This is a genomic window from Gryllotalpicola reticulitermitis (genome assembly GCF_042651345.1).
GTDB classification, from domain to species: Bacteria; Actinomycetota; Actinomycetes; order Actinomycetales; family Microbacteriaceae; genus Gryllotalpicola; species Gryllotalpicola reticulitermitis.
On sequence record NZ_JBHSCN010000005.1, the window covers coordinates 281920 to 395706 of the forward strand.

Consider the following 113787-nt stretch of genomic DNA (forward strand, 5'->3'; position numbering starts at 1 on the left):
GCGGCACGAAGCGCACTGGGTGGCCGAGATCCTTCGTATAGAAGAGCAGTGTGCTGCCCAGCGTCACGTCGTCGGCGACCTCTGGCGCCCAGCTCTCGCCGTATTCGGCGCGCGCTTCGCGCCCGATCCTGAATTCGGCGCCGGCGAGCAGGCCGATCAGCCCGTCACCGCTCGCGTCGATGAAGACCGGGCTCGTGAACGTTGTCCGGCGCTCCGACCCCATCGTCCAGCCGGTGACGGCGTCGATGCGGCGCGCATCTCCGGGTCCGTGCGCCTCGACGTCGCGCACGTCGGTGTTGAGGAACAATCGGATGCCTGGCTCTGCGGTCACCTTCTCGTAGAGCAGCGCGTCCCATAGGTACGGGTTGCCCCACTTGTTGCGGTACTGGTTCTCGACGAACAGCTCGCCCATGATGCCGCCCTCGCGCGCGAAGTGGCCGAAGCCGTGCGCCGTCGCGCCGACAACCCAGACGCGCACCTCGGACGATGAGTTGCCGCCGAGGACCGGGCGGTTGTTGATGAGCGCCACCGAGCGACCGTTGCGTGCCGCAGCGATCGCGGCGCAGACGCCGGCCAGGCCCCCGCCGATGATCGTGACGTCCGAGTGGAGTTCCTCGTCGCGCATGGCGGTTACCGCGCGCTGGCGCTGGCCACGCCGGCGAAGCCGCCGTTCTCGGCGATCTCGAGCTCGATACGACCGGTGGCACGGCTCCAGCGTCTTTCGACGAGGCCGGACTGGTGGACGGCATCCCCGACGATCCACACGTCGCAATCGCCGTCGTACAACTCCTCGAGGTCGATCGCGACTGTGCGCGCCGGCCCCACCGCGATGCAGCCGAGATACCACGTGCCGTGATGACGACGTGCGACGACGGCTTCCGTGTCGGGGCTACCGGAAAGCAGCCGCGTCTCGTGCCAGACCGGGGGGAGGCTCGACAGGAACTCCTCCGCGAGCGGGCGTTTCGCATACTCCGCGATGTCGTCGGCCAAGTGCGTGATGCCGGACTCGAAGGCCACGGCCAAGCCGAGTTCGTGCCCGTCGCTCGTCTCGCGATCGGCCGCGCTGAAGGTCACGGGGGTGTAGTCCATCGACCCAGCCACGTTCCGAGTGAACGGCTGGATGACGTTGTGCGCGGCCGTAAGCGGTCCGAGGTCGATGATGTAGTACTCGGCCCCGCGGATGCCCTCGTAGCTCATCACGTGGGGAAACGTTCTGGCCCAGCCGCGCGGAATCACCGAGCCGTGGAAGTTCAGCATGAGCTCCCGCTGCGCCGCTTCCGCGATGATGAAGTCGTACCAGCGGTAACGCTCCTGCGATTCCGACTCCATGAAGTCGACCTTGACGCCGGCGATGCCCCACGACTTCCAGAGCGCGAGCTTGCGCACCGCCTCTTCCCCCTGGAGGTCGATCCAGTGGCTCCAGAGGAAGATGCCCACATTGCGTGCGTCGGCGTATTCGACGAGCTGGGGGACCCAGTCGGCGTTCCAGCCTGCGTCGACCAGCACGTGCTCCCACCCGCGCGCCGCCGCGTAGTCGACGTAACGCCGCTGGGTGTCGAAGTCCTCGGGCGAGTCGGTGTCCGACCACCACGACCACGCCGCATGGCCGGGGCGGATCCACGCCGCCGCCGCGAGCGCCGCATCGGCTGCGGGCGCGAGGTCGTCGACCAGAGACGAGGCCACGACATCCGCTGCCGATCCGATGACGAAAACACGCCACGGCAGTGCCGCTCCTCCCGCGATCTCGACCGCCGGGTCGGCCGCCGCGTAGCTGAGCCGAGCCGAGCCGCCGGCCCGTGAGAAGGCGAGGTGCGACCCGCTGAACCGCCCGTCGATCGCCGCCTCGGAGAGCAGCACATAGACGCCGTTCGTGTCGCGCAATAGGAACGGGAATCCGTAGTCGCCCTCAGCCAGCTGCGCGATGTCAGCACCGAATCGCGGCGTCTCGTACCAGGTCTGGTACAGCAACGGCCATGCCCGCGCGCCGTCCGGCACGGGGATCGCGGTCAGCTCGCCGTCGACGGTCGCGCTCGGCCCGGCCGGGACGCGGTAGCGGAACGCAGCCCCGTCGGGCGCGGCGCGCACCAGCAGTTCCCACTCGGCGCCTGTGGACGCGGACCGCAGTCGAAGAGTGAGCTCCTCGTGGGCCACGTGATGCCTACCGGCCGCCTTACCCGTGCGCATCTCGTACGAGTCGGTGATCGATGCGCGTGCTGCGTGCACGAGCTCGGCGTCGAGGCCGAGATCCTCGCCGTCGACGCGCAGGCCGACCGGGATGTCGACCACGATCGGGCGGTCACGATAGAAGATGCTCAGCCGGGTCTGCTTCGCGGCGCCGCCGATGACCTCGCACCTGAGCGCTCCGTTCGAGACCGCAGTCGAGAAGCCGACTGCTGTTTCCTGGGTCATCTCAGCCTTTCACTCCGCCAGACATGCCGACGCCTCGCAGGAACTGCCGCTGGAAGACGAGGAACAGCACGATGGGGATCAGTACAGTCAAGGCCAGCGCCGCCATCTGCACGGCGAGGGTCGTGGTGTTGGTCAGGGTGGGCAGCGCGACGGCGAGCGGCTGGACGGACGGATTCTGCAGGACCAGCAACGGCCAGAGGTAGTCCTTCCACGATGCGATCACAGTGAGCAGCGAGACCACGCCGAGAATCGGCCGGGACAGTGGGAGCACGATGAGGGTGAACACGCGCCACGCCCCTGCCCCGTCGATCTTCGCGGCTTCGAAGAGCTCGGGTGGCAAGGAGTCGAAGAAGCGCTTGATGACCACCGTGTTGAACGCGTTAGCGGCCGCCGGCAACCAGACCGCCCAATAGGTGTTCAAGAGGCTCGTGTGCACGACGGGCATGCGGACGATCGTGAGATAGAGGGGCACGAGCGGGACGACGCTGGGGATGAAGAGCGTCGCCAGGATCGCCGCGGAGAGCACGCCGCCCCACTTCGGGCGCAGGATGCTCAGCACATAGGCGGCGGTGGTCGCGACGATGAGGTTGGCGACAAGGCTGCCGAGTGCGAGCAGGAGCGTGTTCAGCAGGCTTTGGCCGATGTGGCCGACCGTCCAGGCGTCGACGACGTTCTGCCAGTGCACGCCCGACGGGAACAGCGCGAGCGGCCGTCGAAGCGAGTCCTGCGTCGTCGAGAGAGCAGCTTTGAGCAGCCACGCAATCGGCCCGATGCCCGCGATCACAAGTCCGGCCAGGACCACGATCTGGATTGCGAGCAATGATATCCGGACCGGACCGCGCTTTCGGTCGGCTGGCGAGATGAGGCTGCGCTCTTGGTCCGTTGCGGTCGTCAATTGGTGCTCCACTTGCGCGTCGAGATCTGGTAGGCCACCGAGAACAGCGCGAGGACGATGGCGAGGAGGAAGCTCAGTGCCGTTGCGGCGCCGTAGTCGTTGTTGATGAACGCGTACCGATAGATGAGCAGGAGGACGGTGGTCGTCGCGTTGTTCGGGCCGCCGTCGGTGAAGATGTAGGGCTCGGTGAAGACCTGGGCGGTGCCGATGATCTGCAGGAGGAACATGATGAGGATGACTCCACGGATCTGCGGCAGCGTGACATGCCATACCCGCGACCAGATGCCAGCGCCGTCCAGCTCCGCCGCTTCGTACAGTTCGGCGCGCACGGAGCTGAGCGCGGCCAGGTAGATGATCGCGGTGCTGCCGGCCGTGGCCCAGGTCACCTCGAGAACGATCGACGGCATCGCCATCGCCTGGGAGCTCAGCCAGGTGAACGGGCCGAGCCCGAACCAGTGCAGGATCTCGTTGAACACGCCCGTGTTCGACGGGTTGTAGAAGGTCTGCCACAGCAGCACCGCCACGACGGGCGGCACGACTGCGGGCAGATACGAGAGGGCGCTATAGACCGTCTTGTTGCGGCCGCGCAGCTCAGCCATGAAGACCGCCAAGAAGAGCGGAACGGGGAATCCGAACACGATCGCCAGCACGACGAAGTACAGCGTGTTGAGCGCCGCCTTGGGGAGGATCGGGTCGCTCAGCACGTATTGGAAGTTGCTGAGGCCAACCCACGACGCGGGGGTGACAAGGTTCGTCTTCTGCCACGCCATCAGCAGGCTGCTGATGATCGGTCCCCACGAGAAGTAAAGGAAGATCAGGACCACCGGGATCGCGAACAGGATGGGGGAGAGGCCGCCTCGAGCGAACCAGGCGCGAAGAGTGAGTCGTCGTCTGGCGGTCCGGCCGGGTCGCCGCAGCGGTTGAACGGTATTGAGCGCGCGCGTCATGTGTTGTCCTCAGTGCCGTGCCGGTGGGGCCCCGTCTGGGAGGCCCCACCGTGCGCGGGGGATCGTGATGTGGCGGAGCCGGCTCAGCGGCTCAGCAGGGAGTCGACGTTGGCCGAGGCCGTCGACAGCAGCTTGTCGATGTTGGCGTTCTTGTTCGTCAGCACGGTCTGGATGACGGTGTCTAGAGAGGCGTAGACCTGCTGCGCCTGGTTGGTCGGCTCGGCCAGGTCCTTGAGCTTGGCCGAGGCGGTGGCGAACGGAGCGAAGTTGCTCAGCGGAACGTTGACATACGGCTTGATCCACTTCTCGTACTGGTTGTACTCGTCCTTGCCGACGACGGTGATGTCGGGCAGGCCGACGGGGTTGTTCGATGCGGCCCCCGCCTTAGCCGCGGCGACGGCCGCGCTCTGGTCGGTGTACTGGGTCAGGTAGTAGAAGTTGATCCACTTGACCGCGGCTTCCTTCTCTGGCTCAGTCGCCTTCGGGTTGACGATCTGGACATTGCCGCCGGTGAGTGTGGCATTCGTGCCGTTCGCCTGGGGCATGGGTCCCGCGCCGTAGTCGCTCGGCGACATGCCGTCGGTCGTCACGGCCATGCTGTACCACGAGGGCGGCGCGACGAACATGGCGAACGACCCGCTGGCGAATGCCTTGTTGATCGTGTCGTAGTTGTACAGCGCGTTGTGGTCGACGGAGTCGTCGGTCCAGCGCATGGCCTGCAGGTTGGCGAGCGCCTGCTTCGCGGGCTCGGCGTCGAAAGTCGCCTTCGTGCCCTTCGCGTTCTCGAGCGAGCCGCCGTAGCTATAGGTGGCCCCGGTGAACATCCAGCCGCCGAAGTTCTGCGAGGCGAGCTGGCCGAAGCCGGGCGTCCCCGTCTTGTCCTTGATGATCTTGGCGTCGGCGCGGACCTCGTCCCAGGTGGTCGGCGGCTTGTTGGGGTCGAGTCCGGCCTTGGTGAAGAGGCTGCGGTTGTAGACGAGCCCGACCGCATACGCGCTCGTCGGGATGCCGTAGGTGTTCCCCTTGGCGTCCTGCCCGATCTTCAGGGTGGCCGGGTTCAGCTTGGCGTCGAGACCGGTCTTCTTGAGCGCCTCGGTGATGTCTGCGATCTGGCCGTTCGCGATGAGCTTCTGCGGCTCGGTGAACGGCACTTGCAGCACGTCGGGCAGATTGCCGCCCGCGACAAGCGCCTGGAAGGTCGTCGTATTCCAGATGGTCTCGGTTGGCTTCAGGGTGATGTCCGGGTACTTCTTCTCGAACGCAGTCACTTCGGAGTCATAGAGCTTCTGGGCAGCCTTCTGACTCGACGGCGGACGGTCGCCGATGGTGATCGTCACCTTCGAAGTGGACGCGCTTCCGGAGCCGCCTGAACTGCAGGCCGCGAGTGCGGTGCCGATGAGGGCGATGGTCGCTGCGGCCGCCGCCAGGCGAATTGCACTGTGGGGCGTGGAAAGCAGAGTTGGTTTCTTCATTGAAACTCCTAGTTGCGATTGCGAGCAAGCGGTTGCTCAGGTCAAATATCTACCGATTCGCGGCCCAAGTCAAGGCGATTAGAAACCGCTTTCTCACGCCATTGCGGGGTGCGCTCGAGGACGGCGTCGAGTGCGCTCGCCGCAGCCTCAGGCGGCGCAGCGAGCCGAACGTAGCGGTGGGCTCCGTCGGGGGAGGGCTGGAACGACGTGCCGCCGTTCTCGTCGATCCTGACGGTGCCCGGCGGCGAGTACTGCAGGTCGGGCGCGGCGCCGAGAACCGCGAGGCGAATCGTGAGCGGATCCCAGCTCTCCCTGCCGTTGCCGGCGCCGCTATAGCGGCGGTAGGCGGCACCGACGACGTCGTCGTCTCCGCGCATCGACAGAGCGCGCCCGGTGATGACCGGCAGGCCCACCTCCCAGCCGAGGAAGTCCACCGGCGTCGGCCATCGCGCGAGCGTCCGGCTGGCACTGCGCGGCGACTGCTCGATGTTGAACTCGTGCCCGGCGGGGAAGTGGCCGCCCATCACGACGAGGCGCTCGACCTTCGCGCGGATCAGCTCCAGCCCGGACAGCGGTGAGGCATCGTCTCCCGACGAGTCGATCAGGCGCTCCAGATTGTCGAAGAATCCGATCGACACAACCGTGACCGATCGGTCGGGCGACGCGTCCAGCGCTCGGCGGTGCACGGCGACGGCGTCGTCGGGCTCGCTGTCGTCGACTCCGGTCCCGTAGGCCTCCCACAGGAACCTCGCGTAGTCCGTCTCGAACACCGACTCATCGAGCGGTCGCCGGATGCCGATGGGGACCTCGCGCCCGAAATAGTCGTTCACGACGCGAACGGCTCGATAGCCGTATCGGCTCGGGGTGTTCACACCGATCGAGATGAGCTCGGCGACGCCTGCGTCGGCATAGTGGTGCGCCACGGCGAGCGCCCCGATGTCGTCGACGTCGCTGTAGACATCGGTCTCGATGATCAGTCGCTTGGGAATGGTCACGATGCTGCCGCCGCTTCCGGCTCGGCCAAGTGCACGACGGCCGGGGCGTGGTGCGGCCGACCCTCCTGCGCGACCCATTGGGCACCGTTGGCGATGACCTTCTGGATCTCCGGATGGTGGTAGATCGGATACGCCTCGTCGCCTGGCGAGAAGTAGAAGATCCGGCCATGGCCGCGGGTGAATGTGACGCCGGACCGGAACACCTCGCCACCGCTGAACGAGCTGAGGAAGATCGTCTCATCGGGCGCGGGGATGTCGAAGAACTCGGAATAGGTCTCGTGCTGGTCGAGAACGATGGGCAGATCGACGCCGTCGACGATCGGATGCCTGGGACTCACCGTCCATACGTGCTCCCGCGCCGCGTCGTTGCGCCAGCCCAGGGAGCACGTGGTGCCGAGCAGTCGCCGGAACGGGCGCGAGAAGTGCCCTGAGTGCAGAACCACAAGTCCCATTCCGCCGAGCACGTGCTCGACGACGCGTCCGACCACCTCGTCAGCGACGGCCTCGTGGCGCATGTGACCCCACCAGACGAGCGTGTCGGTCGCCGCGAGGATTTCCTCGGTGAGCCCGTGTTCGGGCTGATCCTGGGTCGCAGTCCGCACTGTCGCGGCCGCTCCGAGGTGACCCGCTAGACCGCGTGCGATCGCCCCGTGGATTCCGTCCGGGTACCTGGTCAGCACGTCGGGGTCGTTCTGTTCGTGCCAGTTCTCATTCCAGACCGTAATGCGCGTCGCATTCATGCCAGCACCACCTCGCGGCCGCTCACCATCGACTCGTAGCAGGCGCCGATGATCCTGGTGCGCTCAAGTGCTGCCGAGCCGACGCGGCGGCCCTCGCCGATGCTCCCGTGTGCGGCGGCCACGAACTCCGCGACGACCTCGTCGTGTCCGCGCCCTGCTGGCGTCTCGATCGTCTCGGATTCGCCCCCGACCGTGGGCGCTGTGAATCGCTCGACGTCTCCGGCCTCGAATGCGGGGGACAGCGCAGCCTCCGCGCCGCCCTCGGTGCCGTGAACGGTGATGGTCATCTCGTCGGCGGAGGCCCGCGCTGCGGCCCAGGAGACATCGAGTTCGATGACGCCGCCGCCGGCGAGGCGCAGGAACACCGAGGCGAAGTCCTCGACGTCGCTCGACTCGCCGCGTCCTTCGAGCGGTCGTGCGTCGCTGCGCTCGCCGCTGAAGGCCGAAAAGCCGGCCGCGGAGAGGGAGCGCACTGCGGGTTCGCCAAGGATGTCGAGCGTGTAGTCGAGAAGATGGATGCCAAGGTCCGCCAGCACGCCGCCACCGGAGAGCGCACGCTGCCGGAACCAGCCGGCGGGAATCCCGTCGCGCCGCAGCCAGGTGACGCGCGTGTGGTAGGGGTTGCCGAGACCCCCGTCGGCAACGAGGCGCTTGATCGCCTTGAGCTCGCCGTGGCTGCGGTGATTGAAGACGACGTCAAGAACGAGACCCGATGATTTCGCGGCGTCGACCATGGCCTGTGCGTCGGCGACGGTGCCGGCCATCGGCTTCTCACACAGTACGTGACTGCCGCTCTGGAGCGCCGCGATGGCGATCGGGGCGTGCAGCGAGGTGGGGACCGCGACGCTCAGCAGGTCGAAGCCGCCCCATGCGATGAGGTCGTTCCAGTCCGCGAACGCATGGTCAACGCCGTACTGCGTGGCCAGAGCCGACAACTGATCGGCCTCGAGCCCCGCAAGGCCTACTATCTCCACATCGTCTCGCCGCGAGTAGGCAGCGAGGTGTTGTTGGCCCGCCCAGCCCAGCCCGACAACGGCTGCTTTGAATGAAACTGACATTGCACTTCTCTCGAATATCCGGGCCGCCCGAGCGGGGGCCGCTCTCATAATGACCGCGACATCGAAACTGCGCAACTGCTTTCCCAACTGCTTCGCAACACAGCCGGAAACCTGGCTAGGATAAGGATTACGATGAGTGAAAAACCGGTTAGCCTCAGCGACGTCGCGACGCTGGCCGGCGTGTCCGTCTCCACCGCCTCGAAGGTCCTCAACGGCGGCGGGCGCGTGTCGCCGGAAACGCGTAAGCGCATCGAAGACGTCGCGGCACGGCTCGATTTCCGCCCCAATGCACTCGCACGGTTCTTCGCCACGGGGAAGAGCCAGACCATCGGCGTGCTGACGAGCGAGGCCCCGAGCATGTTCGCGATGCCGGTTCTTCTAGGAGCCCAGTCGGCGCTCGGCCGGCGTGAGATGGCCACGTTGCTCTACAGCGTCCAGTACGACCTGCGGGCTCTGGGCGACGTGGTGCGCAAGCTGCGCGCACGCCAGGTCGATGGCGTTGTCGTGATCGGCGATGGCCTCGAGCGACCGCTGCACTCGATCTCGCACAGCCTGTCTGTGCCCGTCGTCTACGCGCTCGGCGTGTCAGAGAGCCCCGACGACCTCTCGGTCACGCCTGACGGACGCATGGTGGGGCATCTCGCCGCTCAGCATCTACTTGACATCGGACGGCGCCGGATCGTGCACGTGACCGGCCCTACCACGGACCTCGCGGCAGTCGACCGCGTCCGCGGGCTCAACGAGACGTTGGGAAAGGCCGGCGTCGGCTTGGCCGGCGCCGGTGTCATGTACGGCGACTGGTCGCGTGGGTGGGGCGTGCGCGCTGCGTCCAGGCTGCTTGAGGGCGATCGCGATTTCGATGCGATCTTCTGCGGCAACGACCAGATCGCTACCGGCGTTCACATGACGCTGCGCATGGCCGGCGTGCGCATTCCCGATGACGTGGCGATCGTCGGTGTCGACAATGTGTCGAGCTTGCTGCGGCAGCCCGACGGACTCATCACGACAGTCGACACGAACCTCGCCGCGGTGGGCGAGGCTGCTGCGGGCTACCTGCTCGGCGCCCCCGAAGCGGCGCAGCCGGGCGTGCACTACGAACCCTGTGCGCTGGTTCCCGGTGAATCGACGATGGGCACTCGCCCCGGGGCCGCCGCCGATGAGGAACTCTACCTCGAGATCTGAGGGGTCTTCTCTCCCGAGCTCGTGCCACCGGCCGTGGCGGCTCGCGTGCCTGTCTATTGACGCGTGCCGACGTGGTGCGGTATCTATTTGAGCAACCGATTGCGCACGGTCGGCACTTCCGCTGGCCGCGCGATCGCGTGTGTCTGGTTAGGAGTTTCAATGACGAAACGTCACGGGCGCAACGCCCGTCGAACCGCGACGACCATCGCCGTTACCGCAGCCCTTGGTGCGCTCGTCGTCGCCAGTCCAGTCCTGGCAGCAACGCCGGGAAAGACGTCGCCCGAGGCGGCGCCGACGGCCGCGCCCGCGTCGCAGTCGGCGGAATCGACCACGGCCTTTCTCGCCTCCCTCGGCGTGAACACCCACCTCGACTTCGGCGCCTCGATCGTCCCGGCGTACGGGAACGTGAAGAACGTTGAGAAAGCGATTGACTATCTCGGGGTCGGCAACCTTCGCGACAGTGCCCAGGGACCTGACTGTGCCACCAACTGGGCGGCCGTCGCGCGGGCGACCGGCGCGAAGTTCGACGATTACATCGGCGAGGATTCGCCCTACAACATGTACTTCGACCTGGGTTGCATGCCTGGGCTCGCGAACGAGCACCTGCTTAACTTCGTCGAAGGCGGCAACGAAGAGGACGATGCCTACCCGGCCGGTCTCGGCAACACGATCGCAATCACCGCCCAGCTCCAACAGCAGGTGCACGCGACCGCGCAGTCGCTCGGACTTCCGGCCATCAACATGTCGTTCGGCGCAGGCTGGACCGCCGCCAACGACTGGCACGGCGACTACGACAAAGTCGGCGACCTCTCGGCATATGCGGATTACGGCAACGCCCACGACTATCCCGTGCCAGGGGCCACGGCCGACAGCACGATCCAGCAGCTCAATGGCGACGCGCACCTGGCCGCGGCATCCCGACAGGTCATGATCACCGAGTTCGGCTACGACACCAACGTGACCGACTCGGCGACGGCCGCGAAAGGCACCCTCGACGCCGCGCTCGACGCGGCGAAAGACGGCGACGCCAAGATCTACTACTACTCGCTGTTCGACGACACTTCGGGAGACTTCGGGCTCATGAACGCCGATGCCACCCCCAAGCCGGCGGGCCTCGCCCTGCACGACCTCACGACTCTGCTCGGCACCGGCACGCACACCGCCCACCCGTCGACTCGCGGTCTGAGCTACAGCGTGCAGGGCACGCAGTCCGCAGACAACCAGCTCCTGCTGCAGGGCGCTGACGGCAGCTACTGGCTCGCCCTGTGGGACGAGACCGACGCGGCGCACGACGTGACGGTGAACCTCGGCTGCACCCCGGCGTCGGTCAGCACATTCGACCCGCTCACGGGCACTCGGCCGATTCAGTCGGTGCACGGGCGCGCGAGCATCGACGTCACGATCCCCGACCACCCGGTGCTGCTGCACATCGACCATCCGGCCGCATCTGGCCACTGCTGAGAGGAGAGGAATGTCCGGCACCCGATCCGCCGCCCGTGTCATCGTGGTCGGCTCTGTGAATGAGGACTACCTCGTGAGGGTCAGTGACCCGCCGCTGCCCGGCGAGACGGTCATCGCGAACAGCATCCTGCGACAGCCGGGCGGCAAGGGCGCCAACCAAGCGGTCGCCGCCGCCCGGCTCGGCGTGCAGGTGGCTCTGATCGCGGCGGTGGGTGACGATGCTGCCGGGCGGGGGATGATCCGGGCCCTGGAGGGCGAAGGGGTCGCGACATCGGAGATCGAAGTCATCTCGAACGTCGACACGGGTCTGGCGTTCGTCGCGGTCCAGGAGTCGGGAGAGAACTCGATCACCGTCGTCCCCGGCGCGAACCTCGCGTTGGGGGCCGAGCGGGTGCGCGCATCCGTCCGAAGGCTCGCCTCCGAGGGGCGGCGAAGCATCGTCGTCGTTCAAGCCGAGTTGCCGACGGACGTGATCCGGGCGGCGCTGATCACCGGTTGGGAGGCCGGGGCACGCTGCGTTCTCAATCTCGCGCCTTATCGCGAGCTCGGCGACGAGGTGCTCTACGTGTGCGACCCGCTGATCGTCAACGAGTCGGAGGCGAGCAGCCTGGTCGGGTACCGTGTCGCGGACGTCCACCAGGCCGCCCGTGCCGCGCACGAACTCGGTTCCCGATCGCAGTCAGTCGTGATCACCCTCGGAGCGCGAGGCGCGTATTGGGCCGCGCAGAGCGGCAGCGGACACGTTGCCGTCGCGACGCGCCCGGACGTCGTCGACACGACTGGCGCCGGCGACGCGCTGGTCGGCGCGCTGGCGGCCGCTCTCGCGAACGGGAGCACTCTCGAGGCCGCAGTCGAGATGGGCGTCGCCGCGGGCACGTTCGCGGTCACGTCGCCGGGCGCTCAGACGTCATACGCGACCCGAGCGGACCTCGTCGTCCGGGGATGAACGAGAACCCCCTCACTCTCGCGCGCGACAAGCCCCTGGGGTCACTCATGCGGGCGCTCGCGCCATTCCGGTCCGAGCTCGTGATCTCGGCCGCGATCTTCTTCATCAAAGACAGCCCGATCTGGCTGCTGCCCACGATCACGGCCGCCGCTGTGGACATCGTCGTCAAGGGCGGCCCGCTCGGCTCACTCGGGTGGCTGGCCGTTGCGGCGTGCGCGCTGCTATTGCAGAACTACCCGACCCACGTGATCTTCACGCGCCTGTACATGGGGTCGGTCCGTGCTCTTGGTGCTCGCCTCCGCAACGAGATGACTGCCCGGCTGCAAACACTGTCGATCGGCTTCCACGCTCGTGCGAGTTCGGCGGTGATGCAGAACAAGGTCGTCAGAGACGTCGAGAACATCGAGGTGATGTTCTCGCAGATCGGCAACCCGACGATGTCCGCCGTCTTCGTCTTCGGCGGTGCCGTGGTGATGACGGCCGTGAACGTACCCGAGTTCCTGCCCGTGTACGCGCTCAGCGTGCCGTGCGGAGTGGGCGTGTGGTGGCTGATGCGCCGCCGCGCACGCGCGCGGAACGAGGAATTCCGCCTCGAAATGGAGCGGTTCTCGAGCCGGGTGGGTGAGATGACGACTCTGATCCCGATCACTCGCGCCCATGGCCTCGAAGACGTCGCCGCGGCGCGCGTCGCCCAGGCCGCGGAGAACGTGAGGTCTCGCGGCCTGAGCCTCGATCTTCTGAATGGGCGGTTCAACGCGGCCAGCTGGATCGTGTTCCAACTGCTGGCGGTCGGGTGCCTACTGCTCGCCGCGGCATTCGCAGTGCTCCACTGGGTGCCGATCAGCCCCGGCCAAGTCGTTCTGCTCGCCACGTACTTCTCGGCGCTGACCGGCACCGTGACAACCGTGCTCAACCTCGCGCCGCTGGTCTCCAAGGGGTCAGAATCGGTGCGATCGCTGGCCGAGTTGATGGAGGAGCCCGACCGCGAACTCAACGAGGGCAAGCGAGTGGTCACTCACGTCACCGGCAGGATTGAGCTTCGGGACGTGTCGGTCGTCTACCCGGAGAGTCCGTCGCCGGCACTCGATGGCATCAGCCTTGAGATCGAGGCGGGGATGACGATCGCGTTCGTCGGTCCCTCGGGATCCGGCAAGTCGTCGCTCATGAACACCGTGCTCGGCTTCGTGCGCCCGAGCAGCGGTACGGTTCTGCTCGATGGTGTCGATATGAACACTCTCGATCTGCGAGGCGTTCGTCGTCATATCTCGGTGGTGCCCCAGGAGTCGATCCTGTTCGAGGGGACAGTGCGAGAGAACATCACCTACGGGCTCGAGCGTGTCGATGACGCTCGCGTCATGTCCGCGGTGCGGGACGCCAACGCGCTCGACATCATCAAGGGTCTGCCGAGCGGGTGGAACACCGTCATCGGAGAACGCGGCGCTCGGCTGTCCGGTGGTCAGCGTCAGCGCCTCTCGATCGCGCGGGCGCTCATCCGCGATCCGCAGATCCTGCTGCTCGACGAAGCGACCAGCGCGCTCGACTCCGAGTCGGAGATCAAGATCCAGGCGGCGCTCGAGGGTCTCACGGCAGGGCGCACAACCCTCGTCGTCGCCCACCGTCTCTCGACGGTGAAGCGTGCCGACGCCATCGTGGTGCTGGAGAACGGGCGGATCGTGCAGACCGGCACGCACGCCGAGCTGCTGGCGACCGGCGGTCGCTACGCGGACCTGTGGGGTCTTCAGGCCCGTTGACGTTGCAGCAGGCGCGCCGCCCTCCGACCGTCAGGCGCGGCTGAGGGTCGCGCCCGCGTCGGTGATGCCGACCGCGACTTCCGGCACCAGCGGGGCGACGTGACCGACTGCATCCTCGAAGCGGGGGCGGAAGGCATCCATCGGCAGGTTGTGCGCGAACAGTTCGGAGAGCCGGTTCCACGAGATGCGCTCGGGCGCCGTGATCTCGTGATAGCGGATGCGCAGATTGAGCCACGCATACACATCGATCGCCATGGCGGGCAGCCGGCCGCCCTTGACGGCTTCCCAGTCGATGGGCGCCGGGTGCTCGGCGATCGACTGGTAGAGGTGTTCGGCGAGCGTCACCTGACCGCGTTCGCCGTCCCAGAAGCGGAAGTCCTTCGCGACGTGCAGCCGCACGGTCATCGGTTTGCGGCCGTGGACCGTCGCGTCGCCGAGAGTGATCGATGCGCCGAACAGCCGCTGCGCCTGCCAGAGAATGTCGCCCGTCGAGGCGTCGGGGGACCCGAGCGCCTCGATGAAGTCCTGCGGTGTCGCGCCGAGGTCGATGACCGGCGACTGCGTTTCGCGCGCCTGCTTGGCGAGCCAGAGCAGGACGAGACGCGGCAGCGTGCCCCACGGGTAGCCGTAGTCGTCGGGCCGCATCGTGACGATCCGCTCCCAGTCGCCGCGCACGATCATTCCCGGTGGAACCGCGTCGTCTTGCGCCGGGTCGGTCAGCGGAACACCGAACATGATCATCAGCTTGACGTAGCCGGTCTCGTGCTCGGTCGGGGCGACGGCGGTCGCAGGCGTCGCGCTGGGCCGGCGGAGCCGCGGAATCCACGCCATCTACTTCCCCCAAGGTGAGCGTCGCATTACACCCTGTGCCACACGATAGTCGTTGACTGGCCGCGTGTAACGGGTACCTATACGGTTAGCGCATGCCACGCGGTGAGCCTTTGGTGTCGGTTCGGGAATTCCGCATGGCATTCGGGCGCGCTACCGTCATCGAGAATCTCTCTTTCGATATTTTCCCAGGTGAGACGTTCGGATTCTTGGGCTCGAACGGATCGGGAAAGACGACTACTATTCGGGCCCTTCTCGGCATCTACGAGCCGACCGGCGGTATTTTGCACATCGGTGGGCGGCCTTTCAAGCCGCAGCAGTCTGGCCGACTGGGGTATCTGCCGGAAGAACGCGGCCTGTATAAGAAGGAATCCGTCATCGACACGATGACGTACTTCGGCAAGCTGAAGGGCATGAGCGCCAACGCAGCCCGCACGTGGTCGCGCGGGTATCTCGAGCAGGTCGATCTCGCCGATAAAGAGAAGGTGCGGCTCGACAAGCTCTCCGGGGGCCAGCAGCAGAAGGTGCAGCTCGGGGTGACGATCATGAACGACCCCGAGCTGCTGATTCTCGACGAGCCGACCAAGGGCTTCGACCCCGTCAACCGGCGTCTGCTGATGGGCATCATCGAGGACCAGAAGAAGGCCGGCGCGACCGTGATGATGGTCACCCACCAGATGGAAGAGGTGGAGCGGCTCTGCGACCGGGTGATCCTGCTGAAAGACGGCACGTCGCGCGCCTACGGCACCGTGGCCGAGGTGCAGGAGCAGTTCGGCGGCACGACCGTGACCGTCCGGCATGGCGGCGAGCTGCCGGCATCCGATCGCTATTGCGTGCTCTCGGACGGCGACGGAGTCGCCGAGCTCGACCTCGCGCACGGCACGGACCTCACGCTCCTTCTCGAGTCGCTGCTCGCCGCCGGTGTGCGCGTCTCCGAGTTCACCCCGCACCGCCGATCGCTGGACTCGATCTTTCTCGAGGTCTACGGCGAGCAGGCCGGGGAGTAGCTCGTGGCAGCGAACAATCTCGGCACGGTCGTCAGCTTCGAAGTCGTGCGCACGCTCACGAAGCCGCGCTTCTGGATCGTGACCCTCTTCATTCCCGCACTGATCGCCGTCGTGTTCCTCCTCGTCGCGGCGTCGAGCAACTCGACTCAGACCGCCGCGAATCAGCAGGCGAAAGCGCAGTTCACGTTCGAGTACACGGATGCCTCCGGCCTGGTCAACCCGGCGATCGCTCATGCGGCAGGCGGCACCGATCAGCCCGACGCGGCGCAGGGCGTCGCGAACGTGAAGAGCGGGAAGGTCGCGGCCTTCTTCGACTACCCGGTCAACCCGTCCAGGAATGCCGTGCGGATCACCGCGAAAGACGTCGGCATCTTCAACAACGGAAAGTACAGCGCAGTGGCGCAGGCGATCCTCACCTCGAGCGTCGAACAGAAGATCGGCAACGCGACGATCTCGGGTCTCGCGGCCAACGGCATCAAGACGGATGTCACGACCTACGCGGATGGTGTGCGCTCCGGTGGCATCGAGGCGGTCATTCCCCCGCTCGTCTTCGTCGTGCTCTTTTATCTGGTCATCGTGCTGCTCGGCCAGCAGATGCTCGCCGCGACCCTGGAAGAGAAAGAGAACCGGGTCACCGAGATGATCCTCACGACGATCGAGGCGCGCAGTCTCATCATCGGGAAGATCCTCAGCCTGTTCGTCGTCGGGGTCGTTCAGATGCTCGTCTTCGCCGTGCCGGTCGCGATCGGGTATTTCTTCTTCCGCGACCGACTCGACTTCCCCGCGGTTGATCTGGCGAGCCTGCAGTTCAACGCGGGGCAGATGATCATCGGCGCGCTGGTGCTCATCGGCGGCTTCGCGCTGTTCACGGGCGCGCTCGTCGCGCTCGGCGCGATGATGCCGACGGCGAAGGACGCCGCACCGATCTCAGCGGCGCTGATGATCACCCTGATCATTCCGGTCTACGTGGTCTCGACGATCATCTCGGACCCGAGCGCGACGATCGTGCAGGTGCTCACCTTCATTCCGTTCACGGCACCCATCAGCTCTATGCTGCGGAACGCCTTCGGCAGCTTGAGCGTGACGGAGGCCGTGATCGTCATCGTCGAGCTCTACCTCGCCGCGGTCATTGTGCTGTGGGCCGCCATTCAGCTGTTCAAGTCGGGATCGATCGAGTACTCGCGCCGTGTCGACGTGAGACGGGTGTTCGCGCGACGCCCCTGATGGGCCGCGCGATCACTTCGGCTCTCGCCGCGCATTGCGCAGGAATCCGATCACGAACGGAACGAGCAGCCACAGCGTCCCCGAGGTGAGCGCGTGAAGCGCATCGCCCGAGCCGGCGAGCCACTCGGGGATCGCGCTCGACCGCAGCCAGGAGCCGGTGTCGCCCGGAACGAACGCGAGCGCGTTGTCGATGAGGAGCGACTGGAGCGTGACGACGACGATTCCGAGCGGTGAGTTCAGAGTCGCCGCGCCCACCGCTGCCCCGAACAGGGCGCCGGTGAAGGTGTAGACGAGTACGGAGGCGATGGGCTCGCCGAGCTCGTCGCCGAGCGTGAAACCCGCGGGCGTGAAGGTGGCGATGAGCGCCGTCACCGCCAGACTTGCCACGGCCGCCGCCGCTACGACCAGGAAGCCGGCAATGACGGTTGCGACCAACTTGGCCAAGTAGACGCGAGGGCGCCTCGGCTCGAGCAGGAACATCGTCATGATCTCGCGCTGCTGCCAGTCAGAGGTGTACACCAGCACACCGATGATCGGAATGCCGATCGCGATCGGAGCCGTGAGCACGACGAGAGCGACGCTGAAGTCGGCATCGGGGGCGCCGGAGCCGAGCACGGCGGAAAGCTCCACGGCGGCGCTCAGCAGCACGCCGATGCACGCCATCGAGATGAGCAGCGTGCGCGTGCTGCGGGTCACGATGAGCTTGCGCAGCTCGAGCTTCGTCAGGCGCACGACCCACGATCCGAGCCGGGGCGGCGGCACGGGCGGCACGGGCGTCGTGGGTGTCATGGGCGTTGCGGGCGTCATCGACGCTCCGCCAGTTCGTACTCGCCGCGGGTCATGCGCAGGTAGACCTCTTCGAGTGAGTGGGTGCGCCCCTCGGCGAGAGAGACTGGGGCGATCCGCGCATCGAGCAGGCGCAGCGCGAGCCGGCGCGACGGCAGCTTCACCCAATAGCCGCCGGGGGTGCCAAGGGGACGGCTCTCGACGCCGTGCGTGTTGAGGAGCCTCTCCAGCGCGGCACAGTCGGCCTCGACGACGACGACCTCGCAGCCGGCGTCGCCCTTGAGCTCGCCCATCTTCTGCTCGAGCACGAGTTCGCCTCGACTGATGATCGCCACGCGGTCGACATACGCCTGAAGTTCCTGAAGCAGATGAGACGAGATGACGACCGCCCCGCCGTCGCCATGGGCGAAACGGATGAGTTCGTTGCGCACCCACCCGATGGATTCGACGTCGAGCCCGTTCATCGGCTCATCGAGGATCAGGTAGCGCGGTGTGCTGAGGAAGGCGATCGCGAGGCCCACCCGCTGGCGCATGCCGAGCGACAGCGCCCCGAAGCGCCGTGACGCAGCGGTCGCCAGGCCCATCGCGTCGACCACCTCGTGCACCCGCTGCTTCGTCGAGCCGATCATCAGTCCTGCCTGACGCACGGTCTCGTACGCTGTGCGCCCCGAGTGGTGGGCGCTCGCGTCGAGCAGCGTGCCGACGATCGCCCCCGGGTTCGCGAGCTCGTCGTAGCGCGCCCCGTCGAACAGCACACTGCCCGACGACGGAGCGCTCAGCGACGTCATGGCGCGCATCGTCGTCGACTTGCCCGAACCATTCGGCCCGAGCAGCCCCGTGATCGAGCCCGCGGGTGCCGAGAAGCTGACGCGCTTCAGCACCTGCCGGGCTCCGTACCGTTTCGACAGCTCGATGACCTCGATGCCCGACGGCGGGGGCGACATCATCCGGCCGCCCAACCGGCAGGCAGGCGTCGGTCGAGCCGCGAGCCGATCAGCGCGGCGACCAGACTCCAGACCACGGCACCGGCGACCAAAGCGATGAACGACCAGAGACCGAACCGGTCCGTGTTCAGGATGAGTTCCGCGAGGGATGCCGCGCCGACCACGGCTGCCGCGACGAGGACGGCCGAGGTCATGAGCAGATAGCCCCGGTGAAGGCTGCGGCCGCGCGGGAACGACTCGGCGAAGCGATCAGCGGGCCCGAAGAGCTGCTCGGCGCGCTGGCTCTTCTGCGTGGCGTGGGTTGCGACGGTGCGGAGCGCACCCTCGACCTCCGCTTCCGGAATCCGTCGCCAGCGCAGCTCGTACGCGAGCCGCTTGAGGTATTTCACGTCGTCAGTCATCGACATCTCCGTAGTCCTTTCGTTCGTCGCGTCGCCGGGCAATGACCAGCGCACCGGCAAGCCCGATCAGGTCCGCGACGATCAGCCACTCGGCGGGATGCGTCGCCGACGCGTACAGCGCCGCAGCGCCGGCATTGCTGGCGATGTGGAGAGCTGATGCGAGCAGGAGCGCGGCGGGCAGGCACATGCGATAGCGCCAGACCAGGGCGGATGCACCCAGCGCGAAGACGAGCTTGTCGCCGAGCAGGACCCAGTCCGTCGCGCCGTGCGCGAGGGCGAAGACGACGCTCGTGACGCACAGCCATGCCCAGGCGACCCACGTGCGGGTGGCGAGCCGGACCAGCAGCACGACGGGAAGCACCCGGAATGCGAGCTCTTCCGCGATCGACTGGGCGATGTTGGGAAGAAACAGCGTGGCATCGCCCAGCGTTGCGGCGACAGCCGCGCTCGCCGCCGCGGCGACCACGAGCACTGCCGCCGCACACCCGAGTCGGCGGGCGAATGCCACGGTGCCCCGCACCTGGCGGGCTCGCCCCACGAGAGCAATCCGAAAGGCTGCAAGCGCAGACACCGCAATGCCCAGCGAATGCAGCGCCCAGGAGCCGGCGCCGACCAGCTCCTCGACCAGCCATTGCAGCAGAAGGAATGTCGTCAGGTAGCTGAAGAGCCGCATCTCGCGCGGTCCGGAAAGGGGGCCGCGCGACCGTCAAGGCTCGCGCGGCACCCCGGCACGGAATCCTCACTTGCCGCCGTTTCGGACGTACTTGTAGATCTCGTCGAGGATCGTGGTGATCGCCCAGGTGGCGACGGCGCGGATCGCGGTGCGCATCCACGCGGCGAGGTTGTTCCACCACTTCTGGACCGCCGCCTTACTGGTCTTCGCCGCCTTGACGACGGCGTTCCAGACCGAGGGGCCGATCTTCTTGACCGCGGCGATGATCGCCTTGACGAGCGCACTCGCGGCGGCCTTCTGAGCCGCCGGCGCTTCCCGCCCGGCCGGCGTCGTGTCCGAGCCGAGCAGCGTGGCGATGGTCGGTCCGAGCCCGCGCGCCGACTCGCCGACGGCCTCGATCGTCGTCACCGCGGCGCGTGAACTCGCGGCGACGGACTCGGTCAGGGCCCGCGGAGCGTTCGGATTCACGAGCGTCGTCACCGACAGTGCGATCGCGAGCACGAATCCGGCGGCGGCCGCGCGTGGCTGCGTACGCCGGTTCGTCGTGGTTGCTGAAAACATGGTTCCTCCGTAACGGTGCGTGGTATCAACCCCCAATGGTTAACTACCACATTCAACGAGGCGAAGGTGGCCCGGAACCGCGGGGCTCCGGGCCGTTCGTGCCGCGGGTCAGACCGGCAGGAGCGTGTATTTCGTGGAGAGGTACTCGTGGATGCCTTCGAGGCCGCCCTCGCGCCCGACGCCCGATTGCTTCACCCCGCCGAACGGTGCGGCCGGGTTCGAGATGACGCCGACGTTGAGGCCCATCATGCCCGTCTCGAGTCGGTCGATCATGCGGTGGCCGCGGGCGAGGTCGTGCGTGAACACGTACGAGACGAGGCCGAACTCGGTGTCGTTGGCGAGGGCCACGGCGTCGTCCTCGGTCGAGAACGTCGCGATCGCGAGGACCGGCCCGAAGATCTCCTCTTTGAGGATCGAACTGCCGGGCGTGACCCCGGTCACGACGGTCGGCTCGTAGAACGTGCCGGGGCCGTCGAGGCGGTGGCCGCCCACGGTGATCGAGGCGCCGCGGGCGGCAGCATCCGTCACCAGTTCCTCGGCCTTCGCCACGGCATCGTCATTGATGAGCGGTCCGATCGCGACGCCATCGTCGGTGCCGCGGCCGACCTTCATCGCCTTGACGCGCTCAGTCACGCGCTTGGTGAACTCGTCGGCGATCGACTCGTGCACGATGAAGCGGTTCGCGGCGGTGCACGCCTCGCCGATGTTGCGGAACTTCGCGGCCATCGCGCCGTCGACGGCGGCGTCCAGATCGGCGTCCTCGAAGACGAGGAACGGGGCGTTGCCGCCGAGTTCCATCGAGACGCGCAGAATGCCGTCGGCGGCCTGCGCGATGAGCGTGCGGCCTACTTCGGTCGAACCGGTGAACGACAGCTTGCGCAGGCGGGGGTCGGCGATGATCGGGCCTGCAACCTTGCTCGATGATGCCGACGTGACGATGTTGACGACGCCGGCCGGCAGTCCCGCCTCGACGAGCAGCTGCGTGAAGTAGATCGTCGTGAGCGGGGTCAGCTGCGCCGGCTTCACGATCACGGTGCAGCCGGCGGCGAGCGCCGGCGCGATCTTGCGCGTCGCCATCGCGAGCGGGAAGTTCCACGGGGTGATGAAGAACGACGGGCCGACGGGGCGCTGCGAGACGATCATGCGCCCGGTGCCTTCGGGGTTGAGACCGTAGCGGCCCGTGATGCGCACCGCCTCCTCCGAGAACCACCGCAGGAACTCGCCGCCGTAGCTGACCTCGCCGAGCGACTCCGCGTAGGGCTTGCCCATCTCGAGCGTCATGATGAGCGCGAGCTCTTCCTTGTGTTCCTGCACGAGCTCCCAGGCGCGGCGCAGGATGTCGCTGCGGGTGCGCGGTGCGGTGCTCGCCCAGTCGTCCTGCGCGGAGACCGCGGCGTCGAGTGCACGGATGCCGTCGTCGGCGGTGCCGTCGGCGATCGACCGGATGACGTCGCCGGTCGCGGGGTCGCGCACATCGAACCTTGAGCCCGACGACGAGGCGACCCACTGGCCGCCGATGAACAGCCTGTTCTCAACCTTCGCGAGAAGCTCGCTTTCACGTTCGTTCATATCTCAGTTCTTACCCGTCGGGTTCTCGACGAAACCGCGCGCAGCACCACGGCCCGACTCGTCTGGCCGGCGGCCGCGGATGGCGGGGGCTCTCCGGCCGCGCTGGGTGGGGGAGCGCCGGTAGGGTCGAGGCGTGAACGAGAGCCTCTGGGCCCTGCCCGCCGATGAGCTTCTGAGCCGCACCGCGTCGGCCGACCCGACACCGGGCGGCGGGTCCGTCGCGGCGATCGCCGGAGCGCTCGGCATCGGCCTCATGCAGATGGCGCTGGCCGTGACCGCCGACCCCGCGCTCGATGAGCAGGCGCGTCGGTTCGCCGAGCTGCGCGACGCGGTCGTCCCCGCGGCAGACGGCGACGTGGCCGACTTCACCGAGCTGATGGCCGCGTATCGCCTGCCGCGCGGCGACGACGCCGAGCGTGAGACGCGCGCGGCCGCCATCGAGCACGCGAGCATCGCCGCGACCGAGCGGCCGCTCGGGCTTGTCGGCACGCTCGCCGATGCCGTTGCGCTGTCGCGCGAGGTCGAGCATCTCGTGAAGCCCGGCGTCGCGAGCGACGTGCTCGCGGGTCGTGACCTCGCGCTGGGGGCGGCGCGCGCAGGCATCCGTACTGCTGATATCAACATCGCCCAGCTCGACCGTCTGGGCGCGGCCGCCACCACCGCGCTGCGCGCGCGCCGCAACACCCTCATCGCCCAGCTGGAGGACGCCTCATGACCGCTCGGGTTCTCGACCCGTCGCCGATCGCTGCCGAGTATCGCGAAGAGATCAGTGTCGACGTCGCCCGCCTCGCCGAGCAGCTCGGCCGTCGCCCCCGCATCGTCGGCCTGCTCGGGCACGACGAGGGGCCGGCCGCGACCTACGCACGCTATGCCCGTCGGGGCTCGGAATCCGTCGGCATCGAGCTGGACGTGCGCCACGTCACACCCGGCGAGGTCGAGCTCGCGATCGCGACCGCCAACACCGACCCCGACGTCGACGGCGTCTTCCTCTACTACCCGCTCATCGACCGCGCGGGGGACCGGTGGTTGCGCGAGCTCGTCGACCCCCGGAAGGACGTCGAGGGTCTGCACTCGTTCTGGAGCCGGCTGCTGTACGAGAACACGCGCTTCATCGACGCCGACCATCTTGCGCGGGCGATCCTGCCGTGCACTCCGCTCGCGATCCTGAAGCTGCTGCAGCACGCCGGCATGCGGGGAACGAACGTGAACGCCCCGCTCGAGGGCGTGACGGCGTGCGTGATCAACCGCAGCGACCTCGTCGGTCGCCCCCTGGCGGCGATGCTGGCGAACGACGGCGCACTTGTGCATTCGCTCGACATCTCGGGCTCCGCGACGTTCGAGCCGGCGATCGGGCGTCGCGCACACGACGTGCGCGATACGGGCGTCGACCGTGCGACGGCGCTCGCCGCCTCCGACGTCGTCATCTCGGCGGTGCCGTCGAAGGACTTCGAGCTGGTGCGCGGCGATGAGATCCGCGAGGGCGCGATCTGCGTCGACGTCGCCGAGTTCGCCAATTTCGACGACTCGATCATGGAGAAGGCGAGCGTCTTCGTTCCGCGCGTCGGCCCGCTCACCATCGCGATGGCGATGCGCAACCTGGTGCGCCTCGCCGGTCTGCGCGGCTGAGCCCACGCGCCGCTCCGATCACGCCGGATCGTCGCCGACGGCGGAATAGCCCGGCGGCTCGAGACGGCGCGCGAGTGGCGGGAGCGTGAGGCCGCCGATCAGCAGCGTGGCAGCGGCGGCGGTGAACGCGATCAGCACGAGCGCCGAGCGATACGGCGTGCTCTCGGGCAGGGCCTGCACCGCCGCGACCGTGACGACGCCGCGCATGCCCGACCAGCCGACGAGCGCCGCGCGCCTCGTGCCCATCTGCTCGACGCGGCCGCGCCCGCGCCCGAGGGCGGCGAACATCGGCAAGGTGAAGGCGAGGCGCACGACCACCAGCACGAGCACCGCCAGCAGTCCGAGCGCGATCGTATAGCCGGGCTGGTAGCCGTCGTGGATGTCGTCGGCGATGTACTCGCGCAGCTGGTACCCCATCAGCAGGAACACGCCGTTCTCGAGCAGGAAGCACAGGGTGCGCCAGTTGGTCTGCTCGGCGAACCGCAGCTCAGGGGCGTGGGCACGGCCGGTGTGGTGCCCCACGATGAGCCCGGTCGTCACGACCGCGATGACGCCCGAGGCGTTGATCGCCTCAGCCGGCGCGTACGCGAAGAACGGCACGGCGAACGAGATCGACGTGACGAGCACGGGGTCGGCGAACCGCCCGCGCAGCCAGGCCGCCAGCAGCCCCACCGCCGCTCCGACGGCGATCGCGCCGATCGTCGCCCAGGCGAACGTCGCGACCGCGCTCGGCAGGTCGAACACCGCGGCGCCCGCCGCGATCGCGGTGCGCAGCAGCACGAGAGCGGATGCATCGTTCACCAGGCTCTCGCCCTCGAGCACGGTCACGACGCGTGCGGGCAGCCCGATGCGCTTCGCGATGGAGGTCGCCGACACCGCGTCCGTCGGGCTCAGCACCGCACCGAGCGCGATCGCGCTCGCGAGGTTGAGCTCGGGAAAGAGCAGGAACAGCACGAGGCCGACGGCGAGGGCCGAGATGATGACGAGCGGCACGCCGAGCAGCGCGATCGGTGCGAGATTTCGGCGGAAGTCGATCACGGGGAAGGCGACCGCCGCGCCGTACAACAGCGGCGGAAGCACGATGAGCAGGATCCACTCGGACTCGAGACGGATGACGGGCGCCCGCGGCAGATATGAGAGAGCGGCGCCGACGGCCACCAGCAGGAGCGGCGCGGCGACGCCGATACGGCGCGAGACACCCGCCGCGGCGACGAGCACGAGAATCGCTGTCGCCGCGATGAGGGTGTACTCGAACTGGCCCATGTTCTCACCTGGCTATGGATTGCCTATCTTCATATTAGGTGATTCAAAAGCCACGCGCTTGCCGGGGGCGTCCAGAGAGCAGTCGTTATAGTCGTCGGGTGACCGACCCGAACGACCCCCGTAACGGTGACGAGTTCCTGCCGACCGCACCCTTCACCCCCGTGAACGACGAGCAGCAGGGTGCCGATCCGCACCGAGGACCGGTCATCGTCGACGCCAGTCAGGGTCCGAAGGCGCCCGGGGCCGGGCGTCGCATGTGGGCGGGAATCTTCGGCTCCGTGCGCAACCACCCCACGAGCTGGATGATCGCAGCCGCCACTGCGGCGGTCGTCATCGTCGGCGGGGGGTCCTTCGTCGCGGGCGCGGCCACACCGAGCGCGCCGGACGCGGCGACCCTCACTGCTCCGGTCGCCACGCACACGGCGATCCCGACACCGTCGCAGACCCCCACCCCGACTCCGACGCCGACCGTCACCGCGCGGCCCACCGCGAGCCCGGCGGCGGCCGCTTCGGCGCTCAAGACGTGCTCGGTCGCAGGCCCGGCCTCCGACGCGCGACTCGGCACCCTCGAGGCGCAGGTCGTCGACGCGAAGACGGGGCAGGTGCTGTTCGACCGCAACGGCGAGACGCCGGCGCCGACGGCATCCGTCATGAAGACCATCACCGCCGCCGCCACGCTCGCGGCGCTCGGGCCGAGCTACCAGATTTCGACGACGGTCGTGAAGGGCTCGCAGCCCGGTCAGGTCGTCATCGTCGGCGGCGGCGACCCGACCCTCGGCACCGGGGGCGCCCAGTGGTACCAGGGCGCGCCGACTCTCACCCAGCTCGCGACCCAGGTGAAGCAGGCCTGGGCAAAGGACCCGGCGAACGCCGGGCATCCGATCACCTCCGTCGTCGCCGACACGTCGCTCTTCGGCGGCCCCAGCTGGCAGCCCAGCTGGCCGCAGGACCAGCGCACCGGTGAGGGCTCGACCGCCGAGATCGTTCCGCTCATCGCCGACGGCGACAAGCAGAATCCGTCGCTGCTCGAATCGCCGCGCGGCAGCGACCCCGCCGGCGATGCCGCCAAGGCGTTCGCGCAGGACCTCGGCGCGCAGTACTCGGGCGCCGGCACCGCCGCGAGCGGCGCCGCACAGCTCGGCGTCGTCAAGTCGCAGCCCGTCTCGGCGCTGCTCAACGAGGCGCTGCTCAACTCCGACAACACCGTGATGGAGTACCTCGCGCGACTCACCGCCATCAAGGAGGGCACCGGGAACAGCTTCACGGCCATCCAGGCGGCCGACGTCAAGGCGCTCAAAGCCTACGGACTCGACGCGTCGCACCTCACGATCGTCGACGGGTCCGGCCTGTCGGCCGACAACCGCGTGCCGCCGTCGTTCCTCACCAGCTTCATGATCAAGGTGCTGAACCGCGAGCAGGGACTCGGCCAGATCTACGACTCACTGCCGATCTCGGGCCAGACGGGAACCCTCGCCACCCAGCAGTACGGGCGCTTCGAAGGCGCATCGGCCGTCGCCGACGGGCACGTGCACGCGAAGACGGGGTGGATCACCGGCGGGTACACCCTCGCCGGCATCATCGACGCGAAGGACGGATCGCAGCTCAGCTTCGCGATCTTCGCGCTCGGCAACGTCGGCGACAGCGCCAAGGCCGCCATCGACACCCTCACCGCGGCGATCTACAACTGCGGCGACAACCTCAGCAATTCGTAGGCGACGGTAAAATCGGCGCCATGCCGCGTGCCCTTCTGATCGTCGATGTGCAGAACGACTTCACCGAGGGCGGCGCGCTCGGCGTCGACGGCGGGGCCGCAGTCGCGGCCGGCGTGACCGAGCTGCTCGATGAGCACGCCGACAGCTACGACCTCGTCATCGCAAGCCGCGACTGGCACGACGGCACGAACGACAACGGCGGCCACTTCAGCGAACACCCGGATTTCACCGACTCGTGGCCCCCGCACTGCGTCAGCGGAACCCCGGGGGCCGAGTACCACCCCGCACTGGCATCCGATCGCGTCGACGTGCACATCAAGAAGGGCCAGGGCAAGCCCGCCTACTCGGCGTTCGAGGGCACCGACGACTTCGGCAAGGGCATCCGTGAAGTCCTGCAGGCCCACGGCATCGGCGAGCTCGACGTCGTCGGGATCGCGACCGACTACTGCGTGCGCGCGAGCGCCCTCGACGCACTCGCAGACGGCGCACACGTGCGGGTGCTGACCGACCTCATCGCAGGGGTGGCGGATGCCTCGTCGCAGCGAGCTCTCAACGAGCTCGTTGCTGCGGGCGCCGAGCTCGCGACCAGTGCTGCCGCCGCGAGCTGACGGCGGCCTCAGGCGAGGGTGACGACGCCGTCGACGCGGCGCGTGATGCCCCACGGGTTCGCGTCCTGCAGCGGCGCCGGCAGGGCGGCGTCGGGCACGTCCTGATAGGCGACCGGGCGCAGGAACCGCGTGATCGCGGCGGTGCCCACCGACGTGGTGGCGGGGGCCGTCGTCGCCGGGTACGGGCCGCCGTGCTGCTGGGCGTAGCTGACCGTGACTCCGGTGGGCCAGCCGTTCCAGAGCACGCGGCCCGCGTGAGCGGCGAGGGCGCGCAGCAGCGCGCCCGTCTCGGTGCTCGTGTCGCCGTCCTCGGCATGGATTCCCGCCGTCAGCTGGCCGCCGATGTGCTCGGCGAGCTGCACAAGCTGCGCCGGGTCGTCGTACTCGATGACGACGCTGGCCGGCCCGAACACCTCGTGCTCGAGCAGTTCCGGCTTGACGAGCACGGTCGCGGCCGAGGTGCGCAGCACGGTCGCCGGCGGCGCGTTGTCGGCGCCGGGCAGGGTGAGCAGCACCTCGACGCCGTCGACGTCCTCGATCTCGGCCAGGGACCGCTCGAACGACTTGCGCAGCGACGGCGAGAGCATCTCGTGCGGGGTGACGGGTGAGGCATCCGTCAGCTCTGAGACGAGCGCATCGCGCTCGCCGGCCGGAACCACGAGATAGCCGGGCTTCGTGCAGAACTGGCCCATGCCGAGCGTGAACGAGCCCACGAAGCCGGCGACGATCGCGTCGCGTCGTGCCGCCCAGGCCCCCGGCGTGACGAAGACGGGGTTCGTGCTGCCGAGCTCGCCGTAGAACGGAATCGGCTCGGCGCGGTCGGCCGCGAGCGCGGCGAGGGCGAGTCCGCCGCGAGTCGAGCCGGTGAATCCGATCGCTTTCACGAGGGGGTGCGACACGAGCGCGGGCCCGTCGTCGTAGCCTTCGACGAGCGCGAACAGGCCATCGGGTGCGCCGGCGAGTGCGAGGGCGTCGACCGCGATGCGAGCGGTCTCCCGCGCGAGACGGGCGTGGGCGGGGTGTGCCTTGTGCACGACGGCGCACCCGGCCGCAAGTGCCGCTGCGCTGTCGCCGCCCAGCACGCTGAACGCGAAGGGGAAGTTGGAGGCGCCGAACACGCCGACCACTCCGATCGGCTCGGCCACGCGGCGGATGTCGGGGCGGGGCCCCATTCCCCAGTTCGCGTCCGCGTGGTCGATCGTGGCGCCGAGCGGCTCGCCGCCGGCCGCGTCAGCGCCGAGCAGGCGCAGCTGGAACGCCGTGCGCACGAGCTCGCCCTGAAGCCGGCCGACGGGAAGGTGAGTCTCGTCGTGAGCGAGTGCGACGAGCTGCTCGGCGTTCGCCTCGAGGGCGCCGGCAAGGGCGTCGAGCCACGCTGCGCGAATCGTCGGAGCGACGTCGCGCGCCGATTCGAACGCAGCCTGGGCGGCGGTGACGACGGAATCGAGAGTGCGGGGCTGGTCGGCGGCGGTGCGGTCAGCGGGCGCTTCGGGGGCAGCGGCGAACTCGGTGTCAGACGATGACGGCATGATCCGACGCTACGCCCGATCCGGCGACTCGGTCAGCGCCGAAGCCGAATGCGTACCCGTTGCCCCGGAACCAGCTGCGCGGCGCGGTCGACGGATGCTGCGGTGAGCACGGCGATGACCGGGTAGCCGCCGGTGACGGGGTGGTCGGCGAGAAAGACGATCGGATGCCCGTCCGCCGGCACCTGGATCGCCCCGAGCACGACGCCCTCGCTCGGCAGTTCACGGGAATGTCGGCGTTCGAGCGGCTGCCCCGAGCTGAGCCGTACGCCCACTCGGTCGACGTCGTTCGTCACCTCGAAGGCACCGCCGTCGAGCCGCGACAGTGAGGACGGCTCGAACCAGTCGTCGCGTGGGCCGCGGATCGCGTCGAGCACGACGGTGCGGGGAGCGCCGGCCCCCGCGGGCATCGTCCAGTCGGGCCACGCGACGGCGTCGACCAGGGGCCAGCCCTCGGCGTGCTCGCCGACGGGGAGCTCCCGGCCCGGCTCGAGCGGTGCGGGTCCGAGGTCGGCGAGCGAGTCGTAGGAGCGGCTCCCCAGGACCGGCTCGACGGCGATGCCGCCGTGGATGGCGACGTAGCTGCGCAGTCCTGCGGCGGGCGACCCGAGTTCGAGCCGATCGCCATCGGCGAGCTGGATGACCTCGTACATGGCGGGGTGACGGGTGCGGCCGCTGCGGCCTCCGACCGTGTCATCGCCGCTGCGCAGCGCCAGCGGGCACGGGGCCCCGGTCACCGCCACGAGCACGGCGCCGACGGAGCGGAGCACGAGACCGCCGAAGAGCGTCTCAACGAGAGCCTCACCCGCCGCGTTGCCGACGAGGCGGTTGGCGAGCTTCGCCGAGCCACGGTCGGCGAAGCCGGCAGCGCCGAGGCCGAGGTCGGCGAAACCGGGGCGTCCGGCATCCTCGATGACGGCGCGCCACCCGACCCGCTCGACGACGACGGCAGCCATGTCAGCCGGCCGCCTCGACGAACCGCACGCGCGTGCCGGGCGGCAGGAGCGCCGGGGGAGTGCGCTGCACGTCCCACATCGCCGCGCTGGTGCGACCGATGAGCTGCCAGCCGCCGGGCGACCGTCGCGGGTAGACCGCACTGAATTCTCCGGCGAGGGCGACCGCGCCGGCCGGAACCGCGGTGCGCGGCGTCGCGCGGCGCGGAACGTCGAGCGAGGGGCCGTCCGACGAGAGGTAGCTGAAGCCCGGCGCGAAGCCGCAGAACGCACTCGTCCAGACCCGGGCCGTGTGCTCGCGCACGACGCCCGCGATGCCGAGGCCGGTGAGTTCGGCGACCGCGGCCAGATCGTCGCCGTCGTAGATCACGGGCACGTCCACGATCCCGTGGCCCGGCACGGCCGACGCAGTCGTGGGTGTCGCGTCGGCCGCCGCAGCCGGCGGTGCGAGCGCGCTGATCGCCCGGGCCACCGCTCCGGCATCCGTCATCGTCGGGTCGAACCGCAGCAGTAGCGTGCGTGCGCCGCCCACGATCTCGACCACGCCGGTGATCGGCCTCTCGGCGACGACCGCGCGACGCTCGCCGACCTCGCGCAGCGAGTCGAACTCGGCGAGCACGGCGCGCTCGCCGGCGGGCAGCACGCGCACTGTCAGGCCGCTGTGACGCTGAAGGGCCGCAGCTCGACGCCGGCGGCGATGAGCTCGGTACGGATGCGGCGCGCGATCTCGACCGCGCCAGGCGTGTCCCCGTGCACGCACACCGAGTCGGGCCGCACCTCCAGTTCGGTGCCGTCGACCGCGGTGACGCGGTGCTCGGCGACCATGCGCACCACACGACGGGCGATCTCGCCCGGGTCGTGAAGCACGCTGCCCGGCTGACGGCGCGGCACGAGGGTTCCGTCGGCCAGGAATGCGCGGTCGGCGAAGCTCTCGACGACAGGCACAAGACCGTGAGCGGATGCCGCGTGCAGCAGCTGCGACGCCGGCAACGCCAGTACCTGCAGCCCGGGGTCGACGGCCGCGCAGGCGGAGACGACGGCGTCGGCCAGGCCGCGATCGACCACGGCCGCGTTGTACAGCTCGCCGTGCGGCTTGACGTAGGCGACCCGTGTTCCGGCCGCGTGCGCGGCGGCGCGCAGCGCACCGAGCTGATAGACGACGTCGGCGTACAGCTCGTCGGACGTCACCGGCAGCCGTCGTCGCCCGAAGCCATGCAGGTCGCGGTAGGCCACGTGCGCGCCAATGGCGACGCCGCGCTCGGCGGCGACGCGACAGGTCGCGAGCATGATCTGCGGGTCGCCGGCGTGGAATCCGCAGGCGACGTTCGCGCTGGTGACGACGCCGAGCAGAGCGTCGTCGTCACCCATCGACCACGCGCCGAAGCCTTCGCCGAGATCGGCGTTCAGATCCACAGTCGCCACCACGTCACCTTCCGGGGTTGGCCACCACGCTACCGGCGCCCCGGCGGCGTCGCGCGACGCGGTCCGGGCCGACGGCGCGTCGTGACCTGGCGCGGGGTGCCCGCGGCGAGGTGCGCTGGTTAGGCTGGCGTCGTGCCGACCCCTGACTTCGTCCTGCGCCTGCGCGAGAAGATCGGCCACGACGAGCTCTGGCTCTCGGGCGTCACGGCGGTCGTGCTGCGCGGCGAGGGCGCCGCTCAAGAGGTGCTGCTCGTCAAGCGCAGCGACAACGGCCAGTGGACTCCGGTGACCGGCATCATCGACCCCGGCGAGCAGCCGGCGACGGCGGCCGAGCGCGAGGTGCTCGAAGAGGCCGACATCGTCGCGGTCGCCGAGCGGCTCGCACGGGTGCACGCCGAAGACCATGTCGTCGTCTACGGCAACGGCGATCGTTCCCGCTATCTCGACGTGCTGTTCCGCTGCCGCTACGTGTCGGGGGAGCCGTACCCCGCCGACGGCGAGAACACCGAGGCCGCGTGGTTCCGGCTCGACGCACTGCCGCCGATGAGCGACCGCCAGCTCGAGCGCGTGCACGTCGGCGTCGCGGACGAGGTGGCGGCTCGCTTCCAGCGCTGAGCCCAGCAGCTTCCGGCGCCGGCCCCGAGAACGCCGGGGCGCGCCGGCCGACACCCGCTCGGTACGTCGCCCGATGTCGGTGGGCCTCGCTAGCTTGGTCACCATGTCGGAACCCGTGATCGTCGCGAGTGAGCTCAGCAAGCGCTTCGGCGATGTCGAGGCCGTCGCCGGCATCTCGTTCGAGGTCGCGCCGGGTGAGTCGTTCGGGCTGCTCGGGCCCAACGGGGCGGGCAAGTCGACGACGATGCGCATGGTCGGCGCCGTCTCGCCGCGCACGGGCGGCACGCTGTCGATCCTGGGTCTCGACCCTGAGCGCCAGGGGCCCGAGATCCGGTCGCAGCTCGGCGTCGTGCCTCAGACCGACAATCTCGACTTCGAGCTGCCGGTGCTCGACAACGTGATCGTCTACGGCCGCTACTTCGGTCTGCCCCGCCGGCTGGTGCGGCAGCGCGCGGAAGAGCTGCTGCAGTTCGCGCAGCTGACCGAGAAGGCCAAGACGCGCATCGACGATCTGTCCGGGGGCATGAAGCGCCGGCTCACGATCGCCCGGGCACTTATCAACGACCCGAAGATCCTGCTGCTCGACGAGCCGACGACGGGTCTCGACCCGCAGGCGCGGCACATTCTGTGGGACCGGCTGTTCCGCCTGAAAGAGCAGGGCACGACACTCGTGCTCACCACCCACTACATGGACGAGGCGGAGCAGTTGTGCGATCGCCTGATCGTCGTCGATCACGGGCGCATCATGGCCGAGGGCACGCCGGCCGCGCTCATCCGCCAGTACTCGAGTCGCGAGGTGCTCGAACTGCGCTTCGGCTCCGACCGCAACGCCGCCGCCGCCGAGCAGCTCGAGGGCGTCGGCGACCGGGTCGAAGTGCTTCCCGACCGAGTGCTGATCTATACCGACGACGGTGAGCGCGAGCTCGACGCGGTGCGCGTTCGCGGTCTCGAGGCGCTGACCTCGCTCGTGCGGCGATCCTCCCTGGAAGACGTGTTCCTGCGACTGACCGGCCGGAGCCTCATCGAATGACGGCACCGGCGATCACCATCGGCTCGACCGGCGAGGCGGCGCGGCGTGCTGCCGCGCGCCCCCGACGTTTCGGAGCGCTCTACGTCTTCGAGCACCGTCTCACCCTCGCGCGCCGCACGTGGACGTCGAATGTGGTGCCGGCGATCGGGCTGCCGCTGCTGTACCTGTTCGCCATGGGGCTCGGCCTCGGTTCGCTCATCGGCGGGGGCGCCGGGTCAGCGGGCTCCGGCACGCACGATCTGGGCGGCGTCTCGTACCTGGTGTTCGTCGCGCCGGCGTTGCTCACGGCCTCAGCGTTCCAGACCGCTTCCGAAGAGTTCATCTATCCGATCCGGCTCGGCTTCAAGTGGAATCCGACGTTCCTCGGAATGAACGCGGCGCCGCTGTCACCGGGGCAGATCATCGACGGCAACGTGCTCTACACGAGCGTGCGCATCGCGGCGAACAGCCTCGTGTTCTTCGTGCTGATGGTCCTGTTCGGTGCCGTGCCGTCGGGCTGGGGAATCCTGTCCGTCCTCGCCGCAGTGCTGACCGCGGTGTCGTTCGGCGGTCCGCTCGTCGCCTACATCACCTCGCTCGACAAAGACGCGAGCCAGGAGACCCTGGTGCTCCGGTTCATCGTCATGCCGCTGACGCTGTTCTCCGGCACCTACTTCCCGCTGTCGCTGATGCCGATCTACCTGCAATGGATCGGGTGGATCTCGCCGCTCTGGCACGGCACCCAGCTCGCGCGCGACGCCACGTACGGCCTCGGCGAGCCCGCGTGGCTCATCGTGGTGCACCTGCTCTACCTGATCGCGACCTTCCTTGTCGGGTGGCGCATCGCCCGGCGGCTCGCCCGGAAGAAGCTCAACAAATGAGTGCAGCGCACGAAGCAGTCATCACGCGCTCGCACCGCGCCCGTCTGCTCGGCTCGGTCTTCGCGGGCAACCCCGGTGCGGTGATGGCCCGCAGCTGGTCGGCGACGAGATCGACAAACTGGCTCGTCGTGGTCTCGGGGTTCCTCGAGCCGGTGCTCTACCTGCTCTCGCTCGGCGTCGGGCTCGGCAAGCTGATCGGCACGGTCGACACGGGCGGTCAGCACATCAGCTATGCCGCCTTCATCGCGCCCGCGCTCCTGGCGACATCGGCGATGAACGGTGCCGTCATGGATTCCACGTTCAACGTCTTCTTCAAACTGAACTTCGGCAAGCTCTACGAGGGCATGCTCGCGACGCCGCTCGGGCCTCTCGACGTGGCGCTCGGCGAGATCATGATGGCGCTGTTGCGCGGTGCGCTCTACGGGCTCGCGTTCATGGGCGTCATGTGGGCGGTGGGGCTCACTCTGTCGTGGACAGCGCTTCTGGCATTCCCGGCCCTGCTCATCATCGCCTTCGGCTTCGCGAGCCTCGGCATGGGCGTCGTCAGCTTCATGAAGACGTTCACGCAGCTCGACTGGATCTTCTTCGTGCTGCTGCCGATGTTCATGCTCTCGTCGACGTTCTTCCCGATCACCGTGTACCCGCGCGCGGTGCAGCTCGTCATCGAGTGCCTGCCGCTGTGGCACGGCATCGAACTCGTCCGTGGACTCACGACCGGGGTGATCGGTGTCGGGCTGCTGTGGCATCTGGTCTACTTCCTCGGCATGATCACGGTCGGCCTCGTCCTCACGACGACCCGCCTGCGGGCGCTCTTCCTGAAGTGAACCTGCGTGAAGTGAAACTTCGTCAGACGGGCTAGCCGCGGCGTTCGGCGCCGTCGTATGGTCGCGGCATGGCCCGTACTCGTCGACGTGCGCGCGAACTCCCGTTCCTCGCGCTGGTCGTCACCTCGGCGATGGCGGCCCTGATCGGGCTGGCCGGTTGCGCCTCGGGAGACTCGCTTCCGGTACACCCGGGCGGTGCTCCGGCGCCTGCTCCCGCGTACACGCTCAAGCCGATGCACGGCACGTTCGCCTCGACGTGCGGCGGTGATCTCGCACTGATCGTCGCCGGACGGGCCCCCGCGATCGACGCGCCGCTCGGGTGCGGTGGCGGCCTGGTCGTCGGCAGCTACTCGCCCGTAGAGGTGCAGGCGGTCGCCGGCGACCACATCGACAGCTGGGTCGACGACCGCAACGGCTACGGCAGCAGATTCACCGGCACGCTGTGGAGCAGCTCGCCACGCGTCGTGAGGGCCGACGGCGCCGACCTCGTCGCGGTAGGTCCCGGAACCGCACTGGTCGCCGTGTCGACGAAGGCCCTCTTCGTGTGCAACCCCGCCGGCGGCGGTTCGATCGCGCCGACGTCCTGCACCCTCTGGCGCGTCGTCGTCGGGTAGCCCGCGCGGCGCGCAAGGCCGCCGCGGTTCCGCGCGGCGGGGAGAGAACGCACGCTCGGGGAGAGGAATCCGTTCGTGCGGTCTCCCCGATCGTGCATTCTCTCCCCGCGCGTCAGGCGGACGCGCCCCTAGACCAGCAGCTGGTGCTTCGCCAGCTCGCGGTAGAGGGGCACGGTCGCGACCAGCTCGGAGTGCGTTCCGATGCCGACGACCTCACCGTGGTCTAGCACGACGATCTGGTCGGAGTCGACGACGGTCGACAGGCGGTGCGCGATCACGATGAGGGTGCGGTGCTCGGCGACGGCGTCGATCGCCTCGCGCATGAGCTGCTCGTTGCGACCGTCGAGCGAGGAGGTCGACTCGTCGAGCAGCAGGATCGGCGGAGCGGCGAGCAGGGCCCGCGCGATGGCGAGCCGCTGACGCTCACCGCCGGAGAGCATCACACCGTCTTCCCCCACGGGGGCGTCGAGGCCGAGCGGCGATCGCCCGAGCACCTCGCCGAGGTTGACGGCGGCGAGGACCGCGCGGCAGGCGTCGTCGGTCGCATCGGGCGCGGCCAGCCGCAGATTGTCGCGCAGAGAGCCGGCAAGGGCAGGGGCGTCCTGCTCGACGTAGCCGAGCTGCGCGCGCAGCTCGTCACGGGGCAGCGCCGCGATGTCGATGCCGCCGAGGCGGATCGTGCCCGCGGTCGGGTCGTAGAACCGCTCGATCAGTGCGAGCGACGTCGACTTCCCTGCGCCGGAGGGGCCGACGAGCGCGACGCGCTTCCCGCGCGGCACCTCGAACGACACGTTCCGCAGCACGAGAGCGGGCTCTCCGTTGGTCGTGGGCGCCCCCGCGTCGAGGTCGGCGACCCGCGCGGATACCTGAGGGGAGACGGGGTACGCGAACGTCACGTTGTCGAAGGCGATCGCCGGAGCATCCGTGCGCTGGTCCGCGAGCGAGGCCGTGCGGCTGTCGCGCTCGTCCTCGCCGGGCAGCGCGATGATCTCTTCGATGCGCCCGAGCGCGCCGAGCGCCGAGTTCACCGAGGTGATGGCGCCGAACGCGTTGCCGAGCGGCATGACGAGCATGAACAGGAAGATGATGAACGTCACGAGAGACGCGACCGAGATGTCGCCCGCGGCGACCCGGTAGCCGCCGACGCCCAGCACGACGAGGAACGACACCTGCAGGGCGATGCCGGCAACGGGCACGACGAGAGCCGAGACCCGCGCGACCTGGATGCCCATCTCCCATGCGCCCTCCGCATCAATGTCGACCGCCGCGACCTCATGGGCGGTGGCGCCCGCCGCGCGGATGGTGCGCACCGAGCTGATGGCGCGCTCGACGGCCGCGGTCAGATCGCCCACCTTCTCCTGCGCGCGGCGCGACGCGACCCGGATCCTGCTCGACAGGGCGACGACCACGACGACCGAGAGGCCGATGACGAGCACGGTGAGCCCCAGCAGGACCGGATCGATGATCGCCATGCCGATCAGGGCACCGATGAACGTGAGCACGCCGCCGACGGCGTCGATGAGACCCTGGGTGAGCACGGCGCGCAGCGCGGTCGTGTCGGCGCCGACGCGGCTCACGAGGTCGCCGGTGCGGCGCTGGTCGAACTGCGCGATCGGCAGGTTGAGCATGCGTGCGACGAGCCGCCGGCGCGAGGACAGCACGACGCCCTCGCCGGTGCGCTGCAGCAGGTAGTGCTGGTAGCCGGAGATGAGTCCCGCGATCACGACGAGCGCGACGAGCGCCCAGACGATCGAGCCGAGGGTGCTGCCGTGCTGCACGCGGCTGATCACCTGGTTGACGAGCAGCGGCTGCCCGAGGGACGCCGCGGCACCCAGCACGGACAGCACGATCACCCAGACGAGCACCCGGCGGTGTTCGAGCAGGTAGGGCAGCAGCTGCCGGAAGCTGGCGCGCGGCCCGTCGTCGGGGGAGCGGCGGCCGAAGCCGCGTCGTGCGGGTCGTGCAGGTCGTGCAGGGGAGTCGGCGACGTCAGTCATGGCGTGCTGATTCTAGGATCCGCCCCCTGTGAGCCGCGGCGTAGCGGAACGGCCGTCTCACTAGGCTGGGCGCATGGCCCACGTCTTCATAGCGCTGCACGTCGTCCTCGCCGTCTTCATTGCGGGGCCCATGGCGCTCCTGCCGCACACGGGGCTGCGGGCACTCCGCAACCGCGACGCGAAGCAGGTGAGCAGCCTCGCTCGCACGGTGGCCATCTTCACCTGGGCCTCGCTGCTGGTGTTCGTGCTCGGCTTCGCCGGCCTCGGCGCGGCGCACATCTCGGTCACCAAGCTGTGGGTGTGGCTGTCGATCGTGCTGTACGCGGCGGCGTTCGTGCTGAGCATCTTCGCCGTGGTCCCGAACCTGCGCCGCGGCGCTCAGGAGATCGAGGGTGCGGCCCCGGTCGCCGAGGGCGAGACGCTGCGCCGCCCTGCGGCGTATTCGGCGGTCGCCGCGACAGCCGGCGTGACGACGATCCTGCTCGTCATCGTCGTGATCCTGATGGCATTCCGGCCGTAGTCTGCGCGGACAGCCGGCGAGTCGGCCAGCCAGCCGGGTGGTTGAATCGGCGCCCAGGCGCGCCGCGGCGCTCAGCCCAGGGCGCGCAGGGTCAGCGCCGTCGCGAGCGCGGCGTGCGCGGCCTCAGCACCCTTGTCCTCCTTCGAGGAGGGCAGGCCGGCGCGGTCGAGGCCCTGCTGCTCGTCGTCGAGGGTGAGCACGCCGAATCCGACCGCCTTGCCCGTCTCGATCGCGACGCGCGTCAGGCCGTCCGTCGCGGCCGACGACACGTACTCGAAGTGCGGCGTTCCACCTCGGATGATCACGCCCAGCGCGACGACCGCGTCGTTGGTCCGCAGCGCCGCCTTGGCGACGACCGGAAGCTCGAACGACCCGGGCACGCGCACGAGGCGGTAGCTCGCGCCGGATTCGTCGAGCACCCGCTGGGCGCCGGCGATCAGGCCGCTCGTGATCTCGTCGTGCCAGCTTCCGGCGACGATGACGACGTGCAGACCTGAGGCGTCGATCCTCTCGAGCTGGGTGGGGGCGCCGGATCCGGCCATGTCAGGGTGTCCTCTCGTACTTCTTCTACTGGTGCTGGTCGATGTCGAGCCCGATGAGGTGACCCATGCGGTCGCGCTTGGTCTCGAGGTAGCCCGTGTTGAGCGCGCCGACGCCGACGATGAGCGGAACGCGCTCCTCGACGCTGATGCCGTTCGCGACGAGCTGGCTCACCTTGTCGGGGTTGTTGGTGAGCAGGCGGGCGGATCGGATGCCGAGATCCGCCAGGATGTCGGCCGCCGCGGTGTAACTGCGCGCATCCACCGGCAACCCGAGCGCGAGGTTCGCGTCAAGGGTGTCGAGGCCCTCGGCCTGCAGCTGGTACGCGCGCAGCTTGTTGATCAGCCCGATGCCGCGGCCCTCATGGCCACGCAGGTAGACGACCACGCCGCCGTCGCGCTGGATCGTGTCGAGCGCCGCATCGAGCTGGGGGCCGCACTCGCACTTGAGCGAGCCGAACGCCTCGCCGGTCAGGCACTCCGAGTGCACGCGCACGAGGGCTCCGTGCGGGCCCGGTTCGCCGGAGATGATCGCGACGTGATCGGCGCCGGTCATGCGGTCGCGGTACGCGCGGACCCGGAACGGCCCGTGCGTCGTCGGGATCGTGGTCTCGACCTCGAACCGCACGCTCGAGGTCTCGGGAATCGATCTGGCCGTCTCGAGGGGCGTGTCGTGATGGAACTCGTTGAGGTAGTCGATGAGCGCCGCGATGGTGATCACGGGCAGACCGTTCGCCGCACCGAGCTCGATGAGGCCGGGCAGTCGCATCATCTCGCCGTCGTCGGCCACGACTTCCGCGATCGCGGCGACGGGCGTGAGCCCGGCGAGCTTCATCAGGTCGACGGATGCCTCGGTGTGGCCGCTGCGCGCCCGCACGCCGCCGTCGACGGCGCGCAGGGGCAGGATGTGGCCCGGGCGGTTGAGCGACGCGGGGGTCGAGCCGACATCGGCGAGAACCCGCAGCGTATGAGCGCGTTCGCCCGCGCTGATGCCGGTCGAGGACCGGTCGGCGGCATCGACGCTGATCGTGTAGTTCGTGCCGAGCGGGTCGCGGTTGTCGACGACCATGACCGGCAGCTCGAGGCGGTCGGCGATCTCGTTGGTCATGGGTGCGCACACGAATCCGCTCGAGTGGCGGATCGTCCATGCGAGCCATTCCTGCGTCGCGAACTCGGCCGCGAGGATGATGTCACCCTCGTTCTCGCGGCTCTCGTCGTCGGCGACGATGACGGGCGTGCCGGCGCGCAGCGCGGCGATCGCCTCGGGAATCCCTGCCAGGCTCATGCGTGGGCCTCCTCACTCGTGGTCGTCTCCGCACCGCGGAATTCGAGCATCCGCTCGACGTGGCGCGCGAGGATGTCGGTCTCGATGTTCACGCGGTCACCCGCGCGGCGCTGCCCCAACGTGGTCGCCGCGAGCGTCTCGGGGATGAGCGAGACCTCGAACCAGAACCCGCCGGCGCGGCCAGTACCCTCGTCGTCCGTACCTGCGCCGCTCCCGCCGCCCACGGCGCTCACCGTGAGCGACGTGCCGTCGATCGCGATCGAGCCCTTGCGCGCGACGAGCGGCGCGAGCTCCGGCGCCAGCGCGAAGCGCACGACGCGCCACGCGCTGCCGTCGTTCGTCGCGAGCACCTCGGCGGTGCCGTCGACGTGACCCTGCACGATGTGGCCGCCGAGCCGGTCGCCCAGCTGTGCGGCACGCTCGAGGTTCACGTGCGTGCCGATGGCGGCGTCTGCGAGCGTCGACATGGCGAGGGTCTCCTGCATGACGTCCGCGGTGAACTCGTCGCGCTCGAGTCCCACGACGGTGAGACAGACGCCGCTCACCGCGATCGAGTCGCCGTGCTTGGCGTCCGCCACGGCGATGGGGCCGCGGACGGTGAGGCGCGCGGCGTCGGCGTGCCGCTCGACCCGCGTGATCTCGCCGATCTCTTCGATGATTCCGGTGAACATGGTGCTGTCTCCTTGCTTAGGTTCCATCGGCCTGACCGGCGGGGCGATCGCTGCTGCGCGGGCCGGGCGGCGGCGTTTCGTGATGCCCCCCGGCGGCGCCACCCGTGGGCCGGGCGGTGATCAGCAGGTCGTCGCCGAGGCGCTCGACACGAATGAGTTCGAGGCGGCGCTGCTCGTCGATCGAGCCGACGCCGAGGTCGTCGAGGGCGGCACGCGGGCCGCCGATGAGGGTCGGCGCGAGGTAGATCGCGAACTCGTCGACCAGCCCGGCGGTCACGAACGCGCTCGCGAGCGTCGCGCCCGCCTCGACATAGAGCGAGCGGATGCCGCGCTGCTGCAGCTCGCACAACGCATCCGCGAGGCTCCTCGTCTTGAGGACGATGGGCGGCCGCGGGTGACGCCACACGGCCGCGTCGGCCGGCACATCGCGCAGGCCGAGCAGCACCGGAATCGGCTGCGGATCGAGCAGCACGCCGTCCGCCCCGCGAGCCGTGAGGCTGGGGTCGTCGGCGAGAGCGGTGCCCGTGCCGACGAGGATCGCGTCGCTCGCCCGCCGCTGCTCGTGCACGCGCGCACGGGCGGCGGGGCCCGTGATCCACTGGCTGGTGCCGTCGGCGGCCGCCGTGCGCCCGTCGAGGCTCGAAGCCCACTTGAGCGTCACGAACGGGCGACGGTGGCGGGCGGTGAAGAGCCAGTCGGCGAGGAATCCCTCGACCTCCGCGCGGAGCACGCCGGCCGTGACGTCGACGCCGGCCTCGCGCAGCCGCGCCGCGCCGCCCTGCGAGTGCTCGCCGGGGTCATCGACCGCGTAGACGACGCGAGCGATGCCCGCAGCGATGAGCGCTTCGCTGCACGGACCGGTGCGGCCGACGTGGTTGCACGGCTCGAGCGTCACGACGGCGGTCGCGCCTTCGGCGCTGCCGGCCGGGAGCTTGCTCAACGCGTCGACCTCGGCGTGCGGGGTGCCCGCGCCCCGATGCCAGCCCTCGGCGACGACGTCGCCCGCGGCGGAGAGCACGACGCAGCCGACCCGCGGGTTAACGCCGCGCGCGGGGCCACGAACAGAGAGCTCGAGCGCGCGACGCATCGCCGACTCGATCAGCCTCTCGTCCATCTGCTCTCCTCCGGACCATCAGGTCTCCGGGGTCAACGCAGATGCGACAATCGCGCGCTCCACTGCTGGAGCGCGCTCGTGCTGCCTCCCATCCGGACTTTAACCGTCGGCGCCGGAATTCCACCGGCTCAACCGCGTCTCTTGCGAGAAGCGGCTCGCGGACTATCACCGCCGGTTCGGACTCTCACCGACCCCGGAGCACGTATTGCCTATCCAGCATACCTGCGCGTGCGCACGAAGGATTGAATCGAGCCCACCGCCCACAGATGGCTCATTCATAGACACGCGCGAGATAAGCAACGCTGCGGTGAACGCGGACTGAATTGTCCCTCGAATGGGTGGGGAACGAGGTTCCGTCATCAATAGCTTGGGAACGCGCCTGGCCTGCGTGGCCGACCCGCACAGAACCCGAATTGCTGCCGCCGAAACGTGGATCCACCATGCCCAAAAACCGTGCCATCGCCGCCCTGGCGGCCGCTGTCGCCCTCATCGTCGCGGCCGGTGTGGTGGTGCAGGTGGTCACGCGGGGCCACGGGGACGACGCCGCCAGCGCCAGTGTCGGCGCGACGCCGCCCGGCACGATCAAGCTCTCCGTCAGCGATGCCGGCTGCGGCGGCACCTGGTCGCTGCCACACGGCGGCAAGGTCACCTTCGAGATCACGAGTGACTTCCAGCAGGGTGCCGAGGTCGAGCTCGCCGACGTGAAGAAGCAGCTGGTCTACCTGGACCTCGAGGGCTTCGGGCCCGGCGCCACGGTCGACCAGACCGTCACGCTGGGCAACGGCACCTACCGGTTCAGCTGCTTCCCCGACGAAGACATCGCGACGAAGGGCAAGACCGTCACCATCACGGATGCCTCGGGCGTCAAGAATCCGACCCCCGGAGTGTCTCCCGTCGATCAGAACGATCTGATCCCGTATGCGATCAAGTACCAGAAGTGGGTCGCCGCCCAGGTGCCGATCCTGCGCACGCGGGTGAACACGCTCGCCACCGACATCGCGGCGGGCAACATCGCCAAGGCGAAGACCGACTGGCTCACCGCGCACCTCACTTACGAGAGCATGGGCGCGGCATACGGCACCTTCGGTGACCTCGATGACGCCATCAACGGCGAGCCGGCACCCGGAACCACGGCCCTCGCCGACCCGAAGCTGACCGGCTTCCACAAGGTCGAGGCGCTGCTGTGGTCGGGCGCGTCCGCGGCCAAGGCGGCACCTGCGGTCACGGCCCTGCAGGGGGCCGTTGCCAAGCTCGCCGCAGCGATGCCGACCCTGCAGCAGGACCCGAACGACCTCGGCCTGCGCGCGCACGAGATCGTCGAGAACGCGATCCAGTTCGAGCTCACAGGGCAGACGGATGCCGGCAGCCACACGAACCTCGCGACCATCGGCGCGAACCTCGCCGGGTCGCAGGCCGTGCTGAACGTGATCGATCCGCTGCTCACGAGCCGCTACCCGCAGCTCGGAGCGACCGAGCAGGCGCTCGCCGCATCGCAGAAGCTCGTCGCGACCTACGACCACGACGGCAGCTGGGCCGCGCTCTCCTCGCTGGATCAGCTGCAGCGGGAGAAGCTCGACGCCTCCCTCGACCAGACGGTCGAGGACCTCGCGCCGATCGCGTCGATCCTCGATGAAAGGAGCCACCCGCTGTGACCGGCGAGCGCAAGATCGAGATCGATGCGGAGACCGCCGCACTCGCCGCGGCGGCCGGCTGCCCCGTGCACTTCCACACCCCCGAGACGCCGCAGATCGGGCGGCGCGGATTCCTCGGCGGCCTGCTCGGGGCAGGCGCGGGCGCTGCGGCGGCTGCGGCGGCCGCGGCCGTGGCCGGGCCGGCACTCTCCGCGCAGGCGGAGACGAAGGCCGCCAGCGGCATGGCCGAGAAGGCGGGTGCGAGCTCCTACCCGTTCCACGGCGCTCATCAGCAGGGAATCCTGACTCCCGCGCAGCGATCGTCGGTGTTCGTCGCCTTCGACGCGACGGCCGCGTCGCGCGCGGAGTTGCAGGACCTGTTCAAAGAGCTCACGACACAGGCGCGCTTCCTCGCGACGGGCGGCACGCCGACCGACCTCGGGCCGGGCGCCGACGAATCCGATTCGGGTGTCGTCGGCCCGCAGGTGCACGCCGACGGCCTTACCGTCACGATGAGCGTCGGCGCGTCGCTCTTCGACGAGCGCTTCGGCCTGGCATCCGCCAAGCCGGCGAAGCTCACGACGATGAAGGACTTCCCGAACGACACGCTGGACCGCTCCGTCTGCGACGGCGACATCCTGCTGCAGCTGTGCGCCGACAACACGGACACCGTCGTGCACGCCCTGCGCACGCTGACGACGTCGACGCGGGGGGCGATGCAGCCGCGGTGGCGGCAAGACGGATTCGTCTCCCCGCCGCGCCCTTCGGGCACGCCGCGGAACCTGATGGGCTTCAAAGACGGTACCGCCAACCCCAAGACCGCCGACACGAAGCTCATGGAACAGCTCACCTGGGTCGAGGGCGGCTCCAACGGCGAGCCGGCGTGGGCCGACGGCGGCAGCTACCACGTGGTGCGGCAGATCCGCATGCTGGTCGAGTTCTGGGACCGCGTCGACCTGCGAGAGCAGGAGAACATGATCGGCCGGCGCCGCGACACGGGGGCGCCCCAGACCGGCACGGCCGAGTTCGACACGCCCGATTATGTGCACGACTCGGAGGGCACATCCATCCGTCTCGACGCCCACATCCGCCTCGCCAACCCGCGCAGCGCGGTCACGGCGTCATCGCAGTTCCTTCGCCGCCCGTACAACTACGACAACGGCATCGATGTGAACGGCAACCTCGACCAGGGCCTCATCTTCGCGGCCTTCAACCAGGACCTGGAGCGGCAGTTCATCGCCGTGCAGACACGGCTCATCGACGAGCCCCTCGTCGACTACATCGTGCCCTTCGGCGGCGGCTATTTCTTCGCGCTGCCCGGGGTGAAGGACTCATCCGACTGGTACGGAAGCGGGATGCTCGCCTGACCCATGCGGCCACCGCGGCCCCGCCCGCGCCGACACAACTGAATACCGACAGCTATGCAACAGAATCCACGCACCACCGAACCAGGAAAAGGTCAACAATGATCAAGTTCCCCAAGGGCAGGACGGTCAAGGTCACTTGTGCCGCCACGCTCGCGGTCGGCGCTGTTGTCGCGACTGCTCTCGCCGTTCCCGCGGCGATGGCGTCACCTGCGGTCAACAACTCCAGCAAGACCAGCACGCCGATCAAGCACGTGGTCGTGATCTTCGACGAGAACGAGTCGTTCGATCACTACTTCGCCACCTACCCCTACGCCACCAACACCGACGGCACGAAGTTCAAGGCCGCTCCCGGCACCCCGAAGGTGAACAACCTGGTCACCGCCGGTATTCTCGCGCCGAACGGCACCGTCAAGAAGTCCACTGGCAACGTGTACGACCCGCAGCGCCTCGACCCCGAGACCGCCAAGGTCACCGGCTCGAACAACCACGCCTACCTGCCCGAGCAGGAGGCCGAGGACAACGGCAAGATGGACCAGTTCGTCCAGTACACGTCGAACAACAACGCCCTCAACACGAACGGCACGTTCGGCGCCCCGGGCCTCGGCATGGACTACTACGACGGCAACACGGTCACCGGCCTGTGGAACTACGCCCAGAACTACTCGATGAGCGACAACAGCTGGGACGTGCAGTTCGGGCCGTCGTCGCCGGGCGCCATCAACGTGATCTCGGGCTCGACCGCGAAGGCGACCGCCTACAACAAGACCGGCCGCAACGAGCTCACCCCGACGACCAGCAGCAACGTGCAGAAGGGCTCGCTGATCGGCGACGCCGACCCGGCGTACGACGACTGCGCGGCGACGAGCGGTGTCGCGGGCCTCACCGGCAAGAACATCGGTGACGTCCTCAACGAGAAGAACATCACGTGGGGCTGGTTCCAGGGCGGCTTCACGCCGACCACGCCGGCCGGCAGCGGCGCGACCGACTACGCCAAGTGCGGTGCGACGCAGCAGAACGCGATCGGCCTGACCGAGACCTCGTACTCGCCGCACCACGACCCGTTCCAGTACTACAAGTCGACCTCGAACCCGAAGCACCTCCCGCCCAAGAACGAGGCGGAGATCGGTCACAACGGTCAGGCGAACCACCAGTACGACACGACGACGTTCGACTCGCTGTTCCAGAAGGGTTCGACCGGCACCCTGCCGGCGGTCTCGTTCGTGAAGCCCCCGGCCGCGCAGGACGCGCACCCGGGCAACTCGGGCCCCATCGACGAGCAGGCCTTCATCACGAAGGAGATCAACCAGATCGAGCAGTCGAAGTATTGGTCGAGCACCGCGGTCGTCATCTCGTATGACGACTCCGACGGCTGGTACGACCACGTTGCGCCGACCATCAAGAACTCGGCGAGCGACACGGCCAACAACTCGGCGATCTGCCTCAACGCGGCTTCGGCCGGTGTCGAGCAGCTCGCCGGTGACGACGACCGCTGTGGCCCGAGCCAGCGCCTGCCGCTGCTCGTGATCTCGCCGTACTCGCGTCAGAACTACGTCGCGCACAACGAGACGGACCAGACCAGCGTGCTCAAGTTCATCGAGCAGAACTGGGGGACCACCTCGACCGGAAAGGACTCGTTCACGAACGAGGCCGGCTCGATCGACAACATGTTCAACTTCGCCAGGCCGCAGCAGCGCGAGGTGCTGCTCAGCACGACGACGGGTGCGGTCACGAAGACCGTCCCGACGCACGTGAGCCCCGTGAAGCCGATCCCGCACAAGCCGCTGCCGCACAAGCCGGTTCCGCACAAGCCGGCCCCGCACAAGGTGACGCCGAGCAAGGGTCACCACATCTGATCCGGTCCACCACCTGAGCGGTCCTTGACCGCATAGGCAGACCGAGCGGCGCCCCGGGGTTTCGACCCTGGGGCGCCGTGTCAGCTGAACGCGGCCTGCGCGGCATCGAGCGCGGCGACCTGCCCCGCGATGACGAGCGTGCGGGCCTTCGCCACGTCGATCCAGCGGGCGTCGTCGATTTCGGGGATCTCGACCATTCGCCCCGAGCCCCGTGGCAACTCGATCTTCACGGTGTTGCTGTGCACCTCGTCGACGCGCAGCTCAGCGCGGGCGGCGAAGACGACGACGGACTTGGCGGACGATTGGCGGAACATGCCCAGCTCGACGTAGTCGACGTGCGGCGCGGCCACACCGATCTCCTCCGCGAACTCGCGCAGCGCCGCGAGCAGGGGATTTTCGCCCGGCTCGAGTTCGCCCTTCGGGATCGTCCACGCACGCTCGCGCCCCCGCCAGAACGGGCCGCCCATGTGAGCGATGAACACCTCGTCGCCGGCCGGTGTCTCGCGGTACAGCAGCACTCCGGCGCTCAGACGTGGCACGCGCTCACCGACTAACCCCGCGGCAGGATTCCGACGGCGTCGTAGGCGCGCTTCAGGGTCGCCTCGGCCACCTCGTTCGCGCGGGCGGCGTTCCCGGCCAGCAAGCGGTCGAGCTCGGCCGGGTCCGCAAGCAGTTCGAGCGCCCGTGCGCGAACCGGCTCGAGTTCACCGACGACGGCATCGGCCACGGTGCGCTTGAAGTCGCCGTAGCCCTTGCCGGCGAACTCGTCTTCGGCGGCGCCGACCGACAAACCGGTGATCGCGGTGTAGATCTCGAGCAGGTTGGTGACGCCGGGCTTGGACGCCCAGTCGTAGCGCACGTCACTGCCCGTGTCGGTCACTGCCCGCATGATCTTCTTCCGGGTGGCGGAGGGTTCGTCGAGCACCCAGATGAGCCCGGCGTCGGTCGCGGCCGACTTCGACATCTTCGATGTCGGGTCCTGCAGGTCGTAGATGCGGGCGCCCTCTTCCGGGTATTTCCCGGACGGCACGACGAAGGTCTCGCCGAAGCGGGCGTTGAAGCGCTCGGCGAGGTTGCGGGTGAGCTCGACGTGCTGCTTCTGGTCGTCGCCGACGGGCACGACCTCGGCATCGAACAGCAGGATGTCGGCGGCCATCAGCACCGGGTAGCCGAACAGCCCGACGGTCGTGCCCTCGGCGCCGAAGCGCTGCGACTTGTCCTTGAACTGGGTCATGCGGCTCGCCTCGCCGAAGCCGGTGATGGTGTTGAGCACCCAGGCGAGCTGCGCGTGAGCGGGCACGTGCGACTGCACGTACAGCGTGGACTTCCCGGGCTCGACGCCGGCGGCGAGGTACTGCGCTGCGAGGCCGCGGGAGGCGGCCGCGAGCGTCGACGGATCGTGCCCCGCGTTGGTGAGAGCGTGCAGGTCGACGATCGAGAAGAACGCCTCGTAGTCGTCCTGCATGGCGCGCCACTGCAGCAGCGCACCGATGTAGTTGCCGAGGTGCAGCGAGTCGCTCGAGGGCTGGATTCCCGAATACAGGCGGGGTTTGCTCATGGGGGAGAGGGTTCCTTGGGGTGATCGGTTCACAGTGAATAGTCGACGATGACGGGCGCGTGATCGGACCAGCGCGCGTCGTAGCTCGGATACCGGTCGACCGAGTACTTCGTGGCCTTCGCCGCGAGCTCGGGCGTCGCGACCTGGTAGTCGATGCGCCAGCCCGTGTCGTTGTCGAACGCCTGGCCGCGGTTCGACCACCACGTGTACGGCCCGTCGACATCGCCCGAGAACTTGCGGCCGAGGTCGATCCAGCCGAGGCCGGCCGAGCCCGTGTTGTAGCCCTCTTCGTCTTCCGCGCCGAAGATCTTGTCGAAGTACTCGCGCTCCTTCGGCAGGAAGCCGGCGCGCTTCACATTGCCCTTCCAGTTCTTGATGTCGAGCGTGCGATGGCCGACGTTGAGATCGCCCATGAAGACCGACAGCTTGTTGTGCTCGCGCAGCTCGGGCAGCCGCGTGAGCAATGCGTCGAGGAACTTGTACTTCTCGACCTGCTTCGGGGTGTCGGCCTCGCCCGAGTGGACGTAGGTCGAGACGACCGTGATGATGGTGCCGTCGACGTCGTAATCGGCCTCGAGCCAGCGGCCCGCCGAATCGAAGTCGTCTTCGCCGAAGGTCACGCGATGGATCTCGGCCTTCCGCCGGCTCGCGAGCGCGACGCCCGCGCGGCCCTTGGCCGTCGCCTCGTCATGCAGAATGTCCCACTCGGACCCGAGCAGGCCCGAGATGTCGTCGGTGCTCGCACGCACTTCCTGGATGGCGATGATGTCGGCGCCGCTCGCCTTCACCCAATCGCCCATGCCCTTGCGATACGCGGCGCGAATGCCGTTCACATTGACCGTTGCGATGCGCAGATGGGTCGAATTCGCCATGAATCGAGCCTAGTCGGCACCCCCGACATCACGTCTCTCGGGGGCTGTCCTCGGCGCCATCCCGGTCCGGGTCGCTCGCCATCACGTTGCGCAGCAGTCCCGCGGCATGCAGCACGGCGCGGCGGTTCCGCCTACGCTCGCCCCATCCGTCACTCTGCGCGAACGCGTTGCTCGCCCGCTGCAGTTCGTCCTGCGCGGCCTCGAGTCGTTGCGCGAACTCGGCCCGCCGCCGATCCGCCTCCGAGCTGCGCCCCGAGCGCTGCGTCGAGACGCCGTGGTCCTCCATGTCGATGGTGATCCAGGACGCGCAGATCAGGATCACCTGGCAGACGAAGTTGAACCACAGCAGCAGCGCGACGAACACGGCGAAGGACGCGAGCAGCGGATTCTTCGATGCACCGCGCAGCAGGTATCCGCTCGCCTGGCTCAGCACCACCAGCGCGATCGCGCCGATCGCGGACCCGGGGAACAGGTTCCGCCACGGGATGTAGAGGTGCGAGAGCACACGGTACATGCCGGCGAGCGTGCCGAAGTTGATGAGCGCCGAGACCAGGATGCTGAGTCCGTTGACGAGGATGCTCGCGAGGATCGTCTGCTTGTTGAAGCCGAGATACCCGAGAATCCCGGTGAGGAACTGCCGCGTCAACAGTGCGAGCACCGCCGAGGCGATCAGGCCGATGCCGAACGCGAGCGCCTGCAGCGCGTCGAAGCCCTTCTGCAGCAGGAAGTTCCGCTTGTCGTTCCCGACGCCGAAGATGGTGCGGATCGCCGTCCGTGTCGACGCGAGCCAGCCGAGGGCCGTCCAGATCAGGCCGCCGAGGGCGATGACGGCGGTGACCGACAGCGTCACGTTGGCCGTCGCGAGCATCTGCGTCGAGATGGCACCGTGCTTCCCGACGAGGTTGGGCACCGCCTGGTTGATGGTGTCGATCAGCTCGCTGTACAGAGCCTCGTTGGACCGCACGTAGATGCCGACGATCGAGAATCCGACCCATACCGCGGCGAAGATCGCGAACAGCGACTGGTAAGCCATGCCTGCGGCGAGCAGCGACCCGTTCGTCTGGCTGTAGTGCTGGAACACGCGCGCGGGGCGCGACCGCTGCGCCCGCCCGACCACGCCCTTGACCTGCTGTACCGGGTTCGTGCTCGTCTCAGAGGCCGTCATGACTGTTAGTTTCCCCGGTCAGCGTCGATTCATGAACCTGCACCGCTGCGAGAGGCGGCGGCAGCGCCCTGCGATTAGGCTGAAGGGCTGAGGGAGGCTCATGCAGATCAGCGGCATCGGCATCGGCCGCGGCATCGCCGTCGGCGCGGTGCTGCGCATGGCCGAGCCGATCGCGGCGCCCGCCGACCTGCCGCGGGCGGCGGATGCCTCGAGCGAGGCATCCCGCGCCCACAGCGCCCTGCGCGCCACCGCCGACGACCTCTCCGCGCGTGCCGTCATGGCAGGCGGCGAAGCCCGCGACGTGCTCGAGGCGCAGGCTCTGATCGCCGCAGACCCCAGCGTCGCGGTCGAGATCGACGAGCGCATCGAGGCCGGCCAGTGCGCCGAGCGCGCGGTGTTCGACGCCTTCGGCAGCTATCGCCGCACGCTCGAGGGCCTCGGCGGATACCTCGCCGAGCGCGTCGCCGACCTGGACGACGTCTCCCGCCGCGTGATCGCCCGGCTCACCGGAGTCCCGATGCCGGAGGTCCCGACCTCCGATCTGCCGTACATCCTCGTCGCGCACGATCTCGCGCCCGCCGACACCGCTGGGCTCGACCTTGAGAAGGTGCTCGCGATCGTGACGGCGGCCGGCGGCCCGACGTCGCATACCGCGATCCTCGCGCGGCAGCGCCGGCTTCCCGCGATCGTCGGCGCTGCAGGCTGCCGCGAGCTCGCAGACGGTCAGCTCGTCGTGGTCGACGCGCCGGCCGGCCTGGTGGTCTGCGACCCGAGCGCGACCGAACTCGACGGAGCGCGCGCCCGCGGGCGGCTCGCCGCCGCGCGGGACGCTCTTGTGGCCGGCGGCGGTCAGCGGGCGCAGGCCGACGGCGCCGCGGCACAGGGGGCGGCGACGAAGCCCGGCGGGCTCGCCGACGGCACGCGCGTGCCGTTGCTCGCGAACCTCGCCCACGCGAGCGACGCGGCCACGGCCATCGCGTTCGGCGCAGAGGGCGTCGGCCTGCTGCGCACCGAGTTCCTCTATCTCGACCGTCATCGCGCGCCGTCGGTCGCCGAGCAGACCGAGCGCTACGTCGAGGCGTTCCGACCGTTCGCCGGCCGCCCCGTGATCGTGCGTGTGCTCGACGCGGGCGCTGACAAGAAGCTCGCCTTCCTCGGCCACGAGCACGAGGAGAATCCGGCGCTCGGGCGCCGCGGCATCCGTGCCCTGCGCGAGCACGAGGAGGTCCTCGTCGACCAGCTGCGCGCCCTCGTCGCCGCGCGCGAGACGACGGGAGTCGAGCTCGGCGTGATGGCCCCGATGGTCGCCGACGCCGACGAGACCGAGTACTTCGTCGAGCTGGCGCGCGAGGTCGGCGTCAGCCGCGTCGGCATCAACGCCGAAGTCCCGTCGGCCGCGGTGCTCGCCGATCAGCTCGCACCGCTCGTCGACTTCATCTCCATCGGCACGAACGACCTCACGCAGTACGCGCTGGCCGCGGATCGGATGCTCGGCTCCGTCGCCGCCTTCCAAGACCCCTGGCACCCGGCAGTGCTGCGCCTCGCGCGCATGATCGGGGCGGCAGGAGCCGCCGCCGGCATCCCGGTGGGCGTGTGCGGCGAGGCGGCCGGCGACCCGCTGCTCGCGCTCGTGCTCGTCGGGCTCGGGGCGACCGAGCTGTCGATGACACCGGCCCTCCTGCCCGAGGTGCGCTCCGAGCTGAGCCGGTACACCCTCGCCGAGGCCCGCGGTGCCGCTGAGGCATCCGTCGCCGCCCGTTCGGCAGCCTCAGCTCGTGCCGCCGCCTCCTCTGCGCTGTCGCTCAGCCCCCGAAGCGTTCCGTCTTGATCCTGTCGGGGCTGAAGCCGTCGTCGACCAGGCGATCGGCCACGGTCTCGACGAAGGCGGTCGGGCCGCAGACGAAGAAGCGCACGTTCTCGTCCATCGCGGCGAGCGCCACCTCCTCCCGGGTCAGCCGGCCCGGCGGCCGTGTCGTCTCGGGCGGGGCCTCGCGCGTGTAGAAGAGCATCAGCTCGAGCGGCGCGGCTCGGTCGGCCGCAAGCTCGTGCAGTTCCGTGCCGAAGATCACGCGACCGGGCGACCGCACCGAGTACAGCAGCGTGAACGGCACTGCGCTCTGCAGTGCATGATGCCGACGAGCCATCGCCATGAGCGGCACGATGCCGCTGCCGCCGGCGATCAGTACGACGGGGGAGGGGTCCTCGGGGTCCCACACGAACCAGCCGCCGACCGGGCCGCGCACCTCGAGCTGCTCGCCGACCGCCAGGTCGCGCACGAGGTAGGGGCTCACTTCGCCGTCGGTGAGCTCTTCCACCGTGATCTCGGCCTCGTCGCCGCCCTCCGCCGTTGCGAGCGAGTACGAGCGCTGAGCCGTGTAGCCGTCAGGCGCGGTCAGCCGCAGGTCGATGTGCTGGCCCGCGAGCTCGGTGCCGAGGCCGGGGGCCAGCAGACGCAGCGTGCGTGCGGCGCCCTCGCCGGAGGCATCCGTCTCGAAGTGCGCGGCGACCACGTCGGCGACCCGCCACGTGTTGGCCGCGCGGTGCTGCGCATCGGTGGCGACCTGAGGTTCGGCCTTCACCAGTAGCGCTGCTCCAGCCACGGGTCGCCGCGCATGTGGTAGCCGTTCGATTCCCAGAATCCGGGCTGATCGTTGGGCGTCAGCTCGAGGCCGCTCACCCACTTGGCCGACTTCCAGAAGTAGAGGTGCGGCACGAGCAGCCGCGCCGGACCGCCGTGCTCGGCGGCGAGCGGCTTGCCGTCGAACTCCCACGCGACCCACGCCTTGCCGCCGAGCAGGTCGGCGAGCGGCACATTCGTCGTGTAGCCGCCGTAGGAGTGCGCCATCGTGAACCCGAACTCGTGATCGATGCCCTCGAACAGGGTGTCGACCGCGACGCCGCGCCAAGTCGTGCCGAGCTTCGACCAGCTGGTGACGCAGTGGATGTCGGTTGTGACGGATTCCTGCGGGAGCGCCATGAACTCGGCCCAGTTCCACACCCGCTGCTCGCCCCTTCCGAGGCTCAGCGTGAAGGTCCACTCATCGAGCGGAACGCGCGGCGTCGGGCCTGCGGACAGCACGGGGAATCCGTTCGTCAGGTACTGGCCGGGCGGGAGTGCGGGGTCGCTTCGGCGACGCCCGCGGAAGCCGGACGAAATGAGCGCCATGCGCTGAGCGTACGTGTGCGGGCCCGGGCCGTCTACGCCTGGGGGCCCCTGGTCGCGCTACAGTTACGCGTCCGCGCCACCCCTCACAGAGGCGCGCGGACCCGTAACTGTAGCGCGGCGGCGGGGAGCCTACCGACGGCCGCGGATGACCGCCTGCTTGACCTCGGCGATCGCCTTCGTGATCTGGATGCCGCGCGGGCAGGCCTCGGTGCAGTTGAAGGTCGTGCGGCAGCGCCACACGCCCTCCTTGTCGTTCAGGATGTCGAGGCGCACCTCGGCCTCGTCGTCGCGCGAGTCGAAGATGAAGCGGTGCGCGTTGACGATCGCGGCGGGACCGAAGTACTGCCCGTCGGTCCAGAACACGGGGCACGACGAGGTGCACGCAGCGCACAGGATGCACTTGGTCGTGTCGTCGAAGCGCTCACGGTCTTCGGCCGACTGCAGGCGCTCGCGGCCCTCGTGCGGCGCGGAGTGCGCCTGGAGGAACGGCTGCACCTCGCGGTAGGAGGCGAAGAACGGCTCCATGTCGACGATGAGGTCCTTCTCGAGGGGCAGGCCCTTGATCGCCTCGACGTAGACGGGCTTCGAGAGGTCGAGGTCCTTCATCAGGGTCTTGCACGCGAGGCGGTTGCGGCCGTTGATGCGCATCGCGTCGGAGCCGCAGACGCCGTGGGCGCACGAGCGGCGGAAGCTGAGCGACCCGTCCTGCTCCCATTTGATCTTGTGCAGCACGTCGAGGACGCGGTCGGTCGAGTACACCTCGACGTCGTAGTCGACCCAGCGCGGCTCGCTGTCGACCTCGGGGTCGAAGCGGCGGATGATGACGGTGGCCAGTGTGACGTCGACGGCGGGTGCCGCGATGGTGGTGTCGGTTGCAGTCGACATCAGTACTTCCTCTCCATGGGCGGGTACAGCAGCTCGCCGTCGTCGCCCTTCACGAAGACCACGGGCTTGTAGTCGAGCTTGATGTGGTCTTCCGGGTCGGGCGAGGTGGCGTCGCCGGTCAGGTAGGCCATCGTGTGCTTCATCCAGTTGTCGTCGTCGCGCGTCTGGAAGTCCTCGCGCATGTGGCCGCCGCGGGATTCCTGGCGGTTCATGGCCGAGTAGACGACGACCTCGGCGAGGTCGAGCAGGAAGCCGAGCTCGATGGCCTCGAGCAGGTCGGTGTTGTAGCGCGACCCGCGGTCGTGGATGCCGATGTTCTTGTAGCGCTGGCGCAGGTCGTGGATGATGTGCAGCATTTCGCGCAACGAGTCGGCGGTGCGGTACACCTGCGCCTTGTCGTCCATGTTGTCCTGCAGGGTCTTGCGCAGGACCGCGATGCTCTCGGTGCCGTGAGCGGCCTTGACCTGGTCGACGAGGGCGCGCACGGTCTTCGCCGGGTCCTCGGGGAGCGGAGTGAAGTCGACGCCCTGCACGAACGCGACTGCGTTCTGACCGGCGCGCTTGCCGAACACGTTGATGTCGAGCAGCGAGTTCGTTCCGAGGCGGTTGGAGCCGTGCACCGACACGCACGCGCACTCGCCTGCGGCGTACAGGCCGGGCACGGGAGTCGTGTTGTTGAAGAGCACCTCGGCGTCGTTGTTCGTCGGGATGCCGCCCATGGCGTAGTGGGCGGTCGGCATCACCGGCACCGGTTCGACGACCGGGTCGATGCCGAGGTAGAGGCGGGCGAACTCGGTGATGTCGGGCAGCTTCGTCTCGAGCACCTCGGCGCCGAGGTGCGTGCAGTCGAGCAGCACGTAGTCCTTGTTGGGGCCGGCGCCGCGACCCTCGCGGACTTCCTGCACCATGCAGCGCGCGACGATGTCGCGAGGCGCGAGGTCCTTGATGGTCGGTGCGTAGCGTTCCATGAAGCGCTCGCCCGAGGCGTTGCGCAGGATCGCTCCCTCGCCGCGCGCGCCCTCGGTCAGGAGGATGCCGAGACCGGCGAGCCCGGTCGGATGGAACTGGAAGAACTCCATGTCTTCGAGCGGCAGCCCGCGACGCCAGACCATGCCGACGCCGTCGCCGGTGAGGGTGTGCGCGTTCGACGTCGTCTTGAACATCTTGCCGAACCCGCCGGTCGCGAAGATCACGGCCTTCGTCTGGAACACGTGCAGCTCGCCGGAGGCGAGCTCGTATGCGACGACGCCCGAGACCTGGCCCTCGGTGTAGAGCAGGTCGAGGGCGTAGTACTCGTTGAAGAAGTTGACGCCGAGCCGCACGCAGTTCTGGAACAGCGTCTGCAGGATCATGTGGCCCGTGCGGTCGGCGGCGTAGCACGCGCGGCGCACCGGCGCCTTGCCGTGGTCACGGGTGTGGCCGCCGAAGCGGCGCTGGTCGATCTTGCCCTCGGGGGTGCGGTTGAACGGCAGTCCCATGTTCTCGAGGTCGATGACCGCGTCGATCGCCTCTTTGGTGAGGATCTGCGCCGCGTCCTGGTCGACGAGGTAGTCGCCGCCCTTGATGGTGTCGTAGGTGTGCCACTCGGCGTTGTCCTCTTCGACGTTCGCCAGGGCCGCAGCCATACCACCCTGCGCAGCACCCGTGTGCGACCGCGTGGGGTACAGCTTGGTGATGACACCGACGCTGACCGAGGTGCCCTGGGCTTCCTCGGCGGCGGCGATCGCCGCGCGCATGCCGGCGCCGCCGGCGCCGACGATCACGATGTCGAACTTGTGGTAGTGGATGCCGCCTGAGACGGTCGATTCGGCGTCGGTCACAGTCCTTGTTCTCTGTTCGATTCTCTCGATTACTTGCAGAAGCTCAGCGAGGGGTCGGTGGGGCACGGGTTGAAGGCCGTCACCGTGTAAGTGCCGAGCACGATGAGGATCGCGACAGCAAGGAAGATGGCCCACTTGAGCACGCGGTTGACGGTGGGGTTGTGCGCGTAGTCATTGACGAGCGTGCGCATGCCGTTGCCGCCGTGGATCAGGGCGAGCCAGAGCATCAGCCCGTCCCAGATGCGCCAGAACGGCGAGGCCCACTTGCCGGCGACGAACGCCCAGTCGACGGCGGCGATGCCCTTGCCCGCGACGAGGTTCACGAACAGGTGGCCGAAGATCAGGATGACGAGCAGCACGCCGGAGGCGCGCATGTAGATCCAGCCCCACTTCTCCCAGTTGGTGCGCCGCTTGGTGCGCGCGGGAGTCGTCGGGGTGCGGGGGGCGTCGATGGTCGTGGCCATGGCTCAGTGCACCTCCTGCGTCATGTGCACGATCTGCACCGGGACGAAGCCGGCCACGAGCACGAGCCAGATGGCGACGACGAGCCAGAACAGCAGGCGCTGATGCGCGGTCGCCCAGCCCCACAGGTCGACGAGGATGATGCGCAGCCCGTTGATCGCGTGGAAGCAGATCGCCGCGACCAGGCCCATCTCACCGATGCCGAGCAGCGTGTTCTTGTAGGTGCCGATCACGGCGTTGTACGCATCGGGCGAGATGTTGAGCACGACCGAGTCGAGGATGTGCACCAGGAGGAAGAAGAAGATCGCGACGCCGGTGATGCGGTGCAGTACCCATGACCACATTCCCTCGCGGCCTCGATACAGCGTGCCGCCTAGCCGAGATGGCCTCGGCTTAGGGGCTTCGATCGTCTGGCTTGACACGAACAACCCTCCCTGGCTGTGCGATCGGATGCGGCTGCGCACCCGGCTTCTGCGGGTCAAGTCTATGTGTCCCGCCGGGCGCGGAGTGACGCCGGCGCTCGAAAACTGTCTCGACGTCAAGAGATTCCGGCCTGCGCACGGACTCGTGCGCGGGCCGGTTCAGAGCCAGTTTCTGCGCTTGAACACGAAGTACAGCCCGAGCCCGAGCGCGAGCATCAGGCCGAGGGCGAACGGGTAGCCGAACGCCCAGTGCAGCTCCGGCATGATGTCGAAGTTCATGCCGTAGATGCCGGCGATCAGGGTCGGGGTGAACAGGATCGCCGCCCATGCGGAGATCTTCTTCGTGTCCTCGCCCTGCTGGTGGCTGAGCTCCGAGAGCTGCTCCATGCGCGCGTTCTGTCGTTCCGTCACGAGCGTCGCGTTCACCGTGAGGATGTCCCGCAGCATGGAACGGAACGTGTCGACGCGTTCGTTGACGCCCGTGAGGTGGTCGGCGACGTCGCGCAGGTTGCGCTGCAGCTCCTCGTTGACGTGGTATTTCTCGGCACCGAGCTGGAGGTTGTCGACGACGGTCGCGAGCGGATGCGTCGCCCGCTGGAAGTCGATGACCTCGCTCGACAGCTCATAGATGCGCCGTGACACGTTGGCGTCGAGGCTGTCGAACACCTGGCTCTCGATCTCGTCGATGTCGTTCGCGAGACCCGCGACCACGGGGGCGTACTCGTCGACCACCGTGTCGATGATCGCGAACAGCACGGCCTGCGGCCCCATCGCGAGCAGCTCGGGGTCGGCCTCCATGCGCCGCCGCACGTGCGAGAGATCGGGCGACTCGCTGTGCCGCACCGTGATGACGAAGTTCGGGCCGACGAAGACGTGCAGCTCGCCGAACGCGACCTCTTCCGGCACGTCGAGGTAGTCGGCGGCGCGCAGCACGACGAACAGCGTGTCGTCGTAGCGCTCGAGCTTCGGCCGCTGGTGTGCCGCGATCGCGTCCTCGACGGCCAGCTCGTGGAGGTCGAACTCCTCGGCGAGCGAGTGGATCTCCGTCTGCGAGGGGCGGTACAGCCCGATCCACGCCATGCCGCCCGGAGTGTCGTGCAGCGCGCGGAACGTCTCGGCGAGCGACGCGGGGGAGGCGACCCGGATGCCGTCCTGGTAGATGGCCGAGTCGACGATGGTGCGGCGAGACGGGCGGGCGGGGGTGGGCGCCGTGTTCGGCGCCGACGGACTCGACCCGGCGTTTCGACGGTTCACGAACGGCATCGGCGGCAGAACTCGAATCCTGCGCTGGGCCATGGCGGCACCTCCCTGCGTTTCTCATCGCGTCGGTCGTCGCCTGCCGCGAGTCGTTGCGCGACGCGCCGCACGCGAGCGCCACGTCGCTCTGGCTGGGCCCGGCGTGGGTGACGGCGGGTGCCCAACCCCAGAGGGTACCCCAGCCGGCTATGCGGAGATGCGGGTGGACCGACCGGAGGAGCGCGTCGGACGATCCTGCGCGATCGCGGTCTCGTAGTAGGCGAACAGCTCGCCGCAGATCGCCTCCCACGAGCGGCCGAGCACCGCGCGTCGTCCCGCCTCGCCCATCCGCAGTCGCAGGGCCCCGTCGCCGACGAGTGCGCGCACCTGGTTGCGCAGCTCGTAGTCGTCGCGGAACAGGTAGCCGTCGACGCCGTACTCGACCAGGTCGAGCGGGCCGCCTGCGGCCGGCGCGATGACGGGCAGGCCGGATGCGTGCGCCTCCTGCACCGTCTGGCCGAAGGTCTCCTCCTCGCCGGTGTGCACGAAGACGTCGAGGGCGGCGTACGCGGCCGCGAGCTCTTCGCCGGACAGCCGGCCGAGATAGGTCACGGGCAGCGGCCGCAGCGCCTTCTGCACGGAGGGCAGCGCGGGCCCGTCGCCGACGATAGCGAGGCGGATGCCGGGAATCCCGCGCAGGGTCCGCAGCCGCTCCACCTGCTTCTCGGGAGCGACGCGCCCGATGTACCCGACGATGACCTCGCCGTTGGGCGAGAGGAAATCACGGTAGCGGCGCGACAGCGTCGAGATCCGGTTGCGCGGGTGGTAGCGCTCGAGGTCGACGCCGCGGCCCCAGCGCCCGAGGCGCTCGATGCCCGCCGCCTCGAGATCGGCGAGCGACGACGTGGAGGGAGCGAGCGTGATCGTGGCGCCGTCGTGCACCCACTTGAGCAGGCGCCACACCCCGGCGGCGGCGAGGGCGAACCTGTTGCGGCGTGCGTAGCCCGCGACATCCGTCTGGTAGATCGCTACGGATGCGACGCCGAGGCGGTTCGCCGCCGCGATCGCCTGCGCACCCAGCAGGAACGGACTCGCGGCGTGCAGCACGTCGGGGCGGAAGTCGGCGAGAAGACGCGAGACCTGGGGGCTCGGCAGCCCGACCGGGAACTGGCGGTACGCCATGGCGGGCACGGTGTGCACGGGGAATCCGGCGTATTCGGTCGGCACCTTGGACACCGCCGGACTGATCACCATCGCTTCGTGGCCCTGAGCGGCCAACTGCTCGAGGACACGGCACACACTCGTAGTGACGCCGTTGACCGTGGGAAGGAAGCTTTCGCTGACCACCGCGACCCGCATGATTTGAAGGTAGGAAGCGATCGTGGCGTCATGGTGAACCGCCTATGAACCGGAAAAGCACAGTGTTGTAATTGCCGCGCCCGTCTGCGCCGATCGGCCGCTGCGCGCCTGGCCGCACCAGCTGCCGAGTCACTGCCGTCGGCCCGGGGCCGCGAGGCATGTCCCCGGCCATCTGTAGTGTTGCCGCATGACCTCAGCGAGGGAACCACTGGAGCGGTTCCATGCGGTGATTCCCGCCGGCGGCGTCGGCTCGCGGCTGTGGCCGCTCTCCCGGGCGGACGCGCCGAAGTTCCTGCACGACCTGAGCGGCAGCGGCAGGAGCCTGCTGCGCGACACCTGGGACCGGCTCGTGCCGATCGCCGGCGCCGATCGCATCATGGTCGTCACGGGTCGCGCCCACCGGGCCGCCGTCGAGGACCAGCTCAGCGAGCTCGCCGATGAGCAGATCGTGCTCGAGGCCGAGCCGCGCGACTCGACCGTCGCGGTCTGCCTCGCAGCGGCGATCCTCGAGCTGCGCGAACCCGACGTGATCGTCGGGTCCTTCGCGGCCGACCACATCATCGGGCGGCTGCCGCTCTTCGAGCAGGCGGTCAGCGAAGCCGTGCAGACGGCGGATGCCGGGTACATCGTCGCGGTCGGAATCAAGCCGACCGGCCCCTCGACCGGGTTCGGCTACATCAAGCAGGGTGCGGCCCTCGAGGTCGAGGGAGCGCCGAGCGCCCGCATGGTCGAGTCGTTCGTCGAGAAGCCCGACCTCGCGACGGCGCGCGGCTACCTGCGCGACGGCGGCTATCTCTGGAACGCGAGCATGTTCATCTCGCGGGCGGATGTCCTGCTCGGCCAGCTCGGCGAGACGAAGCCACAGCTGCTCAAGCAGTTGCGCGAGCTCGCGGCCGCGTGGGAGGACCAGAGCACTCGCGGCCCGGCCGTCGACCGCCTGTGGCCGAAGCTCGAGAAGGTCGCGATCGACTACTCGGTCGCCGAGCCCGCGGCGGCGGCGGGGCGCATGGCTGTCGTGCCGGGTCTGTTCGACTGGGACGACGTCGGCGACTTCGCGTCGCTCGCGAAGGTGAACTCGGGCGGCCGCAAGACAGACCTCGCGATCCTCGGCGAGCATGCGCGCGTGCTGGCGGACGCGTCGAGCGGCATCGTCGTGAGCCAGACGAGCCGGGTGATCAGCCTCATCGGCGTCAAGGACATCGTCGTCGTCGACACCCCCGATGCGCTGCTCGTCACGACGACCGAGAACGCGCAGCGGGTGAAGTCGGTCGTCGACGCGTTGAAGCTGACCGGCGGCGGGAACGTACTCTGACGCCCTGACCGAGCGCCCGGCGTGACGCCGTATTACATTGACGTTGCGCTTCCGTTTCCGAAGCCCTCCGTAGTGCAGTTGTGCCTTGGCCCTCAAGTAGTTTTGGATACTTCACGGCGCGTTAACCCCGGCGCCGTCCTGAATCAGAGGAATACCAACAGTGTCAATCGCATCACGCAAGCTTGTGCTGGTCGGTGCCGGCCTGGCGGCGGCCACAGCTCTCGCGCTGACCGGCTGCGCGCAGGCGCCCTCCACCAGCAGCGGCTCGAAGACCACGTCCAGCTACCTGCCCTGCATCGTCGGCGACACCGGCGGCTTCGCGGACCACTCCTTCAACCAGCTGGCGCTCCAGGGCGTCACCGCGGCCGCCGCGAAGGAGGGCACGTCGTACAAGAAGGTTCAGTCGAAGACGTCCGACGACTATGCGTCCGGTATCGCGAGCCTCATCAGCGAGAAGTGCAACCTGGTCGTCGCGCCGGGCTTCAACTTCGTCGCGTCGGTGAAGGCTGCGGCAGCCGCGAACCCGAAGGTCGATTTCGTCCAGATCGATGACAACACGATCAGCGCGCCGAACGTCAAGGACGTCGTGTACGAGACCGACCAGGCGGCCTTCCTCGGCGGTTATGCCGCTGCTGCGTACAGCAAGACCGGCGTCGTCGCGACGTGGGGCGGCGCCGAGTACCCCTCGGTGACCATCTACATGGACGGCTTCTACGACGGCGTTCAGTACTACAACCAGCAGAACCACAAGAACGTGAAGGTGCTGGGCTGGAACGAGGCGACCCAGAAGGGCACGTTCGTCGGTAACTTCACCGACCAGACGACGGCCAAGACCGACACGCAGAACTTCCTGAACCAGGGTGCCGACGTGATCGTGCCGGTCGCGGGCTCGCTCTACGAGGGCGCTGCGGCGGCCATCAAGGGCTCGAACTCGTCGGCCGTCCTCGAGGGCGTCGACTCCGACATCTACCAGACCGACCCCGCCAACCAGAGCCTGTTCCTCGTTTCGATCCTCAAGCGCGTGGACACCTCGACGGAGACCGCGGTCGAGAACGCCGCGAGCGGCAAGTCGTTCGACAACTCGACCTACATCGGTACCTTGCAGAACAATGGCGTAGGCATCTCGTCGTTCCACGACTACGCGTCGAAGATCCCCGCGGACCTTCCCGCGAAGCTCAAGACGATCCAGGCCGGCATCGAGAGCGGCTCGATCAAGGTCGCTTCGCCGTCGTCGTTCCAGAAGTAAGTCGTTCCAGAAGTAATCAGCAGGCAGCAAGTCCTCGCACCAGGGCAGGCAAAGAGGGCGCTCGTCGCCCTCTTTGCCTGCCGCCCACAAAGAAAGGCGCGCCCGGCCGCATGAAGCTCGAGCTCAGGGGCATCACCAAGGTCTTCGGGTCTCTCGTCGCCAACGATCACATCGACCTCGTGGTCGAGCCGGGCGAGATCCACTGCCTCCTCGGTGAGAACGGTGCGGGCAAGTCGACGCTGATGAACACCCTGTACGGCCTGCTGAAGGCCGACGACGGTGAGATTCTGCTCGACGACGTGCCGCAGCACTTCGCCGGTCCGGGTGACGCGATGCGCGCGGGGATCGGAATGGTGCACCAGCACTTCATGCTGGTGCCCGTGTTCACCGTGGCCGAGAACGTCATGCTCGGGCACGAGCCGAACCGGGGCGGATTCCTCAGCCTCAATGTCGCGCGTGCGCGCGTGCGCGAGATCTCCGATCGCTTCGGGTTCGAGGTCGACCCCGACGCCGTCGTCGAGGACCTGCCGGTCGGCGTGCAGCAGCGCGTCGAGATCATCAAGGCGCTCAGCCGCGACGCGAAGGTCCTCGTGTTCGACGAGCCGACGGCGGTCCTCACCCCGCAGGAGACCGACGAGCTCATGGGCATCATGAAGCAGCTGCGCGATGAGGGCACCGCGATCGTCTTCATCACGCACAAGCTGCGCGAGGTGCGCGAGGTGGCGGACCGCATCACGGTCATCCGTCTCGGCAAGGTCGTCGGCGAGGCCGAGCCGACGGCGACGAACGCCGAGCTGGCCGGTCTCATGGTCGGTCGCGCCGTGAACCTCACCGTCGAGAAGGAGCCCGCGACTCCCGGGGCCGATGCGCTCGTGGTGAAGGACCTGACCGTGGTCGACCCGCTGGGTCACGTCACGGTCGACGACATCAGCTTCACGGTCCGGGCGGGGGAGGTCCTCGCGGTCGCCGGTGTGCAGGGCAACGGGCAGACCGAGCTGACCGAGGCCCTCCTCGGTCTGCAGCCGCACGTGGCCGGTGCGATCGAACTGAACGGCCGCAGCCTCATCGGGCTCACGACGGGCGAGGTGCTCGACTCGGGCGTCGGCTTCATTCCGGAGGACCGGCAGGTCGACGCTCTCGTCGCCGAGTTCTCCGTCGCCGAGAACCTCATGCTCGACCGCTCCGACGGGGCGCCGTTCGTCAAGGGGGGCACGGTTCAGGCATCCGTTCTCACCGAATTCGCGCGCGTCGCGATGCGCGACTTCGACGTCCGCGCCGAGAGCGCCGACACGCATGTCGGCCGTCTGTCGGGCGGAAACCAGCAGAAGGTCGTGCTGGCCCGCGAACTCAGCCGCGACCTCAAGCTCTTCGTCGCCGCGCAGCCCACGCGCGGTCTCGACGTCGGGTCGATCGAGTTCGTGCACAAGCGCATCATCGCCGCGCGCGACGAGGGCGTCCCGGTCGTGGTCGTGTCGACGGAGCTCGACGAGGTGACCGCGCTCGCCGACCGGATCGCCGTCATGTACCGCGGGCGCATCGTCGGCATCGTTCCGGGCGACGTGTCCCGCGACGTGCTCGGCCTGATGATGGCAGGCGAGCTGCCGCCCGGCGTCGACGCAGCACACGCCACCACCGAAGGAGCACAGCAGTGACCGAGGTCGACTCGACCCTCGAGCCCAGCCAGATTCCCGAGGAGGAGCGCACGCCCGAGCAGCAGCCGGGCGACTCCGATCGCTGGCGTGACGCGCTCACCCGCATCTTCGGCGGCAACATCATGCTGTCGGTCCTCGCGATCGTGATCGCGCTCGTCGTCGGCGGCATCCTGATCGCGGCGACCGACCCGGCGACCGATGCGGCGTCGGCGTACTTCTTCGCGCGGCCGACGACGGCGTTGGCGGATGCCTGGAACGCGGTCTCCGGCGCATACGCGGCTCTCTTCCGCGGCGGTGTCTACGACTACACGCAGACGAGCTTCGTCGCCGGCGTCAAGCCGATCTTCAACAGCCTCAACTTCGCGGCGCCCCTCATCGCAGCGGGACTCGGCATCGCGATCGGCTTCCGCACCGGCGTGTTCAACATCGGCGGCCAGGGCCAGATCCTGATCGCGGCGGCGTTCGCCGGCTGGGTCGGCTTCTCGCTGCACCTGCCGTACGGCATTCACCTGATCGTCGCGGTCGCCGCAGCCCTGGTCGGCGGCGGCATCTGGGCCGGCATCGTCGGGGTGCTCAAGACGCGTACCGGCGCGCACGAGGTGATCGTCACGATCATGCTCAACTACGTCGCGTACTACCTCATCGACTACCTGCTGCACACGCCGGTGCTGCGTGCCCCGGGCTCCCAGAACCCGCAGAGCCCGGCGACCCTGCCGACCGCCGTCTATCCCAACCTGTTCGGGTCGTCGTTGCCGCTGAATCTCGGCTTCGTGTTCACGGTCGCCGCGACGGTCTTCACCTGGTGGCTGCTCAACCGCTCGAGCCTCGGCTTCAAGTTCCGGGCTGTCGGCGAGAACATGCGCGCCGCGAAGGTCGCCGGCATCAACACGGACCGGGTGTTCATCGTCGCGATGGTCCTGTCCGGTGTGTTCGTCGGTCTCGCCGGCGCCTATCAGGTGCTCGCCCAGACGACCACGGGCTTCGGCAACGACATCGACGCGGGCATCGGGTTCAACGCGATCACGGTGACGCTGCTCGGGCGCTCTCGCCCGTGGGGCGTGTTCTGGTCGGGCATCCTGTTCGGAGTGTTCCAGGCCGGCGGCTACATCATGCAGGCGTCGCAGAACGTCGACATCGACATCGTCACGGTCGTGCAGTCCGTGATCGTGCTCTTCATCGCAGCCCCGCCGCTGGTGCGCGCGATCTTCCGTCTGCCGCAGCCGGGCGCACGTCGCGCCGTGAAGGGGGCGAACGCCTGATGACCGCGATCTCCACACCGCCCACCGAGGTCAGCGCCGGGTCGGTGCGTGCCGCAGCGGAGCTGACGCGCAGCCGGAAGACGCCGATCATCCTGACGATCTTCGCCGTGCTCGGCGTCGTGCTGTTCGTGCTGCTCGGTCGCGGCGGCACCACGACGCTCGACTTCACCGGCCAGGGCGTGCACACCCTCACGATCCCGCACGCACAGCTGCCCGCGCGTGGCACGGGTTACGTCATCGCGGCGATCGCCGTGCTGATGGCCGCGGGCGCGTGGGTGCTCGGGCGCGGCACTCGTCGGGTGCCGACCTGGTACGGCGGCGTCTTCGCGATCGTGCTGCTGGTCGGATTCCTCGTCTGGGCCGCCGCCGGCCATACGCTGCCCGTCATCGGCCTGCTCACGGGGTCCCTGGCGCTGAGCGCGCCGATCATCTTCGGCGCCTTGGGCGGTGTCGTGTCCGAGCGCGTCGGCGTCGTCAACATCGCGATCGAGGCGCAACTGCTCGCCGGTGCGTTCGTCTCCGCGATCATCGCGACGATCACCCACAACCTCTATGCGGGCGTCGTCGGCGCGATGGCCGCGAGCGTGCTCGTGTCCTTCGTGCTGGGCTCGTTCGCGGTGCGCTACGCGGTCGACCAGGTCATCGTCGGCATCGTCCTCAATGTGCTGGTGCTCGGGCTCACGACGTTCCTGTACCAGACGGTGCTCGTCAACAACGCGACGGCGGTGAACAGCCCGGGCACGTTCCACCAGCTCCCCATCCCGGGGCTCGCGGAGATCCCGGTGCTCGGGCCGATCCTGTTCGACCAGACGATCATCATCTACCTCATGTACATCGCGGTCATCGCGGTGTTCATCGGAATGTTCAAGACCCGCTGGGGCCTGCGCCTACGCGCGGTCGGCGAGCACCCCCAGGCTGCGGACACGGTCGGCATCAACGTGCCCCGCACCCGATTCTGGAACGTCGCGCTCGCCGGCGCGATCGTCGGCGTCGGCGGCGCCTACTTCACGCTCGGGTCCGTCGGCCCGTTCAGCCAGGACGTGACCTCGGGCCTCGGCTACATCGCCCTCGCCGCGGTGATCTTCGGCAAGTGGGACCCCGTCCGCGCAACCTTCGCCGCCCTGCTGTTCGGTTTCGCGAACAACCTGCAGAACGTGCTCGGCATCATCGGCTCGCCGGTGCCGAGCGACTTCATGCTGATGCTGCCGTACGTGGTCACCATCTTCGCCGTCGCGGGCCTCGTCGGCCGCGTGCGCGGCCCGGCCGCCTCGGGAAAGCCGTACCTCGGCGGACACTGACCCGCGCCACTGTCATGAGGGAACATTTTTGGCGGGCGTCTTCTGCACATCGTCAAAAATGTTCCCTCACGACAGTCTGCAGACGGCACCTCCGTCAGGTACGCGGCGGCAGGGTCGCGACGAACTCGCGAACGGCGTGAACGGATGCCTCGACCATGGCGCTGAAGATAGCCTCGCCCTTCGCGGCGGTCGCGGCGGTCGGGTCGCCGAAGACCGCTGTCGGCGAGAAGCGGTCGATCGACACGGGCTTCGTGCCGAAGTCGGCGGGGAAGTCGGGGTAGAACGCCTCGGCAAGATCCATGCGCACTGTGGCGGGCGCGAGGTGCAGCAGTAACGAGGTCTCGATCTCCTCCCCGTGCGCCAGCCCGGGTGCGGCCGGCCGTGAGGTCCGCACGGCGGCCGCTGCGCCCTCGAGCCCCGGGTAGTCGAGCACGAGCGCGGGCACCACCGAGCCGGTGAGCTGATCGGATGCCGCGGCCAATGGCCCCCGGTTGCCGAAGTCGCCGTTGACGATCACGAACGCGCGGGCTCCGGCCGCAGCTGCCGCACGCCCGAGGTCGAGGGCGATCGCCGCCACGGTGCCGACGCCGAGCGCCGCGCCGCCCGGATAGCCCGCTGTGCTCCACGACGCCCCGTAGGGCACGGTCGGCAGCAGAACGGCGCCCAGACGGTTGGCGAGCTCGCGCGCGACCGCGTCGGCCACGATGGCGTCGGTCGCGAGCGGCAGGTGCGCGCCATGGGCCTCGTGCGCCCCGAACGCGACGACGACGAGACCGTCGCCTGCCGCGAGCCATGACGCGACCTCCGTGAACGGGGCCGTCGCCGCGTCGAGGCGGGTCACGGGTTGTAGTCCTGGATGCGGGTGCCGTGCGAGGTGTCGCGCAGCGCAGGCATCCGCTCGTTCAGCTCGGAGATCGCGGCAGACAGGTCAAGGTGAACCAGTCGCCGGTCGCGCACGACGACATCGCCGTCGACGATCACGTGCTCGACGTCGCTCGGTCGCACAGCGTAGACGAGCGCCGCGGCGAGTGAGTGCATGGGCTGAAGGTGCGGACCGGCGAGGTCGACGACGGCGACGTCGGCGAGGTACCCGGGCACCAGCGCGCCGAGCTCAGCGCCGCGCCCGATCACGGCCGCGCTCTGGCGGGTGGCGAGGTCGAGGGCGTGCTCCATCGTGAGCCAGGTTGCGTCCGACAGCTTGTCCTTCTCGGTCTCCGCGAGCAGCCGCATGCTCTCGAACACGTCGAGCGTGTTGTGCCCCGCCGCCCCATCGGTGCCGATGCCCACCGCGACGCCCGCGTCGTGCAGCAGCCGCACGGGCGTCGTGCCCGACTGGGCGTGCTTCAGGTAGACCTTCGTGCATGAGCCGACCCCGACGCGGTCGCGATAGGGCGCCAGCCAGCGCACGTCGTCTTCGACGATGCCGGCGCCGTGCGCGATGAGCACCCCCGACTCGAGCAGCCCCGTGTCGTGCAGCACCTGGATCGGCGTGACGCCGCGCTTCGCGAGGCTCGAGGCGGTCTGACGTGGGTTCTCCGCCGCGTGGATGTGCGTGAGCACGCCCAGCCGCGACGCCTCACGGGCCGTGCGCCGCAGATCGTCATCGTTCACGGTGTATGCGCCATGCGGGCCGAGCGCGACCTGCACGCGGCCGCCCGCCCCGCCGTGCCACTCCTCGGCGAATGCGACGCCCCGGTCGATCCCGGCAGCGCCCTCCGATGAGAAGTACGTCGCGGCGAGAAGGGCCCTCGCCCCGCTCGCCTCCACCGCCCCCGCGATCTCGGGCATGCCGAAATAGTGGTCGGCGAAGCTCGTGACGCCGCCGAGCAGCATCTCGCCGATCGCGAGCTCGGCGCCGAGGCGCACATCGCGGTCGGTCATGTTGACCTCCATCGGCCAGACATGCTTGTTGAACCAGTCGGCGGTCGGCACGTCCTCGGCGGCGCCGCGGAACATGACCATCGGCGAATGCGTGTGCGTGTTGATGAGACCGGGCATCGCGAGCCGCCCGCGGCCGTCGATCACCTCGGCGGCCGCCGCGCGCTCGATCGCGGTGACGTCGGCGACCGGCCTCACCCACGCGATGCGGTTCCCGGCGATGCCTACCGAGTGATGCTCGAGGAAGTGCGCCGCGCCGCGGCCGCCCGCGTCAGGGGGCAGCTCGGGGTACCCCGGGAGTGCGGCCTCGGTGCGGCTCAGCACCGTCGCGTCGTCGATGATGAGGGAGGCGGATGCCTGGGGCGCGGCGCCCTGCGCGGATTCGGCCATGCTCAACTCTGACACGGAGCCGGCTGCCGAGCCGCCGGCGCGGGTCTGCCACGATGACCTAGTGCGGTACGAACTCGATGGCGTGGAACTGTGGGACGGAACGGCGGCGCGCGGTGCGAGCCGGATCGTGTGGGAAGACGGCCGGGGCGAAGGCATCCGCTCGCTCGAGCCCGCCGACGCGCCCGACCCGCGCTTCGACGGTCTGAGCGTCATTCCGGGCCTGATCGACACGCACGTGCACCTGATCGGCTACGCCGGAGCCCCCGGTGGCGCCGAGTTCTTCACGTGGCCGCTCACGACGCGCCCTGAGGAGCAGGTGCTGCACGGGCTCGCGAACGCCCGCGCGGCGCTCGCCGCGGGGGTCACGACGCTGCGCGACCTGAGCGCCGACGACGTGCAGTTCTCGCTCGGCCGCGCGCTCGCCGGCGGCATCGTCGACGGCCCGAGGCTCCTCGCGCACGGAATGGTCGGCATGACGGGCGGTCACGCCGACCTGTTCACGCCGGCGGCATTCCCGATCCGCAAACCGACCGCGGACGGCCCGGACGCCTGCCGTCGTCTGGTGCGCGAATACGCCCGCGCCGGCGCCGACGGCATCAAGGTCGCGACCAGCGGAGGTGTGCTCTCGCAGGGCGATCGAGCCGCGTGGCGGAACCACACCGACGCCGAGCTCGACGCGATCGTCGACGAGGCGCACGCCCTCGGGCTTCCGGTCGCGGCGCACGCGCACTCGGAGGACGGCATTCGGCGGGCGCTCGACGCCGGCGTCGATTCGATCGAGCACGCGACTCTGATCACGGCGGAACTCGCGGAGCGCGCTGCGGCGGCCGGCGTGACCGTCGCGCCGACCCTGCTCATCAACGACCGCATCGCCTCGGGCGACCCGCGCTACGGCAGCGCCGAGTCGGCCGAGAAGGCGCGCGCACTGGTCGTGCGCCGGGATGCGCTGCTGACGGATGCCGCGGCTCGAGGCCTCGACTTCGTGCTCGGCACCGACGCCAACGGTCACCACGTGCGCTTCGGCGACGAGCCCGACGAGCTGCGCGCGATGGCGCGCGTCCTCGGCTGGAGCGCCGAGCGGACGCTTCAGGCGGCGACGTCCCGCGCGGCCGCGGCCGTCAAGCGCGGCGACACGCTCGGGAAGCTCGAGGCCGGGGCATCCGCCGATCTCGTCGTCGTGCGCGGGCGGCCGTGGCTCGACCTCGACGCCCTGCGACCGGAGAACGTCGTGGCGGTCGTCGTACGAGGCCGTGTGCTGGTCGGTGCGCTGCCAGGCGGTAGCGTTATCCGGTGACAGCTGAGGCCCCCGAGATCAGCGGCGATGGCATCGACTGGGACGCGCTGCGCGCCGTCGCGACCGGCGCCCTCACGCACAGTTATTCGCCCTACTCGCGCTTCCCCGTCGGGGCCGCGGCCATCGTCGACGACGGCCGCGTGGTGCGCGGGGCGAACATCGAGAACGCGTCGTATGGCGTGACGCTGTGCGCCGAGTGCGCGCTCGTCGCCGACCTCGTGATGGGGGGCGGCGGCAAGCTCGTCGCCTTCAGCTGCGTCGACGGCAACGGCGCGGTCCTCATGCCCTGCGGTCGCTGCCGGCAGCTGCTGTTCGAGCACTCGGCGCCGGGCATGCTGCTCGAGACCGTCTCGGGCATCAGGACCATCGACGAGGTACTGCCCGACGCATTCGGGCCCCGCACGCTGGATGATTTTGCGCACCAGTCCTAGCCGGGCGCGGCGTCGCGGCGCGATTCTCGGTCGCGGTCACCGACTCGCTGATGGCTACATAGCAAGGAGAAGTGATGGTTGAGCAGTTCGACGCGGTCCAGCTGATCGCCGCGAAGCGCGACGGCGGCGCGCTCACCACGCCGCAGATCCGATGGCTCGTCGACGCGTACACGCGCGGCTATGTCGCCGACTCGCAGATGTCCGCCCTCGCGATGGCGATTCTGCTGAACGGCATGTCGCGCGAGGAGATCCGCGACCTGACCGTTGCGATGGTCGACTCGGGTGAACGGCTCGACTTCTCGGGACTCGGCAAGCCGACCGCCGACAAGCACTCGACGGGCGGCGTCGGCGACAAGATCACGCTGCCGCTCATGCCGCTGGTCGCGTGCTTCGACGTCGCGGTGCCGCAGCTCTCCGGCCGCGGCCTCGGCCACACGGGCGGCACGCTCGACAAGCTCGAGTCCATTCCGGGCTGGGGCGCGTCGCTCAGCAACGAGGAGATCTTCGCGCAGCTCTCCGGCCCCGTCGGCGGCGTGATCTGCGCCGCGGGCGCCGGTCTCGCGCCGGCCGACAAGAAGCTGTACGCGCTGCGCGACACGACGGGCACCGTCGAGGCGATTCCGCTGATCGCATCGTCGATCATGAGCAAGAAGATCGCGGAGGGCACTGGCGCGCTCGTGCTCGACGTGAAGTTCGGGTCCGGCGCCTTCATGCGCGACTACGACCGCGCCCGCGAACTCGCGCAGACGATGGTGGCGCTCGGGACCGACGCCGGCGTCGCGTGCTCGGCGTTGCTGACCGACATGAACGTCCCCCTCGGCCGCACCATCGGCAACGCGAACGAGGTGCGCGAGTCGCTCGAGGTGCTCGCCGGCGGCGGCCCGGCCGACGTGGTCGAGCTCACCATCGCCCTCGCGCGCGAGATGCTGGCGCTCGCCGGCAAGCCCGATGTCGACGTGGAGGGCGCGCTCGTCGACGGGCGGGCGATGGATCGTTGGCGCGCCTTCGTCAGCGCGCAGGGCGGCGACCCCGATGCGGCGCTGCCGCTGCCGCATGAGACGCACACCGTGGTCGCCCCGGCCTCGGGCGTGCTGCTGTCGCAGGACGCTCTCGCCTTCGGTATCGCCGCCTGGCGGCTCGGGGCGGGCCGCGCGCGGCAGGAGGACCCGGTGGTGCACGCAGCCGGCATCGAGCTGCACGCGAAGCCCGGCGACGAGGTGACGGCCGGCCAGCCGTTGTTCACCCTGGCCGCGGACGACGCGGCCCGGTTCGATCGTGCGCTCGAGGCGCTGGAGGGCGCGTGGGCGGTCGGCGAGGCATCCGCTTTCACGCCGCGCGGCCCGCTCGTCGCCGAACGCATCGCGCGCTGAGCTACCCGGCCACGGCGTGACCCGCTAGCGTGGCCAGCGTGAGCGCCCCTGATCGCGAATACCTGCTCGACGGCGTCAGCATCAACGGCCTGCCGAAAGTGAGCCTGCACGATCACCTCGACGGCGGCCTGCGCCCGCAGACGATCGTCGAGCTGGCCGACGAGATCGGGCTGCAGCTGCCGCGATCGGATGCGTCCGAGCTCGGTCGCTGGTTCGCCGAGCAGTCCAACGCCGGCAGCCTCGTCCAGTATCTGAAGACCTTCGACGTGACGGTCGGCGTCATGCAGACGCGCGACGGGCTCGCCCGCGTCGCTCGCGAGTTCGTCGAGGACCTGCATGCCGACGGCGTCGTCTACGGGGAGGTCCGGTGGGCTCCCGAGCAGCACCTGCAGCGCGGGCTGAGCCTCGATGAGGCGGTCGATGCGGTGCAGTCGGGCATCGACCAGGCGGTGCGCGCCGTCGAGGCGACCGGCGGCTACATCCGGGTGGGCCAGCTCGTCTCGAGCCTGCGGCACAATCCGGGGCGCACGCGCGAGATCGCGGAACTCGCGGTGCGCCATCGCGATTCGGGCGTCGTCGGCTTCGACGTCGCGGGGCCCGAAGCGGGGTTTCCCGCCTCAACGATGCGCACGGCCTTCGACTACCTCGCGGGGGAGTGGTTCCCCGTCACGGTGCACGCCGGCGAGGCCGCCGGCCTCGACTCCATCGCCTCGGCGCTGCTCGACGGCCGCGCGCTTCGCCTCGGTCACGGCGTCCGCATCGCCGAGGACCTGCTGGTCGAGCGCCAGGACGATGAGAACACCTACGTCTCGCTCGGCCTGCTCGCCCAGTGGGTGAAGGACCGCGAGATCGCGCTCGAGACGAGCCCGAGCTCCAACCTGCAGACGGGCGCGATCGCGCAGTGGGGCGAGTCGCTCGTCGAGCATCCGTTCGATCTGCTCTACCAGCTGGGGTTCCGGGTCACGGTCAACGTCGACAACCGCTTGATGAGCGACACGTCGCTCAGCCGTGAGCTGTCGCTGCTCACGGAGGCCTTCGCGTACCGGCTCGACGACCTCGAGACGTTCCAGCTCAATGCCGCCGCGGCGGCGTTCCTGCCGATCGAAGAACGCGAGGAGCTCGTCGACCGCATTGCCCTCGGTTTCGACGCTGTGTAGAAGAGCGGCGGGCTTCCCCTAAAATCGATATATGCCGTTGCTGCCCGAACTGTCCGACGAGGCCGTCGCGTTCGATGCCGTCGCCGCGGACTGGCGGGCCGCCGTGCGGCTCGCGGGCGCGGGTCTGGTGCGCGCAGGCGCGGCGACGGAGCTGTACACCGAGCGCATGATCGCCGTCGTCGACGACTTCGGCCCCTACATCGTCGTCGCGCCGGGGCTCGCGCTCGCGCATGCGCGCCCCGGGAAGGACGTGCGCGCCGACGGGCTGTCGCTCGTGACCCTGGCCGAGCCGGTGTCGTTCGGTCACCCGCACAACGACCCCGTCGAGATCGTCATCGGCCTCACCAGCGCGACCAATGACGCGCACGTCACGAACGTCGCGGCGCTCGCCAACCTGTTCAACGACCCTGCGGTCTTCCCGGCGCTGCGCGCCGCGACGACGCCGGACGAGGCGCGCGCGGTCTTCCGCGACTGAGCGCGCCCGGCCGCTCAGGTCACAGCAGGGCGTGCACGGATGCGTCGAGCGCGGCGAGCCTGGCCGAGGCATCCGCCGCCGAGTCCCCGCGCACGTCGAGGTACATCTTCAGCTTCGGCTCCGTGCCGCTGGGGCGGATCATCACGCGTGAGCCGCCCGCGGTGCGGATGCGCAGGATGTTGTCCGGCGGCAGCTCGCCGTCGCCGTGGGCCAGGTCGTCGAATGCCGTCACAGGGTCGGTTCCGAGCGACGTGGGCGGGTCGGAGCGCAGCCGATCCATGATGCGGCCGCGTTCGGCGAGGTCGGTGACGCGAAGCGAGATCTGGCCGCTGGCGTAGTGACCGATCTCGCCAGCGATGAGTTCGAGCTGGTCGGCGACCGTGCGCCCGGCCGCCTTCCACCGCAGGGCGAGACCGAGGAACCGGGTGGCGGCCGAGATGCCGTCCTTGTCGCGCACGGTCTCGGGGTTGACGAGATAGCCGAGCGCCTCCTCGTAGCCGAACAGCAGGTCCGGCGTGCGGGAGATCCACTTGAAGCCGGTCAGCGTGTCGACGTAGCCGAGGCCGAAGTGATCGGCGATCGCACGCAGTGCGGGCGAGGAGACGATCGACGCTGACAGAACCTTCGGTGTGCGGTGGGCGCCGCGGGTCCCGGCTTCCTCCTCGGCGGCCGCCCAGCCGAGCAGGGTGCCGAGCTCATTGCCGCTCAGCCGGCGCCAGCCGCCGTCGACCTCGGGCGCGGGGATCGCGACCGCGAACCGGTCGGCGTCGGGATCGTTCGCGAGGATCAGCTCGGCCCGGTGCTCCCGCGCGGTCTGCATCGCGAGGTCGAGCGCGCCGGGCTCCTCGGGGTTCGGGAACGACACGGTCGGGAACGCCGCGTCGGGCTCCTGCTGCGCAGCCACGCTGAGCGGCAGAGGCAAGCCCGCGGCCTCGAAGACCCGCGAGGCCGTGTCCCACCCCACGCCGTGCATCGCCGTGTAGACGACGTCGAGCCCCACGTCGCCGGGCAGCTCGTCACTGACCGCGGCGGTGGCCACGATGTACGCATAGACCAGCGCCTCATCGGCGAGCTCGAAGGCATCCGATCTCGGCAGCTCGGTGATCGGCCCCGCTCCGGCGACCCGCGCGATGTACGCGGCGATCTCGGAATCCGCTGGCGGCACGATCTGCGAGCCCTGGTCCTCGTCGCCGAGATACACCTTGTAGCCGTTGTCGCGCGCCGGATTGTGGGAGGCGGTGACCATGACACCCGCCGAGACACCCAGCTGCCGCACCGCGAAGGCGAGCACCGGCGTCGGCAGGAGGCGCGGCAGCAGAATCGTGCGCACGCCGGCGCCCGCGAACAGCTCGGCCGAGTCGCGGGCGAAGATCTGCGAGTTCGTGCGGCCGTCGTAGCCGATGACGACGGATGCCTGCGCGCCCCGCTTCTCGAGCAGATACGCGGCGAGGCCCGCCGCGGCCTGCGCGACGAGCACCCGGTTCATGCGGTTGGGTCCGGCGGCGAGCTCACCGCGCAGGCCGGCGGTGCCGAAGGCCAGCCGGGTGTCGAAGCGAGCATGCAGCTCGGCGATCGCTGCGTCGTCGCCCGACCTGGCCGCCTCGATCAGCCCCTCGAGCTCGGTGCGCGTGGCCTCATCGGGATCCTGCTCGAGCCACGCGCGGGCGTTTGCGAGCACGGCGTCCGTCGCCTCGAGCCCCGTGCCGCGCGACTGCGCGTCGCCCGGCCCCTCGTCCGGCTGCGTCGCCGACGCTGCGTCGCCCGTGTTCACAGCTGCCCCACGATCTTCGCCAGCAGCGCCGAGATGACGGGCTCGGCCGCCTGACCGGCCTCGAGCACCTCGGCGTGCGAGAGCGGAGTTGGCGAGATGCCCGCGGCGAGATTGGTGATGAGCGACAGTCCGAGAACCTCCATGCCGGCCTGGCGCGCCGCGATGGCCTCGAGCGCGGTGGACATGCCGACGATGTGGCCCCCGATCGTGCGGGCGAACTGCACCTCGGCCGGCGTCTCGTAGTGCGGTCCGCGGAACTGCACGTAGACGCCCTCCTCGAGCCCGGGGTCGACGGTCTGCGCGAGCGCGCGCAGCCGCGCCGAATAGAGGTCGGTCAGGTCGATGAAGGTGGCGCCCTCGAGCGGGCTCGCGGCCGTCAGGTTGATGTGGTCGCTGATCAGCACCGGAGTGCCGGGCGCCCAGTGCGCCTTGATGCCGCCCGCACCATTGGTGAGGACCATGACGGATGCGCCGGCCGCCGCCGCCGTGCGCACCGAATGCACCACGTGCCGCACGCCGTGACCCTCGTAGAAGTGCGTGCGCGCCCCGATCACGAGGGCGTGCTTGCCGCTCGGCAGGGCGATGGAGCGCAGGGTGCCGACGTGCCCCGCGAGCGCGGGCGCGCGGAATCCGATGATCTCCGTCGCCGGAATCGTCGCGACGGTCTCGCCGATCAGGTCGGCGGCGCGACCCCAGCCGCTGCCGAGGGTGAGCGCGATGTCGTGCTTCGCGATGCCCGTCTTGTCCGCGATCTGCTCTGCAGCCTCGCGAGCGATGCGGAACGGGTCGGTCTCGGGTGCGTCCAGGATCGAGGCGTCGGCCATAGCTTGCCACTCTACTGTGCTGCGCCCGGCGCGGCCCGGCGCCCGCTCGGCGCCGGGCCGCGCCGGCTCGGGGAGAGAACGCACGATCGGGGAGAGATCTGAACGGATGCGGCATCCCCGGTCGTGCATTCTCTCCCCGAGCGGATCGCGGCACCCGCACAGGTGGGCCGGGCGGCCGCGTTACGGCAGACTATGGGCCATGGCCTTCGAATTCGAGCGCAAGCAGAGGATCGCGATCATCGGCGGAGGCCCCGGGGGCTACGAGGCGGCTCTCGCAGGCGCCCAGCTCGGGGCCGACGTCACGGTCGTCGAGCGCATCGGCATCGGCGGCTCGGCGGTGATCACCGACGTCGTGCCGTCGAAGACCCTGATCGCGACGGCCGAGGCGGCGCGGAGCATCCCCGATGCGGTCGGTCTCGGCGTGCAGTTCTTCACGCGCACGGAGGAGGGGCGGCCGACGCGGCCCGAGGTCGCCGTGAACCTCGCCGCGGTGAACAAGCGCATCCTCGGCCTCGCCCGCCAGCAGGGTGAGGACATGCGGACTGAGCTCGTGCGTGCCGGCGTCCGCGTGATCGACGGCGTCGGGCGGCTCGACGGCGAGAAGGCCGTCGTCGTCTCGACCGCGTCCGGCCACGGCGGTACCGACTTCGACCGCGTCGAGGCCGACACGATCGTGCTCGCGACCGGTGCGAGCCCGCGCGAGCTGCCGAGCGCCATGCCCGACGGCGAGCGGATCCTCACCTGGACCCAGCTCTACACACTGCAGACGCTGCCCGAGCACCTGATCGTGGTCGGCTCGGGCGTCACCGGCGCCGAGTTCGCCTCCGCATACATGAACCTCGGCGCCAAGGTGACGCTGGTCTCAAGCCGCGAGCAGGTTCTGCCCGGCGAGGACTCTGACGCGGCGACGATCCTCGAGCAGGTGTTCACGCGGGGCGGCATGGACGTGCTCTCCAAGTCCCGCGCAGACAAGGTCGAGCGCACGGGCGACGGTGTCGTCGTCACGCTCACCGACGGCCGCACGGTCGAGGGCTCGCACTGCCTCATGGCGGTCGGGTCGGTTCCGAACACCGCGGGCATCGGGCTCGAAGAGGCCGGCGTGCAGCTGACGGAGACGGGGCACGTTCGGGTGAATCGCGTGGCGCGGACATCCGTGCCCAACATCTACGCCGCGGGGGACTGCTCAGACGTACTGCCGCTCGCGTCGATCGCGTTCATGCAGGGCCGCACCGCCGTCTTCCACGCGATGGGCGACGCGGTCAACCCGATCGAACTGCGCAACGTGACGTCGAACATCTTCACGCAGCCCGAGATCGCGACGGTGGGCTGGACCCAGAAGCAGATCGAGGACGGCATCGCGCAGGGGCAGATCTACAAGCTGCCGCTGCCCACGAACGCTCGCGCCAAGATGCTGAACATCAAGGAGGGCTTCGTGAAGCTCTTCGCCCGCACGGGTTCCGGCACGGTGATCGGCGGCGTGATCGTGGCGCCGCGGGCCAGCGAGCTCATCTTCCCGCTAGCGATCGCCGTCGAGCACCGCCTGACCGTCGACGAGGTCGCGCGCGCGTACGCGGTCTTCCCGTCGCTGTCCGGCGCCGTGACGGATGCGGCGCGCGCAATGCACATCGTCGGCGGCTGATCGCTTCGTAGGGAACAAAGTCCCAGGGTGTAAACACCAGATGGTTGATAGCCTCGGTGCGTTCGTAGCGGTTACGAGCGCAATTGCGAGGAGACACCCATGCGGAAGTGGAACAAATCGACGAGCGGCACGAAGAAGCTGCGGAACGGGGTGGCATTCGCCGTCACGACTGCCTTCGGGGCCGCGGCTCTCGTATTTGCGGTGCCCGCGAACGCGGCACCCGCCCGTGTGACGGAGGCTGCGCCCACGGTGACTCTTGCCGGCGGTGCCAGCGCCCAGCGCCTGGACGTGATCAACAAGAAGATCACTAAGGACTACACAAACAAGAGCAAGCAGCTCTCGTCATGTTCGGTCGGCACGAGCGGGGCGAAGTGTTCGGCCACGGCCAATCGCGCCTTCACCAACACGTGGCAGACCTCGATGGGTATTACCGTGAAGGCGCTCTCCACGAGCCTCGGCTTCTCACATGCTGCTACGACGGCGTATTCGACGACGTGCCACTCACCGACCATGAAGAAGGGCCAGACGTGGCGTATGTATCCCAGGGGCACACATGCCTCCTACAAGATCCGAAAGACGACCGCGACGCAGTTCCGAACGACGACTCAGACCAGCGGTACGCTGACGAGCTTTAAGGCGTCTCACAACGCGATTTACTGCGAACTCAAGTGACGCGCGCAGCGGGCGTTCTCTGCGCGCTTCTCGCGGTGAGCACCCTCGTTGGGTGCACGCCTGGGGCGGACGCGCCCAAGGCTGTCGCGCCCGCGCCCTCCGCGGCGGAGTTGCGCTCGCTCCTCGGCACGAACGGGGGCCGCGTCGACGAAATCTCGCACGGGCGTGCCGTTGTCATGATCAACGTCACGCCACTTGTTATGCGCACGGCGCCGACTCCGGGCCCTGACGACCTCGGCCTGACAACGATCGTGGCGGCCTGCGTCCTCGCAAAGGAGTCAGGCGGTCCGCGCGGATTCGCGGTCGGGGTGATGCCGACCGACGAGATCACCCCGGCGGTGCGAGCCCGGGCCGAGGCCGGTGAATATCAGACTCTGCTCGACCCGAACTGCGAACCGCCGGAGTAACGCGTGGATGACCTGGAGCCTCTGACGGCTACACCGCGAAGTCGGGGAGGAGCATCGCGGAGCGGCGGGCGCGGCGCGCCGTCGTCACGGCGATGGAGATGAGCAGGGAGACCGCACCCCAGCACACCATGACGACGATGCCCTGGCCGACACCGGCGCCCCCGCCCGCGATGAGCGAACGGATCGCGTTGGCGGCGTAGGTCATCGGCAGGAGCCCATGGATGAACTGGAAGAACGCGGGCGTCGTCTGGATCGGGTACGTCGCCCCGGCGGCGGCCACCTGCAGCACGAGCAGGATCAGCCCGAGGAAGCGCCCGCGGCTGCCGAAGAGCACCATCAGCGCGTGGTTGACCGCGGTGAAGGCGACCCCCGCGAGACCGAGGAACAGCGCGAGACCGACCGGGTGCGCGGGGTGCACACCGATGCCGAGCGTCACGATCAGGTACAGCAGGGCGATCTGAACGAGCGAGATCCACGCGCCGCGCAGGTAGCCGAGCAGCGCGGCGAGCCAGCCGGGCCGGTTCCGCTCGACCGCGCTGAGCGGGATCGCGCGCAGCAGCATGTAGATCGACAGGCCGCCCACCCACGCACCGAGCGCGAGGAAGTACGGCGAGAGGCCGTAGCCGTAGCTCGGCACCGAGTTGAGCTTCGACTGCGCGAGCGCGATGGGCTGCGAGGCGACGTCGCTCAGATGCTTCTGGTCCGCGGCGGAGTAGCTGGGCACGGATTTCGCGCCGCTGGCAAGCTTGCCCGCGAGGGTTCCCGAACCGGAGGCGAGGGTGCCGGCCCCCGAGTCCAAAGACTTGGCACCTGAGGCGAGCTGCGCGGTGCCGGTCGCGAGATCGGATGCCCCGCTCGAAGCATCCGTCAGCTTGCTCGCCAGCTGCTGCGACCCGCCGGCCGTCTGCTGCGCACCGGCATTGAGCTGTGCCGCGCCGCTCTCGCCGTTCTTCAGGCCGCTCGCAAGAGTCGACGCGCCGCTCGAGACCTTCTGGGCGCCCGAGTTGAGCTGGGCCGCACCGCTCTCACCGCTTGCGAGTCCGCTCGAGAGCGTGTTCGCGCCGGTCGCCGCTTTCTGCGCGCCGGAGCTGAGCGCTGAGGCTCCGCTCGCGACCTGCTGAGCGCCGGTCGCGAGCGCCTGGGTGTCATCGGCGAGCGTCTGCGCGCCGCCCGTAGCCTGGTTCAGCACGTTCACGAGCGTCGGGGCGGCCGAGCTGAGCTGCTTCGCGGCGGCGGCGATCGCCGCGCTGTTCGCGTAGCCGCTGCCGTTCTGCGGGCCGACGACCTGATTGATCTGCCCGCAGAGCTGGGTCAGGGCCGGGTCGTTCGAGCTCGCGAGGCTCGAGCACGACTCGGCGAGCTGGTTCACGTCGTTGACGTACTGGGTCGCGTTCGTGGAGAGCTGGTTCAGTCCGGCTTCGATCGCCGCCGGCGAGACTCCGGCTGCGTTCAGCTGCTTCACCGCCGAGTTCAGTGCGCTCGCGCTGTCGGCGAGCTTCTGGTTGCCGGCGGCGACCTGGTTGGCTCCGGTCGCGAGCGTCGACGCGCCGCCCGCGAGCTTCTGGTTGGCCGCGGCGAGCTGGGCTGCCCCGCTCGCCGCCTGGCTGATCCTGCTCTGATTCTCGGACGTGCCCGCGGCGACCTGCGATGCCCCGGTGGCGAGCTGCTGGGCGCCGGTCGCGGCCTGGGCGGTCTGGTCCGCGAGCTGGGAGGTGCCGGCCGCCACCTGCGCGGTGCCGCTCGCGAGCTGGTTCGCCCCCGACTGGGCCGTGCCGAGACCCGAGGCGAGCTGCGCCGCACCCGAGGCGCTCTGGTCGGCGCCGGTGGCGAGCTGCGCGGTGCCGGACTTCAGGGTTCCCGCTCCCGAGGCGAGCTGCTTCGCGCCGTTCGCCGCGGTGGTGAGCTCCGACGAGATCTGGTCGAGGCCGGAGTAGATCTGCGAGAGGTACTGCTGCGAGACCGACTTCGATGCGGTCTGCGAGATGGTGAGCCCGATGGTCTTCGCCGCGACGCCCACAATGTAGTTGCGGCCGTCGTCGGTCGTGATCGTGACGCGCGAGTCGGCGGCGTCGCCGGCGTTCCCGCCGAGTGACGCGGCGCTGGAGGACATGCCCTTCGGCAGGGTGATGGTGGCGAGGTAGGTGCCGTTCTTCAGGCCGGCGCGGGCGGCTGAGGCATCCGTCTCGGTCCAGTCGAAGTTGTCGTTCTCGTGGTTGGCGACGAGGTCGTGCGCGACCGTCTTGCCGACGTCGACGGTCGTGCCGTTCTGCGTCACCGGCTGGTCGAGGTCGACGACGGCCGCCGGGATCTTGTCGAGCCGGTGCGTCGGGTCCTGATTCGCCCAGATGAGCGCGCCGCCGTAGATGAGCGGAATGCAGGCGATCGCCGCGATCGCGATGCGCACGGCTCGCTTGCGCGTGCCGCCCGCCTGCGTGTTGATCGGATGCTTCGTCACGGTGTTCCTCGTTCCCCTCGCGCTCGCCGGCTCAGCGCTCGCCCTCATGCGGACTATTGTTTTACAAACGTAAGCTAGCGACGTCGACTAGTTTACACATGTCAAACAGAATGTGGGGCTGCGAAGATGTATGGGATGGATGGCGCGTCGAGTGACCCTCGGGCCGCCCGCTCGAAGCGGGCGCTGCTCGCGGCGGCGACCGAGCTCCTCGACGCCCATGATCTCGATGAGCTGTCGATCACTCAGGTGGTCGCCGCCGCCGGAGTGACGCGCCCGACCTTCTATCAGCACTTCACGGACCTCGGCGAGCTCGCGAGCGCCGCGGCCGTCGAGCGCCTCGACGCCGAGTTCACGCGCCATGAGCCCCCCTCCGCCGACGTCGCGGACTGGTCCGGGCGCGTCGAGCCGCTCGTGCGCGAGCTGCTCGAGCACCTTGCGGCGCACCGCGGGTTCTACCGGCGAGTGCTGCGTGGTTCGCGTTCAGGTGCGGCGATCGACGCCGCCGTCGAGCTCGTGGTGCGGCGGATCCTCGAGCGCTCGCCCCTGCTGGACACCGTCGCGAACCGGGACACGGAGGAGATCCGCGACGCGGTCGTCATCGTCTCGGGCGGCATCGTGTGGCTGCTCGGCAACTGGCTCGGCACGCCGCTCACCGGCCGCGACTCGGTGCCGGCGATGGCGCACCGCATCAGCGTGCAGGTGCTGCGCCTCGCCCGCGCCTGAGCGCGCGCGGCGCCCGTGGACCTGCGCTAGACGATGCTCAGAAGACGCGTGCCGCTCGATACCGTCGCGCCGACGGCGGCGTTGATGCCCTCGACGCGGCCGTCCTTGTGGGCGATGAGGGGCTGCTCCATCTTCATGGCCTCGAGCACGACGACGAGGTCGCCCTTGACGACGTCGGCTCCTTCCTCGACGGCGATCTTCACGACCGTCGCCTGCATGGGCGCGGTGATCGCGTTGCCGGAGATCGTCGGCGCGCCGCCGCGGCGAGAGGTTCCGGCGCGCTTCGGCGCGGGACCCGCGGTGCGGGCGCCGGGGGCGAGCAGAAGCTTCGTCGGCAGCGTCACCTCGACGCGCTTGCCGTCGACCTCGAGGACGACGCTCTGGCGCTCGTCGGGGGTCTGGGGCGCGGAATCCGCCTCTCCGCTCCACGGGGCGAGGCCGCCGGCCCATTCGGTTTCGATCCAGCGCGTGTAGATGCTGAAGGGCGCCTCGCCCGCGGGGGCGAATGCGGGGTCGCGCACGATCGCGCGGTGGAAGGGAAGGACGGTCGGCAGACCCGCCACCTCGAACTCGTTGAGGGCACGGCGGGCGCGCTCGAGGGCCTGCTCGCGCGTCGCGCCGGTGACGATGAGCTTCGCGAGCAGCGAGTCGAACGCGCCCGAGATCTCGTCGCCTGCGCGCACGCCGGTGTCGACGCGCACGCCGGGCCCCGAGGGGGCCGCGAACGTGCGCACAGGCCCCGGGGCGGGCATGAAGTTGCGCCCCGGGTCCTCGCCGTTGATGCGGAACTCGATCGAGTGCCCGCGCGGCTCGGGGTCGGCGTAGTCGAGGACGCCGCCCTCCGCGATGCGGAACTGCTCGCGCACGAGGTCGAGCCCGGTGACCTCTTCCGAGACCGGGTGCTCGACCTGCAGACGGGTGTTGACCTCGAGGAAGCTGACGGTGCCGTCGCTGCCGATCATGAATTCGCAGGTGCCTGCGCCGAGGTAGCCGACCTCTTTCAGGATGGCCTTCGATGCGCGGTACAGCTCGTCGCGCTGCGCGTCGGTGATGAACGGCGCGGGCGCTTCCTCGATGAGCTTCTGGTGGCGGCGCTGCACCGAGCAGTCTCGGGTCGAGACGACGACGACGTTGCCGTGCGCATCGGCGAGGCACTGCGTCTCCACGTGGCGCGGCTTGTCGAGGAACTTCTCGACGAAGCATTCGCCGCGACCGAACGACGCGACCGCCTCGCGGGTGGCCGACTCGAAGAGCTCGGGGATCTCCTCGCGACTGCGGGCGACTTTGATGCCGCGGCCGCCGCCGCCGAAGGCCGCCTTGATGGCGATCGGCAGTCCGTGCTCGTCGGCGAAGGCGATGATCTCGTCGGCGGTCGCGACCGGGTTCAGGGTGCCGGGCGCCATCGGGGCGCCGGCGAGCTCGGCGACGTGCCGCGCGCTGACCTTGTCGCCGAGGCGCTCGATCGCCTCGGGTCTCGGCCCGATCCAGACGAGTCCGGCGTCGATGACCGCGCGGGCGAAGTCGGCGTTCTCGGCGAGGAATCCGTACCCGGGGTGCACGGCGTCCGCTCCTGCGCGACGCGCGATCGACAGCAGCTTGTCGATCGAGAGATACGTCTCGGCGCTCGTGCTGCCGCCGAGCGCGTACGCCTCGTCGGCGAGGCGGGCGTGCAGCGCGTCCCTGTCCTGATCGGCGTAGACCGCGACCGACCCCAGCCGGGCGTCCTTGGCGGCTCGGATGACTCGGACGGCGATCTCGCCGCGATTGGCTACCAGGACTTTGGAGATTCGGGGCACCCGTCCAGCCTACGAAGGCCAGTCAAGTCGGATTTGGATGACGCCAACAAAACTGGCGCCAAAGCTTTGTCGGTACCCCGCAAGGGGGACACTCAGGAGCCGAGTGCGCCCGAACGATTCCAGAGACTGGTCCACTCGACGTCGAGCGAACGCACGAGCCGGCGCAGCACCGGCAGCGACATGCCGACGACCGTCGACGGGTCGCCGTCGATGCGCTCGACGAACGGGCCGCCGAGGCTGTCGATCGTGAAGGCGCCCGCAACGTGGAGAGGCTCTCCGGTCGCGACGTAGGCATCGATCTCGGCATCCGTCATGTCCGCCGTGAAGGTGACGGATGCGCGGGCCACGGCCCCGACGGCGGCCCGCTGCGCTCCCGCCCGATGGTCGACGACCCAGTGCCCCGAGTGCAGCACGCCCGTGCGCCCGCGCTGGGCGTGCCAGCGCTCGCGGGCGGTCGCAGGCTCGTGCGGCTTGCCGTACGCGACGCCGTCGAGCTCGAAAGCGCTGTCGCAGCCGACGACGATGCCGTCGATCGGCTCGCCGCCCGGCTCGAGGCCGAGGATCGCCTCGGCTTTCGCCCGCGCGAGCAGCTGCACCATCTCGGCCGCGGGAAGGGGAGGACCGCCGGCCTCGGCCGCCGCGACGGCCGCGGGCTCGTCGACCTGCGACGGGACGACCACCGGCTCGATGCCGGCGTTGCGCAACAACCAGAGGCGGGCGGGCGACGTCGACGCGAGGTACAGGCGCATGGATCCACCCTAGGTGTCGACGGGGGCCGACCCTGGTGTCCCCCCTCGGTCCCCCTCTGTCCCCCTAAGAGCCGACTACTGCAGATCGGCGGGGCCGGGGACTATAAGTACGTACAGTGAGTCTGTTTCTTCAGATCCTGTCCGATTCATTCGCCGAAAAGGGTAAGCGTGCGGATGCCATTGGGGGGAGCCGGAGCGGTATTCGGGTTACCACTCCGGCTCACGGCTCCCGGCGGGCGAGTTCTTCGCCCCCGGGAGCCGAATTGGTTTAAGCCCCGCGAATCTCCAGCCACAGCGTCACGTCGTCCTCGTCGTCGCCGCCCGCCGCTCGCAGGCCGACGACCGTGACCGCGACCTCCTCGGCGCGGGGGACCGAGCGCACGATGAGGGTGTCGGCATCCGCCGCGCTGATCGCCTCGGCCAGACGCCCGAGAACCGCGCCGCGCGCGTCGTCGCCGAGTTCGTCGAGACCGCCCTCGTCGAGCAGGCTGACGGACGCCCCGCGCCGCCGCGCCTGGGTGACGGCGGCTCGCACCGCGTCGTCGAGCAGCCCGCGCCCGCGGATCTCATCGCGCATCGTCGCCTCGAGCAGCAGACATTCGGTGCGCTGCTCCGCACTCAGCCGGCCACCGGACTTCACGATCTCGGTGAGCAGCGGCTCGGCCATCGTGTAGGTGTGTGAGAGCCTGCGCTGCCGCTCGACGACGTGCGCGTCGTACGCCGCACGCCATTCGGACGCCACACGTTCCACCTGCGCGAATCGCTCCGCATCGTCGGCGGTCGAACGCACCGCGAACATCACCACGTTCGCCGCGAGCACCCACACCGCCGAGCCGACGACCCCGAGCGGGCCCAGCGACCCGAGACCGCCCCAGCACACGGATTGCAGGAGAAGGAAAGCGACGCCCGCCCACGCGAACGCGTCGCGGCCGCGCACCATGACGATCGTGAGAAGCGTGCCGACCGCGGCGATGTACCACGTGGCGTACCCGTTGGAGGCGTGGGGGTCGAGCTGGCTCGAGACGGCGAGCGGGATCGCGATCGCGACGGCCAGGTCGAATGCAGCGATCCAGACGGGGAGCCTGCGCACTCGCGGCCGCAGCAGGCTGACCGTGATCGCGACGGCGAATGCCACGAGCGAGCAGATGGTCGGCACCGGGGACGTGGGCACGTCGAGGGTCGAGAGGCCGAGCACGATGTGATAGGTCGAGAACAGGATCGCGAGGCAGATGATCGCGGTGCGCGACAGTGAGATCATGCGAGCACCCCGCCCTCGGCGGGAGCGGATGCCTCGCCCGCGCCGTCGAGGTGGGCAGGCCACCGCAGCGTGATGCTCGTGCCGGCCCCGGGTGCCGACTCGATGACCGCGGTGCCGCCGACGATCTCCATGCGCCCCACGATCGAGTTCGCGAGCCCGAGGCGCCGGGGGCCGACGCGGGCGATGTCGAAGCCGACGCCGTCGTCCACGATCGTGATCTGCACGCCGCCCGCGCCGTCGTCGCCGAGGCCGCGCATGGTGACGGTACGGCTCACCTCGTGACCGCCCGCGTGCTGCGAGCTGTTGAGCATCGCCTGCACCGTCGCGGCCTGCAACGCCTCGGCCGCGACCACCGGAATCGCGGCGGCCAGCAGCCCGTGCGTCGCGAAGCGGGCCTGGTGCAGGGTCTGCGCGGTCGCGGCACGGATGCCGGACAGCAGGGTCCAGGCATCCGTCACCTCTGCCGAATGGGGTGCCGGCAGCGGCTTCGACGACGAAAGGTGACCGAGCGCGTCCTGAGCCATGCGCGCCGCGAGCTGCTCGGCATCCGGCGTACGCGCCCCGGCCGCGGCGAGCAGGGTCGCCAGCACGCTGTCGTGCACGAGCGCGTCGACCTCGACCCGCTCCGCTTCGCCGAGGTGCTCGCGCACACCGTGCTCGTAGCCGTCGAGTGCAGCGCGCTGGGCCACGTCAACCCGGGCCGCGGCCCCGCGAAGCATCGTCGCGATGGTGAGGATGACGCTGCCCACGATCGCGGAGTACACGGCGTCGAGCACGGCGTTGTCCGTCGGGGCGGAGGTGCCGAGCTCCCACATGACGACGCCGAACAGGGCCGGCGCGATGATCGCGTAGGCGGCGGCGACCCACGTGGGCATGCCGACTGCCGCGTACGCGGAGGCGACAGTGCAGAGCATCCACAACCACGGCGTGCCGTCGACACGCGTGCCCGACGCCGTCAGCGGCCAGAGCACGACGACGAACAGATAGAGCACGGCGAAGCCGCTGGTCGCGGTTCGCACCCCGCGCCGCAACGCGGCCGTGACGACCGCCGCGAGCAGCCCTGCACAGACGAGCCCCGCCTGGATGCCCGCGAACGGCTGCATGAGCTGCACCTGCTGTGCGAGGAGCTGCGGAATCACAAGCACGCCGAACACGACGCCGAATCCCACGATCGCGCGCGAGACCATCGTCTCGATCCGCGCGCCCGTGAACGGATGCCGCGGCGGCGGGGGCAGAGCCGAGAACGGCTCGTCAGAGCTGGACATTGCTCGCGTCGCCGGCGAGTCCGGGCAGAATGCCGTCTTCGACGGCCCTGCGGAGCAGGTCGACCTTGGTCGGTGCCGGGCGGCCCACCTCGACGTACTTGACCCGGATGCGGTCGAGGTACTCGCGCGCCGTCGAGTGCGCGATGCCGAGCTGACTGGCGACCGCCTTCAGCGGCAGGCCCGAGGCGTAGAGATGCAGGACGTCCCGCTCGCGCTGCCCGAGCTTCGCCCGGGCGAAGTCGCTGTCGGCGTCGATGGCGCTCGCCCATTCGAGGTTGTTGAGCACGCCGCCCTCGGCGACGGTACGGATGGAGTCGATGACGCGACCCGTCGGCGCAGACTTCGGGACGACGCCCGCCGCGCCCGCCGCGAGCGCCTCGCGCACGGCCTGCACGCGGTCGGCGATCGAGTGCACGAGCACGGCGGAACCCGCCTCGCGCACCCGCCGCACGTTGTCGGTGACGCTGGACCCGTCGCCGAGTGAAAGATCGAGCACGACCATGTCGGCGGGATGCGTCGTGAGCATCGGCAGCAGAGCGTCGACGGTGGCGGCCTCACCGGTCACCACGAAACCGGCGTCGACACAGGACGCGCGCAGCCCGATGCGCACCGACTCGTGGTCGTCGACGATGGCGACAGTCACCATGGCCACAGCCTAGCGCCGGCCCCGTGGGGGACCAGCCGCCAGAACGGGCCACACGACGGGCTAGTCGCGTGACAGGCGGGCCACGAGCTCGACGTGGTGCGTGTTCGGGAACAGGTCGAAGGCCTCGAGCGAACGGATGGCGTAGCCGGCCGCTGCGAAGGCCTTCGCGTCGCGCGCGAAGGCGACCGGGTCGCAGGCCACGTAGACCACCTGGGCCGGCTCGGTGCTCACGAGCTCGGCGACGACCTCCGTTCCCGCGCCGGCCCGCGGCGGGTCGAGCACGATCGTCGCGGCGCGCTGGCGGCCCCGTTCGGTCGCCGTCGCGTTCTCGGCGCGCCCGCGGACCCACTGCTCGACGCGACCCGTCACGGCGCGAGCCCCCACCCACTCGGCGAGGTTGCGCGCCGCGAAATCGGTCGCGGACTCGTACGACTCCACGCTCGTGATGCGGGTCGCCTGCCCGAAGCGATCGCCGACGGCCGCCGCGAGCAGGCCGACCCCGCCGTAGAGGTCGAGGTTCGCGGCACGCGGGTCGAAGGCATCCGCATCGATCGCGCGCTGCACCGCACCCGTGAGCGTCGCCGCCGCAAGACGGTGCACCTGCCAGAATCCGAGCGCCTCGAGCGCGAACTCGCGGTCGCCGACGCGCTCCGTGATCGCGGCGAGCGGGGGCCGGCTGCCGTCTCGCGCCGTGACGATCTGAAGAGGGCCCTCAGCGGGTGCGATGAGGTCGACGGATGCCGCGTCGCCCAGCCTCTCGGTGAGCGGTGCGATCGCCGCCAGCTCGGGAACGGCGAGTGGCAGCGAGGAGACCGGGATCACGGTGTGCGAGCGTGCTGCGTAGGGGCCCACGGTGCCGTCGGGGGCGACGTGAAGTGTCACTCGGGTGCGCCAGCCGGTACCGGCCGCGTCATCGCCGCCGGGCAGCGCCTGCACAGTGAAGTCGGGTGCGTCGTCGATGCGGCCGATGCGCGCGAGCGCGTCGGCCGCGACCTGTCGCTTCAGCTCGCGCTGGTGGGCGAGCTCGATGTGGCCGAACTCCGCGCCGCCCGCACGGCCCTCGGGGTCGCGCGTGACGGAGGCCTCCGACCACACGTGCTCCCGACGATGCGGGCTCGCCTCCAGCACCTCGAGCGTGTCGGCGCGCCAGAAGCTCGACTTCGCCTCGGTGACGCGGGCGCGCACCCGCTCGCCGGGGATCGCGTCCGCCACGAACACGACGCGCCCCTCGTGCCGGGCGACCATGATGCCGCCGTGCGCGACGCCCGTGGTCTCGAGCTCGACCTCGGTGCCGACGGCGGGGTCGTGGGCGACAGCGCGAGGCGGGTTACGGCGGCGAACGGGGCGCGAAGGCATCCGTCAATCGTCCCACGCGGGCCCTGGACGGCGCTCGGGTCGGGCAGGGCCCGGGTCAGAGACCCTCGGCCGTGAATCCGCACCAGCCGCCGACGAGCGGCTGCCGCAGCGATCGCGCCGATCGGGCCCACGCTGACGGCGCCTGCTGCTCGACAGTGGGGCCGGCCGCGAACGACTGCTCGCGCAGCGCAGCGGTGAGCACGACGGTCGCGGCGGCGACCTCCTCGGGCGTCAGACCCTCGGTCACGAAACGGATGCTCGCAGCCGCCTCGCGCTCATCGAATGCCGGAGCCGTCACAGCGGAATGTTCCCGTGCTTCTTCGGCGGCATCGACGACCGTTTCGTGCGAAGCGACCGCAGCGCCCGGATGATCGACACCCGCGTCGCGGCCGGCTCGATCACCGTGTCGAGAGCGCCGCGCTCGGCGGCGAGATACGGCGACGCGACCTCATAGGCGTAGTCGCTCGCGAGCTTCTGGCGCAGCGCCTGCACGTCTTCGCCGCGCTCGCGCGCGTCGGAGATCTGCGCGCGGTACAGGATATTGACCGCACCCTGCCCGCCCATGACCGCGATCTCGGCGGTGGGCCAGGCCAGGTTGATGTCGGCGCCGAGCTGCTTCGACCCCATCACGATGTATGCGCCGCCATAGGCCTTGCGCGTGATGATCGTGACGAGCGGAACGGTGGCCTCGGCGTAGGCGTACAGCAGCTTCGCGCCGCGGCGGATGACGCCGGTCCATTCCTGGTCGGTGCCGGGCAGGTAGCCGGGAACGTCGACCAGCGTCACGATCGGGATGGAGAACGAGTCGCAGAAACGCACGAAGCGCGCGGCCTTCTCGCCGGCGTCGATGTTGAGCGTGCCGGCCATGGCGTTCGGCTGGTTCGCGATGATCCCGACCGAGCGGCCCTCGACGCGGCCGAAGCCGATGACGATGTTCGGCGCGAACAGCGGCTGGATCTCGAGGAACTCGCCGTCGTCGACGATGTGCTCGATGACCTGGATGACGTCGTACGGCTGGTTCGGCGAGTCGGGCACGAGCTCGTTCAGCTCACGGTCGAGGTCGGTGATCTCGAGTTCGGGCTCGACGTCGTAGATCGGCGCATCGGTGAGGTTGTTGTCGGGCAGGTAGCCGAGCAGGGTGCGCGCGTAGTCGAGCGCGTCGCTCTCGTCGCGCGCGAGGTAGTGGCTCACGCCCGAGAGCTTGTTGTGAGTGAGCGCACCACCGAGTTCTTCGAAGCCCACGTCCTCGCCGGTGACCGTCTTGATCACGTCGGGACCCGTGACGAACATGTGGCTCGTCTTGTCGACCATGATCACGAAGTCGGTGAGCGCGGGGGAGTAGACCGCGCCGCCCGCCGCCGGTCCGACGACGATCGAGATCTGGGGGATCACGCCGCTCGCCGCGGTGTTGCGGCGGAAGATCTCGGCGTACTTGCCGAGGGCGACGACGCCCTCCTGAATGCGGGCGCCCCCCGAGTCGAGGATGCCGATCATCGGCACGCCCGTCTTGAGCGCGTGGTCCATGACCTTGATGATCTTCTCGCCGGCGACCTCGCCGAGCGAGCCGCCGAAGGTCGTGAAGTCCTGGCTGAAGATCGCGACCTGACGGCCGTTGACGGCGCCGACACCGGTGATCACCGCGTCGCCATAGGGCCTGCGGTTCTCGAGGCCGAAACCGGTCGAGCGGTGGCGCACGAACTCGTCGAACTCGACGAAGGTGCCCGGGTCGAGCAGGTTCAGGATCCGCTCGCGCGCGGTCAGCTTGCCCTTGCCGTGCTGCTTGGCCGCGCTCGCCTCCTCCTTCACCGTGACGGCCTCGTTGTAGCGGTTCGTCAGGTCGGCGATGCGCCCCGCCGTCGTGGCGAGATCGGGGCCGGAGGTCTCGGGGTTCGTGGCTTCGTCGGTCACGGTTTCACCCTACCTTTGCCCCTCGGGCAGAACCCCTTGAGGGATTCCTACAAGAATGGGACCGTGACGCTTCCTGATCTGCCGCGCGCCCGCCGGGTCGCCTCGCGGCTCGTCGTCGCCGCACGCGTCGCTTCGACGAACACCGAGCTCCTCGAGCAGGCATCCGCCGACCCGGCCGCGTGGCCGCATCTCGCCGTGCTGGTCGCTGATGAGCAGACGGCCGGAAAGGGGCGTCTCGGCCGGCAGTGGCAGGCGCCGCCCGGCACGAGCCTCGCGATGTCGGTGCTGCTGCGCCCCGACCAGCTGCCCGGGAACCTGCCGATCGGCGCACTCGGCTGGCTGCCGCTCTTGGCCGGCGCCGCGATGAGGCGCGCGGTCGCCGCGCAGGGCGTGAACGGCGCGGAGCTCAAGTGGCCGAACGACGTGCTCATCGAGGGGCGCAAGGTCAGCGGGATCCTCGCCGAGCTGCTGCCGGACGCGTCGGGCGTCGTCGTCGGCTCCGGCGTCAACCTGACGATCCCGGAAGACGAGTTGCCCACCCCGACCGCGACCTCGCTGCTGCTCGCCGGAGTCGAGAGCCCCGACGTCGATGCGCTCGTCGCCGACTATCTCACGGCGTTGAACACGTTCGTCTACGAGCTGGCTAACGCGGGCGGCGATGCGGATGCCTCAGGCATCCGCTCTCTCATCGCTCGCGAGTGCGCGACGATCGGTCGCGATGTGCGTCTCGAGCTGCCTGACGGCACCGTTCGCACCACCCGCGCGACGGGCCTCGACGACGCTGGACGTCTCATGGTGATAACGGATGCCGGACCCACCGCAGTCTCCGCTGGCGACGTCACCCACCTGCGGTATTAATTGCTCATGGCCCGCCCCGTCGACCCCCGCTCCTCGGCGGCCCAGACGGGTTCCGTCGCGGCGCCCGAGCGGGTCGTCGCGCGTCTGCGGCCGCACGCGCGCGAGCTGTTCTGGCCGTCCGTCGCGCTCGTCGTCGCGGCGTTCGGGTACGGGTACCTGGCGGAGCGCTTCGACCAGCCGCTGGCGCGCGGGGCGATCCTGTTCGGGGTGCTGCTGTGGACGCTGGTGTTCTTCCTGCTGCCGTATTTCGCGTGGCTGTCGCGGCGGTTCATCATCACGACGAGACGCATCGTGATCCGGCGCGGGTTCTTCGTGCGCCGGCGCCAGGAGCTGCTGCACAGCCGCGGCTACGAGGTGGAGCTGGCGCGCGGTCCGCTGCAGACGATGTTCAGCTCCGGCAACCTGCGGATCACGGTCTCGGGTGAGACGGTGCTCATCATGCGAGACGTGCCGAAGGCGCGCACAGTGCAGGTCGCGCTGCATGACCTGATGGAGAACGCGGCGAGCCTGCAGTCGACTCAGCGCCAGGTGATGCAGTCGCCGACGATCACGCACCAGACGACGGTGTGGACAGGTCGCTGAGCCGCGTCGCGCAGATCTTCTCCCCGGTAGCGTTGATCGCATGCACAGCGCTGATCACATGCCCGCGGTTGATCACATGGCCACCACTGTCGGAGTGATCGGCGGGGGGCAGCTCGCGCGAATGATGATCCCGCCCGCCGTCGAGCTCGGCGTGACGATCAAGGTGCTCGAAGAGACGCCCGGCATGTCGGCAGAGCTCGCCGCGACGGGCGTCGGCGACTACCGGGACCTCGAGACCGTTGTCGCGTTCGCGAAGACCGTCGACGTGATCACCTTCGACCATGAGCACGTGCCCCAGCACGTGCTGCGCGCGCTCGTCGACGCGGGCGTGCCCGTGCACCCCGGCCCCGACGCGCTGCTCTACGCGCAGGACAAGCTGCTCATGCGCCAGAAGATCACCGAGCTGGGCCTGCCGTCACCGGACTGGGCGGCGATCGAGAACGCTGACGAGCTCGGGGCCTTCCTCGACGCGCACGGGGGCCGCGCCGTCGTCAAGACTGCTCGCGGCGGCTATGACGGCAAGGGCGTGCGCATCGTAGATGACAGGAACGGGGCGGATGACTGGTTCACCGCGCTCGCCGAAGACGGCCGCGGCGGCGCGTTGATCGTCGAGGAGCTCGTCGACTTCGTGCGCGAGCTCGCGCAGCAGGTCGCGCGTCGTCCGTCCGGACAGATCGTCGCGTACCCGGTCGTCGAGACCGTGCAGAAGGGCGGCATCTGCGCCGAGGTGATCGCGCCCGCGCCGAACGCCGGCAGCGCCATCGCCCAAGCCGCGCGGGACATCGCTGTGCGGGTCGCTGAGGGCGTTGGCGTGACAGGCATGCTCGCGGTCGAGCTGTTCGAGACGCGCGACGGGCGCGTGCTCGTCAACGAACTCGCGATGCGCCCGCACAACAGCGGCCACTGGACCATCGATGGCGCCGTCACCAGCCAGTTCGAGCAGCACCTGCGTGCAGTGCTGGATCTGCCGCTCGGCGAGACGCGCCCGCGCGAGGCGTGGACGGTCATGATCAACATCCTTGGCGGCCCGGCCGGCGCGAGCCTGCAGTCACGCTATGCCGAGGCGTTCGCCGCGCACCCGGCGGCGAAGCTCCACGGCTACGGCAAGGAATCGCGCCCCGGCCGCAAGGTCGGCCACGTCACCGTCGCGGGCTCCGAACTCGACTCGGTCCTCGCCGACGCGCGCGCGGCGGCGGCGCTGTTCGACTGACCTGGGCGCGCCGGCGCTCTTCGCCGGACCCGGGCTTGGCGGTGGCCTCCCTGTTCCACTGACCCGGGCGCTGCACGAGCGGGTAGCTACCGAAACACTGTCATGAGGGAACACTTTTGGCTCCGTGTCGAAAGTGTTCCCTCATGACAGTCTTCGCAGGGCATCCCCGACCTCCGGCGGAAGGCCGGCGCGAACGAGGCGAGCGCGCACGCGCGCTGAGACTCTGGTGAGCACGGCGGCCAGCTGAGGGGCGGTGAGACCGGCGAGCTTGTCCGGAACCGCGGCTGCGCTCCTGCCGGAACGCAGGAAAGGGCTGGGCGCGTCGCCGGCGCGCGACGTGACAGTCGTCGACGTGTTGAGGACAGAGCGCGACGCGATCGCCCGGGCGTGAGCTGTTGCGGCACGCGCCAACAGGGCTTCGAACACCGCGATCGATTCGGATGACGTGAGACACGTGCCCAGCGCTTGGGCGAGCGCTTCCTCGAGTGGGAGTTCGAGTCGGCTGATCGGCGATCCGCGACGGAAGGCGTGGCGCGCATCCTCAAGGGTCACAACGGGGTAGCGGCGCCGCGCCCAATGGGCGCGGACGCCCTGAGGCTCGGCCCATCGGCGAGCCGAGGCGCGGCCGTCACCGGGCCGGAACCGGAGATGCACGCCGGCAACGCCCGCGGCCGCCGCAGGCTCATCGAAGGTGCCATCGGCGCGTCGCTGAACAGCGGCACTGACGGGCAGGCCGTGGCGCGCGAGCACTGTCACGCAATCGAGCAGCGCACCGACTCGGGCGGCAGTGAGAGCATCGTCATCAAGGTGAGCGCAGACGTACACATCTGAGCGCGGGTGGCGGATGACTGCGCTGGGGCTCGAGATACGAAAGGGCGCGGCCGACGTGTCAGCGCCCAGCACGTGCCGCGTCAGCTCTCGGTAGCTCGCGAGGTGACCGAACGGAGAGAGCAGGGTGTGCCGCAGTGTGTGCATGGCCGCCACTGTGCCGCAATGGAGCAATGCGCGTCGTGGCTGTCCACACCGCAGCCTGTCCACACGGCGGCTGTCCACACCGCAGGCTGTCCGCACCCCGGCTGTGAGCGCGGCCATAGCATGGGGGCATGCCGATCAGCACTGCGCCCACCGTCGCCATCATCATGGGGTCGGACAGCGACTGGCCGACGATGAAGGCGGCAGCCGAGAGCCTCGACCGCTTCGGCATCGCGTATGAGGTCGAGGTGGTCTCCGCGCATCGCACGCCCGACAAGATGGTCGCGTTCGGGAAAGAGGCCGCCGGGCGAGGCATCCGTGTCATCATCGCCGGCGCCGGTGGCGCCGCGCATCTGCCCGGCATGGTCGCCGCGGTCACGACGCTTCCGGTCATCGGCGTTCCGGTGCAGCTCGCCCGGCTGGACGGTCTCGACTCGCTGCTGTCGATCGTGCAGATGCCTGCGGGCATCCCGGTGGCGACGATGGCGATCAACGGGGCCGCGAACGCCGGTCTGTTCGCGGCGCGCATTCTTGCCTCGGGCGATGCCGAGCTCACCGGGAAGGTCGCGGGGTACGCGCGCGAACTCGAGGAGCTCGTGGAGCAGAAGAACCAGGCGCTGATCGCCGAACTGTGACGGCTCGGCGCGGGAACACGTGCCGGAGCCTGCGCCCGCGCAACCGGCCTACAGCTCGGCGTGCAGCTGCCAGACCTGGGCGCCCGACGCCGCCCAGCTGAACGCCTTCGCGCGGTCGCGGCCGAGCACCGTGAGCGCCGCGGTGTCCGCCGTGCCGTCGAGGACGCTGCCGACGGCGGCCGCGAGACGCTCGGCGTACGTGGTGCCGGGATCCGCGCGGGCGACCGAGATGCCGGCCCCGCCCGCCACTTCGAGGTGCGCCGGCGCGTCGGAGTGCACGAGCGGCGTGCCGAAGGTGAGCGCCTCGAGCGCGCCGAGCCCGAATCCTTCGGCGAGGCTCGGGGCCACGTACGCGGCCGCGCGCGAGAGCAGCAGCGCGAGATCGGAATCGGACACGGTGCCGAGCGGGCGCACCCGGCCCTCGGGAAGACCCGCGAACATCGCCGCCTCGGTGATGCGTCGCCCGCGCCACGCGTCGTCGCCGACGATCAGCAACGGAGTGGACTGGAAGTCGGGCAGTGCCGCGGCGCGGATCAGCGCATCGATGCCGGTGCGCGGATCCATCGAACCCGACGCCAGCACGAAACGCTCGGGCAGACCCAGCCAACTCGAGCGGACGTCCGGCTCGTCGGGCAGCGTGAGGGCCGCGCTGATGCCGCCCGGAATGACCCGAACGCGCTCGCCGAGCGGGATACGATCGGCGAGGTCGGCGGCGACCGCATGCGTCGGAACGACGATCGCATCGGCGAACCTCGCGGCGCGGCGCGCCATGCGCTTCGTCCAGTCGGCTTCCGCACGACCGATTGAGGCCGGGTGGGTCCACGCGATGGTGTCGTGGACGGTGACGACCACCTGGGCCGATTTCGCCGCTGAGTTGCGGCCCTGGCGTGCGAGCGGGGCGAGCAGGCTCGGAGCGTGGATGAGTCCGTGCGGCGCCCCCACGCGAGAGCCCGTCGCCCACGCCGTAGCCAGCGCGCGGCGGGCAAGCGGAGCGGTCGTGCTGCGCGTCGCTCCCGGGAACTGTGCCGTGGCATCCGCCAGCTCGTTCCCGCGCCGCGCCGCGAACAGCAGCTCGACGTCGCAGCCCGGGGGTGCGGCGGCGATCAGTGCGCGGGTCAGCTCGCCGGCATAACGGGCCAGACCACTGAGACGGATGCCGGCGGAGGGGCGCGCGACGGCGTCTTCGGCGATCGCGCGCAGAGTCGTCATGGTGTCGACCGTAGCAACCCCACCTGTGCTCAGGACTGAGTGGCGGGTTTCTGCGCGGCGGCGAAGAACGACGAGCCGAATGGCAGGTCGGTGCGCGCAATCAGGGCGGCGTCGAGTCTGCTCGCGCCGAGGAGCAGCCGGTTCTGCCAGGGGCTCGGCTGCGGCAGTACGGGAACCGCATTCTCGTCGGTGTACGACTTGTGGGTGATCGCGTCGGTCAACTTCCGGCCGAGGCGTTCGGCGGCGAAGAAGGGGAACACGCCGGCGAAGGCGTACGTCGTCCTGACCACGTTGAAGCCGCTTCGGACCAGCGCGTCGATCGCTCGCCCCTTCACATACCGGCGCACGTGGCCGCTCGCCACGTCGTGCGACGACCACGCCCACTGATACGTGGGCACCGCCATGAGGAGGTAACCGCCCGGCTTGAGCAGACGGTAGATCTCGTCCAACGCGCGGTGCTCGTCTACGACGTGCTCGATCACGTCGAACGCGCTGACCACGTCGAAGGTCTGGTCGGCGAACGGGATGTCGGTCACACTGCCGACGACGTCTCCGGCCTCGAGGTCGAGACCACGCGGATCGAGGTCCATCGACGTCTTGTTGGCGAGTGCGCCCATCCACGCACTCGACGGCGCGTCGGCGGACCCCACGTCGAGCACCCGACCCCCGATGGGCACGTAGCGACGGAAGACGCGCTCGAGGAGCTCGCTACGCACCGTGTACCACCAGTACTGCTTGTTATCGAGCGAGGCGGAGCCGATGACGTCCGCGGGGATGGCGCCGCGCTCAGCGACGGGAACTCCCGCATGGCTCTGAGCGACGGACGCGGACGCGTCGTCGTGATGGGCGGCAGGCACAGGCAAAAGCTAGCCGCCGAGGGCCGGTCGACGCAACGCGGCTGCCGATGGCACGCGCGGCGGGCGTGCAGGCTTCACTAAGAGCTCGTCGCCGGCACGAGCGGGTCAGCCAGCAACTCGTCGCCGCGGGGGAGCGCAGGCAGCCTGCCCGGCAGATGGCTCATCGGATGGCGGAGAAACGCCAGCGGGTCCGCCGAGGACCCGGCATCCTGCGCGCCAGCCGGTCGCTGCACCAGGCCGAGCACGGCGCCGGCCTTTCGAACCGGTGCACCCGCCCAATAGTTGAGGAGCGGGCCGGGCGAGTGATGATCCCACCCCAGGGCCTCGCGAAGCGCCGCGGGCTCGAGCAGGTGCGACTGGCCGAGCTCGGCTAAGGCGATGCGCTGACGGATGCCTGCCGCAACCGCTTCGTGGAACTCGGGCCAGAGCGCTCGAGTGCGCTGCGCGACCTCCGAGCCGAGGTCTCCGAGGGACACCTCAGGCCCATAGATCGCCGTGTCGGTGCCTTCCGCCGCTGCGTAGACGACGGCCGTGGAAAGCAGGTTGGACACGACGCGCCGGCTGGATCGGACGAGCTTCAGGACGCGGCCGAGGAACAACGGATCTCGGCGCGATCCGGCGCTGACAACGGTGTGCCCGAACTGCGTCCAGACCCGTCGCTTCTCGGGCTGGTCGAGGTCTTCGGGGTGCAGGCAGATGACGCTCGGCCCTTCCCGTCCGGCGAGCTCGCGGGCGAATGCCTGATCGTCGCCCCCGATCTTGACCAGTCTGGTGTCGTGAACCGGGAACACGACGGCCCGGTCACTCCGCTCGACTCGGGACCCTGCGGTGAGCGCGCTCAAGTAGAGAAACGGTGCACCGATCGCCGTGGTGGGGAACGGGTCGCGTGCTGCGTCCCACCCCCGCGCGGCATGGCTCCACACGAGGCGACGGGCGGTGCGGGGCAGGCGGGCGAAGTCCGCGAAGTGCACGAGGGACGGCGAGTAGACCGTCCACCCGTGCTGCACCAGCCCGTCGATGTGACGGATCGACGGCAACCCGGCGTGCAGGGCTAATGCCGCGCTGTGTCCGTAGTAGTGGTTCTGGATGTCCATGGGTGTGCGACGGCGCGTCTCAGCCGTGGCCGCAGCCGCGGCCGCTAGACGCCGATCGCGTGGCTCACGGCCTCGATCACGCGCTCGACGTCGCCGTCCGTCAGGCCGGGGAACATGGGCAGCGAGATCTCGCGGCGGTAGTAGTCCTCCGCAACGGGGCACTGACCGCGCTGGTAGCCGAGATCTTCGAACACCGGGTGCCAGTACGCGGGGATGTAGTTCACCTGAACCCCGATGCCCTGCTCGCGCAGCGACTCGAAGATCTCGCGACGCCGGTCGGCAGGCACGCGCAGCGGGTAGAGATGGAAGGCCGGCGAAGCACCCGCGGGCACGAACGGGGTGTCGACCCCGTCGATACCCGCGAAGGCGGTGTCGTAGCTCGCCTTGACCTCAGCGCGGCGTGCCACGAACGCATCGAGGCGCGTCAGCTGTGAGGTGCCGAGCGCTGCGAGCACGTCGGGCAACCGATAGTTCAGCCCGAAGCTGTGCACCTCCTGGTGCCACGGACCCTCGTCGGGATAGCGCTGCAGCGCCTTGTCACGCACGAGGCCGTGATTCTTGAAAGCCCGCGCACGGGTCGCCAGCTCGTCCGACGCGGTCACGACGGCGCCGCCTTCCGCCGTGGTGAGATTCTTCGTCGGGAAGAACGAATACGTCGTGATGTCGGCGAGCGACCCCACCGGCACGCCGTCGAGTGTCGAGCCGATCGAGTGCGCGGCGTCCTCGAGGAAGAGGATGCCTTTTCGGGCGCCCAGGTCCCGAAAGGCGGCCGCGTCGACGGGCACGCCCGCATAGTCGACGGCGGCGACGACCCGCGTGCGGTCGGTCACCGCGGCCTCGGCGGCGGCCGGGTCGAGGTTGCCGGTGCGCGCGTCGACGTCAGCGAACACGATCTTCGCGCCGTGCAGCGCGGCCCCCGCCGCGGTGGCGACGAAGGTGAGCGGCGTCGTGACGACCTCGTCGCCGGACGTGATGCCCGCGGCGGCGTAGGCGACGTGGAGCGCGGCGGTGCCCGAGGTGACCGAGACGGCGTGCGCCACGCCGGCACGCGCGGCTACCGCGGCCTCGAACCGGTCGACCTCAGGGCCCGTCGTCAGCCAGTCGCTGCGCAGAACGGCGGTGGCGGCGGCGACGTCGTCGTCATCGATGGACTGACGGCCGTACGGGAGCATCGCCATCTCAGAGGCCGCCGTTGACGATGTCGGCGATCTGCTGCTGCGTGTACCACTGGTCGTTCATGTTGGAACGGTACGAGAATCCGTCTTCGACCGGCACGCTTCCTTCGGGCGCCCGATAGCCCCACGTCGCGAGGTCGGGCTGAATGATGAAGTACTTGCCGTCGCGGATGACGACGGCGCGGCGCCCCTCCTCGGGACTGATCATCTCTTCGTGGAGCTTCTCGCCCGGGCGAAGGCCGACGTCGGTGAGCTCCGCGCCGGGCACGACCGCGTGCGCGAGGTCGGTGACCTTCATCGACGGGATGCGCGGAACGAGGAGCTCGCCGCCCTGCATGAGGTCGAAGGTGTCGATGACCATCTGCACGGCTTGCGGCAGCGTGATGAAGAATCGGGTGCAGCGCAGGTCGGTGATGGGAAGCGGCTTGCCCTCTTCGCCGAGCTTGCGGAAGAACGGAATGACCGAGCCGCGGGAGCCCATGACATTGCCGTACCGAACGACGGCGAAGCGCGTCGGGTAGGCGGCCGCGTAGTGGTTCCCGGTGATGAAGAGTTTGTCGGCGGTCAGCTTCGTCGCACCGTACAGGTTGATCGGGCTCGAGGCCTTGTCGGTCGAGAGTGCGACGACCTTCTTCACGCCGGCGTCGATCGACGCCTCGATGACGTTCTGGCTGCCGAGCACGTTCGTCTTGACGAACTCGAACGGGTTGTACTCCGCGGTGTCGACCTGCTTCAGCGCTGCGGCGTGGACGACGTAGTCGACACCGTGCAGTGCGCGGGCGAGACGACGCTCGTCGCGGATGTCGCCGATGAACCAGCGCAGGCGCGGGTCGTTGTTGAAGAGATTGCGCACCTCGTACTGCTTGAGCTCGTCGCGCGAATAGACCACGATGCGGCGGGGATTGTGGTTGTCGAGCACCTCGCGAAGAAATGCCTTGCCGAAGGAGCCGGTTCCACCAGTCACCAGGATCGAAGCACCGTTGAAGAGCGACATTCAGCTCATTTCCGTAGTCGTCTGACATGCAGTCGCCGCCGGGAAGCCTCGGCGGCGGTAGGTGTCATTATTTCATAGTGACTGAAGCACACGTTGTAGCCGTGATCCAGGCGAGAATGGGGTCCTCTCGGCTCCCCGGAAAGGTGCTCCGGTCACTCGGTGGCAGACCGGTCCTCGGGTGGATGGTGCGGGCGGCCCGCGCCGCCGAGGGAATCGATGACGTCGTCATCGCGACGTCGACCGCACCGGGCGACGATGCGATTGCCGAGCTCGGCGCAGAGCTCGGCGTCCACGTGGTCCGCGGCAGCGAGGACGATGTGCTCTCTCGCTTCGTGCAGGCCCGCGCCGAGACGGGCGCCGACGCGATCGTGCGGCTCACGGCCGACTGCCCGCTCGTCGATCCCACTCTGATCTCCAAGATCGTGGCGCTCTGGCGCTCGGACTCGAACCTGGACTGGGTGTCGTCGACGCTCGTGCGCACGCTTCCGCGCGGCCTCGACGTCGAAATCGCCTCGGCGTCTGCGCTCGCCGTGGCGGATGCCGAGGCGCGCGACCACCACAGAACCCACGTGACCTCGTACCTCTACGCGAGCGAGCGCCAGTTCCGCACGATGGGCATCGTGGTGTCCCCTCCGGCCAACGACCTGCGTGTCACCCTCGACACGGCTGAGGATGCCGCCGCTATCGAGAGCATCGTCGCCGAGCTCGGAGACGCCGCACCCGCGTGGGCCGACGTCGTCGCGTTCCTTCGGGCGCGCCCGGACGTCACCGCGCTGAACGCGGGCGTCCAGCAGAAACAACTGGCCGAGGGATGAAGACGGTCGTCGTTCGGTGCGACGGCACTCCTGAGGGCGGCCTGGGACATCTGGTCCGCGGCATCTCGGTCGCGGATGCTGCTCGGCAGGCTGGGTGGTCGGCGCTGATCGCCGGCGACGTGACGTCGCCGTTCGGCCGCCGACTCGTCGCCGACGCATCCGTGGAGGTCGTGCCCGTGCCGCGCGGGCGCGGCGAGCTCGTGACCCGCTACGGCGCCGACGTCGTTCACGTCGACGACTACGACGAAGACGGCGATGCCCTGCAGGAGGTCCGCCGCAGCGGAGCCGTGCTCTCGTCGATGGAGGACGGCCCGTTCGGGCGACGAACGGCCGACGTGGCGATCGATTCGACGATCGACGCGGAATCGACGCACAGACCGGCCGATGGGAGCAGCATTCTGCTCCGGGGAATCGAATTCGCGCCGATGCGTGAGGGGATCCGACGCGCTCGGCAGCAGCGCGACGAGGCGCCTGTCGCGCCGACCGAAGGCGGCATCGAGGTCGTCGTCGTCCTGGGCGGTTCGGACGCCACGGGGTCGGCGGCCGTCGTGGCCGCAGTGTGCGCGCGGACCGCGGGGGTGAGGAGCGTCACCGTCGTCGCTCCGACGTCCGGCTGGGACGGCGTGCGGGCCGCCGCCGGGCCCTCGGTGCACCTGGTGGAACCATCCGCGGATTTCCCGGCCCTCGCTGCGGCGGCCCAACTGGTCGTCAGCGCGGCGAGCACGACGGCGTGGGAACTCGCCTGCATCGGTGTCCCCGCCGTCGTCATCCCGGTCGTCGACAACCAGTTCATCGGGTACGAGGCGATGCTTCGCCGCGGCCTCGCCCGCGGGATCGGCACCATTCGCGAAGTCCGGGACGATCCAGAGCGGGCCACGCAGAAGCTCGGGGCCCACGTCGCCGAGCTGATCGGCGGCAGCAGCTGGGCGGCTGCGGGGCGTGACGTCGTGGACGGCCTGGGCGCGCAGCGGATCGTGCGTTCGTGGGAGCTGCTTCGCGGGCGGCACTGGGCCGGGTAGTCGGCCGGGCCCGGTCAGTGGATGCGGTCGAAAAGCGCCGCCAGCTCCGGATCGTCGGTCCGCGCGAAGTCCCGAACCTTGTCGAACAGGATGGTGCTGGCGCTGAACTGGTCATAGTTCAGCGTGCTGGTCCGGGTGTACGGATTCCGGACGCCCACGGCATCGCTGCCCATGTAGTGCAGGAAGCAGATCGCGCGATCGCGCATGGTGTCGCCTGCGTTGACGAGCGTCGGGTCGGTCAGCATCCGGTGATATTCGTCGCGTGAGGCCGGTCGCGTGAAACCGATCGGGTAGTCGTAATGCCCCCATACGTCGCACACCAAGACGGGCACGCCCCACGCCGCCAGTTCTACCGCACTCGTGCCGTTCCACAGAATGCCGAGGTCGATCTGCTCCTCGAGGTCAGCGATGCTGAACATATTGTGCGGAAGGTAGACGACGTTCGTGCCCAGCTGCGTTGTGATGAGGTCGCGCAGTGTGGGCACGACATCTGATGTCATCGTGAGGCTCTTCAGCGATTCGTGCGGGTGCGGCTTGATGAGCAGCAGCACGTCGTCGCGAGAGTTCACGTAGCGAACGGTGTCGGTGATCCAGTCGCTCATGTCGGCGTGGCACACACCCTCGGTGTACTTGACGCCGAGGTCGTAGATCACCTTTCCGATGACCAGCAGCACCTTCTTGCCTGAGGCCCTGGCCTCGCGAATCCGGCTCAGCACCGCTTCCCGCTCGGCGGAATCGGCGGCGGTCTGCGACCGCTTCGCGGTGAGCCACTGCGTCGCCTGCTGTCGCAGCTCGGGCAGCCGGGCGGCGTTGTCGTCCACGTAGCGCTCGAAGCCCTCCTTCGTACCCAGGAAGGAGTTCCGCGAGAGCGGGTTACGTGTCAGGTTCAGCGCCGTGAGCGTCTCGGTACGGGCATCGCCGATGTTCTTGAAATAGTTGTCGTAACCGGCGGATACGGCCACGAATTCGACATCGTCACGGTATCCCTCGGCCTCGCAGAAAATGCGGTAAGCACCATTCTGGGGGTAGTGCGAGGCGTTGGCGACAAAGCGCACCTTCTTGCCCTCCCGCCGGGCCCACGCGGCGACCTCTTCGCAGTACTTCAGTACATGGTCCATATAGGTGATGTAGTGGAGGACCTTCTGCCGGCAGCAGGCGTCGGTGTCGAAGTTGAGGAAGTAGGTGAATTGATAGCGGGTGACGTGCTCGAACACCGGCTGGTAGATGTTGTACGGGCCCGCGGTGATCTTCTTGTGCGCCAGGTCGATCTTCCAATCGAAGAACCGGTGCGAGGTGCGCTCGTATCTGAGGTCGCGCGGCGCGTCGAACAGGCCGATCAGCTCATTGAGGCCTTGATCAGCAGTGGCCTCGTAGTCGGCGGCTCGAGGATTCACGGCCGCGGCGACGATGCCGCGCTTGCGGGCCTCCATGAGCACGGGCAGCGCCAGCGTGCCGTCCACCAGAGACCAGCTCTCGGGGAAGAGGTATACCGAGTCGCCGAGCGGCGGCTGGGGGATCATCGTCAAGGCGTCGGAGAAGTCGGCCCAGAAGTCGAGGTATCGCTGGGGAATGCGAAGTGCGTAGATGATGCGGAGGTTTTCGAGGCGCTCCGCCGTGGTCTCGGCACTCTCGTACGCGCTCCTCGCCTCCGCGATGAGGGCGGCCGCGTCCTGGCTCACCTTCCGGCGTGGCACGAGGCGGTCGGTGGAGGCGATGCTGAGGTTGTGCCAGCGCTGCCGAAAGCTCTCGCCCGGCACGTAGCGCGAAGAGGCCGGTCGGCCCGGCCGGTCGCCGCCCAGGCGTTGCAGGAGACGGGGCAGGCCCTCGTCGGCCTGGCCCTCGGGGCCGAGCGACGCGGCCCAGGCCCGGACTTCATTGTCATAGAGCCCGGTGTCGGCCATCGTCTGCATGAAAGCCCAGGCACCCGCCTGGGTCTGACCGTGGCAGTTCTTGATCTCGCCGCGACACCACGAAGGCAGGGCCGGCAGGTCCCCTTCGAGCTCCAGCTTGCGCAGGATGCCGGTGAGATTGGTCAGATACTCGCGCTTGCGCTGCTGCCGCCAGGCGATCGCAGCGTCGTTGCCGCCGGCGGATCGGCCGCGGCGGCGCAAGCGAGCGATCTGCGTGTCGAGGGTCTTGAGCCACTGCTTGGCCCGGCGCATGAGCGGCCTGACGTCGGTGTCGAGGCCCAGCTTGGCGGAGGGTGCGGCGAGCATTCGGTTGCACAGGGCGGCGCGGTGACAGTCGTCGAACACCTTGTCGTAGTGCCGAATCAGCTGTGCTGCCTTGCTGTGCCGGTAGATGCGCACATTGAGGAAGAGGACTTCGATCGCATAGGTCGCCAGCACGTTCTGATCGAACGCCTTCGGGTCGAGGGTGAGAGCGTGCTCGGTGAACACCGCGATCGAGGGCGCGTCCTCGCCCGAATCGTTGTGGAACGATGTGGCTACGTCCAGCGCCTTGAGGTAGTTCGTGACCAAGCTCAGCAGAGCATTGTTCGCCGAGCCGGCACGAGGCTCGACCCGCTCGAGAAGCGCCACCACCTCTGAGTCCGTGGCCATGGCGGCCGCGAAGTCTTCCCGCAGCAGGCTGTCGGCCGAGGCGTCCAACAGCCGGCTGACCCGCTCGAGCGGGGAAACGGGGCTTGGGATCGGGCCTTCGGTCGGCACGGGACTCCTTCTTGGTGACATGGCGTGATTCGGGTGGACAGCGACTCCGCGACGTTCGCCGCGACGGCCAGTTGCGGAGGTCAGAGCGGAAGCCGTCGACGGCCTACGTCGAGCACGCTCCGTAGCTTCCACATCGGCCACCCGAGGAGCGCTCGCGGATTCTGAGCCGCGGTGCGGATCTTGCCGACTCGTGCTCGGGCTGCCTGCTGGGTCGAGCGCTTCAGCGTCGAGGCGGCGTCGGCGAGGCGGAACCGCGGGCTTCCATGGTCGGGGATGAAGCTGAGGATCGCCGCGCGGATTTCGGCAGGGTCGGTGAGGTCGTCGCCGAAGAGGCGTAGGCGCCGGCGCGCGAACTGCGTGGTGTGCACCGCTGACGAGGAGAAGCTGACCGCCAGTTCGATTTCTGCCGATTCGGCCATCAGATTCAATGCCTCGGCCGGCATGCTGCGATCCATCACCGGGACGCCCAGAGAACGGTAATCGACCGTGTCGGCGGGATGCGGCTTGATGACGCAGGCTGAGCCGCCGTACTTCGAGACAATGCCTCGGTACAGCTCCAACTGCTCGAAGGGTGAGCAGTGGCCGATGTGCGCCAGCGGCTGCGTGTACACGAGCACGGTCGACCGGGTGAACCCGATCGAGCCACCCGCATACGCACGCGCGAAGAATTCGCGCAGATTTTCGCGCTGTTCACGCATCGCCGCGAGCGGGTCGAACGTCTGGACGAGGGCGCCCAGGTCGTCGGGTACGTGCTCGGGTTGCGCGCCGACGATGATCTCGGTGATCTTGGGAGACCCGTAGATCGTCGGCGGGAACACCTGACCGAGTCGTGCCAGCACCCGGTCCCACTTGCCATACGTGTGGTGGATCCGAAGCTCACGGCTCATCGACGCGTATGCATCCTCGACGCGCGTGAGCGTTGCGAAGCTGCGCTCGATCACGTACCACGACGGGAGCGTGTCGTTGAAGGCGAAGCACTGGTCGTCAGTACCGATCGCATCGATGACGGACGCGAACTGGCTGCGCATGACGTGCGGGAGCCACGTTTCCACAGTGGCAGGGTCGGCCTCGAGACGATCGTCGATCTCCGAGACGACATTGCCCATCGTGTAAGTGATGACGCGGTGCACCCATGGCGTCGCGCTGAGAGCGGTGAGGAACTCTGGCGAGAATTCCTGGTACGCGGTGTAGATGAAGATCTGCGCCGGCCGCTTTCTGTGGGCGGCGAGCAGCAACGCGAAGAGAACGTGGTAGTGCGTGTGGCAGAAGTAATCGTCTGTCGGGCTGCGCGTCAGCGCGAGATCGCCGACCGCCAGCTGGCCCTCCCCGCTGCTTCCGAGCGCACCAGGGTAAAGGCGCCACATCGCATTCCAGTCGCCCCTCTCAAGTGCTCGAGCCAGTCCATGGAGGCTTCCTCGTCGTACCGCGGCCAAGTACGGGGCACGATCGCGGAGGAATTTGCCCACTTCCCCAAGGAGGACCAGTCGGTACTCGTGGTCGCCGACCGGCCACGCCTCGAAGAATCGGGTGAGGTCGAGAGCGAGCACCTCTCGCATGAAACGGGGCCGCAGCTGGTGCGGCATGACTTCCCAGCACGCTTCAAGCGAGCGCATCTTGTCGTGAAGTCGGGAAACCGACATTACCGATGACGACGTCCAACGACTCGTGTATTGCGTCCAGCGGTATGTCGGAATATTCGTGAAGTGGGCCGGACTCGCTAAATAGAGTTCTGTTGCGAACAGTCGATCCTCGTAGTGTCCGGCCGTGAACCGAATACCGGACTCGACCAGAAACTCACGCCGGATAAGGCGCCCGTGGATCATCTGATCCGTGAAGGGATAGTCGGTGTTGCTGTGGTAGACCCGGTAGGTGCTGCCAGGTAGGTACTCGAGGCTGATGTTGAGCACCTGGCCGCGCTCGTCGACGAGGCAACGGGTTCCCACCACCACGTTCGCCGCGAATGTCTGCGCGTGTGCGATGAGCAGTGCGATGGCGCCGGCCTCGACGTGATCGTCGTCGTCGACGAAGAAGACGAACTCGCCTGTGGCCTCGGCGATTCCGGCGTTTCGCGCCGCCCCCTGTCCCGCGTTGGGCTGCCGGCGAACGGACATGCGCGGGTCGGGCTCGGCCTGGGGGAGCCAGCCGGCGACGGGGACATCGGAGCCGTCGTCGACGACGATGAGCTCGATGGCGGCGTGGGTCGACGCGAGCACCGATTGCACGGCCGACAGGATGCGCTCCTGATGCCCGTTGTAGCTGGGCATGATGACCGATACCGTCAGCTCCCGCATTCGGGCGTCCGACGCGTACCGGGTCGCGAGGAATTCGCGATATTCGCCGGCATTGGCGAAGGCATGGCTCGAGAGAGCGCGTGCTGAACGGATGCTCCGACCGCGGCGGCCCACGGAAAGGTTTCGTGGTCCCATCGTCACCCGACTTGCAGCGACGCCGCAGTCTCGTCGACGACCTCGGCGACCTTCCGCAGCGATTCCCTGATGTCGTCCTCACTGATCAGGTAGTCGGGGAGGAAGCGCAGCACGGATCCACCGCTCGTGCCCTGGATGATGACGCCGCGTTCGAGAAGGCGGCCGACGAGCGTCGAGTAGATGGGGCGGTAGTCGGCGATGCCGGGAATGGAAAGGTCGATCCCGAGCATGAGGCCCGTGCCACGCGGGTTGACCAGATGGGGGCTGCTCGCGGCGGCTTCCTGCAGGGCCTCCAGGAAGATCGTGCCCATCTTCTTCACGTTGGCCAGCACGTCGTGCCGTTCGATGTAGTCGATCGCGGTGTTGACCACTGCGGCCCCGAAGGGGTCGTTCTGGTGAGAGCTGTAGTGGGCGGGCAGGCGACCTGCCTGTGCGATCACCGTGTCGCGGAACATCGCGACAGCCACCGGGTAGCCGAGGCCGATGGCCTTGGCGAGTGCGACCATGTCGGGCACGATGCCGAACTTCTGGTAAGCGAACCAGTCGCCAGTACGGCCGAAGCCGGTCTGGCACTCGTCGAGCACGAGCAGAATCCCGTACTCGTCGCAGAGAGCCCGAGCGGCGACGAGCCAGGAGGCCGGCGGGAAGACCATGCCGCCGACCGAGACGATCGGCTCGATGAGCATTGCGGCGATGTCGCCGGACGTCTGCATGAGCAGTTCGAGGCTCGCCAGCGACGCATCGAGCTGCTCGCTCGTCCAATCCCTGTCGGGCGCGGGGATCGGATAGACCGGCGACACCCGCGGGACCGCGTAGCCGCCCCCCATCGTGACGCTCTGGGCGCCGAGCGTGAGCCCGTGGTAGCCGTTCTCGAAGCAGATCACGCCCGGCTTGCCCTTGATGAACTTCGCGTCCCGCAGGCAGAACTCGATCACCTCGGCGCCGGTGCTCAGGATGATGCTCGATGCCCTCATCTCGCCGCTGATGCGGTGCAGCCGCTCTGCCGCGGCGAGCACCTCGTCGCTGATCAGGGCTGTGCTCGTGTTGACGAGCGACGCGGTCTTGCGCGCGATCTCGTCTTGAACCTCGGCGTTCCCGTTGCCGAGCACGGTGCAGAACTGGCCGGACGTCAGGTCGACGAGCCGGCGCCCGTCCTGCCCGAAGACGGCGCTGCCCTCACCGCGCGTGAGCACTACGTCATCGAATCCGATGACGGGAATCAGGTGGTTCGCATCCATGGTCATGCCCCTTCGAACGTGAAAGCTGTCAAAACGGCATCCGCCTGCCGCCCCAGGTCGGCGCGGTCGGTGCCGCGGACGATGAAGAACCCGCGCTGCATGAGCTCGGGACCGTTGGTCACCGGAATCATCTCGCGCCCCACGATCCGCTCCTCGAATTCGACGAGGTCGACCGTCTGCGCGAGCGCCGTCATGTCGGGCGCGGCGGCGACGGTGCCGTGGTCGAAATCGAAGAAGCGCATCAGGAGGGCGTCGCTCGCACTCGGGGCGAAGTGCGCGGCATCCGCCCCGTCGCGCGCTGCGAGCAGGAACTCGCGGATCGGGTCGACCCCGGAGGCCAGCGGGGTGAACAGGTCGTGCAGGTGGTGGCCGGATGGGCGTGCCGAGAGCTCGACGATGAACGCGCGCCCGTCGCGTTCGATGAGATCGGCATGAAGCAGGCCGCTGGTGATCTTGAGAGCGTCGACGGCGATGGCGAGCGCGGCGGCGGCGGCCGCCTGCATGGGGTGCTCCGCGGGCATTGAGTAGTACCCGATCGCCTGCCGGTACGGCAGCGGCGTGTTCAGCTTCTCGCGAAGCAGAATGACCCGAAGCGCACCGTCGACCACGGCGGCATCGACGCCATACTCGGTTCCTTCCGCGAACTCTTCGATGATGAGGTCATCGCGCGAAGGCAGGACCGTGAGCAGCGCGTTCTCGAGTTCGTCGGAGGTCATGCACACCGTGACGCCGCGGCTGCCCGAGCCGAACCGTGGTTTCAAGACGACGGGGAACTGCGCGGGCAACGGATGGTCCACGCTGCCGGCCGGGATGAGGATGGCGGTGGTCGAGCGCAGCGAATGCAGTTCCATGACGCGGTGGAACTCGTACTTGTCGGTGCAGAGTCGAGCGCTCGTCTCGCTCACCCCGGGAAGCCCGAAGCGATCATTGACGACGCCTGTCGTCGTGAGGTAGCGGCCGATCGGCACCGGGATCACGATGTCTGGCGCATCACCCAGAGCGGCGAAGACGGCGACCGGGTCGGTGATGTCGACGACGAGGCCCGAGTCGGCGGCGCGCAGACCAGCGGCTTCCGGATTCCCGTCGAGGGCGACGACGTCGTACCCGAGCTGTTGAGCCACCTTGATTCCGTGCAGCGACTCCGAGCTCGCGCCGATGACCGCGGCCCTCACGGCCGCACCAGGACCTTGATCGCCTCGCGAGCGTCCATGAGCTCGTAGGCGGTGGCGACATCGTCGATCGACACCGTGTGAGTGAACACCTTGCCCGGCTCGATCGTGCCGTCGAGCACGCGGGGGAGCAGCACGTCGAGGTAGTGACGGGCCGATGCCATGCCGCCCTTGACGCCGATGTTGCGCGTGAACAGGTCACGGACGTGAAGCTCAGGGCCGCCGGCCGGCACCCCGACGAACCCGACGTTGCCGCCGCCGCGCACGACTGCGAGCGCCTGGTCCATGGATTCCTTCGTGCCGACGCACTCGAGCGCCGCGTCTGCGAGCTCGCCGTCGAGCAGGGCACGGACCGCGGCCGTCGCTTCGGCGCCGCGCTCTGCGATGACGTCGGTCGCACCGAACTCACGAGCGAGCGCCGCGCGATCCTCGTGGCGGCTCATGACGATGATGCGGCTTGCTCCGCGCAGGCGCGCAGCAAGCACGGCGGACAGGCCGACCGCGCCATCGCCCACGACGGCGACGACATCTCCGGGCCCGACCTGAGCGCTGGTGGCGGCGTGGTAGCCCGTCGGCATCACATCTGACAGTGCAAGCAAGTGAGGTATCAGGCCGCGTGCCTCAGCTTCAGACTCGGAGATTCCGAGGGTGCGCAGGGATGCCTGAGCGAGCGGGATGCGGACCTGCTCTCCCTGCGCGCCATCGACCTGCAGCCCGGCTCGGTCCAGCCCGCCGACCATGGTCATGGAGTCGCACACGGAGGGGTAACCGGCTCGGCACGCCTGGCACTCGCCGCAGTTGAGCGAGAACGGGACAACGACGAGGTCGCCGACGCCGACTGAGGTGACGTCGGCGCCGAGATCTTCGACCACACCGACCAGTTCGTGCCCGATCGGGCGCGGTGACCGCACGGGGCTCACGCCTCGGTAGTTCCACAGGTCGGAGCCGCACACACAAGCCGCGACGACGCGGAGGACCGCGTCGCCGGGGGTGAGCAGGTGAGGCGCGGGGCGGTCCTCGACGCGAACGTCACCTGCCCCGTGGATCACTGCTGAGCGCACGCCGTTACACCACGTTCCAGGTCAGCGGCGTCCCCCGCGTGACGTCCTGGGTGAATCTGCGACCGAGAACCACGTCCAGCATCTTGGGCTCGAGGCCACCGGCCGGCCGGATGGAACGCACGTTCTGCGCGGTGACGACGTCTCCGGCCTTCGCATCTTCGACTATGTAGAGCGACCGGCGCAGACGCAGGCTCTCCGCCTCGTGCTCCGTCGGGCCCAGGCGGGGCACGCCGAGTGCCTGCCAGGCCGCGTACGACTCGTCGACCAGCGACTTCAGCTCGTGCGGCTCGAGGGAGAAGTCGGAGTCGACCCCGCCGTCTGAGCGCTTGAGGGTCACGTGCTTCTCGATGATGGCAGCGCCGAATGCGACCGATGCCACCGAGACGCCGATGCCCATGGTGTGGTCGGACAGTCCGGCGACGACGTTCCAGGTGTTCTCGATGATCGGCAGCTTGCGCAGGTTCGTCTCGGCCGGCGGGGCCGGGTATGAGGAGGTGGTGCCGAGCACGGCGATCTGCTCGTTCCCCTCGGCGCGTAGCGTTTCAACGGCGAGGTCGATGTCGGACACCGTGGCGGCCCCGGAGCTAAGGATCACCGGCTTGCCGGTACGAGCGATGGTGCGAAGCAGGGGAATGTCGCCGATCTCGATCGAGGCGACCTTGTAGACCTCAGCACCGAGGCCCTCGAGAAGCTCCACCGCCGAGTCGTCGAAGGGGCTGGAGAACGGGATGAGGCCGTAGCTGCGAGCGCGCTCGAAGATCGCCTCGTGCCATTCCCAGGGCGTGCTCGCCTCCTGGTAGAGCGAGTAGAGGTTGCGATCGCCCCAGAGCTCGTGGCCGCTCGTGATGCGGAACTCAGGCCCGTCGTGATCGATCGTGATCGTGTCGGCGGTGTAGGTCTGGAGTTTGACCGCCGGAGCGCCGGACTCGGCGATCGCGTCGACGATCGCGAGAGCCCTTCCGAGGTCTCCGTTGTGATTGCCGCTCATCTCGGCGACGACGAAGGGCCTGTTTCCTGGCCCGACACGATGCGGCCCGACGTGGAATTCGGGCTGAGGCTGCGACGTCATTCCTCAAATGTTACCGGGTCGAGTCTTGGCGCCATGCACGGCGCAGCGCGCCCCAGGCTGCAGCACAGCCTGCCGCCATTAGAGTGACCGCGTGAATCTACGGCGATCGGCTGCGCTGGCCGACGGGGGCGCCGAGCCGGCGCGCCAGGTGGCGGTGGCATCCGCCAGTAATCGGAGCGTCTCCACGTTCATCCGGGGCTGCGCGCGTTGGTTGCCGCTCGCCCTCTCGGTGCTCGCGATCGCGCTGATCACCGCACACTTCGATACGCCGTGGTCGGCCATCGGCCTGTACGCCGTCTACGTGCTCCTCACGGCAGTCATTCCCGGAACACTGCTGTGGCGCATGCTGCGGATCAGACCGCACTCCGCGCTCGAAGAGATCGCTGCGGGAAGCGCGCTCGGGCTCGCGGTGCAGGTGCTTCTCACCTTTGCCCTCGGCCGCATCGGTGTGTCGCCTCGCCTGGCCGTACTCTGGTGCCTCATCGTCGTGGTCGCAAGCATCGTCGTGCCCGGCCTGCGTCAGAACTGGAGGTCGCAGGCACCGCGACCGGTATCGCCATGGATGTCATGGATTCTCGCCGGCACCAGCGTCGTCGCGGCATGGTGGGTGGGCAATACCGGTTTCCGGGCAAACGCGATCGCCCCGGTTCCGGGCTTCCCGGGTCAATACTTCGCACCGAACCCGTACGTCGACTTGCCGTTCCATCAAGCTCTCTCGGCGGCTGTTCTGCGAAGCGGCGATGTGTTCCCGTACGTGACGAGCGTGCCGTTGCAGTACACGATGATGGTTTACGAGCACATCGCCGACGTGACCCGCTGGACGGGTGTGGACCTGACGCTCGTGCTGCTGCGGCTGAACACCCTGCCTCTCGTCGCGCTCGCCGTCGTGCTCTGCGGCGCTCTCGCCTATCGGGTCAGCCGGTCGAGCGCGGCCGGCGCGCTGGGCGGTGCGCTCGGGTATCTCGCCGCCTCCGCGTGGCTGTATCGCGGCGTAGATGCCGCGTTCGGGGGCGTGCAGTCCCCGCTGACCTACCTCAGTCCGACGCAGGTCTTCGGCGAGCCGATCTTCCTGGCGCTCCTCCTGCTCATGGTGGTGCTGCTCCGCGAGCGCCGGACGAGCCCGTGGGTGTACGCCGCGGCTGCGGCGCTCGCGTTCGTCGCCGGCGGCGCGAAGGCGACGTTCCTGCCTCTGATCCTGTGCGGGCTGGCCGCGGCGCTCGTGGTCGGGTGGATTGTGCGCGCGAAGAAGACGCGGGCGTTCGTGATCCTGCTCGCCATCTCCGCCGTCACGTTCCTCGCGAGTCTCGAACTTGTCGATGGAACCAACTCGCGCGGCCTCAAGCTCTCCGGGGGAACCGATCTGCTCTCCCGGCTCGCGGTTGCGGGGGCACTGGGCCCGATCGTCGATCGTCCGGTGGTGCGGGCCGCCGCCATCCTCGCCGTCGGAGCCGTTTGGGTCCTCGGGGTGATCGCAGCGCTGGCCGCGCTCGTGCTGAGACGACGGGATGTCACCGTGTGGCTCCTTGCAGGCGTCGGCGTCGCGGGCATCGGTGCCGCGATCTTCGGCTCCCACCCCGACCTCAGCCAGGTGTACTTCCTGCGCAGTGCGTCACCCGCGCTGTTCGTGCTCGCCGCAGTCGGTCTCGCGGAGCTGGTGAAACGCACCCGGGTCCGGCCCGTTGCGTGGGTGGCGCTGGCAGCGTCGCTCGCAGCAGGGCTCGCGACCGCGCTCGTGATCCGTGACCGCGCGACGATGCCTACGACGTTCAACGGTGTCACGCACACGTATGTGAAGCTGCTGTGGCCGTATGCCGCCGTGGTCGCTGTGGGGCTCGTCGCGGGCGCGGTGATCTATGTCGCCGCGCGGTATGGTCGCGGGCGCATCCGGTTCATGATCGGGGCGGCGGCGCTGCCGCTCGCGGCCCTGGTCGCGTTCGGCGTCGTCCAGGGCTCGGCGTTCTCCGGCATGGCGGACTACGGCCTCAAGCCGTCGCCGACGCCGCGTGTCGACGAGACCGCCGCGGGCATAATGACGCCGCCTGACGGCGCTGAGGCCGCACGCTGGCTGCGCGAGCATTCCGCGACCACCGACACAGTCGTGACGAACATGCACTGCCTTCCGCTGACCGCGACGCGTCACGGCTGCGACCCGCGCAACTTCTGGCTGGCCGGGCTCGCCGAACGCAACGTGCTGCTCGAGGGCTGGGCCTATTCGACGCCTTCGGCCAAGGTGGCGCCCGGCTTCACGGGCTCCGACCTCAACCCGTACTGGAACCAGTCGTTCCTCAAGGCGAATGATGCGGCGATTTACGACCCGTCTTCGGCCACGGTCGCGTGGCTGCGCGCCCACTCGGCGCAGTGGGTCTTCGTCGACGGAACCGTCGGAACCGCGTCGCCCAGATTGAAGAGCTATCTCCACCTCGCGTTCCAGCGCGGCGAGTTCTCGGTCTATCGCGTGCCGTGACCCGCGGTGCGGCGGCTCGTCGGCAGCTGCCGTGCGTCAGCGGTGTGCCAGAGTGCGTCCGCGCACGTCGGCAAGCGTCTGCGCGAAGCCGACGGGGAAGGGTGTGAGCGTTCTGCGGTCGATCTCCGGAAAGACGGTGGACTCCATCCGCAGGTCGCGGGCCTGAGCCGCACTGAACGGCGAGGCCGCGAGGATCAGGGGCGGCCGGCGGCGAGC

General features: G+C 69.2%; 104 protein-coding genes and 1 riboswitch (2 of these 105 cut by a window edge). Of the genes, 41 read left to right on the top strand and 63 right to left on the bottom strand.

Going from position 1 to position 113787, the window contains the following annotated elements; translation table 11 throughout:
* The 8 genes from ACFOYW_RS08505 to ACFOYW_RS08540 form a co-directional block, all read right to left on the bottom strand.
* Positions 1–625, bottom strand: partial view of an FAD-dependent oxidoreductase gene (locus tag ACFOYW_RS08505; RefSeq protein ID WP_390228442.1) — the 5' portion only. 1610 nt of this gene lie to the left of the window's left edge; only the first 625 of its 2235 coding nucleotides appear in the window; it begins with the start codon at positions 623–625; the stop codon falls past the left edge of the window.
* 5 nt (positions 626–630) lie between these two features.
* Positions 631–2409, bottom strand: a complete 1779-nt coding sequence (locus ACFOYW_RS08510) for a glycoside hydrolase family 97 catalytic domain-containing protein (RefSeq protein ID WP_390228443.1) — start codon at positions 2407–2409, stop codon at positions 631–633.
* A gap of 1 nt (position 2410) precedes the next feature.
* A complete protein-coding gene (locus ACFOYW_RS08515) occupies positions 2411–3304 on the bottom strand; it encodes a carbohydrate ABC transporter permease (protein WP_390228445.1) in 894 nt (297 codons plus the stop codon).
* Positions 3301–4251 (bottom strand): carbohydrate ABC transporter permease, encoded by a 951-nt coding sequence (locus ACFOYW_RS08520; protein ID WP_390228447.1) that lies wholly within the window; start codon positions 4249–4251, stop codon positions 3301–3303. The genes ACFOYW_RS08515 and ACFOYW_RS08520 overlap by 4 nt, the downstream gene beginning before the upstream one ends.
* Positions 4252–4334: 83 nt before the next feature.
* Positions 4335–5723, bottom strand: coding sequence for an extracellular solute-binding protein (locus tag ACFOYW_RS08525; RefSeq protein WP_390228448.1), 1389 nt, complete (start codon positions 5721–5723; stop codon positions 4335–4337).
* Between the two features lie 41 nt (positions 5724–5764).
* A complete protein-coding gene (locus ACFOYW_RS08530; RefSeq protein WP_390228449.1) occupies positions 5765–6718 on the bottom strand; it encodes a nucleoside hydrolase in 954 nt (317 codons plus the stop codon).
* On the bottom strand, positions 6715–7458 hold the full coding sequence (locus ACFOYW_RS08535) for a ThuA domain-containing protein (protein ID WP_390228450.1): 744 nt from the start codon (positions 7456–7458) through the stop codon (positions 6715–6717). Before ACFOYW_RS08535 ends, ACFOYW_RS08530 begins: the two co-directional genes overlap by 4 nt.
* Complete coding sequence (locus ACFOYW_RS08540; protein WP_390228452.1) at positions 7455–8516, bottom strand: Gfo/Idh/MocA family protein; 1062 nt, start codon at positions 8514–8516, stop codon at positions 7455–7457. Before ACFOYW_RS08540 ends, ACFOYW_RS08535 begins: the two co-directional genes overlap by 4 nt.
* A 132-nt stretch (positions 8517–8648) precedes the next feature.
* Between ACFOYW_RS08540 and ACFOYW_RS08545 the strand changes: the two genes are divergently transcribed.
* From ACFOYW_RS08545 to ACFOYW_RS08560, 4 genes are all read left to right on the top strand, one after another.
* A complete protein-coding gene (locus tag ACFOYW_RS08545; RefSeq protein ID WP_390228453.1) occupies positions 8649–9698 on the top strand; it encodes a LacI family DNA-binding transcriptional regulator in 1050 nt (349 codons plus the stop codon).
* 159 nt (positions 9699–9857) lie between these two features.
* Positions 9858–11159 (top strand): hypothetical protein, encoded by a 1302-nt coding sequence (locus ACFOYW_RS08550; protein WP_390228455.1) that lies wholly within the window; start codon positions 9858–9860, stop codon positions 11157–11159.
* Positions 11160–11169: 10 nt separating this feature from the next.
* On the top strand, positions 11170–12105 hold the full coding sequence (locus tag ACFOYW_RS08555; protein ID WP_390228456.1) for a ribokinase: 936 nt from the start codon (positions 11170–11172) through the stop codon (positions 12103–12105).
* Positions 12102–13856, top strand: coding sequence for an ABC transporter ATP-binding protein (locus ACFOYW_RS08560; RefSeq protein WP_390228458.1), 1755 nt, complete (start codon positions 12102–12104; stop codon positions 13854–13856). The genes ACFOYW_RS08555 and ACFOYW_RS08560 overlap by 4 nt, the downstream gene beginning before the upstream one ends.
* Before the next feature lie 30 nt (positions 13857–13886).
* On the opposite strand, the gene ACFOYW_RS08565 is transcribed toward ACFOYW_RS08560, so the two are convergent.
* Positions 13887–14687 (bottom strand): hypothetical protein, encoded by an 801-nt coding sequence (locus ACFOYW_RS08565; RefSeq protein WP_390228460.1) that lies wholly within the window; start codon positions 14685–14687, stop codon positions 13887–13889.
* Positions 14688–14821: 134 nt separating this feature from the next.
* On the opposite strand from ACFOYW_RS08565, the gene ACFOYW_RS08570 reads away from it, so the two are divergent.
* On the top strand, positions 14822–15691 hold the full coding sequence (locus tag ACFOYW_RS08570; protein WP_390228462.1) for an ABC transporter ATP-binding protein: 870 nt from the start codon (positions 14822–14824) through the stop codon (positions 15689–15691).
* Positions 15692–15694: 3 nt separating this feature from the next.
* On the top strand, positions 15695–16915 hold the full coding sequence (locus ACFOYW_RS08575) for an ABC transporter permease (protein WP_390228464.1): 1221 nt from the start codon (positions 15695–15697) through the stop codon (positions 16913–16915).
* Positions 16916–16927: 12 nt separating this feature from the next.
* Here the strand turns inward: ACFOYW_RS08575 and ACFOYW_RS08580 are convergent, their stop codons facing one another.
* The 6 genes from ACFOYW_RS08580 to ACFOYW_RS08605 all read right to left on the bottom strand — a co-directional run bounded on the left by ACFOYW_RS08580 (position 16928) and on the right by ACFOYW_RS08605 (position 21849).
* Positions 16928–17722 (bottom strand): hypothetical protein, encoded by a 795-nt coding sequence (locus ACFOYW_RS08580; protein WP_390228466.1) that lies wholly within the window; start codon positions 17720–17722, stop codon positions 16928–16930.
* Positions 17719–18648 carry an ATP-binding cassette domain-containing protein gene (locus ACFOYW_RS08585; protein WP_390228467.1) on the bottom strand — a complete coding sequence of 310 codons (930 nt, stop codon included), beginning with the start codon at positions 18646–18648 and terminating at the stop codon, positions 17719–17721. Before ACFOYW_RS08585 ends, ACFOYW_RS08580 begins: the two co-directional genes overlap by 4 nt.
* The gene (locus ACFOYW_RS08590; RefSeq protein WP_390228468.1) at positions 18645–19046 is read right to left on the bottom strand and encodes a hypothetical protein; all 402 of its coding nucleotides are present in this window, start codon (positions 19044–19046) and stop codon (positions 18645–18647) included. The genes ACFOYW_RS08585 and ACFOYW_RS08590 overlap by 4 nt, the downstream gene beginning before the upstream one ends.
* Positions 19039–19719, bottom strand: a complete 681-nt coding sequence (locus tag ACFOYW_RS08595; RefSeq protein ID WP_390228470.1) for a CPBP family glutamic-type intramembrane protease — start codon at positions 19717–19719, stop codon at positions 19039–19041. The genes ACFOYW_RS08590 and ACFOYW_RS08595 overlap by 8 nt, the downstream gene beginning before the upstream one ends.
* A gap of 66 nt (positions 19720–19785) precedes the next feature.
* Positions 19786–20280, bottom strand: a complete 495-nt coding sequence (locus ACFOYW_RS08600; RefSeq protein WP_390228472.1) for a hypothetical protein — start codon at positions 20278–20280, stop codon at positions 19786–19788.
* Positions 20281–20388: 108 nt separating this feature from the next.
* Positions 20389–21849 (bottom strand): NAD-dependent succinate-semialdehyde dehydrogenase, encoded by a 1461-nt coding sequence (locus ACFOYW_RS08605; RefSeq protein WP_390228473.1) that lies wholly within the window; start codon positions 21847–21849, stop codon positions 20389–20391.
* A gap of 133 nt (positions 21850–21982) precedes the next feature.
* Here ACFOYW_RS08605 and ACFOYW_RS08610 point away from each other — a divergent pair, with 133 nt between their 5' ends.
* Entirely contained in the window at positions 21983–22564 is a 582-nt protein-coding gene (locus ACFOYW_RS08610; RefSeq protein WP_390228474.1) for a cyclodeaminase/cyclohydrolase family protein, read from the top strand.
* Positions 22561–23475, top strand: coding sequence for a bifunctional methylenetetrahydrofolate dehydrogenase/methenyltetrahydrofolate cyclohydrolase (locus ACFOYW_RS08615; protein ID WP_390228475.1), 915 nt, complete (start codon positions 22561–22563; stop codon positions 23473–23475). The genes ACFOYW_RS08610 and ACFOYW_RS08615 overlap by 4 nt, the downstream gene beginning before the upstream one ends.
* A gap of 18 nt (positions 23476–23493) precedes the next feature.
* Here ACFOYW_RS08615 and ACFOYW_RS08620 read toward each other — a convergent pair whose 3' ends face one another.
* Complete coding sequence (locus tag ACFOYW_RS08620; protein ID WP_390228477.1) at positions 23494–24738, bottom strand: cation:proton antiporter; 1245 nt, start codon at positions 24736–24738, stop codon at positions 23494–23496.
* 98 nt (positions 24739–24836) lie between these two features.
* Here ACFOYW_RS08620 and ACFOYW_RS08625 point away from each other — a divergent pair, with 98 nt between their 5' ends.
* Together ACFOYW_RS08625 and ACFOYW_RS08630 are read left to right on the top strand one after the other, a co-directional pair.
* Entirely contained in the window at positions 24837–26450 is a 1614-nt protein-coding gene (locus tag ACFOYW_RS08625; RefSeq protein WP_390228478.1) for a D-alanyl-D-alanine carboxypeptidase/D-alanyl-D-alanine-endopeptidase, read from the top strand.
* Positions 26451–26470: 20 nt separating this feature from the next.
* Complete coding sequence (locus ACFOYW_RS08630) at positions 26471–27058, top strand: isochorismatase family protein (RefSeq protein WP_390228479.1); 588 nt, start codon at positions 26471–26473, stop codon at positions 27056–27058.
* An 8-nt stretch (positions 27059–27066) separates the two neighbouring features.
* On the opposite strand, the gene ACFOYW_RS08635 is transcribed toward ACFOYW_RS08630, so the two are convergent.
* Genes ACFOYW_RS08635 through ACFOYW_RS08650 form a run of 4 tightly spaced genes read right to left on the bottom strand, consistent with a single transcriptional unit; the run spans position 27067 to position 30959 of the window.
* Complete coding sequence (locus ACFOYW_RS08635; protein WP_390228480.1) at positions 27067–28587, bottom strand: aldehyde dehydrogenase (NADP(+)); 1521 nt, start codon at positions 28585–28587, stop codon at positions 27067–27069.
* A gap of 32 nt (positions 28588–28619) precedes the next feature.
* The gene (locus ACFOYW_RS08640) at positions 28620–29540 is read right to left on the bottom strand and encodes a 5-oxoprolinase subunit C family protein (RefSeq protein ID WP_390228481.1); all 921 of its coding nucleotides are present in this window, start codon (positions 29538–29540) and stop codon (positions 28620–28622) included.
* Position 29541: 1 nt separating this feature from the next.
* Positions 29542–30186: a 5-oxoprolinase subunit B family protein gene (locus tag ACFOYW_RS08645; RefSeq protein WP_390228482.1), complete on the bottom strand. Its 645-nt coding sequence runs from the start codon at positions 30184–30186 to the stop codon at positions 29542–29544.
* 2 nt (positions 30187–30188) lie between these two features.
* Positions 30189–30959: a LamB/YcsF family protein gene (locus ACFOYW_RS08650; RefSeq protein WP_390228483.1), complete on the bottom strand. Its 771-nt coding sequence runs from the start codon at positions 30957–30959 to the stop codon at positions 30189–30191.
* A gap of 132 nt (positions 30960–31091) precedes the next feature.
* Here ACFOYW_RS08650 and ACFOYW_RS08655 point away from each other — a divergent pair, with 132 nt between their 5' ends.
* The 5 genes from ACFOYW_RS08655 to ACFOYW_RS08675 all read left to right on the top strand — a co-directional run bounded on the left by ACFOYW_RS08655 (position 31092) and on the right by ACFOYW_RS08675 (position 34902).
* A complete protein-coding gene (locus ACFOYW_RS08655; protein WP_390228485.1) occupies positions 31092–31574 on the top strand; it encodes an NUDIX hydrolase in 483 nt (160 codons plus the stop codon).
* A 103-nt stretch (positions 31575–31677) separates the two neighbouring features.
* On the top strand, positions 31678–32604 hold the full coding sequence (locus ACFOYW_RS08660; RefSeq protein WP_390228486.1) for an ABC transporter ATP-binding protein: 927 nt from the start codon (positions 31678–31680) through the stop codon (positions 32602–32604).
* A complete protein-coding gene (locus ACFOYW_RS08665; protein ID WP_390228487.1) occupies positions 32601–33464 on the top strand; it encodes an ABC transporter permease in 864 nt (287 codons plus the stop codon). The genes ACFOYW_RS08660 and ACFOYW_RS08665 overlap by 4 nt, the downstream gene beginning before the upstream one ends.
* Positions 33461–34288 (top strand): ABC transporter permease, encoded by an 828-nt coding sequence (locus ACFOYW_RS08670; RefSeq protein ID WP_390228488.1) that lies wholly within the window; start codon positions 33461–33463, stop codon positions 34286–34288. The genes ACFOYW_RS08665 and ACFOYW_RS08670 overlap by 4 nt, the downstream gene beginning before the upstream one ends.
* Before the next feature lie 68 nt (positions 34289–34356).
* A complete protein-coding gene (locus ACFOYW_RS08675) occupies positions 34357–34902 on the top strand; it encodes a hypothetical protein (protein WP_390228489.1) in 546 nt (181 codons plus the stop codon).
* 128 nt (positions 34903–35030) lie between these two features.
* On the opposite strand, the gene ACFOYW_RS08680 is transcribed toward ACFOYW_RS08675, so the two are convergent.
* Positions 35031–36899, bottom strand: coding sequence for an ABC transporter ATP-binding protein (locus ACFOYW_RS08680; protein WP_390228490.1), 1869 nt, complete (start codon positions 36897–36899; stop codon positions 35031–35033).
* Between the two features lie 73 nt (positions 36900–36972).
* Between ACFOYW_RS08680 and ACFOYW_RS08685 the strand changes: the two genes are divergently transcribed.
* Positions 36973–37419, top strand: a complete 447-nt coding sequence (locus ACFOYW_RS08685) for a DUF2269 family protein (protein WP_390228492.1) — start codon at positions 36973–36975, stop codon at positions 37417–37419.
* A gap of 71 nt (positions 37420–37490) precedes the next feature.
* Here the strand turns inward: ACFOYW_RS08685 and ribH are convergent, their stop codons facing one another.
* The 4 genes from ribH to ribD are packed head-to-tail and all read right to left on the bottom strand — an operon-like array spanning position 37491 to position 41028.
* Positions 37491–37961, bottom strand: a complete 471-nt coding sequence (ribH, locus tag ACFOYW_RS08690; protein WP_390228493.1) for a 6,7-dimethyl-8-ribityllumazine synthase — start codon at positions 37959–37961, stop codon at positions 37491–37493.
* Positions 37962–37986: 25 nt separating this feature from the next.
* On the bottom strand, positions 37987–39243 hold the full coding sequence (gene ribA, locus ACFOYW_RS08695) for a GTP cyclohydrolase II (RefSeq protein ID WP_390228494.1): 1257 nt from the start codon (positions 39241–39243) through the stop codon (positions 37987–37989).
* Positions 39240–39914: a riboflavin synthase gene (locus tag ACFOYW_RS08700; RefSeq protein ID WP_390228495.1), complete on the bottom strand. Its 675-nt coding sequence runs from the start codon at positions 39912–39914 to the stop codon at positions 39240–39242. Before ACFOYW_RS08700 ends, ribA begins: the two co-directional genes overlap by 4 nt.
* Before the next feature lie 16 nt (positions 39915–39930).
* The gene (ribD, locus tag ACFOYW_RS08705; RefSeq protein ID WP_390228496.1) at positions 39931–41028 is read right to left on the bottom strand and encodes a bifunctional diaminohydroxyphosphoribosylaminopyrimidine deaminase/5-amino-6-(5-phosphoribosylamino)uracil reductase RibD; all 1098 of its coding nucleotides are present in this window, start codon (positions 41026–41028) and stop codon (positions 39931–39933) included.
* A 75-nt stretch (positions 41029–41103) separates the two neighbouring features.
* A riboswitch (FMN riboswitch) is annotated at positions 41104–41233 on the bottom strand.
* Positions 41234–41468: 235 nt separating this feature from the next.
* Between ribD and ACFOYW_RS08710 the strand changes: the two genes are divergently transcribed.
* The 3 genes from ACFOYW_RS08710 to ACFOYW_RS08720 all read left to right on the top strand — a co-directional run bounded on the left by ACFOYW_RS08710 (position 41469) and on the right by ACFOYW_RS08720 (position 45879).
* Positions 41469–42680 carry an imelysin family protein gene (locus ACFOYW_RS08710; protein WP_390228497.1) on the top strand — a complete coding sequence of 404 codons (1212 nt, stop codon included), beginning with the start codon at positions 41469–41471 and terminating at the stop codon, positions 42678–42680.
* Positions 42677–44026 carry an iron uptake transporter deferrochelatase/peroxidase subunit gene (efeB, locus tag ACFOYW_RS08715; protein ID WP_390228499.1) on the top strand — a complete coding sequence of 450 codons (1350 nt, stop codon included), beginning with the start codon at positions 42677–42679 and terminating at the stop codon, positions 44024–44026. Before ACFOYW_RS08710 ends, efeB begins: the two co-directional genes overlap by 4 nt.
* Before the next feature lie 98 nt (positions 44027–44124).
* Positions 44125–45879 (top strand): phospholipase C, encoded by a 1755-nt coding sequence (locus tag ACFOYW_RS08720; RefSeq protein WP_390228500.1) that lies wholly within the window; start codon positions 44125–44127, stop codon positions 45877–45879.
* An 80-nt stretch (positions 45880–45959) separates the two neighbouring features.
* Here the strand turns inward: ACFOYW_RS08720 and ACFOYW_RS08725 are convergent, their stop codons facing one another.
* From ACFOYW_RS08725 to ACFOYW_RS08740, 4 genes are read right to left on the bottom strand one after another with little or no spacing between them, the layout of a single operon-like run.
* Positions 45960–46418 carry an NUDIX domain-containing protein gene (locus ACFOYW_RS08725; protein WP_390228501.1) on the bottom strand — a complete coding sequence of 153 codons (459 nt, stop codon included), beginning with the start codon at positions 46416–46418 and terminating at the stop codon, positions 45960–45962.
* 11 nt (positions 46419–46429) lie between these two features.
* Positions 46430–47437 (bottom strand): tryptophan--tRNA ligase, encoded by a 1008-nt coding sequence (gene trpS / locus ACFOYW_RS08730; RefSeq protein ID WP_390228502.1) that lies wholly within the window; start codon positions 47435–47437, stop codon positions 46430–46432.
* Between the two features lie 29 nt (positions 47438–47466).
* Positions 47467–48309 (bottom strand): exodeoxyribonuclease III, encoded by an 843-nt coding sequence (locus tag ACFOYW_RS08735; protein WP_390228503.1) that lies wholly within the window; start codon positions 48307–48309, stop codon positions 47467–47469.
* Positions 48310–48337: 28 nt separating this feature from the next.
* Positions 48338–49474, bottom strand: coding sequence for a YihY/virulence factor BrkB family protein (locus ACFOYW_RS08740; protein WP_390228505.1), 1137 nt, complete (start codon positions 49472–49474; stop codon positions 48338–48340).
* A 100-nt stretch (positions 49475–49574) separates the two neighbouring features.
* Between ACFOYW_RS08740 and ptsP the strand changes: the two genes are divergently transcribed.
* Positions 49575–51302, top strand: a complete 1728-nt coding sequence (gene ptsP, locus ACFOYW_RS08745) for a phosphoenolpyruvate--protein phosphotransferase (protein ID WP_390228506.1) — start codon at positions 49575–49577, stop codon at positions 51300–51302.
* On the opposite strand, the gene ACFOYW_RS08750 is transcribed toward ptsP, so the two are convergent.
* The 8 genes from ACFOYW_RS08750 to ACFOYW_RS08785 form a co-directional block, all read right to left on the bottom strand.
* Positions 51277–52053 (bottom strand): FAD-binding oxidoreductase, encoded by a 777-nt coding sequence (locus ACFOYW_RS08750; RefSeq protein ID WP_390228507.1) that lies wholly within the window; start codon positions 52051–52053, stop codon positions 51277–51279. The two genes, ptsP and ACFOYW_RS08750, sit on opposite strands and share 26 nt — an antisense overlap.
* Positions 52050–52640 carry a sulfite oxidase-like oxidoreductase gene (locus ACFOYW_RS08755; RefSeq protein WP_390228508.1) on the bottom strand — a complete coding sequence of 197 codons (591 nt, stop codon included), beginning with the start codon at positions 52638–52640 and terminating at the stop codon, positions 52050–52052. The genes ACFOYW_RS08750 and ACFOYW_RS08755 overlap by 4 nt, the downstream gene beginning before the upstream one ends.
* Positions 52641–52769: 129 nt before the next feature.
* Positions 52770–53525, bottom strand: coding sequence for a succinate dehydrogenase iron-sulfur subunit (locus tag ACFOYW_RS08760; RefSeq protein WP_390228509.1), 756 nt, complete (start codon positions 53523–53525; stop codon positions 52770–52772).
* The gene (sdhA, locus tag ACFOYW_RS08765) at positions 53525–55345 is read right to left on the bottom strand and encodes a succinate dehydrogenase flavoprotein subunit (protein ID WP_390228510.1); all 1821 of its coding nucleotides are present in this window, start codon (positions 55343–55345) and stop codon (positions 53525–53527) included. Before sdhA ends, ACFOYW_RS08760 begins: the two co-directional genes overlap by 1 nt.
* Positions 55346–55374: 29 nt before the next feature.
* Positions 55375–55809: a succinate dehydrogenase hydrophobic membrane anchor subunit gene (locus ACFOYW_RS08770; protein ID WP_390228511.1), complete on the bottom strand. Its 435-nt coding sequence runs from the start codon at positions 55807–55809 to the stop codon at positions 55375–55377.
* Positions 55810–55812: 3 nt separating this feature from the next.
* Complete coding sequence (sdhC, locus tag ACFOYW_RS08775) at positions 55813–56229, bottom strand: succinate dehydrogenase, cytochrome b556 subunit (RefSeq protein WP_390228513.1); 417 nt, start codon at positions 56227–56229, stop codon at positions 55813–55815.
* A 159-nt stretch (positions 56230–56388) separates the two neighbouring features.
* On the bottom strand, positions 56389–57525 hold the full coding sequence (locus ACFOYW_RS08780) for a magnesium and cobalt transport protein CorA (protein ID WP_390228515.1): 1137 nt from the start codon (positions 57523–57525) through the stop codon (positions 56389–56391).
* A 147-nt stretch (positions 57526–57672) separates the two neighbouring features.
* On the bottom strand, positions 57673–58824 hold the full coding sequence (locus ACFOYW_RS08785; RefSeq protein WP_390228517.1) for a glycosyltransferase family 4 protein: 1152 nt from the start codon (positions 58822–58824) through the stop codon (positions 57673–57675).
* 187 nt (positions 58825–59011) lie between these two features.
* On the opposite strand from ACFOYW_RS08785, the gene ACFOYW_RS08790 reads away from it, so the two are divergent.
* The 5 genes from ACFOYW_RS08790 (at position 59012) to ACFOYW_RS08810 (ending at position 65591) form a co-directional block, all read left to right on the top strand.
* A complete protein-coding gene (locus ACFOYW_RS08790; protein ID WP_390228519.1) occupies positions 59012–60136 on the top strand; it encodes a mannose-1-phosphate guanylyltransferase in 1125 nt (374 codons plus the stop codon).
* A 160-nt stretch (positions 60137–60296) separates the two neighbouring features.
* Positions 60297–61382 carry a BMP family lipoprotein gene (locus ACFOYW_RS08795; protein WP_390228520.1) on the top strand — a complete coding sequence of 362 codons (1086 nt, stop codon included), beginning with the start codon at positions 60297–60299 and terminating at the stop codon, positions 61380–61382.
* 110 nt (positions 61383–61492) lie between these two features.
* A complete protein-coding gene (locus tag ACFOYW_RS08800) occupies positions 61493–63034 on the top strand; it encodes an ABC transporter ATP-binding protein (protein ID WP_390228521.1) in 1542 nt (513 codons plus the stop codon).
* Positions 63031–64293, top strand: a complete 1263-nt coding sequence (locus tag ACFOYW_RS08805; RefSeq protein WP_390228522.1) for an ABC transporter permease — start codon at positions 63031–63033, stop codon at positions 64291–64293. Before ACFOYW_RS08800 ends, ACFOYW_RS08805 begins: the two co-directional genes overlap by 4 nt.
* Positions 64293–65591, top strand: coding sequence for an ABC transporter permease (locus tag ACFOYW_RS08810; protein WP_390228524.1), 1299 nt, complete (start codon positions 64293–64295; stop codon positions 65589–65591). Before ACFOYW_RS08805 ends, ACFOYW_RS08810 begins: the two co-directional genes overlap by 1 nt.
* 94 nt (positions 65592–65685) lie before the next feature.
* Here the strand turns inward: ACFOYW_RS08810 and ACFOYW_RS08815 are convergent, their stop codons facing one another.
* A complete protein-coding gene (locus ACFOYW_RS08815) occupies positions 65686–66432 on the bottom strand; it encodes a creatininase family protein (RefSeq protein ID WP_390228526.1) in 747 nt (248 codons plus the stop codon).
* Positions 66429–67859, bottom strand: a complete 1431-nt coding sequence (locus ACFOYW_RS08820; RefSeq protein WP_390228528.1) for an amidohydrolase — start codon at positions 67857–67859, stop codon at positions 66429–66431. Before ACFOYW_RS08820 ends, ACFOYW_RS08815 begins: the two co-directional genes overlap by 4 nt.
* Between ACFOYW_RS08820 and ACFOYW_RS08825 the strand changes: the two genes are divergently transcribed.
* From ACFOYW_RS08825 to ACFOYW_RS08845, 5 genes are all read left to right on the top strand, one after another.
* Positions 67858–69153 carry an amidohydrolase family protein gene (locus ACFOYW_RS08825; protein WP_390228530.1) on the top strand — a complete coding sequence of 432 codons (1296 nt, stop codon included), beginning with the start codon at positions 67858–67860 and terminating at the stop codon, positions 69151–69153. The genes ACFOYW_RS08820 and ACFOYW_RS08825 overlap by 2 nt on opposite strands.
* Positions 69150–69584, top strand: coding sequence for a cytidine deaminase (locus ACFOYW_RS08830; RefSeq protein ID WP_390228531.1), 435 nt, complete (start codon positions 69150–69152; stop codon positions 69582–69584). The genes ACFOYW_RS08825 and ACFOYW_RS08830 overlap by 4 nt, the downstream gene beginning before the upstream one ends.
* 74 nt (positions 69585–69658) lie before the next feature.
* Entirely contained in the window at positions 69659–70954 is a 1296-nt protein-coding gene (locus ACFOYW_RS08835) for a thymidine phosphorylase (protein WP_390228533.1), read from the top strand.
* A 38-nt stretch (positions 70955–70992) separates the two neighbouring features.
* On the top strand, positions 70993–72111 hold the full coding sequence (locus tag ACFOYW_RS08840) for an adenosine deaminase (RefSeq protein ID WP_390228534.1): 1119 nt from the start codon (positions 70993–70995) through the stop codon (positions 72109–72111).
* 31 nt (positions 72112–72142) lie between these two features.
* On the top strand, positions 72143–72586 hold the full coding sequence (locus ACFOYW_RS08845; protein ID WP_390228535.1) for a PTS sugar transporter subunit IIA: 444 nt from the start codon (positions 72143–72145) through the stop codon (positions 72584–72586).
* Positions 72587–72605: 19 nt separating this feature from the next.
* Here ACFOYW_RS08845 and ACFOYW_RS08850 read toward each other — a convergent pair whose 3' ends face one another.
* Both ACFOYW_RS08850 and ACFOYW_RS08855 read right to left on the bottom strand, forming a co-directional pair.
* A complete protein-coding gene (locus ACFOYW_RS08850) occupies positions 72606–74264 on the bottom strand; it encodes a phospho-sugar mutase (protein ID WP_390229594.1) in 1659 nt (552 codons plus the stop codon).
* An 89-nt stretch (positions 74265–74353) separates the two neighbouring features.
* A complete protein-coding gene (locus tag ACFOYW_RS08855; protein WP_390228537.1) occupies positions 74354–75181 on the bottom strand; it encodes a purine-nucleoside phosphorylase in 828 nt (275 codons plus the stop codon).
* A gap of 199 nt (positions 75182–75380) precedes the next feature.
* Here ACFOYW_RS08855 and ACFOYW_RS08860 point away from each other — a divergent pair, with 199 nt between their 5' ends.
* From ACFOYW_RS08860 to ACFOYW_RS08870, 3 genes are all read left to right on the top strand, one after another.
* Positions 75381–76820, top strand: a complete 1440-nt coding sequence (locus ACFOYW_RS08860) for an NAD(P)H-quinone dehydrogenase (RefSeq protein ID WP_390228538.1) — start codon at positions 75381–75383, stop codon at positions 76818–76820.
* A 99-nt stretch (positions 76821–76919) separates the two neighbouring features.
* Positions 76920–77492: a hypothetical protein gene (locus tag ACFOYW_RS08865; RefSeq protein ID WP_390228539.1), complete on the top strand. Its 573-nt coding sequence runs from the start codon at positions 76920–76922 to the stop codon at positions 77490–77492.
* Between the two features lie 35 nt (positions 77493–77527).
* A complete protein-coding gene (locus tag ACFOYW_RS08870; RefSeq protein ID WP_390228540.1) occupies positions 77528–77899 on the top strand; it encodes a hypothetical protein in 372 nt (123 codons plus the stop codon).
* A 28-nt stretch (positions 77900–77927) separates the two neighbouring features.
* On the opposite strand, the gene ACFOYW_RS08875 is transcribed toward ACFOYW_RS08870, so the two are convergent.
* On the bottom strand, positions 77928–80354 hold the full coding sequence (locus tag ACFOYW_RS08875) for a YhgE/Pip family protein (RefSeq protein ID WP_390228541.1): 2427 nt from the start codon (positions 80352–80354) through the stop codon (positions 77928–77930).
* A gap of 135 nt (positions 80355–80489) precedes the next feature.
* Between ACFOYW_RS08875 and ACFOYW_RS08880 the strand changes: the two genes are divergently transcribed.
* Positions 80490–81077, top strand: coding sequence for a TetR/AcrR family transcriptional regulator (locus ACFOYW_RS08880; protein ID WP_390228543.1), 588 nt, complete (start codon positions 80490–80492; stop codon positions 81075–81077).
* Positions 81078–81103: 26 nt separating this feature from the next.
* Here ACFOYW_RS08880 and ACFOYW_RS08885 read toward each other — a convergent pair whose 3' ends face one another.
* From ACFOYW_RS08885 to ACFOYW_RS08920, 8 genes are all read right to left on the bottom strand, one after another.
* Positions 81104–82873: an acetyl/propionyl/methylcrotonyl-CoA carboxylase subunit alpha gene (locus ACFOYW_RS08885; protein WP_390228544.1), complete on the bottom strand. Its 1770-nt coding sequence runs from the start codon at positions 82871–82873 to the stop codon at positions 81104–81106.
* Between the two features lie 92 nt (positions 82874–82965).
* Positions 82966–83622, bottom strand: coding sequence for a Maf family protein (locus ACFOYW_RS08890; RefSeq protein WP_390228545.1), 657 nt, complete (start codon positions 83620–83622; stop codon positions 82966–82968).
* Positions 83623–83890: 268 nt separating this feature from the next.
* Entirely contained in the window at positions 83891–84880 is a 990-nt protein-coding gene (locus tag ACFOYW_RS08895; protein ID WP_390228546.1) for a hypothetical protein, read from the bottom strand.
* Positions 84877–86145, bottom strand: coding sequence for a sensor histidine kinase (locus tag ACFOYW_RS08900; protein WP_390228547.1), 1269 nt, complete (start codon positions 86143–86145; stop codon positions 84877–84879). The genes ACFOYW_RS08895 and ACFOYW_RS08900 overlap by 4 nt, the downstream gene beginning before the upstream one ends.
* Positions 86132–86791 (bottom strand): response regulator transcription factor, encoded by a 660-nt coding sequence (locus ACFOYW_RS08905; RefSeq protein WP_390228548.1) that lies wholly within the window; start codon positions 86789–86791, stop codon positions 86132–86134. Before ACFOYW_RS08905 ends, ACFOYW_RS08900 begins: the two co-directional genes overlap by 14 nt.
* Positions 86792–86851: 60 nt before the next feature.
* Positions 86852–88147, bottom strand: a complete 1296-nt coding sequence (locus ACFOYW_RS08910; RefSeq protein WP_390228549.1) for a class I SAM-dependent RNA methyltransferase — start codon at positions 88145–88147, stop codon at positions 86852–86854.
* A 55-nt stretch (positions 88148–88202) separates the two neighbouring features.
* Positions 88203–88445 (bottom strand): acyl-CoA carboxylase epsilon subunit, encoded by a 243-nt coding sequence (locus ACFOYW_RS08915; RefSeq protein WP_390228550.1) that lies wholly within the window; start codon positions 88443–88445, stop codon positions 88203–88205.
* On the bottom strand, positions 88442–90055 hold the full coding sequence (locus ACFOYW_RS08920) for an acyl-CoA carboxylase subunit beta (RefSeq protein WP_390228551.1): 1614 nt from the start codon (positions 90053–90055) through the stop codon (positions 88442–88444). Before ACFOYW_RS08920 ends, ACFOYW_RS08915 begins: the two co-directional genes overlap by 4 nt.
* Before the next feature lie 63 nt (positions 90056–90118).
* Between ACFOYW_RS08920 and ACFOYW_RS08925 the strand changes: the two genes are divergently transcribed.
* The 3 genes from ACFOYW_RS08925 to ACFOYW_RS08935 all read left to right on the top strand — a co-directional run bounded on the left by ACFOYW_RS08925 (position 90119) and on the right by ACFOYW_RS08935 (position 92705).
* Complete coding sequence (locus ACFOYW_RS08925) at positions 90119–90913, top strand: biotin--[acetyl-CoA-carboxylase] ligase (protein ID WP_390228552.1); 795 nt, start codon at positions 90119–90121, stop codon at positions 90911–90913.
* A gap of 6 nt (positions 90914–90919) precedes the next feature.
* Positions 90920–91495, top strand: coding sequence for a PH domain-containing protein (locus tag ACFOYW_RS08930; protein ID WP_390228553.1), 576 nt, complete (start codon positions 90920–90922; stop codon positions 91493–91495).
* 76 nt (positions 91496–91571) lie between these two features.
* On the top strand, positions 91572–92705 hold the full coding sequence (locus ACFOYW_RS08935) for a 5-(carboxyamino)imidazole ribonucleotide synthase (protein WP_390228554.1): 1134 nt from the start codon (positions 91572–91574) through the stop codon (positions 92703–92705).
* Between the two features lie 141 nt (positions 92706–92846).
* Here the strand turns inward: ACFOYW_RS08935 and ACFOYW_RS08940 are convergent, their stop codons facing one another.
* Positions 92847–93680, bottom strand: a complete 834-nt coding sequence (locus ACFOYW_RS08940; RefSeq protein WP_390228555.1) for a hypothetical protein — start codon at positions 93678–93680, stop codon at positions 92847–92849.
* Between the two features lie 128 nt (positions 93681–93808).
* Between ACFOYW_RS08940 and purE the strand changes: the two genes are divergently transcribed.
* Positions 93809–94312, top strand: coding sequence for a 5-(carboxyamino)imidazole ribonucleotide mutase (purE, locus tag ACFOYW_RS08945; RefSeq protein ID WP_390228556.1), 504 nt, complete (start codon positions 93809–93811; stop codon positions 94310–94312).
* Positions 94313–94360: 48 nt separating this feature from the next.
* Here purE and ACFOYW_RS08950 read toward each other — a convergent pair whose 3' ends face one another.
* The 5 genes from ACFOYW_RS08950 to pseB form a co-directional block, all read right to left on the bottom strand.
* Positions 94361–95521: a glycosyltransferase family 4 protein gene (locus tag ACFOYW_RS08950; protein ID WP_390228557.1), complete on the bottom strand. Its 1161-nt coding sequence runs from the start codon at positions 95519–95521 to the stop codon at positions 94361–94363.
* A gap of 29 nt (positions 95522–95550) precedes the next feature.
* Positions 95551–96378, bottom strand: coding sequence for a class I SAM-dependent methyltransferase (locus ACFOYW_RS08955; RefSeq protein WP_390228558.1), 828 nt, complete (start codon positions 96376–96378; stop codon positions 95551–95553).
* 77 nt (positions 96379–96455) lie between these two features.
* A complete protein-coding gene (locus ACFOYW_RS08960; protein ID WP_390228559.1) occupies positions 96456–97472 on the bottom strand; it encodes a hypothetical protein in 1017 nt (338 codons plus the stop codon).
* A gap of 44 nt (positions 97473–97516) precedes the next feature.
* The gene (pseC, locus tag ACFOYW_RS08965; RefSeq protein ID WP_390228560.1) at positions 97517–98650 is read right to left on the bottom strand and encodes a UDP-4-amino-4,6-dideoxy-N-acetyl-beta-L-altrosamine transaminase; all 1134 of its coding nucleotides are present in this window, start codon (positions 98648–98650) and stop codon (positions 97517–97519) included.
* 1 nt (position 98651) lies between these two features.
* Positions 98652–99641: a UDP-N-acetylglucosamine 4,6-dehydratase (inverting) gene (pseB, locus tag ACFOYW_RS08970; protein WP_390228562.1), complete on the bottom strand. Its 990-nt coding sequence runs from the start codon at positions 99639–99641 to the stop codon at positions 98652–98654.
* Positions 99642–99718: 77 nt separating this feature from the next.
* On the opposite strand from pseB, the gene ACFOYW_RS08975 reads away from it, so the two are divergent.
* Together ACFOYW_RS08975 and ACFOYW_RS08980 are read left to right on the top strand one after the other, a co-directional pair.
* Complete coding sequence (locus ACFOYW_RS08975; protein ID WP_390228563.1) at positions 99719–100456, top strand: cytidylyltransferase domain-containing protein; 738 nt, start codon at positions 99719–99721, stop codon at positions 100454–100456.
* Positions 100453–101475, top strand: coding sequence for a hypothetical protein (locus tag ACFOYW_RS08980; protein ID WP_390228564.1), 1023 nt, complete (start codon positions 100453–100455; stop codon positions 101473–101475). Before ACFOYW_RS08975 ends, ACFOYW_RS08980 begins: the two co-directional genes overlap by 4 nt.
* 14 nt (positions 101476–101489) lie before the next feature.
* Here ACFOYW_RS08980 and ACFOYW_RS08985 read toward each other — a convergent pair whose 3' ends face one another.
* From ACFOYW_RS08985 to pseI, 6 genes are all read right to left on the bottom strand, one after another.
* Complete coding sequence (locus ACFOYW_RS08985; protein ID WP_390228566.1) at positions 101490–104144, bottom strand: hypothetical protein; 2655 nt, start codon at positions 104142–104144, stop codon at positions 101490–101492.
* Positions 104145–104224: 80 nt separating this feature from the next.
* Complete coding sequence (locus tag ACFOYW_RS08990; RefSeq protein WP_390228568.1) at positions 104225–106435, bottom strand: glycosyltransferase family 52; 2211 nt, start codon at positions 106433–106435, stop codon at positions 104225–104227.
* A 137-nt stretch (positions 106436–106572) separates the two neighbouring features.
* Complete coding sequence (locus ACFOYW_RS08995; RefSeq protein WP_390228569.1) at positions 106573–107808, bottom strand: class-III pyridoxal-phosphate-dependent aminotransferase; 1236 nt, start codon at positions 107806–107808, stop codon at positions 106573–106575.
* A gap of 2 nt (positions 107809–107810) precedes the next feature.
* Positions 107811–108980, bottom strand: a complete 1170-nt coding sequence (locus ACFOYW_RS09000; RefSeq protein WP_390228571.1) for an ATP-grasp domain-containing protein — start codon at positions 108978–108980, stop codon at positions 107811–107813.
* Positions 108977–110038: a zinc-binding dehydrogenase gene (locus ACFOYW_RS09005; protein WP_390228572.1), complete on the bottom strand. Its 1062-nt coding sequence runs from the start codon at positions 110036–110038 to the stop codon at positions 108977–108979. The genes ACFOYW_RS09000 and ACFOYW_RS09005 overlap by 4 nt, the downstream gene beginning before the upstream one ends.
* A gap of 4 nt (positions 110039–110042) precedes the next feature.
* The gene (gene pseI, locus ACFOYW_RS09010) at positions 110043–111107 is read right to left on the bottom strand and encodes a pseudaminic acid synthase (protein WP_390228574.1); all 1065 of its coding nucleotides are present in this window, start codon (positions 111105–111107) and stop codon (positions 110043–110045) included.
* A gap of 91 nt (positions 111108–111198) precedes the next feature.
* On the opposite strand from pseI, the gene ACFOYW_RS09015 reads away from it, so the two are divergent.
* Complete coding sequence (locus ACFOYW_RS09015; RefSeq protein WP_390228576.1) at positions 111199–113571, top strand: hypothetical protein; 2373 nt, start codon at positions 111199–111201, stop codon at positions 113569–113571.
* A gap of 36 nt (positions 113572–113607) precedes the next feature.
* Here ACFOYW_RS09015 and ACFOYW_RS09020 read toward each other — a convergent pair whose 3' ends face one another.
* On the bottom strand, positions 113608–113787 hold the end of the coding sequence (locus tag ACFOYW_RS09020; RefSeq protein ID WP_390228578.1) for an NAD-dependent epimerase/dehydratase family protein. The gene runs 750 nt beyond the window's last position; only the last 180 of its 930 coding nucleotides appear in the window; its start codon lies beyond the right edge, outside the window; it ends in the stop codon at positions 113608–113610.

Excerpts from the sequence above, each read along its gene's own strand:
- ACFOYW_RS08510 (WP_390228443.1), bottom strand. The coding sequence starts at position 2,409 with ATGACCCAGGAAACAGCAGTCGGCTTCTCGACTGCGGTCTCGAACGGA.
- ACFOYW_RS08520 (WP_390228447.1), bottom strand. The coding sequence starts at position 4,251 with ATGACGCGCGCGCTCAATACCGTTCAACCGCTGCGGCGACCCGGCCGG.
- ACFOYW_RS08525 (WP_390228448.1), bottom strand. The coding sequence starts at position 5,723 with ATGAAGAAACCAACTCTGCTTTCCACGCCCCACAGTGCAATTCGCCTG.
- ACFOYW_RS08535 (WP_390228450.1), bottom strand. The coding sequence starts at position 7,458 with ATGAATGCGACGCGCATTACGGTCTGGAATGAGAACTGGCACGAACAG.
- ACFOYW_RS08540 (WP_390228452.1), bottom strand. The coding sequence starts at position 8,516 with ATGTCAGTTTCATTCAAAGCAGCCGTTGTCGGGCTGGGCTGGGCGGGC.
- ACFOYW_RS08545 (WP_390228453.1), top strand. The coding sequence starts at position 8,649 with ATGAGTGAAAAACCGGTTAGCCTCAGCGACGTCGCGACGCTGGCCGGC.
- ACFOYW_RS08550 (WP_390228455.1), top strand. The coding sequence starts at position 9,858 with ATGACGAAACGTCACGGGCGCAACGCCCGTCGAACCGCGACGACCATC.
- ACFOYW_RS08555 (WP_390228456.1), top strand. The coding sequence starts at position 11,170 with ATGTCCGGCACCCGATCCGCCGCCCGTGTCATCGTGGTCGGCTCTGTG.
- ACFOYW_RS08560 (WP_390228458.1), top strand. The coding sequence starts at position 12,102 with ATGAACGAGAACCCCCTCACTCTCGCGCGCGACAAGCCCCTGGGGTCA.
- ACFOYW_RS08565 (WP_390228460.1), bottom strand. The coding sequence starts at position 14,687 with ATGGCGTGGATTCCGCGGCTCCGCCGGCCCAGCGCGACGCCTGCGACC.
- ACFOYW_RS08570 (WP_390228462.1), top strand. The coding sequence starts at position 14,822 with ATGGCATTCGGGCGCGCTACCGTCATCGAGAATCTCTCTTTCGATATT.
- ACFOYW_RS08580 (WP_390228466.1), bottom strand. The coding sequence starts at position 17,722 with ATGACGCCCGCAACGCCCATGACACCCACGACGCCCGTGCCGCCCGTG.
- ACFOYW_RS08585 (WP_390228467.1), bottom strand. The coding sequence starts at position 18,648 with ATGATGTCGCCCCCGCCGTCGGGCATCGAGGTCATCGAGCTGTCGAAA.
- ACFOYW_RS08590 (WP_390228468.1), bottom strand. The coding sequence starts at position 19,046 with ATGACTGACGACGTGAAATACCTCAAGCGGCTCGCGTACGAGCTGCGC.
- ACFOYW_RS08595 (WP_390228470.1), bottom strand. The coding sequence starts at position 19,719 with ATGCGGCTCTTCAGCTACCTGACGACATTCCTTCTGCTGCAATGGCTG.
- ACFOYW_RS08600 (WP_390228472.1), bottom strand. The coding sequence starts at position 20,280 with ATGTTTTCAGCAACCACGACGAACCGGCGTACGCAGCCACGCGCGGCC.
- ACFOYW_RS08605 (WP_390228473.1), bottom strand. The coding sequence starts at position 21,849 with ATGAACGAACGTGAAAGCGAGCTTCTCGCGAAGGTTGAGAACAGGCTG.
- ACFOYW_RS08615 (WP_390228475.1), top strand. The coding sequence starts at position 22,561 with ATGACCGCTCGGGTTCTCGACCCGTCGCCGATCGCTGCCGAGTATCGC.
- ACFOYW_RS08620 (WP_390228477.1), bottom strand. The coding sequence starts at position 24,738 with ATGGGCCAGTTCGAGTACACCCTCATCGCGGCGACAGCGATTCTCGTG.
- ACFOYW_RS08630 (WP_390228479.1), top strand. The coding sequence starts at position 26,471 with ATGCCGCGTGCCCTTCTGATCGTCGATGTGCAGAACGACTTCACCGAG.
- ACFOYW_RS08635 (WP_390228480.1), bottom strand. The coding sequence starts at position 28,587 with ATGCCGTCATCGTCTGACACCGAGTTCGCCGCTGCCCCCGAAGCGCCC.
- ACFOYW_RS08640 (WP_390228481.1), bottom strand. The coding sequence starts at position 29,540 with ATGGCTGCCGTCGTCGTCGAGCGGGTCGGGTGGCGCGCCGTCATCGAG.
- ACFOYW_RS08660 (WP_390228486.1), top strand. The coding sequence starts at position 31,678 with ATGTCGGAACCCGTGATCGTCGCGAGTGAGCTCAGCAAGCGCTTCGGC.
- ACFOYW_RS08665 (WP_390228487.1), top strand. The coding sequence starts at position 32,601 with ATGACGGCACCGGCGATCACCATCGGCTCGACCGGCGAGGCGGCGCGG.
- ACFOYW_RS08670 (WP_390228488.1), top strand. The coding sequence starts at position 33,461 with ATGAGTGCAGCGCACGAAGCAGTCATCACGCGCTCGCACCGCGCCCGT.
- ACFOYW_RS08675 (WP_390228489.1), top strand. The coding sequence starts at position 34,357 with ATGGCCCGTACTCGTCGACGTGCGCGCGAACTCCCGTTCCTCGCGCTG.
- ACFOYW_RS08680 (WP_390228490.1), bottom strand. The coding sequence starts at position 36,899 with ATGACTGACGTCGCCGACTCCCCTGCACGACCTGCACGACCCGCACGA.
- ACFOYW_RS08685 (WP_390228492.1), top strand. The coding sequence starts at position 36,973 with ATGGCCCACGTCTTCATAGCGCTGCACGTCGTCCTCGCCGTCTTCATT.
- ribH (WP_390228493.1), bottom strand. The coding sequence starts at position 37,961 with ATGGCCGGATCCGGCGCCCCCACCCAGCTCGAGAGGATCGACGCCTCA.
- ribA (WP_390228494.1), bottom strand. The coding sequence starts at position 39,243 with ATGAGCCTGGCAGGGATTCCCGAGGCGATCGCCGCGCTGCGCGCCGGC.
- ACFOYW_RS08700 (WP_390228495.1), bottom strand. The coding sequence starts at position 39,914 with ATGTTCACCGGAATCATCGAAGAGATCGGCGAGATCACGCGGGTCGAG.
- ribD (WP_390228496.1), bottom strand. The coding sequence starts at position 41,028 with ATGGACGAGAGGCTGATCGAGTCGGCGATGCGTCGCGCGCTCGAGCTC.
- ACFOYW_RS08710 (WP_390228497.1), top strand. The coding sequence starts at position 41,469 with ATGCCCAAAAACCGTGCCATCGCCGCCCTGGCGGCCGCTGTCGCCCTC.
- ACFOYW_RS08720 (WP_390228500.1), top strand. The coding sequence starts at position 44,125 with ATGATCAAGTTCCCCAAGGGCAGGACGGTCAAGGTCACTTGTGCCGCC.
- trpS (WP_390228502.1), bottom strand. The coding sequence starts at position 47,437 with ATGAGCAAACCCCGCCTGTATTCGGGAATCCAGCCCTCGAGCGACTCG.
- ACFOYW_RS08735 (WP_390228503.1), bottom strand. The coding sequence starts at position 48,309 with ATGGCGAATTCGACCCATCTGCGCATCGCAACGGTCAATGTGAACGGC.
- ACFOYW_RS08740 (WP_390228505.1), bottom strand. The coding sequence starts at position 49,474 with ATGACGGCCTCTGAGACGAGCACGAACCCGGTACAGCAGGTCAAGGGC.
- ptsP (WP_390228506.1), top strand. The coding sequence starts at position 49,575 with ATGCAGATCAGCGGCATCGGCATCGGCCGCGGCATCGCCGTCGGCGCG.
- ACFOYW_RS08755 (WP_390228508.1), bottom strand. The coding sequence starts at position 52,640 with ATGGCGCTCATTTCGTCCGGCTTCCGCGGGCGTCGCCGAAGCGACCCC.
- ACFOYW_RS08760 (WP_390228509.1), bottom strand. The coding sequence starts at position 53,525 with ATGTCGACTGCAACCGACACCACCATCGCGGCACCCGCCGTCGACGTC.
- ACFOYW_RS08770 (WP_390228511.1), bottom strand. The coding sequence starts at position 55,809 with ATGGCCACGACCATCGACGCCCCCCGCACCCCGACGACTCCCGCGCGC.
- ACFOYW_RS08780 (WP_390228515.1), bottom strand. The coding sequence starts at position 57,525 with ATGGCCCAGCGCAGGATTCGAGTTCTGCCGCCGATGCCGTTCGTGAAC.
- ACFOYW_RS08785 (WP_390228517.1), bottom strand. The coding sequence starts at position 58,824 with ATGCGGGTCGCGGTGGTCAGCGAAAGCTTCCTTCCCACGGTCAACGGC.
- ACFOYW_RS08790 (WP_390228519.1), top strand. The coding sequence starts at position 59,012 with ATGACCTCAGCGAGGGAACCACTGGAGCGGTTCCATGCGGTGATTCCC.
- ACFOYW_RS08800 (WP_390228521.1), top strand. The coding sequence starts at position 61,493 with ATGAAGCTCGAGCTCAGGGGCATCACCAAGGTCTTCGGGTCTCTCGTC.
- ACFOYW_RS08810 (WP_390228524.1), top strand. The coding sequence starts at position 64,293 with ATGACCGCGATCTCCACACCGCCCACCGAGGTCAGCGCCGGGTCGGTG.
- ACFOYW_RS08825 (WP_390228530.1), top strand. The coding sequence starts at position 67,858 with ATGCTCAACTCTGACACGGAGCCGGCTGCCGAGCCGCCGGCGCGGGTC.
- ACFOYW_RS08820 (WP_390228528.1), bottom strand. The coding sequence starts at position 67,859 with ATGGCCGAATCCGCGCAGGGCGCCGCGCCCCAGGCATCCGCCTCCCTC.
- ACFOYW_RS08835 (WP_390228533.1), top strand. The coding sequence starts at position 69,659 with ATGGTTGAGCAGTTCGACGCGGTCCAGCTGATCGCCGCGAAGCGCGAC.
- ACFOYW_RS08845 (WP_390228535.1), top strand. The coding sequence starts at position 72,143 with ATGCCGTTGCTGCCCGAACTGTCCGACGAGGCCGTCGCGTTCGATGCC.
- ACFOYW_RS08855 (WP_390228537.1), bottom strand. The coding sequence starts at position 75,181 with ATGGCCGACGCCTCGATCCTGGACGCACCCGAGACCGACCCGTTCCGC.
- ACFOYW_RS08860 (WP_390228538.1), top strand. The coding sequence starts at position 75,381 with ATGGCCTTCGAATTCGAGCGCAAGCAGAGGATCGCGATCATCGGCGGA.
- ACFOYW_RS08865 (WP_390228539.1), top strand. The coding sequence starts at position 76,920 with ATGCGGAAGTGGAACAAATCGACGAGCGGCACGAAGAAGCTGCGGAAC.
- ACFOYW_RS08880 (WP_390228543.1), top strand. The coding sequence starts at position 80,490 with ATGGATGGCGCGTCGAGTGACCCTCGGGCCGCCCGCTCGAAGCGGGCG.
- ACFOYW_RS08890 (WP_390228545.1), bottom strand. The coding sequence starts at position 83,622 with ATGCGCCTGTACCTCGCGTCGACGTCGCCCGCCCGCCTCTGGTTGTTG.
- ACFOYW_RS08895 (WP_390228546.1), bottom strand. The coding sequence starts at position 84,880 with ATGATCTCACTGTCGCGCACCGCGATCATCTGCCTCGCGATCCTGTTC.
- ACFOYW_RS08900 (WP_390228547.1), bottom strand. The coding sequence starts at position 86,145 with ATGTCCAGCTCTGACGAGCCGTTCTCGGCTCTGCCCCCGCCGCCGCGG.
- ACFOYW_RS08905 (WP_390228548.1), bottom strand. The coding sequence starts at position 86,791 with ATGGTGACTGTCGCCATCGTCGACGACCACGAGTCGGTGCGCATCGGG.
- ACFOYW_RS08910 (WP_390228549.1), bottom strand. The coding sequence starts at position 88,147 with ATGCCTTCGCGCCCCGTTCGCCGCCGTAACCCGCCTCGCGCTGTCGCC.
- ACFOYW_RS08930 (WP_390228553.1), top strand. The coding sequence starts at position 90,920 with ATGGCCCGCCCCGTCGACCCCCGCTCCTCGGCGGCCCAGACGGGTTCC.
- ACFOYW_RS08935 (WP_390228554.1), top strand. The coding sequence starts at position 91,572 with ATGGCCACCACTGTCGGAGTGATCGGCGGGGGGCAGCTCGCGCGAATG.
- ACFOYW_RS08940 (WP_390228555.1), bottom strand. The coding sequence starts at position 93,680 with ATGCACACACTGCGGCACACCCTGCTCTCTCCGTTCGGTCACCTCGCG.
- purE (WP_390228556.1), top strand. The coding sequence starts at position 93,809 with ATGCCGATCAGCACTGCGCCCACCGTCGCCATCATCATGGGGTCGGAC.
- ACFOYW_RS08950 (WP_390228557.1), bottom strand. The coding sequence starts at position 95,521 with ATGACGACTCTGCGCGCGATCGCCGAAGACGCCGTCGCGCGCCCCTCC.
- ACFOYW_RS08960 (WP_390228559.1), bottom strand. The coding sequence starts at position 97,472 with ATGGACATCCAGAACCACTACTACGGACACAGCGCGGCATTAGCCCTG.
- pseC (WP_390228560.1), bottom strand. The coding sequence starts at position 98,650 with ATGGCGATGCTCCCGTACGGCCGTCAGTCCATCGATGACGACGACGTC.
- pseB (WP_390228562.1), bottom strand. The coding sequence starts at position 99,641 with ATGTCGCTCTTCAACGGTGCTTCGATCCTGGTGACTGGTGGAACCGGC.
- ACFOYW_RS08980 (WP_390228564.1), top strand. The coding sequence starts at position 100,453 with ATGAAGACGGTCGTCGTTCGGTGCGACGGCACTCCTGAGGGCGGCCTG.
- ACFOYW_RS08990 (WP_390228568.1), bottom strand. The coding sequence starts at position 106,435 with ATGCGGGAGCTGACGGTATCGGTCATCATGCCCAGCTACAACGGGCAT.
- ACFOYW_RS08995 (WP_390228569.1), bottom strand. The coding sequence starts at position 107,808 with ATGGATGCGAACCACCTGATTCCCGTCATCGGATTCGATGACGTAGTG.
- pseI (WP_390228574.1), bottom strand. The coding sequence starts at position 111,107 with ATGACGTCGCAGCCTCAGCCCGAATTCCACGTCGGGCCGCATCGTGTC.